This is a genomic window from Butyrivibrio fibrisolvens, from assembly GCF_037113525.1.
In the GTDB taxonomy this organism is placed as follows: domain Bacteria; phylum Bacillota; class Clostridia; order Lachnospirales; family Lachnospiraceae; genus Butyrivibrio; species Butyrivibrio fibrisolvens.
This window is the reverse complement of record NZ_CP146963.1, coordinates 692,056-807,398: the sequence shown is the minus strand read 5'-3', so window position 1 is coordinate 807,398 and position 115,343 is coordinate 692,056. Positions and strand designations below refer to the sequence as shown.

Sequence of the window (115,343 nt, the reverse complement as noted above, 5' to 3'; positions counted from 1 at the left end):
TCACATATATTGAAGGCGATCAAAAAGAATAATCACAAACATTAAAACGTCAATAACAATCATCAAATAGATTACAACAAACATCAAAACACAAAGGAGACCATTAAAGTCATGAAAAAAAGAATCGTATCAACACTTCTTTCAATAGTAACTGTTTCAAATCTTATAACAGGCTGTTCCAGTCCCGATATAAGGACAGCAAGTGGCGCCCCCAACTCATCAGGTATATCGAACGCCCCTGATATTACCAATGAATATAATCCGTCCAATGTATCAGCCGAGACTCTAGCTAGCAGCAATGCAGACTTTAACAGTGCACTTATTTCATATATCGAACAAAACGGCTTCGCCGAAGAAAACTACATGATATCCCCAACTTCCTACAGAGCTGCCATGGCACTTGCTATCGTTGGCGCTGACAACGCTACCAAAGAAGAACTATTGCATGCCATGGGATTTAATGACATGAACGAACTTGTAGCATGGTACGTAAGCGTAACCGAATCTGTGGACAAGTATAATGAATGGCTCAAAGATGCCCAGAAAGATTTTAAAGAGAACAGAGAAGATTACGGCGATGGTGCTTCAAAGCCAAGTGGAGTCTTTGACCTTGAGAATTCCATATGGCGTAACACTACAAACGCAACCGGCGAGCTTTCTCAGGATTATATGGATTATGTAGCCAAGAACTTTAATGCTGCTGCCAATAACGTCTCATCTGATAAGATCACAAACGCAGTCAATGACTGGATCGATGAAAATACAGATGGTCTTATTCGATCAATCAGTGATGACTTATCAGCTTCCGATCTTATATTGATCAATACTTTGTATCTTAAAGCCTCATGGAAAAATGATTTTGATGAATACTGTACAGAAGAAGGCGACTTTACAACTATTTTCGGAGATACAGTATCCAAAGACTTCATGAACCAGCAAGAAGAGTTTTTGTATTACGAAGATGATGATTGCAAATTTGTAGTTCTTCCTATGAACGGCGGTATAAATGCTGTATTTATCTTAGGCGATGCTACAGGAGTAATGGACAAGATGTCTGAAGCTTCTTATGAAGATGTTGCTGTAAGTATACCTAAATTTGTTACAGAAACATCTTTCAGCCAGAACGAGCTCATCGGTTTTTGCATGGACCGCGGCGCAACATCTGCCTTCAACGAAGATGCTGACTTCTCTATCATGAGTGATGAGATGGACCTTTTTATAACTGACATCATCCAGAAGACTAAGATCGACGTTGATGAAAAGGGCGTCAGAGCAGCTGCTGCCACAGCCATTATCATGAAAGCCGGCTGCGCAGAGATCGAAGAAGTAAAAGAATTCACAGCAGACCAGCCATTTACATACATGATCCTCACAGACAGCGAAACTCCTGAACTTCTCTTCTATGGCCAGCTTGTAAAATAGTTTGCTTCATGTATATTGCTTTACGCAAGTGCCCTGACTTCTTTAATAAGTTCTGTGTAAGACTTATCATGCCCGAATAGAAGTGATGTTCCAAGGACAAATCCATCTATTCCACGATGAGCATATTTTTTGACTCTCTCTGCTGTACACGCACCGTCCCAATAGAGCTTGAAGTTCATCTCAGCTTTGAGCTCCTCAAACTTGGGAATCTTTTCTCCAACGTATGGAAGAAACATCTGACCGGCGTTGCCTGGATTTACGCTCATTACAAGAACCTTATCTACTATTCTGAGCATTTCATACACAGTTTCCACACTGGTTCCGGGATTTACCGCGATTCCAGGGATCATCCTGGCACTCATTATCTTCTGCAGGGTGGTGGATACGTGATATTCTGCCTCGGGATGGATGTATACAGTATCTCCCGGGCGCATCACTTCAAGAAAAAGGTCTATGGTATGACTTGGATGTTCTACCATAAGGTGTACATCCAGCGGCTTTCTGGTCAATCTTGCAATAAATTTGAGGTCATTTAAGGACATGGCAAAATTAGGGACATAATGTCCGTCCATAATGTCTATATGAAAAGAATCTATGCCCGCTTCTTCCAGAGCTCTTACTTCTCTTTCAAGATTACTGAAATCTGCACACATCATAGAAGCCATCAGTTCCATATAGTGCCTCCAACAGATTCACCTGATTACAGACCATGTGATATATACTCAACAAAAGCCTCATATTATGAATAAAAAAATCTGCTCAAAAAACAATTTCTTTATACATCAATATTCTGGATCATTACTGGCTTCTTACTTTCCTGCATGAAATAAACCGCATCAGAATAATCGCCATAATATGCGTCGCAGGAATCTGTAAGCGCCTTAAGGTCACTAGTTTCATCAAACTCTCCAAAGCTGCCGTTCTTAAAATCTTCAACGATCTTCTGATACTGGTCCATAAGCTCAAAGTGGTTGAGCTTCATATATTCTTCGCATTTTTCATATGGATGCCAGATAACCCTTATCTTATCTGAGTTAGAAGAAAAGATCTCAAGGTTTCTTTGAATCTTATCCAGGGCAGCTTCTTTTTTAGATAAAAGAGGTAATACGTCGGTATAGTATAATATTCTTTTCATCATAACCTCACAGTACAAGTAAAATGAATAGCTAATGGAGTCTGTATTATTTCAACCTCAGTCACATGGCTCCTATCATCTCAAAATACTCTTTCTGGCTCTTATAGAACGGGTAGTCATGGACCTGTGTTCCTTTCACCGGTATATACCAGTTAGGACCATAATTATGCGAAAGCCACTCATCGTAGTTCATGACACCCAGAACGCTCATAGTCTCGAAGGGATACCAAAGCGTATCCTCATACCACTCCTTTTTACGCCAGGACGGAATGTCATCAGTGGCAATGTAAGGATAATACGAAACAGTATCTGATTCACTTTCATCAAAAAGCTGAGCCAGGGCCTCGCACAGCCTGCAAAGCTGATTACGGATCGGGCCCTTTTCACTAAGGACAAAAGAATTACCGAAGTATCTTTTTAGTATATCGGCAAGTTCTGTTATTCCTGTTAGGAATTCACGCTTATTCTCTATAGGGATATTATCCGCATTAGCAAGATCAAGAAGGCATATATTGTTCTCAGTTGTTGTATTGATCTGATCATCATATATATTCTCAAGATCAATGCACATATACAACATCTTGTAGGCAAGCTGGTAAATGAGCTTTTGCATTTTGGCATTGCCAGGATCTCTTGGAACATAGTCAAGGGGATAGATATCAAGTCCAACTACATATGGACATCCGTAGAATTCGTCCATGCGCTCCTTGCTATAGGTCAGCTTTCCGCCAAGATTGTTAGTTGCAAGTGCTTTAAAGGTGTGGAACATATTAGAAGAATAAATGCTCTGAATCCTGATAGATGGAGGTAGTTCATCTGCATGCTCTAAAAGATAGTTAAAATCAGGTCTTAGCATGCATACATCGATATCGTCATCCCAGGGGATAAAGCCTTTATGGCGGACAGCACCAAGAAGTGTTCCGTATTCTGCGAAACACCTGAGATCATTTTTATTACAAAAATCCATGAGCATATCAAGGACTTTCATCTCTGACGCCCAGGCACGCTTCATCTCTTCAGGAACAAGAAAGCCATGTCTGACTTCATCTTTAAAAAAGCTCTCCGGGATTTCCAACACGTATGACATCCTCCTTGTCTGGAGGATTCCTGAGGATGGCTGCCTATAAATGATTTTCTGGTCTTTGAAAATTATATATAGGCAGCCATCCTCAGGAATCTTCAAGATACTAGTAATATTTAATAGGTGTGAAGCTTCAATACTAACCCACAACACACTTTTGTACGTATATTAGTTATCTCTTTTTCGATGCTTATGCTATTATTATATCATGAGGTAAGTAATTATTTCATATGATATTAGAGGTTATTGCCATGGCTGATAAAATTATTTATGACGCGATCATAGTTCAAACCCCTGATGATTTTAAGAGAATGACAGGTCATCATGAAAGAATGTGCTGTCTTCTTCCTTCTGACAGAGTATTTTTTGTTGGAAGGAGCGAAATTGCTGACCTTCTTACAAAAGAAAAGGAAAACTATCCGGAAGATAGCGCCATTAAAAAGGCAGGATTTATAAACGAGAACGATATCCTCCCATTTGACGCTGTACACGAGATAGTCTGCGAGATAGTAAAGCGCGACATGGACGGTCAGGTACCCGGGCGCAATATCACAGGCTGGTACTATCAGCAGTTCATCAAATGGGCTTATTCTAATTATTCAGACAATAAGTATTATCTTGTATGGGATGGAGATACGATCCCATGCAGGGAATTTTCTATGTTTTCAGATGATGGTCATCCATTTTTCGATACCAAACATGAATACCATAAACCTTATTTTGATACTATAAGTAAATTGTTGCCGAATCTTTCCAAATGCATCGACAGATCTTTTATCTCAGAGCATATGATCATGGACTGCGATCTTGTCAAAGAGCTTATGGATAAGATTGAAGCTAATACAAGTCTTCCCGGCTCATCATTTTGGGAAAAGATTCTTTGGAGCCTGTCTGCATCTGAGCTTATGAATTCAGGCTTTAGCGAGTTCGAAACTTATGGCTCATACGTTATGACGCATCATAAGGATGCTTATATTCTGAGAAGCTATAATTCCATGAGATATGGTGCAATGTTTTTTGACAAAGACAAGATCAGTGAAAGAGATTTTGACTGGCTTTCAAGGGATTTCTGCGCCATTTCTTTCGAAAAGAATCAGTCAATAAGACCTGATACTGACAACATCTTCAATAATCCAAAGTATCAGGAGAAGCTCTCTGCAAGGCAGATTATGGAGATGGTGCAGGAAGATTATAAGAATGACGAGTATAAAGAAGTGTGGGATTGATCATACGCCAAAATAACCTGACAACATGAAGATATTTATAACGAAATCGGTATTGAAATAAGCCGGATCTTGTAGCATGTATATCGACTACGAGCGAAAGGATTTCTATGAAAATTCTATTCTATAGGTATAATAGCATATGCGAGCCTAGTATTATAGGTGCTCTTTCAAGCTTTAATATCGATGTGCACGAGATCATGGAGGATAAAAGTGGCAATGCAGAAAGCGCAAAAAGTAATATTGAACACGTGCAGTCTGCCATAGAGTCTATTAAGCCTGATGCCGTATTTAGCATCAATTTCTTCCCTATGCTCGCAAAACTGTGCCATATCTATGGTCTTATATACATAGCTCAGAGTGTTGACTGCCCTGTCATGGAGCTTTTTGATAGGTCCATGCAATTTGATACCAACAGGATTTTCCTTTTTGACAAAGCTCAGTATATGATGCTAAGACCCTATAATCCGAGCTGTATCTTCTATCTTCCGCTTGGAAGCGATCCTGAATATGTTGCCGGAATGCTTAAGCAGGGAGATCCGCGTCCTGACCTTACCCCTCCCGGTATCGCCATGGTAGGTTCTTTATATTCAGAAAAAAATCCTTATGGTGAAATAAAAGATAAGCTCCTCCCACATACGAGAGGCTTTATTGACGGCCTTATTGAAAGTCAGAAGGCTGTATATGGTTATAATTTCATCGAAAAAACTCTCCCGCAAAATATTGCAGAAGAGATTCATGAGCAAAATCCTATGTTTACCGGAAGGTATGAAGATAACTGCATTATGGACGCCTCAAAGCTCAGGCGCTTTACTGCTGCCCACTACTTTTTAGAATATGAGCTTGCGCAAAAAGAAAGATTTGAGACCTTATCAGAACTGTCGCGAAGCTTTAAAACAGATCTATATACCAATTCTGATACCAAAGAACTTACTGAATGTGTTAAAGAAATGGGTAGCAATAACTTTACTATTCATGAAGGCGTTAAGACTCTGACCCAGATGCCTATCGTATTTAATAATGCCAAAATAAACCTTAACATTACACTTCGGGCTATAGAAACAGGGCTTCCTCTTCGCATGTTTGATATCTGCGCAGCTGGTGGGTTCCTTCTTACTAATTATCAGGAAGAACTTCCTGAATACTTCGAGATTGGTAAGGAAGCAGAATACTATGGAAGTAAAGATGAACTTATAGATAAGTGCTCGTACTACCTTACTCACGAAGATGAAAGAACTCGTATCGCACAGGCAGGCCTTGAAAGAATCAAAAAGCAACACACCTGGAGACACCGCGTGGCACAGATCATAACAAGTATCTGGGAATAATTTGGACTATTGTTTGAGAATACTTTTTGCCATTAGTACAATTAGTGTACTGGCTGCAACTGATTATCTTACAAGATCGATAAATAGCTATTTTCCCAACATTCCTTCTTCTATAAGGAGCTGAGCGATCTTAAAATCAAGATCCGTATCGATATCTACTGATCTTGTTCCGTCCATGATATAGGCGTAACAATCATTTGCATATATATCACCATCTTTCAAAAACTCCACAACTTTCGAAAGATATATGGCACCATTTAATCTATAACACTTAGGCAGATCCTGACGCCTTGTGTTTTTGTACTCTTCTATGAAAAAATCCTGCATAGACATAGACTCAGGAAGAGTGTTGCAGGTATATGGTGAATCCTCTGCTTCGCATACAGATACTATGGTCCTGGCATCCTTATCCAGCATCTGAGCAAAAGAGCCTTTGATATCATCAGAGCTTCTAAGAGGAGATGTTGGCTGCAACAGGGTAAATGTATCAAAATTCATTCCAAGTTCCTGATACTTAAAAAGCACTTCTCTTACAGCGTCCCAGGAAGATGAGGTATCGGAAGATGCTTCCTTGCTTCGCAAAAAAGGCACTTTTGCACCAAAGCTTCTTGCAATCTCAGCATACTTCTCTGAATCTGTAGATACCATAACTTCATCATACACACCTGAACTTATTGCAGCTTCAATAGACCATGCAATAAGAGGCCTGCCGCTAAGCATTTTTATATTTTTATCAGGAAGACCTTTAGATCCGCTTCTTGCGGGGATGATCGCGATGTTCTTCATGTGCATATATGCCCTCTTTAATCAGCAATCGCTCAATATATAACTCTATTGCGTCAACATCTACACGTAATCATCAAGCACAAAAACTTACAAATCCTTATTTTATTATACATTCTGCAATCCAAGCATAGCAAGTTGTGGAGGAATTGGTAAGTTATAGAAAGTTGTGGAGGAAAAAGTAAGTTATGGAAAGTTGTGGAAAGTTGTGGAAAGTTGTGGAAGAAATAACAAGTTGTGGAGAGTTGTGGAAAGTTGTGGAAGAAATATCAAGTTGTGGAGAGTTGTGAAAGGTTGTGGAAAAACACATCGCCATTTGTTATAATATTCTTAGGTTTTAAAGGAGGCTTTCACATGCACTTTGAAGAAATTGATAATCCATATACCCTACAATTCAGCTATATTCCTCCACAGTTTATCGAACGAACACTGGTAACCAATGAAGTAATAAACAACTTCATTAGGAAGGTTCCAACTTACCGAGGCATGTTTATCACCGGTGTCAGAGGCTGTGGTAAAACTGTAATGATGGGTGATATACGTAATAAAATAGATAAACTTAAAGACTGGATAACTGTAGATCTTAATCCTGAGAGCAACCTTATCGATTCTCTTGCTCGCGGGCTATATATGATTCCTGAAATCAAAACTCTTTTTGTGAAAGCTAATCTGGACTTTTCTGTATTGGGAATAGGTGTCCATATTGAAAATGCTGAGCTTGTTGCATCCAATGAAGAAGATGCCCTGATAATGATGCTCAGAGTTTTAAAAAAAGCCGGCAAGAAAGTCCTTATCACTATCGACGAGATAACCTATAGCACAGATGTTGCCCGCTTTTCTCATGCCATGTCTTCCTACGCAAACGCTGATTATGATATATACGTTCTAATGACAGGGTTAATCGAAAATATCAGAACCATCAAAAACAACAAATCACTTACTTTTCTTTACAGAGCAAAAGTCAAGGAATTAGACAGTTTAAATGTAACCGCTATTTCTGCGGATTATCAAAAAGTTTTTGGAGCAAGCAAAGATACTGCTGACGCGCTTGCCTTTTGCACAAAAGGATACTCTCTTGCTTTCCAGGCTCTTGGCTACCATTATTGGAATGCTCTATGTCGGAACAGCACGCCTGAGCAAATCAACCTTGATGAAGTATACAGCGAACTTGATATTACATTATCTGAACTCTCATATGAAAAAATATGGAACGAGCTCTCAAAAGGCGACAAAAAAGTACTACATGCTATCAATACTTTATCTAAAAATAATAATAATGTCCCAGTTAAGGTGGAAGAAATTCGCGAACTTATCCGTATGTCTTCAAACACCTTTACTTCATATCGAGCACGACTCATTGATAGTGGAATCATAGATGGCAAGCAATATGGATTCTTATCGCTCAAACTCCCAAGATTCGGGCAGTTTATCGATATGCATCCCGTTATGTGAAGGAGCGTCTATTGGATACCAGAATATACGTATGTACTCACAAGAAATACAACGAGATATCCGATCCCTTGTACCATTCTCTGCATGTAGGTAAAGCCATAAGCGATGACCTTGGATATCCGTGCGATGATGCCGGCGAAAACATTTCTGCCAAGAATAAGTCTTACTGCGAGCTCACCGGTATATACTGGCTATGGAAAAATATCTCCTGCGACATCATAGGAATCTGCCACTACAGACGCTTTTTTACCATAGAAAAAGAGCCTGTAAATGCCGAATTCATAGAAGATATCTTGTGCCAAAAGTCATATGATATCATCCTCCCAACCTGCAGCTCTTCCCCGTACGCAAGCAATTATGAGCATTATAAGAACAAGCATGTCATAAAGGATCTCGATACTACAAGAGATGTGATCCTGGAAAAGTATCCCGACTATGTTAAGGCATTTGATCTGATGGCTCATACGAATCTGGCTTCTCTTGGCAATATGATCATCACAAGAAAAGAGATCTTCGATGATTACTGCGCATGGCTTTTTGATGTTCTGTCTGAAGTAGAAAAAAGAACTGATATAACAGATTATGATGTCTTTCAAAAGCGCATATACGGGTATCTTGCAGAAAGACTGCTACGAGTTTATATCTATATGCATCCATATAAAGTCTATGAAGTACCTGTCACACAGACCACTGGTTAAAAGAGGTATTTTATGATTCCAGATAACAAATCTTTTTCAAACGTATCGTATATAACTAATATAAATGATATATATGTATATTTCGAACTTTCACGCATGTATGAGGCAAAGAGCATATTAGATATCGGCATGCTCCTTGCAAGGTGCGGTGCTCTTTCAAGGCAGGTCAAGGACGCCGTGATATCACCTGATACTTTTATGTGCGGAATACCTCTTTATCTGGACGTATTGCCGGTTCACACTGTAATGTATGATTCCATAGCATCTCTTGATTCTTTATATGATGATACGGATGCTTTCTTCGATATTACCTTCATGCTGGACATGGATCAAAACTTTCTTAGAGAGCATAAAGAAAGGCTGCTGCCCTACCTTGTAGAGCATACAGCCCGCATAATCTTTAATGATACGTCGCCTGAAGTAATAGATTATCTTAAGGCGAGATATCCTTTGACGCCAATATATGTTGATGATTCAACATATTTCATGATTGGATAAAACAAATTACGTCTGTTATGTCTTTTATCGCCTTATTCAATAGTTATGTTTTCCTAAATTCATCCAATAATTGTCTCGTCTCTACTGATGGATCCGGTATAAGCGATAAGGCAACAAATGCACCTGAAACATCTCCTTTTTCAATCATATTAGACGCTATAGAAAGCATGATATTCTCTCTTTCGACATAAATAGAAATGTGCGAATAAAGCATAGTCAGGATGCTAAATGGCGATATATGGCTATCACAAATGAAAGCGTACGCTTCCATCACTTCCTCTTCTGATGTCACCAGGCTACTAAGTTCTATCCTTCGTAACATAAGTTTTAGCACAAGAAGTTTATCTTCAAATTCGTCTATATTTGATACATCATCTATAAAAGTCGGAAGCTTCATAGCGTATTCTTGGTGAACGCAGCTTCCCAATAGCTGTATCTGTGTAAGCCTTGAAGAAGCTCTTAAAAGATTGTCTTTATCTTTAAGCGCATCACATATGGTACTAAAAGCTCCTGCCTCATGGCTTCCTATAATATCACTTATTTTTTCTATTATGCTGCCAAGCATTCCCAGCATATCAGCGGTATTATCGCTATATGTTCTTATGATCTCAAGATAAGCTTTATATTCAGGATCTTGTTCACCTGCCACAGGAATCATATTGCTATAACTATCTATAAGCTTTCTTCTATACCGGTCATAGTTCCATAGCGACATGATAACTCCATCATCATGAACGCACCAGGTCGACAACTGCTCTGGTACAACTATCTTATAACCTTCCTTGCGAATCTCAAAAGATTGAGATACATCATAGAAATCCCACCCATCAAAGATATCACTTCTCCAAGGCATATCTACCCTTGTGACCATCATGAAGCCATCAATAGACTCAACTTCATGAATTATAGAATCTTCTGTAATTCTTTCATGTTCAAAGTTTCCAATAGGCCATGATCTAAAGTTACCAACTCTGTCACCAAGCCACATAACTGCCGAATGCGGAATGTGAGTGCTACCTATCATTCCGATCATGCCTATGGAATCATCTTTATTAAAAATATCAATTATATTTAAAAGGAAATATTTATTGATTATATAAACGTCCTGATGCATATAGATCTTATACCTGGCATCAGTTTCTGCCATGGCGCTATTGTAACCTGAAGTCATAGAAACAGCGCCATATATAGGAATAAGCTCTGTCTCATAGCCATCGGGGACTATAAGCTTATCTATATATAGCTTGCATTCATCGAATTGTATCTTATTATTGGTGCAAATTATGAAAGCGATTTTCCTATTGCTTGCCATATGCATTACCAGTCATCAAACATGTTTTACTCTTATCATTAATCTCTAAAAATGAAAACTCAGCTTATCAGGTTCTTTTTCAATATAACGTTCACACATATCTTTGTATGCCAAAAGTAGATCATCAAATTCTTCACCTTTATAGTGGTCTTCATAACAATTAGCAATGATCAAGGTTGCTTCTCTTATCCAATGAAATTGTGAAACATGCAATTTATCAGGACTATCCAGATACTTTTTATTGTTCCATGCATTCTTGATCGTAAGTGCCATAGATACAGATCCCTTAACTATTGTCCTAAAATCCTTTTGATCATTTTCATCGTGCAATCTAAAAAAGCTAAGCGGCTCGTTAATATATATCATGTCCCCTTTTTCAAGTAATCGTAGCCACAATGGATAATCAAGAATCAGATATTTTTCATCTCCTACCCAGCCTTTAAAAAAGCCGTCAGTATATTCTCTATTAAACAAAACTGTTGTCGGCTCTCCTATCCAATTCTTTCCAGTAAGCAAAAAATGTAAACCGGCTTCATATCCCTTTACATGTAAAAGCTTATCTGTAAATGGAGAAGCATTAAAATCTTTATCTTCCAGAAAATTCCCATCCTTATCAATAAGCTTTCTATATGATGTTACTAAAGAAATATCAGGATTACTCAAAAACTGAGCTGCCATATATTCAATCTTATTTGGAGCAAAAAGATCATCATCCATCAGGAAATTGATATATTGCGCATCATCTGACATATTGTCCCAACATTTCTGCCAGTTATCCCACATAGGAAGATCAGGAGTATGAAAATATTTGATATTTTTATAGGTCTTTTTAAATTCTTCTACAAGCTTCTGCGTCTCATCTCCACTACTATTATCGGAAATAATGATTTCAATATTGTCATAGGTCTGATTTACAGCACTGGCAAGTGCAAGAGCAAAATAATGAGGTCTTTCGTGAGTAGGTATAAGTATAGATACTAACGGCTTATTCTCCAAATCCATATTCAATCGCCTTCTTCTCAAATTCTTCAAAAGTCATCAGTCTCAAATCTCTGTCAGAAAAGACACCTTTTCTCGTATCTATCGGCCATGTAATTCCAATAGTCTTGTCATTGTACAATATCCCCGTATCTGTCTCTATATCATAGTCCCCGTCGCATTGATACAGCATTGTGGTATCATCTGCTAATGCCACAAAACCATGTGCAAATCCTTTGGGGACATATACTGCATTTCTGCCATCACTCCTTAAATCTATACTTATCCATTTTTTATAAGTTGGACTGTTTCTTCTAAGATCAACAATCACATCCCAAGCCTTACCTTTTAGTACACATACAAGTTTAGCCTGCGGATTTCTCAGCTGAAAATGAAGCCCACGTATAACATTCTGAATCGACACAGAAACAAACGTTTCGTTAATATTAAAATCTATTCCACATTCGTTATATATTACTTTGTCAAAACTTTTTATAAAACTCCCTCTATTATCTTGGAAAAAAAAGTTTGTAATCGCATATGCCCCAGGAAGTTCCAATTCAGAAAAATCAAGTTTGCTCATATATATTCTCCTTGATATATCTAACCGTTGCTTCAATTCCTTCTTTGAAAGAAATATTTGAGTCAAAATCAAATTCATTTTCCAATGCACAAACATCAAATTCAGAATATGAAAGAGTTGTAATAGGATCCGGAAGTTCACCAAATCCAAGTAGTATATCAGGATTTATCACATCTTTTATCAGTTGTAGATATTCTTTTAACTTTCGAGGATTAGTACCGATGTAGTATGATCTGTTATTAGTTCCTTTCTCACCAATAACAGTAAAAGCCCTGGCCGCATCGTCTATGTATATAAAATCATATAATTGCTCTCCGCTTGAAAACTTACAGTGCTCGCCTTTTAGAAGTTTTCTTATAGTTGAATTAACAAGCCTTGGACTTTTTTCCCCTGGGCCATAGATATTAGATATAATGCCGCATATATACTCTACTCCCAGGTCATTTGATATAGCGCGGGCCATGTTATCAGCAGCAAGCTTAGCACTTGAATATACTGTATTTGCAGATAACTTACCTTCATTTTTGACAGCGTTTTGAATCTCATATTCCATAATGCTACCGGCAAAAATAAAGCGTTTACATCCTATTTCGCTACACGCTTTTACCACGTCACAAGTATACTTTACGCAGTCAGTCTGAACACGATAATTACTTCTAAGAGATCCTGAACTTCCTGTCCATGCGAAATGGTACGTATAATCTACATCTCTGTCAGCAATTACATGATGTAGATTCTTGATATCTGACAAATCACAATAAACCATTCTAATATCAGGAATTCCTGCCAATCTTGATATATCAGACGCTTGGTTCCTAATAACAGCTATGACTTCATAGTTTTTTAAAGCAAGCTGTTTACAAACAGCTGCTCCTACAAATCCATTTGCCCCAGTAACAAGAGCTTTCTTCATAGCTAATCCTCCCATATCTTCCACGGAGCATTGCCATCATTCCATAACTGCTCAATCTGGTTCTTTTCTCTAAGCGTATCCATGCATTGCCAATAACCTGTATGAACATACCCTGCAAGCTTTTTCTCTTCTACCAAAGCCTCCATCGGTTCTTTTTCAAAAGCAGTATCATCATCTTTAATATAATTAAAAATCTCAGGCTCTAATATCATAAATCCGATATTGATCAGTTCACTATCGTCATCAGATTTTTCACGAAATGCTTCGATCATCCCATCTCCGGATACTTCTACTACGCCCTTATGCTGCCCATAATTATACATAGAAAGTGTACATATACTATGGTGTAATCTGTGGAACTTAATAAGCTCTGGAATATTAATATCAGCTACTCCATCACCATAAGAAAGCATAAAAGGCTCTTGCCCTATATACTTTTGTACCCGTTTTATTCGTCCGCCTGTCTGCGTATTAAGCCCTGTATTAACCACAGTAACTTTCCATGGTTCAACACTTTTATCATGATAAGTGATGCTACCGTTTTCGCTAGTGTAATCAAAGGTAACATCAGAGGTATTCATAAAATAATCCGCAAACCATTCTTTTATTTGTCTTTGCTTATAACCGGCACAGATAATAAACTCATTAAAACCATAATGAGAATAAATTTTCATAATGTGCCAAAGTATCGGCATATCGCCGATTTCTATCATTGGTTTTGGTTTTAAATGCGATTCTTCGGATATTCTGGTTCCAAATCCGCCAGCCAGGATTACGACCTTCATTGCCACCTCGCAACTGCACCTATTATTCTTTCAATACTAACATCCACTTTTAGTATTATGGTTCAAAATTCCACTTCACTTATAGCATACTCAAGACAATGCATATTTCATTGTGAATGTAAAAATGCTAATCATCCTTTGTTTATGTAGACAAATACTTAACATTCATAGATACTCAACTTTTCTATTAGCCTTTACAGCCGGTTGCAAGTACCTTATATCCGGAATACCCATGGCAAAACAGATCAATGCCTCTTCATTATTTTTTACCCCAAGCATTTCTTTGATATCATCTACATTGTTAATAGCTTCCTTCATATCTCCCCTATATCCTGTTCCAACTCTCAAGGCCGCTGCCTCAAGCTGCATCCTTTCAGCCGCAATAGCAGCATCTACCAGGCTTGACTTATTACCAATAAAAACAACCAGATACTCTGCATTCCATAACACTTCTTCTCGTTTTGCATCCAGTCTCATGGTTGATGAATATAAAGGATTTATACTTCCAGTCTTGGAAACTTTCTCAACCAGATAATCAAGTGCCTCATTATATATTTCTACAAGCTTTTCTTTTACAAATATAATCCTGGCAGACTTTCGGTTTCTATCCGTAGGAGCACTCTGCCCGGCCAATATTATTCTCTGGAGTACATCTTCTGATATCTTTCCACCCTTAATATACTTTCTGATAGTTCTCTTATTAGACATGATATTGAGAAAGTCATCTTTTTCATAAACTGCCTCTAACAGTTTTCCCCCACTTATTGCTCTTTGTGGGCAGATGGCATTGCAATGGCCGCATTCAAGGCATCTTCCGCGTTCCTTAAATGCAGCTTTCTTTTTTCCATCTTCTGTATCTACAAGAACTATATAGCCGCTTATGCAATCCTCAACGCACTTACCGCATCCTATGCACTTATCAGTATCAATCTCTCTGTTCATTGCATCTTCACCATTTGAGATCTAAGAGCATCAAGTATCATCAGCGGATATCTGTTAGGTATCAAACCACTTATATCTTCCCCGTATTTCTTCACTCAAAGCCTCCTTTAAAACCACTTAAAGGCCTATCTTTCTGACGATCAGATCTAATTTGTCATATATACCATTTTCATCAAGATGATAGTCTTTTAAAAGTGTTTCATGAAGAGCCCCATGAGGATACTCATCATCAAAACCCAATTTAAATATCGGTACACTTTTACTTATTTCAGAGCAAGCCTCTGCTACAGAGCCTCCAAGTCCGCCTACGATACTATGCTCTTCCACAGTCAAGATAGCCTGGGTGGTTTTCTGCAACTTTATTAGAAGCTCAACATCTACAGGTTTTACTGTATGGAAATCGTATACCGCAACCGATATGCCTTTATCTTCAGCATACTTTCTTGCTGCATTTATTGCATGGTGAACAACAGGGCCGTTTGCAAGAATTGTTATCTCGCCTGACTCAATTATAGGAACAGCCTTACCTATCTCAAATTCATAATCATCTTCATATACGATAGGGATACCTGTTTTATCCATAAGTCTTATGTATACAGAGTCTTTATAGCTGATTGCTGCCTCTACTATTTTTACGACCTCTGTACAGTCAGCAGGTGTTACAACTGCCACATTTGGAATTGATCTCATTATTGAAACATCTTCTATTGTGCAGTGTGTAAATCCAAGTTCTCCATATGCAACACCACCTGCAAGACCTGCCATAATAACTTTTTGGTGCATATATCCCTGATTTACACGTATCTGTTCAAGACAGCGCATGGACTGAAATGGCGCAAAAGTAGACGTAAAAACCGTATACCCTTCGCTAGACAATCCTGTAGCAATCCCCATCATATTCTGCTCGGCAATTCCAACATTTATAACCTGATCAGAAAGTTCCCGTTCCATCGTACCAAGCCCTGCAGAATTGGTAACATCAGCGATCACCGCTATTATATTGGCGTTTTCTTTTGCAAATTCTGTAACTGCACTTCCAAAAGTCGGTCTCTGACCTACGATCGACCATCTTTTTGCATTCTTTTTGTTATATTCCATTTTTTAGTCTCCAAATCCAAGTTCCGATAATCCCTGATCATATGCCTTTTGAGTTACCACTGCGTGATGCCAGGAATTATCATTTTCTGAAAATGAAAAACCTTTACCTTTAACCGTATTTAAGATAACAGCAAGAGGTTTAGCTGAACTATTATCTGGATCAAGAGCAGTACATAAAGCCTTGATATCATGTCCATCAATTTCTCTTGTCTCCCAGCCAAATGCTGATAATTTATCTTTCATACTTAGAAGCGGCATTACATCCTCTGTTGCTCCACTTAGCTGAAATTTATTACAATCAATAATCGCAATAAGATTATTCAATTTAAATTTTGGAGCAGACATGAACCCTTCCCAAACAGAACCTTCGTTACATTCACCATCACCCAAAACTACATACACATGATTGTTTAGATTTTTTCTTCTACAGGCAATTGCAACACCTATACCAATTGAAAGCCCCATTCCAAGCGATCCATTAGTAAATTCAATTCCAATACTCCTATTTTGTACAGGATGTCCCAATAGATCACTATAATCATCTTCGAAGGTATCTTTAAGTGACTCATCCATAAGTCCTGCCTCGATAAGTGCCGAATAAAGCCCAAGTGATGAATGCCCTTTACTCAGAATACATCTGTCTCTTTCTTCAGATTCCATTCCAATATCTTTAGTATTCATCACACCAAAATAGAGCACTGCCATAACATCAGTAATAGACAATGCTCCGCCCATATGCGCTGCATGCCCACCAGCATGTCTGCCCATATCAAGTATCAGTTTTCTCATATTTCTGGCATGATTCTCAATTTCAGAATAATTGAAGTTCATCATTCTCCTCCAGGAATAAACTCACGCATTATATCCGGAAGTGCAATCTTAAGATCCGCTGATAACGCATACTCTCCATTGACCTTAGCTTCAACATGCCCCGATGCAACGCCTCTCCTAAAGCTCTTCAAAAATCCTTCAATTATCATTGTATCACCCGGAATAACCTTCTTCCTCATCCTGAGATTATCAACATTAAGAAAAGCTGTCTTCTTTCCTTTGTGCTCAGGAATCGTCAAAAAGGTCATAATAAATGTCTGAGCCAAAATCTCCATCTGAATGAATCCCGGTACATTTGGTTCATCTTCAAAGTGAGCGGGAAAGAACCATTCATCATATGTAAAGTTCTTTTTGGCTCTCACATATTCTCCCGGTCTTACCTCTTCTACAACATCCAGAAAAAATAAGGGATATCTGTTTTGTTGATATTGTTGTATTTCATATGCCCCAATGTTATATATGGGTTCATACTTATTCTCCATATGCAATATCCTCCATTAGATCTCAACATCATACTTTTTGAGTATTTCTATCCCTTTGACAAAAGAACTAAATTCAACAATATCATCCGTTTCAAATTGAATATCGAAAGCATCCTCAATAGCTGCTATAAGTCCCATATGTCCTACCGAATCCCATGCTGGAATACTCTGATATTCAAGGCTCTCAACCTGGTCACTTTTAACATCCAGACTCTCTGTAAAAGCTTCAATATACTTCTCTTTGTTTGTCATGATGATACCTCCTACTGTTTTTAATCAATCCTCTTCCCAAAAAGGATTTTCGGTTAAATAGTATCTGTCTTTGCATTTGTTATAATCAATTTCTTCTATAGGAACTCCCAAGTACTTAAAAATCTCAAACAGATATTTACCATAGTGATCAAATAATATAGCAGCATGATGAGGATAATTTTTTTCTATAAGCACATGTCTGTAAAACCTGCTCATCTCTTTTATTGCAAATATACCAATGCTTCCGTATGATTTTGTAGCTATAGGTAATATTTCTCCCTGAGCAATATAAGCCTTTAGCTTTGTATCGGATGAACTTTGCAAACGATAAACAGTTGTTCGTCCGGGTTTAAGATCGCCTTCAATTGTTCCTTTTGTTACTTCCTCGGGCAATGTTCTTGCCATTATTCTCTGGTTGCACAGTTTACAACTTGAAAGTTTGCAGGAGGATGTGTTTCCGCAGTGAAATCCCATGAAAAGATCGCCTTTTTTATAAGGACCTTTCAGGAATGATTTACCCTCTATATTCTCAGAATACATATCACTTGGAATAGTATTATTAATATCAAGGATAGTTACTGCATCTAAAGATACACAGGTTCCGATATATTCAGATAAAGCGCCATAAATATCGACTTCACACGAAACAGGATATCCCGCCGCTGTCAATCTGCTGTTAACATAACAGGGCACAAATCCAAACTGTGTTTGAAAAGCAGGCCAACATTTACCTGCTATAGCAACATATTTCCTTTGTCCCTTATGATTTCTGATCCAATCTTTAAGTGTCAGTTCATATTGCGCAAGTTTTGGAAGTATTTCAGGAAAAGCAATCCCTTCTCCCAACTCTTTTTGCATATCTTCTACTGTTTCAGCTATTCTTGGATCATCCATATGCTTATTAAATGATTCAAAAAGATCCAGTTCAGAATTTTCCTCTATTTCAACATGTAGATCGTATAACGACTGAATCGGCGCATTACATGCAAGAAAATTGCTGGGTCTTGGTCCAAAGGATATGATTTTAAGATTGCTAAGCCCTATAAGAGTTCGAGCAATAGGAACAAAATCATGTATCATATCCGCGCACTCAGATGCATCTCCAACAGGATTCTCCGGGATGTATGCCTTTGTTTGTCTTAGTTTTAATGCATAACTTGCATTTAATAACCCGCAATATGCATCTCCTCTTCCATCAAAGAGGTCTTCCTGAGTCTCTTCGGCAGCAGCACAGAACATTACAGGTCCATTAAAACAATCCGCAAGCATCGTTTCAGATATTTCAGGTCCAAAATTACCCAGGTAAACGCACAGAGCATTGCATCCTTCTTTTTCAATGTTCTTTAAAGCCCTTGTCATATGAATCTCGCTCTCTACAATGCATATGGGGCACTCATAAATATCATCGCTTCCATATTTTTTTTCATATTCTTTTACCAGGACTGAGCGTCTGTTTACAGATAATTCTTCAGGAAAACAATTCCTGCTCACTGCTACAATACCAATTTTTATATCGGGTACATTATTCATAAATATCCCCCTTAGTAGTCATTCTTTTGTTTGGTCTGTCCTGATCTCCATCGGCTTTAAATAAAACAATATCAGTTCTTGACTGGAAATAGTTCTTTATATTTTCCTTTACATAAGGTTCAAAATAATTAGGGATTATGGTATCTCCATCAGGATCTAAAATTTCAAATCCTGCATCTTCCAAATGGTAACCAGATAGATCAGATACCATTAGATCTATATATTCATAGCCTTCTTTGACCATAAGATCATGTAATGCCTTTCCAAGATTCTTTAATAGATTAAGGTTTCCTCTATAATCTACAAGTCTTAAAATTTTTCTTCCTTCATGACTTATCTCTCTGCCAAAAAGAACTCCTGTAGCTATTTCTGCCTCATCCTTAATGATCCACTTTCTATAATGATAAACCGGATGAATAAAATATCTTTTTTTGATAAACTCCGGAGATTTATACACCATTCTTTCGTTCTTTTCATTTAGATCATAGAATGCCGTAAGATTATCAAAGTCCTTCACTTCGAATAAGCGATAACCTGTTGCGATATAGTCAACAGCCGTGCATTTTGCTCCCGGTGCTGCAATTTTATGATCTTTCATATTCGGATTCAGCATGTAGTACTGCTGCATTATTCCCGTCACATGCCTAAATACTTTTATGTATAGCGGTAGAATTGTACTTGGATTAGTACCACTTGCAAAATGTTCCTTTTCGCCAATAATCGCCATCTGCCTTTTCATTAGTTCTAGTCCAGACATTGGCAATATATCCTTTGTTACAATCTTCGTCATTGCAGGGGATATGCTCTCATTAGATTTGTCATATGCTACAAATCCTACGATTCCGATGAGCTCTCCGGATTTTCTTTCCATCAAAACAAAGTTAATATTCTCGTCATCTCCATATTCCTGTCTTCCATACTGCCAGATAAACAATTCCCTGTCATAAGCCAAAATGTGATCAGGATTCCATTCATCATGGATAAATTTCATAATTCTGGGGATATCATTTTTATTTGCAAGCCTGAAAGAATACTTCTCATCATATTTATTCATATAGACTCCCATCGTGAGAACTCGTACACAATTCACTTAAACGTAACGATCCTTGTCAAAACAGCCGGCAGATTACATCCGTCCCAGATAAGATCAAAATCCATTGTCTTTCCAACAGGAACAACACGATCAATTCCTCTGATGCCTTTCTCCAATAACTTGATGATCAAATCTTTATTTCCAATATATGAAACAGTCTGACATTTATTGTCGTTGCACAACTTCTCTATTTCAGATATATTTCCGCATTCATATTCGAAAAAAAGTCCGCTATTATCAAAATAATTCATTAATTCTTCAGTTATCTTCGGAACCTCAACTCGAACTATCAGATTATCAGTATGTTCCACAATCCTTACATCTTTGGTAATAGCTGCGTATTCCAATACCTTTGCAAGCTTATTGACCGCCTGAATTGACTGGAAATGATACTTATTTTTGACTATTTTATATTCTTCGCTCCAAAAAATATTTTTTGCATCCTTAACTTTGCTACCAGTCCATACAACAATTCTTGGACTTGTACAGGCATTTTGATCCGTCAGATACGTATCATTATAAAAATCTTCAGCAACTTTCTTTTTATCTTCAATTTCCATATAATGATCAGAATCTATTACTGCTATCGAAAATCTGTCAGCAAAGCATATTTCACTTGATCTGGGAGGAAGCGGTGATTTCCTAATCTCAGATATAGTCTGATTTCCTCCCCACACAATTCTCACATCGGCTACATTACTGAAGATACTATTTATTTCTTCGTTTCTTTCATAACGTACACAGATGATATATGGCTTAAGGCTTTCATAGCTTTCTAAAACTCTATTGTAAGCTGCCGTTATTATTTCAATCTGTTCAAAATCTTTTGAAGGTACCCTCACAATATTGCTATTACCCATAATAAGTGAAGCTGTAAGTGAATATGCAAAATTGACAGCAACATTGGATGGCGCAATATGGAAAACATTTCCTCTTCCGAACCTTACATATTCTCTGGAGTTAAACCTCTCCTTTAAGCTATTCAATGACGCTTTTCGTATCCAATAAGCATATGTGATGACATCTGAATATGTTCTGGCTTTTCTGTCAGCCATAAGCTCTTTTGATACATCCACAAGAAAAGCCGTTACATTATCATCAAATGGCTTTAATGCAGGAACAAGACTTATGTTTGATGCAAGTTTTGCATTCCCAACAAGATATGTTATCCCTTTTTCAAGATCAAAACTTTGAGGCATATGTATCACTGCACCCCCTTAATTCTGCATCTTTGATTCTTCCAATTATCTTGAAATACTTGCCTTTCCGTCCGCAAGGGCAATCATCTTCTCCAAGTATCATCCCCTCGTCCTCTGTCAAAAGTGAATGCCCCGGATATGATTCAGGAATCGCTGATACAACCTGAATAATTCCCTTCTCACCAATATCAGCTTCAGTAAAATCAAATGGCCTTCGAATGATCACATCTGAGAAAATACTGGCATGAAGGTGTCCGCATTCACATTCCATATAAATGCAACCGGTCTGCTCAACCATTCCATAATAATCATAAATATGCTTTATACCGCATACTTCCTCAAGTTTCTTATGGAAATCTGCTTCAGAAACAGCCTCAGATATTAGTTTTTTCCATCCTCCGCCATGTATAAGTATCCCTTCTGACAGATCAAACGATACGCCCTCAGCTTTGAGTCTCAAGAGCTCCTTATAAAAATGCTGCCATATCATAAACGTAAAACCAAAAAGTAAAATCTTTTGTCCTTTATACTTCTCCAGAAATTCCTTAACGCCCTCTACATTAAGTTCCATATTATCATCAAGTGCATATATCTTTTTGGTCCCAAATATTGAAAAACCTAGTATTCCTGCTCCTCTTGCCGAAAACATTGCTCTATCTTTTATTACATTAGGTGAATCGATAATTATCATGGGCATTCGCTCTGAGCCAGTAAACTCCGAGACAATCTTCACCATCGTCTTTTGCTGATTAGAAGATGTAATCTTATCAAGATAGATCTTACTTACCGCCTGCCCTGTTGTACCTGATGAAGTCATAACTTTTATAATTTCTTCATCAGAAACAGATTTGAGGCTTAGTTCTTTAAACAGCCGAACAGGAATAAAAGGAATATCAGAATATGACTGTACATTTTCTACTTTAAAGCCAATGGCATCCATCATATTCCTATATTCTTGGCATCTTTCCATGTGTATTTTAGTCAAATGCGCAAGTCTTTTTGTAAGCATTCTTCTTTTTTCTGTTCTGTCCAAAGAAAACGGTCTTATCTTGATAATATCTTCATAAGTCATAACATTAGCCCTTTAAATAGCTTGTCAACTTATCATTAATGATACTCGCCATCTCTTCATACAAAGCATTAATAAAGAAATGATCATCTCCCATTTCATAGTATTCAAATTCGCCTGATATAAGCTGTTCCCATTTTTGTACATCGTATATAGCAGTATCTTTTTCACAGTAAAAGAAAGTTGCATTACATTCTATTTTCTTGAAGTCATCTTTAAATCTGTATTCAAAAAAGTGCTTATAATCCGATATCATAGGTTTTAGATAAATATCTGCAAAACGCTTATTTTTAAGGAGTTTTTCATTAAGCCCTCCTAACTCTTTAGCTCTTTGTAATACAATTTCATCTGACGGATTTTTCTCTTGCCTTAATTCAAGTGCCCTTGTCTGTGGGGCTACCTCCGCAGCAACAAAAAAGTGTTTGAGTTCTCCAGAAAGTTCTCTTCTTACAAGCATCTCATATCCAAGGAGTGTTCCCATGCTATATCCAAAGACGGCATAAGGTATGCTTTCAATCCGTCTTTTTTTACAGTAGGAAATTGCATCTCCCAGCAAATCTGAAAGACTTTCACATAGCGGTTCTTTGGCCCGTATTCCTCTTCCCGGATACTCTACAGGAATAACATCTATTCTTTTATCAATAAGATCTGTAAGCCGCCTAAACGATGCTATACTCCCACCGGCATATGGTAATATAAATAGTTGTAAATACTTATCATTCATAGTATTTTGTCAACTCTTTATAAAGAGTTTTTCCTGAATCATTTTTAGGAATCTCATCTATTACGTGAGACGTAAATGCTGCAGGATTAAGCTTTGTTTTAGCAATAACAAATTCCTTGACCTTTTCAGAGTACTTTACATCTGTAACAAAAATATGAAGATGATCATCAACTCCTGCACTGGCTGCCTCAATACCAAATTCTGATTTTATAAGCCTATCCACTTCATCAAGGTTGACCCTGTTTCCGTATATCTTTAAAAATCTCTTTTTTCTTCCAACAATATAGTAATACCCCTCTTCATCAAATTGAGCCATATCTCCGGTTTCTAGAACTCCGTTTCTCTCATCACCTTTGCAAAGGTCTTCTCCGCATTCTGCGTATCCAAGCGTAACATTCTTACCTTCATAGACAAGTTCTCCTGTTACCCATGGAGTTGTAATGTCTTTTCCATCAACGTCAATCAGATGGAATTTACCTCCTGGAATTGCTATACCCATTGAGCCCTTCTTTTCAACAGATTTATCGGGAGGCAAAAATCCCATTCTTGCAGTTGCTTCACACTGTCCGTACATAACAACAAAATGCCTTCCGGTTTCACTGGCAAACTTAGCAAACTTCTCATGAAGATCTGGAAGTAGTTTACCTCCTGCCTGTGTCATTGTACGAAGGCTTGGAAGATCCATCTTATATATTCTTAGCTTATCAAGTATTTCATAAGTATATGGAACTCCTCCAAAAGAAGTAGCTCCCTCATCTTTAAAGAAATTCCAGAATTCCTTTTGCATAAGTCCCTTGTCTGTGATAAGGATTGTAGCTCCAACTATCAAATGACTATTAAAGATAGAAAGTCCGTAAGTATAATTCATAGGTAAAGTAGTAATTGGCCTCTCTGTATCATCAAGCTCAAGGTACTCTACTATTGACTTTGCATTTACAAGAATATTGGTATACGACTGCCTTACAAACTTAGGAGATCCTGTTGAACCTGAAGTCGTTAATAAAAGTGCAAGTTCGTCAAAGATTTCATAGCTACTCTCATAAGAATTTTTGATAAGTACATATCCAAAGCCCGTAAAGCCCTTATCGCATCCAGCCCAGAGTCCTTCCATATCATCCGGACACCAAATATAATCCGGATGATACTTGTCCAAGAGTCCGTCCCTAAACTCTGCCTCTAGCTGAGAATTCAACATTACAGGAACAATTCCATGATTAAGAAAGGCAACATAGCCGATAGCGGATCCTATAACATTTCTACAAAAGCAAAATACAAGAGACCTTGTACGTAATCCGCTGCATATTTCATCACTGACACGTTTCAATTCACCATAAGTAAGAGTAGTCCCATACTCATCAACAAACGCAGTGTTATCAGAATATTTTCCAAGTTCAAATATCATGTCTTTCCCTCTTTCTATAACAAGCTTAAGACAGTAAACTCATGATCATATCCATTTTTTATAATTTTCACTCTTAGGCGGGAAATCATTACAATCTAGTCGTGGTAACAAAAAATTAGAATCCATTCCTATCCGAGCTACTGCGACATCAGTTGTTAATCCTATTACTGCTCCCTTATCCTTGATAAATTCAACAACTTCATCGCTGTAATCACCGTATGGATAGTTCATTACCCATTCCTTTGGATCAATAAATTCCTCAATAGTATCCAACGCTTTTAATATATCTTCTTTCATCTGCTCATGAGGAAGATTTCCAAGCCAGTAATGGTCATAGCCGTGCAGTCCTATAAACATACCGTTTTTCTTTAATGTGCGAATTTGCTCAGGTGTCATATATAGTTCATAGGCAAGCTGTTCTTGTGTAACTCCAACATATTTATCAAAAAGATCATCTGCAATCTGCTTTCTAACCATTTCCGGAAGAACAGTTTGAAGAATTCTTTTTACAAATATCGTTTCTTTGCCATCAAATCTTTCATCTACAGCATACTGATTCCATAATTCTTCAGTATCTGGATAATCAAACTCTCTTCCTCTGTAATAGTCCATCTTTTGCTTTACATCAGTTACAAGCTTTCCGATATCTGCACTGGCAATTATATAATGGATCTTGTTTACGTCTAATAATTGATGTGTTGTAAATGTCTTTCCGGGGATAAAAAAGGAACCTTGAAATCCAAATTCTTCAAGAATCGGATAAGCACATGTAAAATTATCAATATAGCCATCGTCAAAAGTAAGCAATACTGCATTCTCCGGAAGCATGGAATTTCCTTTAGCTGCGTCTATGACCTGTTCCATTGTGACTACATTACAGTTTGTCTTAAAAAACTCCATCTGTTGTCTGAAAAGCCGTATATCAAGGCCTTTAATTCCCGGATATCTGCTATGTTTTAGATCTCTTGTGTAATGATACATTGATATAAACAATTTCCCAGGATCGTTGAACATCATTACGCCTCTTATCTTTCCAACTATATTTGAATAAAAATAGAATAAGTATTCCTAATGTATATGGAATATCTGACTTACTTCTCAATGTATTTACGCAGTGTATTTACAACCTCTTCAATCTGACCCTTGGTTAAATTCGTACTACACGGAAGATTGATTATTCTTTCTGAATAATATTTGGCCTTTTCGATTTTATATGAGACACATTCAATATAAGGCTTTTGCTCGCCAATAAGCCCCCATATAGGCCTGGTTTCTATTCCCGCTTTAGATAAAACGCATATTAATTCTTTTATATCTAATGGGCATTTTTCCTTATCTATAACCAAAGAATAAAACCATTTATTAGACCTGATATTATCTCTAAACTGAAGAATATATCCAAAGACATCTCCTTCAAGCAGTTCCAGATATATTTGATAATTTTTGTTTTTCCTACTAATAAATTCTTCAAGCTCCTCCATCTGTGCACATCCTATAGCTGCCTGAACATTAGTCATCCTATAATTAAAGCCAATTTCATTATGAATATAAAAATGCGGATCATCCTTGGCCTGAGTAGAAAGATATTTTATATGCAAAGCTTTATCTTTATCTGTAGATAGAACAGCTCCACCGCCTCCTGTGGTTATTATCTTATTGCCGTTAAAAGACAATGCGCCAAAATTTCCTATAGTACCTGCCATTCTCCCTTTATATCTGCCAAACTCAATCCTACTTCCAAGAGCTTCTGTTGCATCCTCGATAACATAAAGGTTATATCTGTCTGCAATATCCATTATTTTTTCCATATCTGCAATGTTTCCAAAGACATGGACAACAATTATTGCTTTTACCTTTTTACCACTCTTGGTATGAATAAGATTCTGTCCGTCATACTTACATTCAGTTATGCAGAATTCATCGATTTTTTCAGGATCAATGCACAGGCTATCATCACAGTCCATAAATACAGGCTCAGCACCTACATATGTAACTGGGTTAACGGCTGCTATGAATGTTAAAGTTGGCACCAAGACCATATACCCGTGTGAAATTCCAAGGTCATAAAGAGCCATATGAAGAGCTGATGTTCCGCTCTGACATGCAACTGCATATGATGATGTGTACTCTGATAGCAGTTCTTCCATTCGACTAACATATGCACCGCCTGTAGAAACCCACCCCTGACTAACTGCATCTGAAACATACTTAACTTCATTACCTTCAAAATTCGGAATCGATAATGGTATCATGTTCATCCTCCATCTCTAAACAGTCAATCAGGGTAAACACCTGTATTTCTAAAATAATTATCATCATCTCTCTTATGGCACTCTTCAATTATTCTGCTAAATTCTCCTATAGTATCATGCTCAAGTTCTCCAAGCCTGCGTGCTTTTTCAGATTGCTCCTTGTAGTAATCAATGTCATTTACATATCTCTCTATCACATTAATCATTTCGTCATAATCATCAACTGCAAAGTCATCATGACAGTTTGCATATACATCTCCTGTTCTGCAGGTAACAACTGGTACTCCTTTTAGCATTGCTTCCTGAGCGCTCGTTCCTCCGCCTAATCTAATAGGATTAACATAAAGATCAATATTATCTAAAACAGCCATCATATCAGACTGGGTTCCTAAAAATCTACTTCTCTTAGAAAGGACTGGATCTTCCCCTATCATTTTTTCATATTTGTTAAATCTTCCACAAAAGTTGAAACAAATATTATCAATTTTTCGAACAGCCTTGCGCATCATTTCAAGAAAATCTGGTCCAACTTCGCTATCAAGCCTTCCTCCAACTATCACTACTTCAAACTCATCTTCTTGCATTCCCAGCTCTGATTTCGACAAATTTATTGATTGTTCCTTACACTCAAATGTCATGACAATCTCTATAACTTTATCTTCAGGATACCCGATTTTATTCAAAATATATCTGTCATTATCATTTAATTTTCTCCCTATTGTCTGCCACTTCTCTGTTGTTCTCACAAGATTATCAGGGCCAAGTGTAACCGCAAGTACAGGTATAAAGTAATTACATATATTTCCAAGGAGAGTATTCCCACCAATGTCGATTACCATATCAGGAGAATAATCATAGATTATCTGCATATACTCTCTTAATCTTTGAGCATCCATAACTCCTTTTCCTATCTGACAAAACGGTATATTATATCCTTTATAGTAAATATTATCTTTATTATCCAATTCATCTCGATGATCTGCAGAAAAAAAGCCATAAAACAACACAGGATTATTGTTGAAACACATTTCTCCTGTATTTATTAAGAGCACATTTTTACCAGTTGCTATCAAGGCTCTACATCTGTCAAGAGTTGATTTTGTTGGACCATGCTCTTCGTACAAAATCTGATCAGTTATTACAACGTAAAAATCTTTTTTTCTCTTATCCTTGTTTATATATGGAAAAGCATAATCACTCCATATTGCATCATGATATTCTTTGATAATCGAATTATATAATTTCCACAGGTACAATTTATTTTCGTTGGTTTGAAGTGCAGGGGTAATAAAAACTCTATATGAAAGCTCATAAAAATAAACAAATCGCTCTTTTGGAGGCAATTTTTTAGAATCAAGTAAAGTATTTACACTCTTTTCTAGTGCAATGTTATTTTTCACAAGGCATATTGGCATCTGCATAAGAATAGAATAAAAGAACATCCGTAATTGAATATCATCAATATCATCTGCACATGCGTCTATAATTTGATAAGCATATTCTCGATCAGATGGACTTACATTAAGATATTCCAAAAGTTCTGACACTTTACTAATCAACGCATAGTAATTAAAATCATTTTTTATTTCTCTCACTACCTGCAAAATTATATCTTTAACATCTGCATATGCCATATATTACCTCTCGATCAAATGATAATACTCACATGCGTCTCTAATATTTACTATTGTAAAACATCATTAATCTCAATAATGTTTTACAATTCACTATAAAACGCATTATCATAAAGAAGCTAAATGATTTAAATCTTCTCGCCTTTCTATTTCTACTACCTGTTTATAAAGAGCCATATCTTGTTCTGTTAATTGCTTAGCTTTTTTGATTGCTTGCTCAGACATTTTTTTATAAAATGGTGAATCCTCCAAGTATCGTATCACTTGTTTTTGCATTTCTGCATAATCCTGGACACAAAATTCTTCGCCAACATTAAAGGCCACATCTCCATAATCTACTGTAATTACCGGTTTTCCTTTTTTTAGAGCATAAATCGCCGAAGTGCCCCCTCCAAGTCTCTTAGGATTTATATATAAATCTCCAAGTTCAATTACAGATAGTAAATCACTTGTATATTTTATATGCTTACTTCTTCCTGGAAGGTTCTCATATGATGAAATGATACTTTCAAAATCAAAATCTCCCACAAACAATGCAAACAATCTTTGATCTTTCAAAAGTTCATTCAAAGCCTCTAAAAACTCAACAGTAAGGTCAGATTCAAGTCTATTCCCAATAATCATCAGGCAAAATGTACTGTCACTTATGTTAAATTCTTCTCTTGTATGTATTTCATTTTGTTCGGGAATCGAAAAAGTAAAATCTGTTTCAATAACCGAATTAGCACTAAATCCAAAATGCTCTAAAAAAAGATTATCTGACTCATATTTTTTCTTTCCTATAAGCATCCTATATTTTGTAAATGTTCTTGGCATTGCATAGCCAAGAGCAACCGTATATACCGGAACCATTCTATTCGCCAAATCAGAAAAAATAATATCCCCAAGAGAAATTATCATTTCAGGACGTTCTTTTTCTACTAATGAAAGTAACATTTCAAGAACATTATCGTTTGGCATTATCTGATCGCATTGAAAAAAAGGAACCCTCCTACTTCCAACATTCATTGTGTCACACTCAGTATACTCAGAAATATAATTTCCTATGCCTACACCTTCTCCAAAAGGTATTATTCCTATCGGTGTGCAGTTTTCAGCAGTATTTATTAAAAGAACTCTTTTCCCATTTTTTACCAGTTCATCACACCACTGCATTGCAAGGCTTGTAGGCGCATGACCTCGGCCTAAAAATTGATCAGTCACAACGATAATAAAATCTTTACGGATTTGATTCTTAGATATTTGATGATCATATTGTTGAAATTTTTTCCTATAGTTTTCGAGAATGTCATATAATAACAAATCTATCTTTTGCTGATAATCGTCGCTATACGCATAGTCATATTTGAATTTCAGCAATAATATCTGCTGATAAAGAAAAAATTGTGTTTCTAAAGAAAAAGAATTTTTATTTTTAGTTATATAATCTACAAGCATAATAAAGTATTTCGATTTGCATAGCTTATTTGTCAAAAAAGACAATGCTAGCACACAATCTTTCTTATCCTCAATATTATCTATTATTTGCTGCATATCATCCTGCTTATTCTGTTTCATAAACTTACTATTCTCCATAGTTAAATAGTTTTTAATCGCAGACTAATCTAATAAAAAATCTACCAATAACACCCGCCCTCAACCTGAGTATACCAGGATGGTTTTTCATCAAAAGGTCTTATCCAAGCATCTGTCATATACTGGCTATAAAAGTCTTTTTCATCTTTAATAAAGCGCTTACCTGCAACTCCAAATATAAATGATGTAAGACCACACATTTCTATTGCAGATCTTCCGGATTTTTTAATAGCATCGCAAATTGGAACGCCGTAAAAGCCTGCTCCCACAATAGCTATGTCAAAATCAATTGCAAGTATATCATTTGTGACCTTATCTAAAGCTTCAAACCACGAATCATAGTTATTATTATCTTGCTGACATGTTTGCATCATCCTGTATGTAATCAGTGTAAAATCAGGAAGGACGCTTTCTTTATACGGACTAATTTCATCTTTTCTCTTATATTGGTATTCAACTGAATCAGGAACATTTGTAACAACAAGTACTTTCTTCCCTGCAAGCGCCGATGTCCACGGCTCATAACCATCCACATAAGGAATAAGGGAAAAATAGTCTATGTTATCACAGGAAGATAAAACAAAATGATTTGCAAGTACAGCTTCCATTCTACATGCGCCCCACATCATCATAATGTCTGCATTTCTAAATCCCTCAAGCTGTACTTGAACAAAACGATCTATATAATCAATGATTATTTCCGGAGAAGCATCTGAAGGTACAAAAAAGCCACATGCATTGAATGCATACTCTAATGCAAAATCACTATATTCTTTTTTATCTTCTAATATATTTGATATATAGTTATCAACTAAAATTCCTTCTGTATTTCCTAAACGAAGTGCACAAAAAGGTCTTCCCTCCAAGATTTTATTTTTTAATACTTCATTTGCTTTATTTCCAAAATGCACTTCTTTCTTCACAGGGTCTAAATTCTTCATGTAAAAGCATCGATCCTGATAGTTTTTCCTAATGACAAGATTATACATATTGAATGTATTTACTTCATTTATGAATCCGCTAAGTCCATCTTTCTTATCAGGAAAAATATCCTCCCTTTCGAAGAATGTATCTATCTTTTTAAGCATCATTCTTATATACGGAACAAATAGTGCATTTATGCTGTCTTCATAATCATCTCCAAGCATTTTTACAAGCAGTTTTTTATTTAGATCAGCTTGTATCGGATTTCCAAATAAACCAAACTTATCTATAACAAAACCAAGCTCCGTGATGTGATCAGCTATATCTATAAGGGAATCATCCGTAAGCGCTTCTTTAGCTTTATAATCCTTATTCGTTTTTACTTCTGCTCCTGATCTAATTACTCTGTTCATCATCAGGTCAGCTATTTTCTCTATATTGTTGGAATTAGGGCAGACTATTATCATTTGACCTTTGGATTTTAATAAGCAGGAGGCTTCAGAAAGTTTCTTCCAGCTTTCGCCTTTATCAATCAGATAGGTTACAACTATATAATCAAAAGAAATCTTCATACTAATGAGTTGTTTTAAATCATCATCCGAAAGCTCTGCACTATAGACATCACAAGAAGGAAAGAACTGCCCTGCAATTGCTACATCTTGGATGCAGTCTTCCCCTAATATAAGCATATTAAATTTTGAATCCTCTGCTTCTTGAATCAGATCCAGTAGGTATGCACCAATAGTCATATTTAGCCTCGTGTTGCGAGTGAAACGAGAGGTTTATATTCTTTTAACTAAAAGTAAATTTTTTAAATAAACGAATCCATTTCTACAGGAAGCTTTGAAAGCAGTTCTTCCATGATCATGTTATAGCTTATCGCTCTACAGTCCTTACAGTCTCCGCAGCTCCATCTCTTATTGGAAGTAGCTTTAACCTCATCGTGTCTTTTACTGTGCCATATTTCTTCAAATGAGTTCTCATAAATATTTCCAACAAGGAATTCCTCTTTACCTATCTCTGAAATATTAGGGTATACATCTCCTTCAGGAGTTACTGCTGCAAGGAGTCCCATCTGATTTATATGGCATATCTTAGATTTCGTATATGGTTTTCTATAATGAAAAACTCTGTCAAGGTTAGTAAAATTATGATCTATCTTGCCTTCTTCTGATAACTTTTGAATGACAGAATCAAGTTCTGCTGCCTTTTCTTCTGAAACTCCAAGGCCTCTGTCTTCATAGTCTCTTACGATCTTGAATATAGCATAATCAAACTGTCTGTCTTTGAGCGTCTGCAATATATGCGGAACTTCGTCCACAATAAGATTCGTAACAACTACTCTGGAACCTACTACAGGTGACTTATCACCAAATCTGTCCTTGATCTTGGATGGAAGCGCCAAAACTTTAGACATATTTTCAGTTCCGGTAATCTTCTTAAAAAGATCTTCACTGCAGCTTGGTACAGATAATGCAATATAATTAAAATGATCAGCAATATCGAATATCCCTGAAGATTCGATCATTGATCCATTTGAAACAAGAGCTGATTCAACACCGTTTTCATAGAGCCTTACTACTGCATCAGATAGTCCTTCATATATACAGGGTTCTCCACCACCTGAGAAATATACACCTTTAACTTTCATCTTGATAATGGAATCTATGAGCTTATCAAACACAGCTTTGTCCATGTGACAACGACTTTCATTTCTCTCCTTATAGGAGCAGTGAATACAGTTATGGTTACACCTTGCAGTAGGATGTATCTCAACGGACCAGGGTACAAAATCATTTTTCCCTTCTCTGTAATCAGCAAGATATTTTCCAAAAGGAAACATTACCTTCTGCGAATTTAAGAAATCATCACAAAGCGAATATTTCATATGTAGATTCCTTTCCATATCAATGAATTCACAACCCAAATTTTTCACTTGAAAAGCACTACTTTCCAATCTTATTCTTAAATAAATTGTCTGAAAGTCTGTGTTGCATCAACAATAAATTCACCCTTTTCCTGACTGATTTTCTGTCTGTAATAATCAAAATCTTTCAAATGAATTTCATAATTATCGAATATATCTTTAATAAGATTTATTATCTCTGCTTCAGACTCTATTATATCTGCGAATTTATATTCATTTGATATAGGAACATCCTCATAATAATCTGCTGCCCCTAATCTGTTTGTTATAACACAGCACCCACTAATCGCTGCTTCCCTTGGTATTCTGTCCTTGCCTGGATGATTACCAAAATCAATATAAATTTTCGACATACGTAAAGTATCACAAACTTGTAAATGTGTCATATTTACAAGCGGAACCCAACTGATATCAGGTGTATCTTCAATTAGTTTTTTTATATTTTCATATCCCTTGGCAGGATTATAAGCTATTTGATTTTTTTTGACGGATATTTCAAACGGCTTCTCAAAAAAGGAATCACTTATATAATCAGAAAGCCAGTAAATCTTGTTCTCGTTAATTCCAACCGATTTTACAAGAAATCTGTAAGCATACCATGACTGTACAAGGTGGATAACATTGGGCCTATCCTTAAATTTTATCGGTGCAAAATTTATAAAGTCCTTTCTCATGCATTTTAAATAATTATCAACACTAAGCCACCAAATAAAAGTAAGATTATTCTCCAACAAAGGTAACATCTCTAATGCCGTTTCAGGAATAACAAGGACATCATTTTCAGTTATGACATACTTTTTAGTATCTATTATTTTTATATTATAGTTTTCGTAGCCTTTTGTGACTTCTTTTTGGCCACACCACCGTATATTACCATGTATATCACTAATACAATAACCTATCATTGCTTCAATATTATTATCATTAAGGCAACTACAAAGCTGATGTAATAATTCCGTCCCACCCGTCGCAAGTCCTGCAGGTACCACTATCAAGATGTTTTTCATACAGATATATTTCCTCCATGACGTAATCAGAATACAAAAAATAATAAACGTCACTTTAGAAAATCCGGCAGGTGAACTGCCGGATTTCCTGTTTGTATATATTATACCATATTTAGTATATTTTTTACTGCAGAAGTGATAACACACCCTGGTTTGTCTGATTAGCCTGAGCAAGCATTGACTGGCCTGCCTGAGCAAGGATGTTATTATTTGAATATCTAACCATCTCTTCTGCCATATCTGTATCACGAATCTGGGATTCTGCTGCTGATGTATTCTCTGTAATATTATCGAGATTCTTTATAGTATGTTCAAGTCTGTTCTGGAGAGCACCGAGATCAGATCTCATACTGGAGATAGATACGATAGCTGCTTTAACTACGCTGATTGCCTGATCTGCTGTGGAATTTATTGATACGCTAAGTCCACTTACACCAATGCCTGCTGCACCAAGCGAGCAGATGGAGATTAATATTCTACTATCAGTAAGGTTTTCGGAACCCACTTGGAGATTCTTACCTGTGAATGTTCCGTCAAGAAGTGTCTGGTTATTGAATTCTGTTGTTGATGCTGTTCTATTGATTTCAGATACAAGTGCATTTACTTCTTGCTGAATGTATCCTCTATCATCTGTTGTAAGAGTATCGTTCGCAGCCTTAACTGCAAGTTCGTTCATACGCTGAAGCATATCCTGAACTTCCTGAAGCGCGCCTTCTGCAATCTGTACGCAGGAGATTCCATCCTGTGCGTTATCAGATGCCTGTGAAAGGCCTCTGATCTGTCTTCTCATTTTTTCGGAAATTGAAAGACCTGCTGCATCATCAGCTGCACGATTGATCTTGTAACCTGATGAGAGTTTTTCTGAAGACTTCGCTTGATTGTCTGTTGTAATACCAAGCTGTCTCTGAGCGTTCATTGCGGTTATGTTGTGTTGTACTACCATATTAATTTCCTCCTTGAATCGGGGCCCGCTTCCCTGCTGCCACTCTCCTTTTCTTGAATTTATGTAGCCTACTTTGCGGATTCCTTTCCAAGGCTGAAACTTTCTTACACTCTTTATATCGGTAGAGCAAGAGAAAACTTAATAGATATACTAATAAAATTCTTGATTTTTGTTTAATTTAAGAGTATAATATTATGACAAAATTATAGATCCAGGTGATTATCACCTGGATCTTTCTCTTTACACTATATTTATCGACATTATAATTTAAAACTTTAGAATTTCTGACAAGATTTATTTATCTCAATCATATTTCTACGCAGAAAGAAGCCCCGGTGATGTTTCCGGGGCTCCTTTTGGTAGTTGCAATTATTCACACTTAATATTACAGATTTACCATCATTTTGAAGATTAGCCAAGGATTGAAAGAACGCCCTGGTTAGACTGGTTAGCCTGTGCAAGCATTGACTGACCTGCCTGAGCGAGGATGTTATTATTCGAATACTTAACCATCTCTTCAGCCATATCTGTATCACGAATCTGGGATTCAGCTGCTGTTGTATTCTCTGCGATATTGTCAAGGTTTTTGATTGTGTGCTCAAGTCTGTTCTGAGTAGCACCAAGATCAGATCTCATTGTTGAGATTGACTGGATAGCATCCTTAACCTCAGAAATTGCTTTCTGAGCTGTTGAACTTGTACTAACGCTAAGTCCACTAACACCAAGTGAATGTGCACCCATAGAACCGATAGATACATTTATACGGCTCTTTGTCATATTCTCAGTACCAACCTGAAGATTCTTAGATGTGAAAGTACCGTCGAGAAGGTTCTGGTTATTGAACTGAGTTGTTGATGCTGTACGATCGATCTCAGATACGAGCTTGTTAACTTCAAGCTGGATGTATCCTCTATCGTCAGAAGTAAGAGTGTCATTAGAAGCCTTAACTGCCAACTGGTTCATACGCTGAAGCATATCCTGTACTTCCTGAAGAGCACCTTCAGCTGTCTGTACTGCAGATATACCATCCTGTGCGTTGTCAGATGCCTGATTAAGACCTCTGATCTGTCTTCTCATCTTTTCGGAAATTGAAAGACCTGCTGCATCATCTGCTGCACGGTTAACTTTATAACCGGATGAGAGTTTTTCTGAAGACTTTGCCTGTAAATCTGTTGTGATACCAAGCTGTCTCTGTGAGTTCATTGCAGTAATGTTGTGTTGTACTACCATAGTTTTTTCCTCCTTGAAAAAAGACCTCGAAAGCATCCGTGCTTTCGGTTTGTGTGTTTGGCGGGTAAGCTCAGGAAAATCCCTTGCTTGTTCCCTTACATATTATTTATCGACAAAAAAATCAGATTCTTTATAGGTAATTCCATTCTTTTTTTATTAATTTGATAATTTCTTTTATTGCCTTAATACAATCATCCATCATCTGAGCACTTGCCTTAAGCACTTCATCCATTGGTTTATCCTTATTCATAACAATATTTTTGTATTTATAAATATCTCTTACACAAAATGTAGTAACCAGATGATATAAAGGTTCTGTACGATCTATAAGATTAGCTTCTTTTACTACCTTATAAACTTTTTCAAAATCACGCCCCGATGATATGTTATTCTTTATAAAATCTGACATTTTAATATAGTTTTTCTTATATTTCTTTAATTTATCTCCAAATTCATTTAATCTTTCCGGGAGCTTTCGTAATTGTTCCAAACACTTTTCTTTATCTTCACCTTCAAAAACATATGGGACATCCATTAACAACTTATCAAAATCACATGTCTTATTACATTTATAATCTATCACTTCATTTAATGTCATATTTAAAGCACCTTGAATTTCAGCACCGCCTTGAGTTGCATCTATGACAGTGATGTAATCCTTTACCGCTTCTATCTTCTTCTCAAACCATCTAATGTAATATCTCATTTGTGAATCTGTAATTAACATACTCCCATCCCATCCCTTAACCTGCTCTATTCCTCTTTCCTTAATCTCTTCATCTGTTTCCTGATTACTATATCCCTGCACATGTCCCTGTCCACCTGTAAACGCAAGATCCTGTCCAACAAGCACGATTGTCCTAAATCCCAAGGCTTCAATAGCAGAAAAAGCATTAGTCGATATAGAGCCTCCAGTTTCCACTTCTCCCATATGATGTGTCAACACACCATTAAATATAGAATTCTGAACAACATACCCCATTGATGCTCCATTAAAAAAAACTCTTCCATGCCAGTTTTCGATAATTTTATAATTAGAAGAAATCTCTGCAATAAGCGGTTTTCTTCTTGTTCTTTTATCTTCAAAAACCGAGTATTCTTTTTGGGCGTCTCCTGTCATTACTGCATTATAATTTATATTATGATTTTCAAGCGCTCTAACTGCAGAATCAACTGCTAAAATAAACGCTTTTCCTTCGGCTTTTTTCAAATCATCAATATTTTTATCAAGCGATGGTCCGGCGCAAACAAGGATAGCCGGTATATCATCTAAATCAACTTCTTTAAATTTTTCAATAATACTATAAAGGTCAGAACCATTAATAAGATATCTTAGATTTTTAAAAGTATTTAAATTAATCTCCTCAGCCATTTCAATAATCGTGTTACTGTTAATTCTAATAGCATCCATGACATAATCTGCCATTTTTATGCATCCTCTGCACATATCAGAATAAAGAACATCATATCCGGGGGATATGAGAAATCTTATAGGTGTAACCGTTCCCGGATTTATAACACCTTCAAGGAGGTTCTGAAGGTTTTCAAAGACCTTCGCATTACCAATTAAGAGAAAAAAATTCTCATTACTGATAATATCTGAAATATCTATTTCAGACATTACCGTTAGTAAAACTTCTATTTCCGGCTCTATAGCTATGAGAAGATTATTATCATACATATCTTTAAGGACATTTCTTGCTATCCTTCCATCTCCCATGCCAAAAAGAATATATGTCTCAAATGGTTCAGGATCATTATATCTTTCTGAGTATATTTTTGCTGCATTATATGCATCTACTCTACTCGAAAGAGCATAATCATAGCCGTCCCTACTTAAACATACTATACTATTTCCGCAATAATCCTGTGATAAACTGACATTGCACATTGATGCATTATTATTTTTCCCGTTCAATAATGCCTCTTTAATATTGGGATCAGATTCATCATCCAGATAATGCCTATCTTTAAAGGCATCAAGATTTTTCTGATATATCACGTTCATCAAGTATTCCTCTTACACTCATCTAATATAGAAATTTCAATCATGAAACACTTTCAAAAACTATCCTCTATAAAATCTATACCTTCCATTGTCTCTCATTAATATTGATCAAAGCCGTCGCTAATGCATCTGCCATGCCTATAATATCTGTATGCTTATAAGCCTCTACTCCATTTTGAATGCCTTGAATTATATTCTGAATTTCCTTACCCCCAGTTGCTGTATATGGAAGCACTGCATTTGTAAGAGCTTTGATAAGCGGCATATACGCCTTTATTGCTTCCTGCTCATAATTCTGATAGAGAATCTTTATTTCATTTTGAAGTTCTCCCTTTAACTCATTACTAATCATTTATATCTCCTGCGCTTATGCGTTCTTCCATCTTCCTGAGTTCTTCAAACTGTCCCATATCAAGGAAAGAATTTTCACTTATAGGGAACACTCCTACCTGCATACCTTGCCTCATAAAATCATCTATAAGATCAGTCATGTTGTAGATAATATCTTTGGGTATCAAGTCTAGGTATACTGAATCAACCACATACATGCCTGTATTGATAAGGTAAGAAAGGCTTGGCTTTTCATCAAGTGATGAAACAATTCCTTCTTCACTGGTATATAAAACACCATATGGAATGATTGTATTTTTTAGTGACGATACTATTGTAATAGCATTACCTGACGATTTGTGATGCTCTAATATAGCAGCATAGTCAGCCTCTATCATAATATCGCAGTTAGTTATGATTACAGGTCCCTCAAGACTTTCACCAATAAGGCTTATACCCCCTGCAGTCCCAAGAGGCTTGCCTTCCTCGACATAATGTATGGTATAGGATGAATTCAGATCTTTAAAATAAGACTTGATCATCTCTTTCTTGTAATTGACGGTTATATAGAATTCATCTGCTCCATATGAGCAGAATCTATTGATTATCCTTTCAAGTATTGGTATCTCACCTATTGGGATAAGGGGCTTAGGCAGAATCTTGGTATAAGGATAAAGTCTTGTTCCCTTACCTCCAGCCATGATTATTACAGGAATTCCTTTAAGTGATCTGTTCTTCTTTCTTCTACGGCGATGAATATCTTCTATAAATATGATATTAACAATCTTCCTATGTTCATTGACAATAGGAACAGACCTTACAGATTCCATGGACATGAGTTTTCCGGCCTTATCTTTGGCTTCTTCTGAAAGGCACTTGGGATCTTTTTTCATAATATCTCTGACACTTCCCTGGAGATTGCCTGTTGTAATGATCCATCTACGGATATCTCCATCAGACACAGATCCGGACAGCTGACCTTTGCTATTCAGAATATAGAGAATGCCTTTACCATTCTCATCTATCTTCTGCATAGCTTCTACAATATTCATGTCTTTGGTCCCTGTATAGCGGGAGAGAGTCTCTTTATCCATGAATAATCCTCTTATAATGACTGACAACGGTTAATCTGTATTGATATGATCAAGCATCCTACTAAGTCTATCTTCATACGTATAGTATTTTTTCACCTTCTCATAACCCTTCCTTGCTATGGAAAGTCTGATATCGTCATGTGTCATATAAAAATCTGCTTTATCAAGAGCATCTTCAAGTCCATAATACATTGCGGTATCTACGCCGTCAGTAAACTCTTCATATAGTTCTGTCCTGAAGCTTGAAAGAAGAAATCCTCCGCATCCCATAACATCCAATTGTCGTAATGGAAGTCCCGAGCAGTTACCTCTAAATGTCGGGCACAGGTTGATCTTACTAAGCTTAAAAATCTGCGGCATTTCTTCTTCGTAGGTCACCTGTCCATGTATTTTGACATCAGGAATGAGCTTATATTCTTCTCTCGGCAGATCATAGGTATACAGATGTGTGTCAAATTTTGTAGATAATAGTTTCAGAAGCGATAGTCTGTCTATATGTGTAACAAATGTAGCTATAGAATATATTAGCTGTGAAGCTGAGATCGTAAGCGCATTATCAGGGTAGGTGGCATAGCTTTCATTTATGCCTTTAATAAGCTTATCAGTAACAGCGTCTCTTATGATATATGCCTGATCATTAGCCTGCTGTGAAGCTACAATAGCATCAATATAGCCTCTCTGATAATCAGACATTCTGGTTTTTAACATTGGAAGTGTCGACTGATATGTTTTGCCTACAAGTGATATATCGGCAGAAAATGCCAAATTCTTTGCTTTTACCTTGTCCCATCTGTCTGTGTTAACGGCAAGTGGCATATGGTAGACGTTTTCTATACCCTTTTTCTTATAGTCATCTACGTCATCTCTTGAGAAAAAGAAGATGTAGTTGGTGTCATATTCCATTGTGTCAGTTTTAGGAAGATTTGGAGGAGAATCATAAGACCATGAAATATAGGGAAGAGCGTGCCTATGGCAGCCTTCTGCAACAAGTGGCCAGTAATTAGTTGTAAAACAGACGTCAAAGCCTTCACTAAGTATCTTGCCTTCAAAATATTCAAGGAACTTATCATCTTCGTACCTGTTTGGAATATCACCATGCTCATTCCATATGCGATGACAATCATGACCCATCTTGTTAAAAAAGTACTCAAGATCATCATCTATATATGAACCAAGCCATGTAAAGAATAAAATTTTCATACCGGCGCTCCTTATTAATATCTGTACTTAAGAAGTCTGTTTCCAAAAGAAGCAATCTTATCAGGATTTTCGTTTTCCCACTTTTGGCAGATCCGGTCATATACATCTTTATTGTAAATTTCTTTGCCTATAGCAAAGGACTCCAGGTTATGGGTAAAAGCTTTTTTGAATTTAAAAAGAGGATCTTCTTCGCTGGTGCTATTGCCTCCGCCAAGGTGAAATTTCTTGACTCCAAGTTCATGAAGTCTACATGCGCTCTTCCACAACAAAAGGTTATTGGCTCCAAGGCTCTTGTATTCATGGTCGCTACCTTCTAAATGGTAATGTCCAAAATCGCCATCATACATGATGATCGCTGAGCAGATCAGCTTCCCATCAAGTCTTACTGTTGCAAGAAATGAATTATCTATAAGGCCATTTTTAAATTCCTTATAATAATCGTCATCAAAATAGTAAAATTCATCTGCCCCTATGCGCTTCATTGTTGCATTATATAAATCTATAAATTCCGGGAAGGATTCAAGGTTATCTTCTGCTTTGTATATAAGTCCGCTCTTTTCTGCTTTACGGATCATATTCCTATTCTTGGAGGATATCTGAGTTGTCCATATATCTTCAACACCTTTATCCGTCAAGATAGCAACTGTATGCCTATCGTAAATGACGTTCATTGTATCCTTACAAAAGGCTGCATTATCTATAAGCGGGTGAAAGCGGATGAAACCGCATATATATCTGTTATCTCTAAAATAGTCTTTAATACCGGATAAGGCTTTATCTATCCAGTTCTTATCAGAAGTATTTGTGATCGGGCCTCCATATCCATACTGGGTCTCGAAATCGTAATAATCTTCTATCTCGCCTCGTATAAAGGGCATAAGAAGGACGTTTCCGCCTTCGCTGCATACTATGCACAAGGCCTTTGATCTGTCATTTTCATATAGTTTTACATATTCTTCCAGGTAATAGACATCCTTTTGGGAGTCCTCAAACTGATCAAGATATGTATTCCATTTATCTGTAATTATCACGTTCATGATAGACCTCATGCTAAAAGACTGAAAATATTTCTAAGATTCTATCCATATCTTCGAGGTTATATCTTTGATCGCATATAAGTGAAAGTTCCATATCGTAAAGTATATTTGAACCAGTTGCAAGATCTGATTCCTTTACCTTCTTCCAATGAACAGGGCAGAAAATGTTATTTTCAAACATCTTCTTTCTAACCACGTTTCTTTTATCAGGATCTAAAAAAACGGGTATGAAAAGAGGTACTTTAGGCTCTTTATAAATATGTTTTATGTTAAGTTTCAAAAGTCCTTCATGAAGGTATCTGGCATTGTCTTTGCGTCTGTTTGCAGCGTTTTCCTGCTCTTTCTTTATACAGGTATCAAAAAGCTTATATGAAATATCTGATATGCGGCATTTATAGTTATGATCTAAAAGCTCTTCACCTTTTTCTATAAGCTCAAGGCATACCGCGTCGTTTATTACTTCTCTGAAGCTTTTTAATAGATTCCCTGAAAGCTTATATGAAACAAATAAGTTACTGTCATTCATTGAGTCGTATATTTCTGATAGCTGTTTACTTTTTGCTTTATTTTTTACTTTTAGTATTCCGCCATCAGGTATAGGGAACCACTTTCTTAAACTGGTAAAAGCATAGTCATAGTCTGTCTCTGTACCAAAGCCGTAATAGTTCTGGACATCATCAAGAATTATTATGGATTCCGGTACTTCTTTTCTTATGGCTTCTATAGTCTCATCCAAATCTAGTAATCCAAAATAGTTGATCAGGATGATTGCACTTTTTACTCTTGCATCTTTTGAGGCATAAACCATAAGGCTATCCATATCCGGATAAAGGTTATCTTGTATGTGATAAAAACAGATTGGCAATCCCGCATCATTTACAGCGTCTATCACACTACTACACAGATAATCTGGAAGAACCACCTGCAAAGAGTTTTTCTCAGCACGCAGGGCCGCATACAGTGCTGCTCTTCCGCTTGAAAAGAACAATTCGCTATTATCATTTGGATCATCGAGAAAAGGTGCGACAGCAGTACGGAAAGCACTATCATGATCTAAAAGGCCGCACGCATCTAAAGCACTGTTTAAAGCATCCGGTGCTATCGCAAATTCACCGCCTATGATTTTTGATCTGTCCTTTTCTGTACTACCTGACATGTTTCCCTTTCATAATCAAAGAATCTCAGATAATATACTGACGATCCTTTCGCTGGTATGACCATCACCGTAATAAGTGCTGTCATCTACAGAAGATGTATTCATTTTCATTGCTTTACGGATCGAATCTTCAAGAGATCTCCTGCTGCCGTCAGACTGAAGGATATTCTTGCACATATAGCGTCCTTTTTGCCTGTCACCGATATTTACTACAGGAATCTTTAAGTATGGTGCTTCAACTATACCGCTTGATGAATTCCCTATAACAAAAGAAGCTTCTTTCATAAAGCTAAGGTAACGCCTGCTGCCAAGAGAAGGAACCACTCTTATTTTTTTATCTTCTTCAAGGAGCTTGTTGATCTTATCTCCTCCGGGGTCAAGGTTTGCATAAGTTGCAACTACGCTTATGCCATCAAGGGTATGAAGGATATCGAGAGTGTTGGATACTATTTCAAGATCAATAGAGATATCGTGATCAGTCTGAGCATGATAGGTCATAAGTATCCATTTGGAATCGGGATCAAGTTTTAGATCATCAGAAAGTTCTTTCCTTGTCATCAGCTTATTTCTTACAAAATGATCAAGGCCCGGCTCTCCAACATCAAATACGTTCTGCGATATGCCTCGCATTCTGATGATATTGTCTGCACTTTCTTTGGTTCCGGGGAAGTGTATGGATGCGAGCATAGTTACGGCATTTCTAATAGAGTCGTCTATAGCGCCCTTGGTAACGTCTCCGCCTGATATATGTATGATTGGGATATTCATAAGAAATGCGGTATTGCATATGGGAAGAAGTTCGTATCTGTCACCAAGAACGACTACGTATTCAGGAGATAATTTATGGAATGCATCAGCGCATCCTTTCATAAGGTCGCTGCATTCATAAGTTAGAGATCTTATGTTATCTATATCCGGATGTTCTGAAAAAGGGATTGTAAAGTCAGGAGTAAAACCATCTTCAAGAATCTGATCTATTGTATGTCCCTGACTTTCAAGAAGGTGTCCTCCGCATACAATTAGTTGCAACTCAAAAGATGCAGAATCTTTGACATCCTGCATTATCCATCTAAGAAGTCCATATTCAGATCTGGCAGCGGTAATAAAACATAATTTAATCATTACATTTTTACCTTTACGCTAAATCTCAATTCCCTCATCAGGAATATAATCCTTTAAAGCTTTCCGCCCTATTACTTTATAATATTCTCTTGCAAGCTCTCCTATATCGTTACGCTTAACGCATATATTAGATTCTGAAAATGTATCTCCCTTAGCTATATTCGTAAGTGCCACTACCCTTTTAGTAACAACTTTAGATATCTCTTTTTCTTCAGGTGTGGGTTCTTTAATACCATCTCCAAGAAGAGCTTCTGTCTTTCTGATACTTTCAACCATGTCTTTGAACGGACCTGGTTCTGTGCTTGCAAGGTGGTCAGGACCTTCCATCTGACAATCAAGTGTAAAGTGCTTTTCTATTACGCAGGCTCCCATTGTTACTGCAGCAATAGAAGCTTCTGGTCCTATTGTATGATCTGAATATCCAACAGGCAGATGGAAAGCTTCTCCTATCGTATTCATGGCTTTAAGATTGACTTTATCATGTGGGCATGGATAACTCGTAGTGCAGTGAAGAAGGGTTATATCACTGGCTCCGCCTTCTCTTAAAGCTCTAAGCGATATATCTATGTCTGCAAGATTACTCATTCCTGTACTAAGTAGTATGGGTAATTTCTTAGATCCTATTTCTTTCAGATACGATACATTTCCTATATCACCTGATCCTATTTTTATAAATGGAATTCCAAGCCTTATTAGAAAATCAAGGCTTTCAGAATCATCTGCTGTAGATATGAATGTTATCCCGATCTGATCACAATGTTCTTTGATCTTTGTAAAAGCATCATAGGGAAGCTCGATTTTTTTGAGCATATCAAACTGAGACTCAGTAACTCCGGTATTTTCAATCTGATACTGGGCCTGTTCAACATTTCTTGTAATGATATTCTCTGTTTTCCAGGTTTGGAATTTAACGGCATCTGCGCCGGAATTTTTGGCTGCATCACAAAGTTTCAAAGCAAGATCAAGCTTACCATTGTGATTAACTCCCGCTTCAGCAATGATATAGCATCTGGACTTATCAAACATGACGCCCTCCCGAATGAACTGTTGAACAATATGTACGTTATATCGTTTATATGTATTATATCATTTCTATTAATACCAATCGAGCAGGTATTACAACCTGCTCGATAAATCCAATAATAATTTAATTACTATAAGTTCTTTGAATAAAGCCCCTTTTGATAAGCTTACCAGTTTATACTGCATCCGAATGATTCATATAGCTGTTAGGGACAGGTACATTATTGGCCTTCATAACGCCAATCCATGTATCTCTTACAGAATGCAGGTGCTTATTTACCTCTTTCAATATCTCGATATCCTTGCTGACATTGGCTTCAACAAGTCTTCTATCAAGATATGAATAGATATTCTCAAAATCCTGAGCAGTAGCATATTTCATATTCAGGGTCTCACGCAGATATGCAATGATATTCTGAACCTTACGAATATTTACATGTGCGCCTTCAATATCTTTTTTCTCACAGGCATTCTCTGCCCTGTTACAGAATTTGATCGCGCCTTCGTAAAGCATGAGGGTTAGCTCAGGACCGGAAGCTGACATCACTTTATTGTTCGCATATTGTGCATATGGATTAGCTTTATTCACTATAAACCTCCTGTTGATGCCTTATAAAAGCAACAATACTATATATCAGCCTCACGGCTTAATGTTGTTGTGTTTTATAATACAGATAAATATATTATCCTAACATACTTCCAAGTGATGAAGAACTGGAATTGATCTTGGACAGAGCCTTCTCCATTGCGGCAAATTTACTGTAATAATAATCCTGTTTTTTCTCTAAAGCTTCTTCTGCTTTGGAGATCTGAGTATTATAATCACTGTACTGTGATGCCATGAGCTTATCTTCATAAACTGTATAAGCACTTGAATATTGAGATCCCTTCATGAGATCGCCAAGCTTACCATATACTTCCCTTGATAGCTGTGTGAAGAAACTGGCAACTGCATCAGGGTCACTTGCTATTGCTGCAGCAAGCTTATCTGCATTTGCCTTGGAATAATCATCATCCTCATCTCCGTCAATATGATATAGACCACGCTCATTCTCTTCTGCTTCAAAGTATCCCTTTGTATTGATTCCAAATGTTGAAAGATACATCGTAGATGTCTTACCATTTGCATCTGTTACTTCGAAGCCTTTCTGCATGGATTCTTTAAGGGCTTGTATTACGTTATACAGAGTACTGTCTTTAGCTAGGAGTCCTGATTTTATCTTGGTATTCCAATCAGAGATCTCATCCTCTGTCATCTCATCTTTCTGATCAGAAGTCAGGATATCATACTTATCTGCCTTATCTGCATTGTACAAAGTATCAAGCTTCTGGATCAAAGAATTGTACTGAGACAGATATTCCTTGACCATATCATATATGCCACTAGTATCATTAGAGGTCGTAATGGTAAATTCTTCATTTGTAGAAGAATTTATAGATATAGAAAGCCCATTAATCTCAAATGTATTAGATGCTGATGTGTACGATACACCGTTCATTACTAGTTCAGCATCCTCTGCTTCTTGATACTGTGATGCCTGTTCAAGTTCATCCGTGTTAATTCCAAGTATTGAAAGTGCTGCTGCACTTGTGCTTGTATCAACGGTAAATGCATTTTCTTCGCCAGTCTTCTCGGAAGCTATATATAATCTTCCCTGCTTCTCATCATAGTTGGCAGTTAATCCAAGACCGTTATCTGTTGTCGCAGAATTCAGTTTGGATACCAGATCGTTCATGTCGTCATTAGGGCCGATAGTTATATTTAAAGCCTCTGCTCCATCTTTGCCCATCTTAAAAGAAATCGTCGTTTCTTCTGTAATCCCAAGCTCGGACATCTTAGTGCCTTTTGTTGCAAGCTCATCGCTGCCATCCTTGGTTATCTTATTACCTGTAAGGTAAGCAGCTTTCGCAAGGCTCGTCTTACTTACTGTTGACGATGAGATCATTGCGTTTTCGCCAGTTGTAATTGATACTGCGTTACTTGATGCTTTAGATGTCTTTTTATTAAAAGCAGTTGAAAAGCGCATATCTGACAGTTTGCCGTTATAGAAAGATACTATGTTCTTGTTAGTGCTCTTCCAGATATCCTGTTTCCATGAAAGTCTTGTCTGTCCGCCTGTCTGCTTATCAACTCTGGTCTTATAATTTTGTGTAAGTGCAGTTATCAAAGATTCCGTATCTAGGCCGGAATTCAAGCCTGTAATCCTGTTAGTCATAATACCTCATTCCCGGATGAACTCCATTTCATCCATAAAAACTGGGATTTTACTACTTATAATGAGAGAATTATTTTCTTTCATCGACCATGATACCTGCAAGTTCCCATGCCTTTGCAATCATATCAAGTGTCTTTTCCGGTGGAAATTCCTTTACGACCTTCTTGGTGTCCTTATCAACTATCTTGATAGTTACACGATTGGTCTTATCATGGAATCCAAATACAGCTTCAGTATTAGCTGTCATCTTCTGATTGATGTTAGCTATCGCTTTACTGATCTTCTCATTATTCTTTTCATTTTGTTCATCGGCTACTTCGAGCGCATGCTGAAGTTGTGAAGCATTTTCTTCACTTTGGCTTTCATCATTGCCATCTTCCTGACTATAAGGTGCCACGCCTGTAGCCTGCTTAACTGTTTCTACTTCCTGGGCGAGCTGATCTGCAGCATTACCGGCAGTATCAACTCCGGCGCCTTCTCTTTCTTTCTGGACAGGCTGAATCTGCTGCATCTGCTGAACCTGCAGAATATTGGTCTGTTGAATCGAATTAATTGCCATAATTTATCACCTCCATGTGTGACAGATTACTAGCTGCTTAGTTGCTTCCTTGATAGCAGCCTCGATGGAAACTTCCCTGTTTCCACTCATAATCTAAAGTTTATAATTGTTAGTACATATATAAACAAGCTTCTAACATACCATGCGGTATCCCCTAGCTTGATATAAAGGGTGCTAATGTTTATGTCAAAGTCTTATAAAAGTCCTTACAAAATTACATAAATATACACGTACCTACTTCTATTGCATTTATCGGCTAAAATCATCAAATCCTTAACAAAATTAGAATAAAAATTATTATGTGATTTTTTTACAATTCAAACCTAAATATCTATTGAAACTTTCGACATGATATAATGATTAAAGGGACAAAAATACTTTTTACTCCTTCTTAAATAATTACTCCGCTACAGGCATCTAAAGAAATACTTTTTAAGCGCACTTTTGTCATATGTTTTTACACGATGAGGTCCTTATGATTTCAGTAATAACCATATGTAAAAATGAAGCAGCTCATATATCGCAAACCATCGAAAGTGTAATTAGTCAATCGTATAGCGATGTCGAATACATCGTTATAGATGGCGGTTCAACTGATGGAACTGTAGATATCATTAAATCCTATTCTGATAAGATCTCCTATTTTGTCTCCGAACCTGATAATGGAATATATGATGCCCTTAATAAAGGACTTCTTGCCGCTCATGGTGAAGTCATAGGTACTATGAACGGCGGAGACTTCTATGAACCAGGAGCTCTGCAGACTGTATGGAATAGCTATCTTGAAAATCCAGACAGCAACATTTTGTATGGAGATCTAAATTTCATTTATGACGACGGAACAAGTGAGAATTTTATCGCAGGCGATGATCTTTCAAGACTTCCGTATGGCTCTATTAATTTGGGGCATGTAGCCTGCTTTGTCACAGCAGATACGTACATAGAACAAGGCTTATTTAATACAGCCTATAAGATTGCCGGAGATTATGATTTTCTTCTTAGGTGCTATGTTAATGGAAAAAAGTTCCATCATATAAGGAGCACTCTTTCTAATTACAGGGTTAACGGTGTATCAAGCACCAACCACGTTCTGACTTTTCAGGAAACATGCGCTATAGCTCTTGTCTATGCAAAGGACGAAGCAATGAGAAGCGAGATACGAGAAGGAATCGCGAATTTATATAAGGAGCGCTTTCTATCGTGATATAAAAACAATAGGATTCTTGACAATGACACGCACTATAATGAGGTGACGCTTAGCATGACTACTATAGAACTTATTGATAAGTTGATTGATATTACAACAAAAAGGCCTGAAGTCCTTTCCGGATTTGACTGGCAGGATACTCAGCTTATGATAGAGCTTGAAATTGACAACAGAAAAAGCTTATATCCTGAGGGACAATATAGTTACCTCATAGATAGCATTCGAGATCAGTTTAATATTCTTAGAAGCGAGTCTGCCAAAAGCGTTTGCAACAAAGATACAGTTAATTCATGCCTTATTCTTTTAAAAGGATTTATCTCTTCTTTACCAGATCTTGATTTTGCAACTTCGTTTCTTCAAAATGCGGCTTTTGAGCATGAAAAACTTATTCACTTTACAGATAACACTGCTATAATCCTTGGCGATTCACATGTAAATTTTTTCTCAGGTAATAATAAGCTCACCTTTAAAGCAATCAGTGATGGAATAAATGTCTGTCCCAACATTACAGACTATAAATTCACCTGTCTTCATTTAGGCCCTTGCCTTGCTTATAACTGCATGAACGAAAATTCTAAATATGCTTTTTATAATAAAGTCAATTTCCTATGCGATAACTTCATAAGGCCTGGAGCTAAAATATGCGTGTGCCTTGGTGAAATAGATATCCGCGCTCATGTCTTTAAAGAAAAAGATCTGCAGAAAAGACCATGGGAAGATATCTGCGATAACATAATCGCAAATTATATGGATTTTCTTATTGAATTAAAATCAAGAGGATTCAGGGTCTATTGCTGGGGACCTATTGCTTCCATGCCTGATAATACTTCTGAAGAAGAGGAACTTAAGGCACTTGCCGCAGAAGGGCTTTTTGATCAGGAGCTTATAAGTGTCGGGAGCGAAGCCTCCAGAAATACCGCAACTGCTTATTTTAATCAAAAGCTTTCTGATGAATGTGCAAAGGGCGGCATCACATTTATGTCTATCTTCGATCAGATGGTAGACATGGACATGAAGACAGATGTTTCTTTTTTGTCAGATGATAAGTGTCATCTAAATTCTGATGTTATAAAGATTGCAGAAAAAATATGGATTTCTCATGAGTTCATATAAAGCCTGTTATCAAAGGTCGGGCGCTATGAAATCATCAATAATTAGTGATATAATTAACGCATAGATGTTTATAACTATATTTTAGTTAATTAGCGTGGCTATTGAGCTGAATGAGAGGTGTCCTATGGCAGGAACATATCTTGATATGATGGAAGATTCTCTTCGAAAGAAAATCGAGATCATGAAGCAGATCGAAGTTCAAAACGGCATACAGAAAGAGGCTCTTGAAACTATCGGTGGCCCGGATGAAGATGCTTTTGACAAGTCTGTTAATATCAAAGGCGAGCTCATAGATAAACTCACCGAACTTAATGACGGCTTCGATAGTCTTTATGAAAAGGTAGGAAAAGAGCTCGATGGCAAAAAAGACAAATACCGTGACCAGATTCAGCGCATGCAGGATCTTATTCGTGATGTCACCGACCTTTCTAATACACTAGAAGTTCAGGAATCCAGAAACAAGGACCTTGCAGACAACTATTTTTCCAGCACGAGAAAAGAAATGAAAACCGGTAAGCAAAGTGCAGCTGCAGCCCTAAACTATCACATAACAATGAACAAATCTGCCAATATCCAGCCTCACTTTATTGATAATCATGGTTAAGCTAATATGATATCTTGTCAACTGTACTGAAAGGACCAGTATGTCTTTTGTCTTTACAGAAGATTATTTCAAAGAAGAAACAAGACATGGTTTTACTATCACCTCCACTATGAAAAGGTGCTGGGCATGCCAATTGCGGGTTGTCGGAGCTATAGACGATATTTGTGAGCGGTATAATCTTAAGTACTTTGCCTATTGGGGGACTCTCCTTGGGGCAGTGCGCTCTCATGGCATGATTCCATGGGATGATGATATTGATTTAGCCATGACAAGAGACAGTTTTAATGGTCTTGTAGAGCATATTGATGAACTTCCCGATACTCTTCATCTCATAGGAAAAGACGCTTCTAATTTCCCATTTACAGGATTCTATAGGATTACTAATACTGACCACATCAGATGGACTGACGATTATCTAAAAGATAATTATGACTTCCCAATGATGGCGGGAGTTGATATTTTTGTGTTCGATTATATTCCCAGAGAAAGAGAAATATATAACTCTATATGTCAGATTTTGCAAGTAACACTTGATGCTGCCGATCTTATTGTCGAGAACCCCCAAGATCCATCTCTTCCTCAGAAGATCGTAAATATTCAAAACTTCATTGGGCATAGGCTTGATCCATCATCTGACAAGTCAATAGTCTATCAGCTGCAGGAACTTTATGAGATTGCTGCACAGTCAACTTTTCCTGAAGAAGCTGACGATCTTGGTATGTATAACCATATGATGTACCATGATCCGGGACAACATTTTCCCAAAGAAGCTTTCGATCATATGATAAGGGTTCCCTTTGAAACAGGGACTATTGTAATTCCGGAAAGGTATGATCTTTTCCTTACACATCGTTTTGGAAGTGATTATATTATTCCTCAAAAATTAAAGGGAGCTCACAATTATCCCTATTATAGATCTGAACTTAAGATGATCGATGACTATTGTAGAGAGAATAATACTGACGAGCCTATTGTTAAATGTAACCTTCAGGAGGAAATGGACAGGTATATCTATAACTGAATAGTCTGGATAAAAACCATACATCACGTTACATCGCAATAAATGGCATATATTTAGTCTTATTTGCGTAGTGGGCGTTAACGATAAAAAGTAGAATTTTAGTTAGGGTTACTAGTTTTAAAGACTAAAATTTTATGGAGGTATGGTATGCAACAAGCAATCTATTCAGTCTACGTAATCTTACCAATCTTACTATTGTGGGGAGCAAAGTTCACGGGATTTAAGAAGTTCAACGATGAATTCCTGTCCATCAAGCAGACCAAGGCATTTCAGGGGTTCCTTGCAGTCTGCATTATGCTTCATCACATCGCACAGAAGACCTGTGCATCCTGGATCTATCCGCCGTCAAGAATCGTTCATGGTCTTGATATCTTTGTTGATATGGGATTTCTTCTCGTATCGGTGTTCCTCTTTTTCAACGGATATGGAGTTTATAAGAGCTTCCATGCCAAAGACAACTACTTAAAAGGATATTTCAAAAAGCGTATCCTTCCTGTAGTTCTTGCCCTTTACACAACAACTTTTATATTCTTTATCGCAAGGCTTCTTGTGGGAGAAAAGATGAACGGCGAGCAGATAAGGCTCTATCTTACGAGCATACAGCTCTGCAATCCTAATACCTGGTATGTTATCGTCCTTCCGTTCTTCTATCTGTTCTTCTATATTTCTTTTAGATTCATCAAGAAGGATGGTCTTGCAGTCGCAGCTACATGCGCCCTTGTGATCGCATATATGCTCTATGGAACAACTGTTGATCACAACGATTATTGGATCAGGGGTGAGTGGTGGTATAACTGCGTAATTCTTTTCCCAGTAGGAATTGTCTTTGCCAAGTTTGAAAAAAAGATTATTCCTCATGTTCAGAAGTTCTACTGGTTTTATCTTATACTGTTCCTTGCAGCTTACTATCCTATCCGCATTGGGGTAAACAATGTTGCTAATATGTTCGGATACTACGGAGAAGGCTGGATCCCGCAGAATATCGTGGTTATGAACAGGCGTATCACTCTTGCCGCTCAGTCAGTTCTGTGCACGTGGTTTGTAATGTGCTGGCTTCTTCTTGGTATGAAAGTTAAGATCGGCAATGCGTTCATTAAATTCATGGGCACGATCACTCTTGAGTTCTACCTTATCCACGGTCTTTATGTAGAGCTCTTTGGATGGCAATTCGATGGCGGCGTGCCAAGCCCTCATCATATCAAGTATGTGATCGTATATGTACTTGTTGTTTTTGCGCTGGGTGTTCCGTCTGCAATTTTGCTTCAGAATATTCACCATGTTATTCTTGGAAAGAAGAAATTGCGTGATATTTTCAAGGTACCTACTATGAAAAAAGAAGCTCAAATTGAAACAAAGAAAAAAGATAAAAGCGCCTAAATAAAAAAGGCAAGAGGCTTAAATAATAAAAAGTGCCAAGAGAGTAATTTCTTTTGGCACTTTTTTGAATTAAAGCCTCTTCTTAATCTGCTCTATAACAATCTTCAACGCCTTTATTCTTGCATATTTTTTATCCACCGATTCAAGCACATACCACGGTGCAAAAGTAGTACTGGTCTTAGCTATCATCTCATCAATAGCAGTCTCATACAGATCCCACTTATCACGATTACGCCAGTCTTCATCTGTTATCTTCCACTGCTTCTCGGGAGTATTCTGCCTGTCCGTGAAGCGCTCAAGCTGGGTATCCTTATCGATCTGAACCCAGAATTTTACTATAACTGCGCCAAAGTCTACCAGTTCTTTTTCAAACTCATTGATCTCATTATAGGCCCTGCGCCAGTCATTCTCAGAACAGAAGCCTTCCAACCTTTCAACCATAACTCTTCCGTACCAGGTTCTGTCGAAGATCGTGATGTGCCCTGTCTTAGGGAGCCTCGTCCAGAATCTCCACAGATAGTGCCTTGCCTTCTCGTGAGGCTCGGGGCTTGCAATAGGCTCAACCACATAATCTCTTGGGTCAAGGGCCTCTGTTATCCTCTTGATATTACCGCCTTTTCCTGCAGCATCCCATCCTTCGTAAGCTATGATGACAGGTATCTTCTTGCGATAAACCTTGTTACCAAGATCCCGCAGTTCTTTTTGCAGCCTGTCAAGTTCCTTGTCATACTCTTCATCGGTAAGAGTCTTGTCCTTCAGAGATATCTCAGAAAGCTTCGTTATCTTTTCCATAGGGAAAGTATTCTGAAGGATCGGGACGTTCATCTTCTGGTTAGTCAGCGCGATATCGATCCCCTGATTAAGGAACTGAAGCACCTCCAGCTCCGCAATCTTCTTATCCGTCGCATCGATTATATACCAGGGCGTCCTGGATTCATTGGTGTCGTCAAGATACCTTTCAAACACGTCAAGGCAGGCTTCGTAGTTCTTATTCTGCTTAAGGTCTTCCTTATCTACACGCCACTTGGTGTCCTTGCTGCTCTCAAGGTTTTCAAGACGCTTCTTCTGCTCTTTTTGTGATATATGGCAAAAGAACTTAAGGACCAGATATCCGTTATCGACAAGCTGCCTCTCGATTACGTTGATAGAATGAACTTTCTTTTGGTACTCTTCTTCATTAAGCTTGCCATCGATTATGTCATTAACTATTTCATTCATCCAGCAAGTGTCGTAGAATCTGAACTTGCCCGCTTCAGGTATTTCTTTGATATACCTGTAAAGAAATGGATATCTTTTTTCCTCTTCACTTGGCTGCCTGTCCATAGTTGCAACCTTGAAAAATCTCGGATCTATATTGCGTATGACTTTGCCAATGAGTGCTCCCTTACCCGCAGCATTCCAGCCTTCAAATATGACCATGACAGGAAGTCCTGCCTCCTTGATCTTCATTTGCAGCGCTGCAAGGTGGGCACGCTCTTCTTTGATCCTGTTTTTTAGTTCATCACCTGTCTGATAATCCTGCTTAACGAAATCTTTTAACATGGCAGATTCTCCTATGGATTGGGTGTAGTTTATTATTCAACGTAATATCGTATATATTTTATTATACCTTCTATGGACGCCTTTTATCTACACCTGGCAGCCTTTTTCAAACATTCGCCCCACCATCAACTAATCTATGTTAAAATGATACTATGTATTCTATATAGCTCATATGTCCAGGTCATTACATTATTACTGATAGGCACAGCATAGTCCTGAAGTATAGCATGAGTGGGGGGGAATGTTTATGAACGGCATCTCTGTTTTTCTCAAATGGGCAAATAGCAAGACCTTAGATATTCCTAAGTACAAAGAATCGCTTCATCTTATCTGCGATCTTCCGTGTATTACTGATGTAATAGACAATCTCGAAGATGATACCCACCCTGATAATGATCTGCTTATCATTGATCCTGATATCGTTCTGGAGCCTTCTAACCTGTTGCGTCTTCAGGAGACTCTTTATTCCTCCTACTTCATTGGCGCTGTGCAGCCTCAGACCAATTATGTCATGCGATCATTAGAGAGTGATCCTTCAAACAAACTCTTTGCAGAATGCGCTGAGTATGCAAACTTCCTTGGCTATTCAGATCGTGACGGGCTTATTACTGTTCCCTTCTTCCATGACTATTGCGTTCTTGTAAGGGGTTCTTTGAGAAAAAAACTTTTTGGTACCTCAACAGGTGTTTGCACAAAACTCCGTTCAGGGCTTTACCAGGGAGCTGACCTTGCGCTTTCTATCCAGCGTTTTGGCTATACCTGCGTGACCAGTAAGAACTGTTTTTTCTTTAGGCGTAAAAGTTCTCGCTCTGACCACTTCGATACGCTTAAAAAGTTCAGGCATGATGAGTGTCTGTTTAGAAAACTTGGGCGCAAAATAAAAAGTGAGCGTCTTACTATTGCTATTCCAACCTGCAATCATGAAGACTCCCTTAAAAGGCTTCTTGACAGTCTGAGCCAGCAAACCTGCCCTGACTTTGACATATTGATACAAGATGATTACTCTAACACAGATATGGGTGACCTGATCAATGATTATGATATAAGCTTTAGCCGCAATATATCTATATACAAGAATCCTTTCAATGTCGGACCTAGTCCCAACATTGGCATTGCGCTGGCCAATGTAAATACTACTCTTGTATGGATATTATCTGATGAAGATGTGATCCGCAAGGATGCTGTAGAAACCATATACAGGGCTGCTTTTTCATTCCCTGAAAGCGGTGTTTTATATTTTCCTATAAATATCAATTATCAGAATTTAAAGCTGCTTCCAATGCAGACTTTCTATTCACTAAGGCATTTTGTCAGGTTCTTTACATCTATGTCTTTGGAAAGAGACGAGCACATTGGTGACAGCCTTCTGTGCCTTTCAGATAAGGTTTTCAGGATTCCAAGACTTATTGATAATATGTCAGCATTTTATAAGTACGCATACTCAGATATTCCGACTACAGCTCTCCTTCTGAAAGCTTTAGATTCCGGCATTCCATGCTCACTTATACCTAAGAATCTGATAAAAGAAAGTGATGCCTTACAAAAAGAGCTAAATCTATATGAAGTAATTAATAGAATGCGTATAATAAACAGGCTTGATCTTTCTCTTATTTCTAAGCAGCGTTCAGACCTTTTTGAAATGCTTTATCCATACTTTAAGGAAGCTATGTGTGAATATCTGAGCGATGACTACAAAGATGATGAAAAATATATTGAAAGAACATTCATAACAATATATAGATACATTCTGCCTGAAACCGATAGGCAGGTAATTGATGATGTAATAAAATTGTGCAAGGCTCCGTCAGAATCATTAGAGCCACAGGAAGTTGCAAATTAACGTCAAAAAAACACCTCTGATTCTTCACTATTGTAAGAACCAGAGGTGTGTTATTTTGATCTAAATGATGAATAGTAATTTTCATCTTTTTATAATGTTTAGTACCAATGATAGATATCATCTTTTCATTATGTTGTGACATCAATATCAGCTGTCAATTTCCTAGTATTGCCTGTGCGAATCCGATATCTTCAGGGGTAGTAACCTTGATATTATTATAAGAACCTTCTACCAGTTTGACTTTGACATCAGAAAAAGTCTCGACAACCATAGCATCGTCGGTAATATTGATTCCCTTAGCTTTAATCTCTTCTTTATCCTCTTCAAGCTTATCATAAAGCTTTCTGATAAGACTGTATTCAAAGGTCTGTGGTGTCTGGATCATCCAGAGGGTCTTTCTGTCCGGAGTCTGAGCAGAAAAGCCGTCTGTATCAGAAATTTTTATTGTATCTTTAACCGGCATCCCTACAACGCAGGCCCTGTTTTCTCTGGCTGCGTCAACAGATCTTTGCATTATGTCTTCTGTTACAAATGGTCTTGCACCGTCGTGGATCATTACGTAGTCGGTATCATCTGATACGGCATGAAGTCCAAGTCTTACTGAATCGTAGCGTTCAGCGCCGCCTTCTACTATATTTCTGACTTTACTAAAACCATACTTATCTACTATCTCAGCTTTGCAATAATCAATGTCGCCTGGAGATACTACAAGAATAACTTCATCTGTGAAGCTGTCTTCAAATGCCTTTAACGCATAATAGATAAGAGGCTTTTCGTTTATTTCCATGTACTGCTTCTTTACATTACTACGCATTCTGCTGCCACTTCCTGCTGCCAGAACGATCGCTGCTGTCTTCATTTTCTTCTCCAACTCTTTTACATAGACTGTCTTCCATGGAATCTGCGCTCTCGATCTCCCAATGGAAGGTTTGGAACTGCATTAAGTGTAAGGTCTGCTCTTACACCTTTCATATACTCATAGTATCCTGCTGCCCCTATCATAGCGGCATTATCTGTACATAGTACAGGTGATGGTCTATAGAACTTTATATTATTTTCCTTGCAGGCATTTTCAAGGCTTGTTCTAAGTGCTGTGTTAGAAGCAACGCCTCCTGCTATAGCAAGCTTGTCGTAGCCGTATTCTTTGCAGGCTCTTATGGCATGCTCTGTGAGAACGTCTACAACAGCCTTCTGGAAGGATGCTGCAAGATCGTTTTTATTAAAGTCATCGCCCTGCATTCTCTGAATATTGATGTAGTTAAGAACGGCAGATTTAAGGCCGCTGAAACTAAAGTCGTATTCAGCATCTGCAATCTTAGCTGCAGGGAAAGATATTGCGTCAGGGTCACCTTCTCTTGCTGCCTTATCGATCTTAGGGCCTCCGGGGTATCCAAGGCCTATTGCTCTAGCGACCTTGTCAAAGGCTTCGCCTGCTGCATCATCTCTTGTCTGGCCTATGATCTCATACTCGCCATAATCTTTAACGACTACAAGGTGAGAGTGACCACCTGATACTACAAGGCATACAAAAGGAGGCTCAAGGTCTTTATTCTCAATATAGTTAGCACTTATATGACCTTCAATATGATGAACTCCTACAAGCGGAATGCCTGTAGCAAAGCTAAGGGCTTTGGCTTCAGATACGCCTACAAGTAATGCTCCTACAAGACCCGGCCCATAAGTTACTGCAATTGCATCTATATCTTCAAGCTTAAGATCTGCCTGAGACAGCGCCTCTCGTACGCAGTAGTTAACCTTTTCTACATGCTTTCTTGATGCGATCTCCGGAACAACTCCGCCGTATACTGTGTGGAGCGCGATCTGAGAAGATATGATGTTGGACAGAACATCTCTTCCATCACGAACTACAGCAGCTGCGGTTTCATCACAGCTGCTTTCTATTGCAAGGATAATTACGTGTTTTTTGTCACTGCTATCCTCTGTCTCTTTATTATGCGAAGAAGTTTCTTCTCCGCTTTTTATTGACATCATTATGACGCCATCATCTTCTGTTTTCTTATCAATGATCATTGCATTACTTTCCTTCTTCTCCTTACGTGCCAGCCAGTTCATCTTTGATCAAATTCTAAATGAGCCAGCGCACGGGAGTTGATATTCATGTCTTATTTCTAGATTAAGAGCAAAATTCTTTGAAGAAGCCTTTATCATTCTTCAACTATCTCCCAGCCATGAATCTTCCATCTGCCCTGGGAATCTTTAGTTAATATAAACTGATATGTCAGTATCTGTCTTTCACTGGTTCCCCTCATAGAGAACATGCAGTTACCGGATGCACAGTAATCATCCAGTACGTACTTATATTTAAAATCATCTGCATCATCAACTACAAATGCAGCAACTACAACGCCTGCATCTTTTTTGGCCAGGACTTCTGATTTGAGCTGGGCATCAACATCTGTCTGGTTGGCGAGAAGCTCGTCATCATAAAGGTAGGCCCTTGCTGCGCTCATCTTAGCAAACTCAGCATCGCTGTAGCTCTCATTATAGAGCGCTGTTGTGATATACGCAAAGTATTCAACTACGTCTTCAGGATTTTCAGGATAATCATTATCAAGATTTCTCTGGCAGATGGCAGTAACCGGGTCTGTAGCCTCATCTTCAAGGGTTATCTCCCATCCCAGTATCTTCCAGTTCTTGCCAGACTCAGTATCTTTTCTCATAGTAAAAAGATAATTGTAGGTCTCAGCCTTACTGTCTTCTCGCATAACGAACCTGCAGTTGACCTTGGCATACTGATGCGAATCGCCGTCTATTGTGTATATATCACTGCTTGCATTAAAGTCATCTACAAAATAGTTGGATATAGTGATGTTCTTATCTTTCTTGTTCTTGGCTTCAGCCTTCATGGAAGCAAGGTAATGCTCCATTGATCCTTGGGCATCCTGAAGTTCAGAATCCATCAGCTGGTATCTCTTGGTACAGAGCTTCTCCAGCTCTTTATCACTATATTCCTCGTTATATATTGCCTTAGTGATCCTTGCAAAAAGAGTAACTACGCCGTCCACGGTTCCGGGATAGGAATTATCCAGATTCATGGTAGCAAGGGTTTGGACCTCGCTAAGCGTTCCGACTTTTTCTTCAGGCTTTGTGGTAAGCACGGACGTAAACCTTGTAAGTATAGCCCATGCAACAGCACACCCCAAAAGGAGCATTACTGTGCCCTGAAAAATACGGCTGTTTAAAATACCTTTACCCTTTTTTGCCATAATAGTGTTCCTTTCATGAATGCCAGGTTATCCATGTGCCAGAATCACGTATCCGATTAAATCACAAACTACGATGCAATTTACTCTTTATATTATGATGAAAGTGTCAAAAGTAACTTTTGTACTATTCTTCCGGGAAAGTAAGTGTTACCATTCTTCCATCTTTTGCAGCAATAGTATTTTTGAATATCTTCTTGGTGTCATGCAAATAATCTTTCGGACTATTTAAAGAAGGACTGTAGTGTGTAAGCCACATTTCTTTAACTTCAGCCTTCTTAGCCATATCTGCAGCTTCGTAGAAGGTCATGTGTTTCTTTTCTCTTGCCTTCTGAATCTTATCAGGCTCGCCGTACATACCTTCGCATATAAAAAGATCTGCATCCTCAGCATGTCTTACAATGCTATCTGTAGGTCTTGAATCAGTAACGTAGGTGAAGTGGATTCCAGTTCTAGCCTGTCCCATTACCATGTCAGGGGTAAAGGTCCTTCCGTCTTCATGAGTTATTGTTTCGCCGTTCTGGAGCCTGCTCCAATAATTTCTTGGAATCTCGAGGGCATTGGCATTTTCTACATTAAAGCGGCCTTTTCTTGAAAGTCTGAAATCATAGCCGTAGCACATAACGTTATGATTAACTTTGAATGCCGTAACTTCAAAATCAGGCATTCCATCAAGAGTAAGCTTCTCCTCAGCGCTTGAAAATTCGTGATATACAATAGGGAAAGGAAGCTCAGGTGCTATTACTCTTAGGGAGTTAACAACTCTTTCAAGTCCCTTTGGGCCAGCCATTATAAGGGGCTCTTTACGTTCTGCATTGCCCATTGTAAGGAGCATTCCGGGAAGTCCTGAAATATGGTCAGCGTGATAATGTGTGAAGCATATCATACTGATGGGGTTAGGACTCCAGCCGACTTTTCTAAGAGCCATCTGGGTTCCTTCGCCGCAGTCAACAAGTATGCTGTATCCGTTGTAACGTACCATAAGAGACGTTAGGTATCTGTATGGAAGAGGCATCATTCCGCCAGTTCCAAGGAGACATAAATCGATCATAACTAATTCCTTATTATTCTACTTTTCAGGTCTTTCTAATTCCATTGTTACTTTATAATCTTTCAGACCTTATATAAAGACATCAAAATTCTTTTCACTTTCATATAGCTGCAGGATTTGAACAAGATTTAAAATTCATTCAATCCTCGTCAGTCTTCTTCCTGAGCCAGTAAATCTCTGCATCATCCTTTGGATCATCATAAAATCCTGGGCGCTTGCCATCTGACTTAAATCCAAGCTTTTCATAAAGCCTTCTTGCTGCAGCGTTCTGAGAACGAACTTCCATAGTATAATTCTCTATGCCAATGCCGCGGCCTCTTTCAAGGAGCTGACGCATCATCTTATATCCTACGCCTTCTCCTCGCATATCTTTAGCAACAGAAACATTGGTGATCTCGCCGTCGCCCTGAATATTCTGAACACCGCAAAGGCCTATGACTTTACCTTGTTTTTCTGCTACAAGGTATATTGTGTCATCTCTTGTACTTGCAGTAAGGAGCTGGTCAAGTGTCCAGGCTTCACGACCAAGATTTTCTTTTTCAAGGGCTGCTGCCACGTCTATATCTTCAGCCTTCATAAGTCTTATAAATACGCGCTCTTTGACCTTTGGAATCTTCATTCCAAAAGTATTTTCACCAGCTGCTCCATTAGCACTATCAGAGCCATCAACTGCTCCTGCATTCGCGTCTTTTTGATTTTCCTTAGCGGTTCTTTCTGCCTGTGAAGGTCTTAAATATTCCGGGGCAAAAGAGTCTGCATCTACTGCTTTACCTTCGCGCATATACTGAGCTGCTACTGCGCAAAGAGCTGCTGCGTTCTGACGATCCTGTGATACTGACGCTACGCTAAACGGAACATGGAGCTTTTGTTCAAGGGCGTCAAGGTATACAGGCACGCCGTCTCCAAGTATCGTTACAGGCTTTCCCTGTGCATTAAGGTATTCTGCGATCTCGTCTATTGAAGCACACTTTTGATCCAGAATTGTCTTCATTGCATATTTGTAAAGGGATGTGTCTTCTCTTTTTTCAGGAACAAATGTATATACGCCTGTGTAGACCTGAGACCTTCTTGCGTCCATCATAGGACAGATGAGGCGCTCTACTCCGTATAAGTTGTAAGCCATGGCATCCATGGTAGGAACTGCGATAAGCGGGACACCCAGCGCAAGGCAAAGGCCTTTAGCTGTTGCTGTTCCTATGCGAAGTCCTGTAAAAGAACCAGGGCCTGCTGCTAAGGCTATGGCATCTATACTTTTAAGATCCAGATTCGTGAGCTCTTTGATCTTCTCGATCATGGGCATGAGGATCTGGGAATGTGTTGTTTTGTACTGGATCGAGAACGTTGCAACAAGGCGGTCATCTTCGCACACTGAAACTGTTGCAGTAAGTCCCGATGTATCTATAGCTAAAATCTTCAAGGTTCATATCCTTTCATCGTCAAAACTGAGTCATACTGATAAGCCTGTAATCAAGGCCCTTAGACAGGTCTTTTTCTATACGTATCTCCGTATAATGTTCAGGCAATATCTCTTCTACAAGGTTAGCCCATTCCACAAGGCTGATGCCGTTTCCATAGAAGCAGTCTTCGTATCCGATTTCATCCATTTCAGACACATCGCCTATGCGGTATACATCAAAGTGATAGAAGGGTATCCTTCCTTCTTCATATACCTGAAGTATAGTAAATGTCGGGCTGTTAACGGGTCCTTCTATTCCAAGCCCCTTGGCTACGCCCTGTGTAAAGACGGTCTTGCCAACACCAAGGTCGCCGATCAGTGTATATACCTGACCCGGCTGGGCATTTTCTCCTATTCTTTTTCCAAACTCAAATGTTTCCTGCGAGGAATTGGTTTCTATTTTTGTTGTATTCATATTTATCCTCATGTCGCGAGCAAAGCGAGTGACTAATGGCCTAAGTGGTGGAGCTCGCGACACCACTTTGTGAAGTTTGAAAATTTTATTTTCAAACTTATCCTGCTTTATAGTTTATGTTCTGTAAATATCTGGCTTTTTCAAGTCAAAGGTCATTCAAACTTTTTATACTAATATTGTAGTTTTCTTTAGCTTTTTAAGTCAAGTTGAGTTAATATGTATCTATGGGTAAAAGATTACACACTATCGATTCTATCAGGGGTTTAACTCTCATTAGCATGATACTCTATCATCTTTGCTGGGATCTTGTATATATTGCAGGAATCCGGCTTGATTTTTATACCTCTAATACTGGTTTTATCTGGCAGCAGAGTATCTGCTGGTCATTTATTCTGATCTCCGGCTTTTGCGTAGCCATATCCAATCACCCTATAACAAGAGGTCTTATTGTCTCTTTATGCGGGCTTGCAATTACAGTCGTAACAAGTATTTTTCTTCCGGAAGATATAATCATCTTCGGCGTTCTGACTTTTCATGGAAGTGCGATGATAATAACAGGACTGTTACTTCCTATATTAGAGAAGATACATCCTGGTATTCTTCTTTTCTTTTCAGCCTTTATGTTTGCAGTAACAAGATTTATCTCATACGGATACATTGGTTTCCCAGGTGCAAATGTTATCACCCTTCCGCAGTCTTTATATACAAACTATCTGACTACATATCTGGGATTTCCATTTCCGTTTTTTTATTCTACAGACTACTTTGCGATCCTGCCCTGGATATTCCTGTTCTGGTGCGGTTTTGCAATCTGCCGTCTTTTAAAAATGCCTAAAAAAGGAACGCTTCTTTTAAAGCGTCCCTTCTATATACGTATTCCCGGTATTTCTTTTATCGGAAAGCACTCTCTTGTCATCTACATGCTGCACCAGCCTGTGCTGTACGCACTTGTGATGCTGTTCGTTCTGGGAGCAGTCAATTAGTCTTCAAAAACAAAAGAATCAAATGAGATCTTAGTATCATCGCATACTCTTGCGAAGATGTTAACGCTGCGGTTCATAACGTGTGTGATCTTGTCATCATCAGCTGTTACGATAAGACCTTTACGATCCTCTGTAAACTGCGCTTCGCCAAAACCTGTGATCTTCTGCATTTCTTCCATAGCCTTAGCTGCCTGCTCTTCTGTAACCTGCTTTGATAAGTTATATTTTCTTTTCATATTGAAACCTCTTTTCTTTATAATGATCGGAATTAGAATATTTTTTCGCTATTGAATTATACTAGTTATAGTGAAATATCTCAAGTGAAAAAACTCTTATCTCTCTCCAATCCTCTTACTGTTATGCATATGTCTTTTTACATCGTACATTCGCTTGTCTGCAATAAGGTACACTTTCTGCGGGTCGTTCTTATCCCCTTCGTCAAGTTCTGATCTGTAAGCATAGCCTGCTGCAACGCTCTTTCTAAATCCATAATCAAGAACATCCTGAACTCGTAGTTTTTCTGTAAGATCATAGATATAGCTCTCAACCTCTTTAGGCGTAGAATTATCAAGGACAGCCACAAATTCATCACCACCTATTCTGGCAACAAATACATTTTCCGGGAAGGTTTCGACCATAGTCGTTGCAAAGTCTGCTATATAGGCATCTCCAAATGCGTGCCCCAGACGGTCGTTAACATCTTTTAGCCCGTTAAGATCCATAGAGATCACGCAGTAATCTGCATCTGATCTTTTTAGTTCATTCATTCGTTTGGTCCACATAGACCTGTTAGGAAGATTGGTAAGACCATCTGCATATGCAAGGTGAGTAAGCGACTCATTTTCCTGCTGTTGAGCATACATTTCCGTAACATACAAAAAATAGGTAAGAAGATACAGATAGACATACATCATGATGCCAAGCGGCAGGATATTATTGGTCAATGCATTTCTGTTAATGATGTTCCTTTTGTATAAAATATGGACTATCATTTGCAGCATCATAGATACTCCAAAAAGGAACAAGCCAAGCTCCTGTGTCATAGCAGCTTTGGGAAGGTTACGCTTTTTTACATCATCGATCATTACTATTATGTTAGCCACAAAAGCAATAACGCCTATAACATAATATGCAGGAAGCGTCCTGTTCATGTGAACTATATCCATAAAGTGGAATACTATAAACACCATAGTCACAACCGCAAGAGACACTGCGCCTATATTGTTTTTGCTATATGTATAATGTTTTCCTATGGAGGCAAAAATGAGGGTAACAAGAGGGACTATCAGAAATAGAGCCACCATCTCCACAGTTACAAGATGCGTTGCATCAACGCAGAGCTGTGCTATACCATAATAGCCTCCCATCCATATGCCAAGATCAAGGAAGAGTATCGATGTAAACAACTGGCTGAGAATATTTGGAACTGCATAGCAAAACATTAGTGTTATGAAAATAAAGCATATTCCAAATACTATAAGAAAACATGTGCAGGCAATAGGGAATAGTCTTTCTCTTATATAACTGCTTCGTACATCATGATAGGTTCCAAATACCGGAGGATCAAAGTTGTTATATGCTCCTTCTTCTGATATGAAAAATTTAATCCGAATCCTGTTATCATCAGGTTTAATGGGAACCGGGATAAAAAAACGTCCGCCGCCAACAAACTTATGCTCATTATAGCGGTCCATCCACATGGAAAAAACGCGTACGGTTCCGCATGAAACTTCTATTGCGCTATATCTTGTAGTTAAAAGGATCGTAGGCATAGAAACAGACTCATCATCAGGAAGCTCACAGGATAATGTGATCATATCCCTTTCATGTAATGAGCTTAAAACTTCTGAAACCTCATCAACACTGGCATCTTTAATATGGACATCAACAGTATCAATGTCCCACGGTCCATCAAGCGTAGTAAGTTCTCCTTCTGGTTTATATGGAAGGATATACCCTATCAAAGATAATATACCGATAAATGTGACTATACTAAGTGATATGAAAAAAATTCTTTTCCTCATAAGCATGCCCCCTCCTTATGATGAATTTTCTTCATCTCATACATATTTTTATCAGCTTCCATGTATATGTCTCTTGGATTTATATTTCCGCTATTACTGCTGCATGCATATCCATAAGAAAAAGACAGATCATATGCTCTGTTATCTTTGGCATTACGTTTTTCTATCTCTTTTACGAGTCTTTCCATGGCGCTCTTACATATTGATTCAGAGCCTTTCTTGTATATGGCTATAAACTCATCTCCTCCCATCCTTCCGAGGAGATCAGCATCATTAACTGAAGCTGCAAAAGCATCTGCAAATTCTTTTATCAGGGCATCGCCCATATTATGACCAAGGGTATCATTAACCGTCTTTAATTTATCAACGTCTATACTTATAACAGAAAAGCCTTCCCTATTTTTTTTCTTAATAGATGCAAGCTCAAGTTCACACCTGGCTCTGTTACTTAAACCTGTCAGCTCATCTGTATAAGCTATGCCTTCAAGCTGACGATTTTGCCTATCCATACTGATATGTTCGATAGAAATAAAGAAATAGTTTAAAAGTATAGCCAGAACAAAACACAGAGAACCTATTATGAAAAAGGTTATCTCTTTGTTCATTTCATAATTACCGCCCGTGTTTGTCTTTATAAGATATAGAGCCATATCTATAAAAATACACACAAGGTAGATAAGAACGCCAATAAGAAAGACAATAGAGGAGATCAGACTTTGACTGTTTACAGCGCCCAAAGTAATATCGTCATTCTTTTTGGACTTAAGCGTTCCATATATGCTTATTATTAGTCTTCCTATAAATAGTATTCCTTCTACGAAGCCTATCGCATGAATCACTGAAAGATAATTGCAGATATGATCTATATTCAGGCAATGCACAACTGTTGTATATATAACGAATAATGCATCAACTACAGCGCACAGATAAAATATCCAGTTCCTGAAATAGGAATTCGAAGTGATAAGGAATACGATTATGGAAAGCGGAATAAAATACAAAGATAAATACTCGATAAATGTATAGAACCTGTCTGCATCTGAAATAAAGTGATACAGATCATTAAAGTCAAGTATATATGTTCCCATGTCAAAAGAAATATTGGCAGCAAAAATAAGAGCTATACTTCCTTTGTGATAGACAAGCATATAAAGGGAAGTTATAAACATCGCAAAGCCGAATATGCACAGGAAAGTACCTATCAGAAGGGGTAATCTCTTATCTGCGATAATAGATCTGTATACGTCTTCTATATTGCCGAAATAAACCGGAGAAAGTCCTGAAAATGAATATACTTCATTAGGGATCAGTACGATCTTTAATTCTTTGCCTAGGCAGTCAGCAGTAACCGGGATCACATTATAGTGTTTAGGGCACATCCGGCCGCTTTCCATAATGTCCTTGGCAAATGTATATTTTAGTTCGCCCCCTATATATACTTCCACGCTGCAATAGTAGGTTCTAAAAACAATAGCTGCCGCTGGAATGCGGTCCCTGGGGATCGTATTTATCATAGTAACAGGCTTATAATTGCCCGCTTTTCCAATATTTATATCCCATAAAGAAACATCATGAAATTCCAGTCCTTCATTCTCATTAACTACGTCCCAACCTTCTGAAAGGTTATAATAACCGTATTGTACCTTTGCATCAAAAAAGGAGCTGTTAAATCCCATTAACAGCAGGATAATGAAGATCATAGTAATTGGTATAAGCCAAAGTCTTTTCAGACTGAATTCATAATTCTCCATTTATGCCCCTATAAATTTATATAGTCTCCATATATTTATCGACAAAGAAGAGTATAAAAATAACTATCAAATATATTACTTTTACAACGTGTGTGATATTATATACTTAACTGTATTCCGATCGAAAGGAGACGTATATGCATGTATTTCAACCTATAAGTGTTCATGATGTTATGCAAGGTCCCTTTAATTTCGCGACTGATAATATGATGCTCATCACTGCCGGAGCAGACGGAAAAGTTAATTCGACTACAGCTTCCTGGGGAGGTATTGGATTTTTATGGGATAAATATATAGTAAATCTGTATCTTCGTGAAGAAAGGTATACCAGAGAGCTTATAGAGGCTTCAGATTACTTTACCATCAGTTTTCTGGATCTTAAGGATTACAAGCGCGAACTAAAATTCATGGGTATGGTCTCCGGCAAAAATGAAGACAAGATCAAAGGCGCACGCCTTACGATAAACTACGATGAAGATACTCAGGCACCTTTTATAGATGAGGCTTCCAATGTTATCATCTGCCGTAAGGTACTAACCCAGAAGCTCGGCGCTGATTCCTTCAATGACAAGTCTCTTTTAGACGAACAATACAAAGACAAAAACGCCGGTTTTCATACGATGTTCATTGGCGAGATTGAAAAGATCATGATCAGATAAACGCTCGCCGGTAAGCAAATAACAAAAATATGAGGAGCTATCTCACTACTTAAGCGAGATAGCTCCTCTTTTGTATTAGGAAATATATAGGGAATGTTAGTAAGATTTCTGGGTTACAGGATGTAACTAAGACATGTTTAGAATTACATGGATGTAATTCTATGTCCTGTTACTTTATCGCTCCATCAACCATACCCTGAACGATCTGTTTCTGACCGATAAGGAATACGATGATCATAGGAATGATAGCAAGGAGAGCTGCTGTAAGGATCATACTCCAATCCTTAACATAGGATCCTACGAATGCCTGAACTGCTACAGGAAGTGTCTTAACTTCACCGTTAAGTCCCAGCATAAGTGAAGGAAGAAGGAAGTCGTTCCAAATCCACATGCCATTGAGGATAGTAACTGTCATGATTACTGGTTTAAGCATAGGGAAAATGATCCTAAAGAAAACCTGCTCAGGAAGACATCCATCAATATATGCTGCCTCTTCAAGCTCAAAAGGAATACCCTTAATAAAGCCGTTAAGAATAAATACTGTCATAGCTCCGCCAAATCCGCAGTATGCAAAAATGATACCTGGAATAGACTGAAGCATAGAAATATTAATAAACTTACCTACATCACGGAATGTAGAAATAAGCGGAAGCATAACAACCTGGAAAGGAATGATCATTGAAGCTATGAAAATAAAGTAGATAACATTAGCCCATGCCTTTTTGTTGTTACGGCAGATAACCCATGCAGCCATTCCACCAAACATAGCAAGAAGTACAAGTGATATTACTGTAATGATCGCAGATGTACCAAATGCATTCCAGAACTTGAAGTGATCATTATTAACAACACCATCAAGGTTTGAAATAAACTGCTCAAATGAAGCTCCCTTAAATCCGATAGGATCTTCTGAAATTGCTGTATTGTACTTAAATGAGTTTATTACAACAAGGAAGAAGGGAAATAAAATATATAATGCAATGCAAACAGCTATAACGAACTGTATAGCAAGTGTAGATTTCTTAGGCTCTCTATTCATTACATTTCTACCTCCTTCTTATTTGATATTCTTACCTGAATAATTGATACAGTGGCAAGTATTATGAAGAAAAGTACTGCCTTAGCCTGTCCAAGTGAATAGCTTCTGTCGTTGATAGCTGTTGTATAAATGTTAAGAGCTATCATCTCGGTTCCGTTTGAAAGGTACTTACCCATGAAATCAGGAATTGATCCTTTACCACCTGTTAATGCAAGGTTAACGTCAAACTGCTTGAATGCAGATGTAAGTGTAAGGAAAGTACAGATAGTAATTGTTGAAGCGATCATAGGAATCTTGATCTTAAAAAGTGTCTGAATAGCGTTTGCTCCATCAATAGCTGATGCTTCAAGTACATCTCTCGGTACTGTAGTAAGACCGGTAATGTAGATAAGCATGATATAACCAGCATACTGCCAGATATATACGATTATGATCGCCATAAATGCTGTGTTGGAGTTAGCAAGCCATGACCATGGCTGATTAAATATCTCTGTAACAACATTAGCAAAAATGAACTGCCAGATATAACCAAGTACGATACCGCCAATAAGGTTAGGAAGGAAATAAGATGCTCTGAAGAATCCAAGTCCCTTGATCTTAGTTGTACATAAAAGTGCAAGTAAGAATCCAACCAGATTTACAAGTATCATATTGAATACAACGAAAAGAAACGTTAACAGGATAGACCAGATAAAGGCTGGCTGATTGAACATTTTGGCATAATTCTCAAAGCCTACCATTTTAGTCATCTTAATACCATTCCAGTCAGTGAATGAGTAGTAGATACCCAGAATAAGCGGAATGATAACTGTTACTGCGAAAGTGAAAAGAAGTGGAAACAGGAACAATACATTGATTATTGTTCTGTGATGTTTAAGTGTCGGAAAGAAATAAAGTCCGGCGATGATAAGTAACACTCCTACAACGAGCAGTGTCCCCCTTGCATCATTCTTTACTTTCATAATATCCATGTAAAGAGATGCTACGAACATAACAATTCCTGCCAGCAGACATACATAAGATGTTATTCTTCTTACTGGTGAGAGTATATTCATACTTTCTTTAACCTCCTTGGTCCTTTTAAAAACATAAATTTTAGTTCTACGCTTTATTACCTAATAAAAATCTTCATGACCTCTACTTATCAAATAATATGTTTCAGTAACCTTTATTTTGTAATAAGGCCCAAAACTGTCTACGTAAAACATCCCTCGATTAAACCCAAATACCTAAATACAAGCCTCAATCCATATGCCAAAATGGGACGGCGGAATAGGCCGCCGCCCACTTGGCACAAGAAATATCTTGTGATAACCCTTTCACAAAGGATTTATTTGCTTATTCAGCATAGTAGTCAGCAATTACCTGACCGATTGTTGAAACGAATCCGCTCTCATCAAGAGATCCCTTAGCATAATCAGCGAATACCTGACATGTGCGGTTCTCAAGACCTGACTTCTTAAGGAATGTGTGCCATCCAGATGTCTTGCCAGCCTGCATGTAGCTGATTACAGAAGCTGCAAATGGATCTGAAGGCTCATACTTGCAGTTATCGAATGGGCTGATGAAACCAGCGTCATTTACAAGAATGTTCTGAGCTGAATCGCCTGCGCACCAGTTAAGGAATGCCTTAGCTGCTTCTACGTTACCTTCTGAGTAAACTGCCCAGTAAGATGAAGGACCAGCAATGATTGTATCCATGCCATCTTCAAATGCATAAGGAGCGAAACCTACCTTGAATCCTGAGTAGTTCTCGTTAGCTGTAAGAGAAGCACCAATCCATGATCCCTGTGTTACGAATGCATACTTACCAGCTGCAAAGTTGCCAACCTGGTTATCATATGTTCCGTCTACAAGAAGTGCAGGATCAGAATACTTATTGAACATTCCGATGAATTTTGCAAAGTTTGTCATACGAGCTTCATCGATCTTACCACCATCGTTAAGAAGGTCGATGTATGTTGTGTCATCAGCTGCAAGACCTGAATCAAGGTACTGAGCGAAAATGTGTGTACCTGTTGACCAGCCAAGGTTGTTAGGCTCTGCGCAATAACCGATTACAGCTGTAAGACCAAGTTCATCCTTCTTGCTGTCGATTGTTGCAAAAGCTTCTTCATAAGCTGCTGGGCTTGTAAGAGATGCAGGATCTACTCCAGCTGCCTCAAGAACATCAGCGTTGTAAGCGATAGCTGTTGCCTCAACCATGTAAGGGTAACCGATTGTTCCCATATTCGCATCTACATACTCATACTGAGTATTGTCGCACCATGCTTCTCCTGAAAGATCAGCAAGATAGCCTTCCCAGTCTGCAAACTGGTTAGTCTCTGATACGAAGATGTCAGGCATGTTACCAGCCTGGAAGTAACCCTTAAGAGCGTCAGATGCAGATGTATCGCCACCGATTGACTCGATCTTGATCTCGTTGCCTGTCTCTTCTTTGTACTTAGCTGCAAGTGCCTGGAGCTGTGTATCAACTTCAGGTTTTCCGTTTACAAGACGGATTGCGTCGTAAGAACCAGTAGCGTCAGATGAACCACCCTCTTCTTTGTTCTGCGCACTACCTCCATTGTTGTCAGATGAGCTGCAGGCTGTCATGGCAACTGCCATTGTGCCTACCAGCAGGGTTGCAAGTAACTTTTTCTTCATAAGAAATCCTCCTTTATATTTGGCATAATCACGAATGATAACGTTTCATCATGTCGTTTTTATGCAAGTTCATAAAATTATAGTAACATATCTACTAAAATATACAAGTTTTTAGAGAATTTTCGCTAAATTTTCGACGAAATCACTATTTCCCGATAATATTATCAGCACCCAAAACACAGATTATCGTCATTTTGTTATAATTTCGTATTCCATCTTGTCAAAATTCGCTTTGAGCTGTGCTGTATGTCCTTCGTTTGTCCAGCATATTTCAAGGGTTGAAGCGTTACACTTAAACTCAAACTTAGCATCAAAGCCAAATGCAGGAAATGTATTACGGAGTTTCAGCAGCTCAAGCTGTTTTGCAACAACAGGTTGCTCAAGTTTTTTCGCAATCTCATCAGGAGAAATATTTGTTCTGTTAATTTCTTTATGTCCACCTGCACCTGAACGTTTTACCGCATCATAATCATTCTTACCTGCGAAAAGATCAAGGTACCAAACCTGTGGCTTACCAGGCATGAACATCTGGATCGCTCTTGCCATCAGCATCTTCTTGTCATCTTCACCAAGTGCGCTGTAGTAAGTTGCGTTAACCTGGTAGTACATGTTCTTTTTGCCATGAAGATCTTTTACAAGGCCGCCTCTTCCGACAACAGTGTCGATAAGATTCTGGATCTCTTCATCTGAAAGGATTCCTTTAAGATCAAGAAGCGGAATACCATCATGACAACCAAGCATGTTTACTGTGCGGATCTTGTCTGTATAAAGTTCCTGCGCCCAATTCATAAGAGTTGTCGCATCTTTTTTCTCAATAGCATCTATCAAGAGTCCCGGAAGGAAGAAGTCATAGGTCATGTAACCCATGTCTGCAACCTGCTTGTAGGTCTTTTCTCCATAGCTTGCATGAATTTCAGGAAGAAGTGTTACTCCATATTTATCAGCAAGCTTTCTTACCTTAGCAAGAACATCCCATGTATCAGGCTCATTAAGGAAGTTCTTCTTGCCAGGCTCCTTGGGTGCATATGCAAATGCATCAAGACGAACGATCTTAGCGCCATACTCAGAAAGTGTTCTGAGTGTATTATCGTAATGCTCCCATACAAGATCTGACTTGATATTAAGATCCATCTGACCAAGATACTTACGATTTGACTCAAGAAGATCTATTGCTGCATCTTTATATTTTTCAAATCCTTCAAAGTTTATATCTGAAGGCATCTTTCCATTATCAAGTTCGCTATTGATGCGCTCTGCAAGCTTTTCTGCAGTAAGGTACTGCATGTTCATCTTTGAAAGAAGGTCAATAGCATCAAATCTTGGATATCTTACTTCCTGATAGAAAGTATTCCAGTATGGAACATCTCTGCCATCAGGCATTCTTACCATAAGAATTGGAAGTCCCGGTTTTCTGAAGAACATGTCTTTGATAAGTTCTTCTCTTGGCTGAACATAACCGTCCTTGGTCATATCGCCGCAGCCATCCCAGAATTTGTTCCAGTTAATGAAAAAGTCTGCATACTTTGACTTCTCACCATTTTTAATAAGGTCCTGGAACTGTGGTGAAAGAACTGAAGCATGATTAAGGATGAAATCAAGCTTAAGGTCTACACCAAGATTTTTTATTCTCTCAACATCTTCTTTTGAACCAAGCTGCTCATTGATGTTGTAATCAATAACAGAAAATCCTCTGTCAAGATCAGTATTGAAGATACTAGGAAGGATATAGAACGACTGGAATGCATCCTTAAGTTCAGGCTTTTCCAAAAATGAAACTATATCTCCAAGAGTTCCGCCTATGCTGTCAGGATAGGCATTAAGCATTGGTCCATTATCTGTATATTTTTTATTCATACCGCATACCTCTCTCAAAACTGGCCATCCATAAGCTGTGAATACTGCTCAAATGTTATAAGCTCAGCATCCTTGGAAATAATGATCTTAGCTTTATGTGCCTGTGAGTGGAGCTCCCTTTGCTCTATATTAAGAACAAGTGTTGTAAACGCGCTGTCAACTTTACCGTCTCTTGCACGGGATCTTCTGTGAGCAAGTGTCTCTGCAGGAGTGCTGTTAAGGAGAACAGGAATATCTACCCCTTTGATATAGTCGCTGTTTCCATGTGTCCACTCGATGATAAGAACTTTCTTGTCTGAGAAATCAACGTTCTCATACCAAAGAGCACTTTCATCTCTTCCCATGCGGCGAAGTGTAAGTGTATCTGCGCCATCTTTGAAAGCTTTGATAATGGTGCTTACTTCGTCATAGTCTGTTTCATTTGGTGTTCCAAGATATCCTGCAAGAGCCTTTTTACCTGCATCAAGATATGACTTGAACCATCCATATTCGCTTACATGTGCTTCATTTGCATCGTCTTCTTCCTGCTGCCATTTCTGCACGATCGCAAAATTCTCAGCATTCATGCATCCTTCATCAGCCATTCCCCTAATTCCGGCTTCTCTGAAGATGCGAAGACGCTCAGCATCGTTATATTTAGGAATTCTGTGTGGATAGTTATCACCTGAAAGTGTATAACTTCCGATTCCTGCTGCATTAAGATAGAAACTTAACAAAGATGCGATCTCGGATTTACCTACGCCTGAACCGCCGCATACTGCAATGACACATCTTCCATACTCATTAGAATCTGCCGCCTTAGCGATCATCTCTACAAGCTTTGGAAAAATGATCTCTGCCTTGGTAATATGACCATCTTCAATTTCAATCTTGTCGCCCGGCATATCACCATGAGGAATATTCTTATCTTCCGGAACCTTTACCTTGTTCCATGGAAGAATGGAAAGAACCTTTTTTCCATATCCGGATTCATTTGTTACTCTGTTATAAGTTTCGTTCATTTTCATGATTCCTTTCACCACACTGTCTTTGTATTTCTCTATATTCAGTGCTTAAACCCCATTACATGAAACGTTTCATTTCCTTCTCTAAAAAAATGTGCTCAGATTCAATTTCGGACTCAAATCCCCCTTGGCACATTTCCACAATATCAAAATGTATATGCAAAGTAAAGCAGTAAATATATACAAAAAATGTCTATTTTTTTGTAATTAATGTCAGATTGTGGAGTTTTTGCCCCAATGATATTATTTATAAGAAATGATAAAACGTTTCAAATATAGCATTTATGCGCTTCAGTACGGAGATTATATATGGCTACAATCAAAGATGTTGCCAAAGATGCAGGGGTTTCTTTAGGCACAGTTTCAAAGGTTATAAACGGTATTCACGTAAGTGATGAATATAGACTCAAGGTAGAAGCCTCTATCAAGAAGCTTCACTATCAGCTCAATCCAAACGCACATGGATTAAAAGCTCAGAATACCAATGATATTCTGGTTATCGTTCCAACTCTTCAGAATGCTCTTTTCCCACCAATGATAGATACTATAGAAAAAGAGCTGAACAAGCGCGGTAAGCGCATGCTCATCTGCATTTCAAGAAATGATTCCGAGAAGATCGATTCATATATTTCTATGGCTGCAACTTCCCGTGTTGACGGAATATTTGGTGTTACCTACTCCAAGATAGCTGATACTACAAGCCTTAATATTCCCATGGTAGCTTTCGACAGACATTTTGGTGGCAAGATTCCTTGTGTATCCTGCGACAATGAAGCAGGCGGATACCTTGCTGCTAAAACCTTATATGAAAAAGGCTGCAGGAATATCCTGTGTTTCTGGGCAGGAACTGATTATGAAAGTGAACCGACAAAGCGTATCGCAGGCTTCAACAGATTCTGCAGCGAAGTTAGTGTTGAGCATAATGTTCTGAGTTTCATGGATTACAATATGGCAGATACAGGATTCATGTATCCTTCCAAATCATACAGGAAGTTGATCCACAGCTACCTGTCTCCGTCAGATGGTGATAAGAAATTTTCATATGATGGAATATTTGCTTCTTCTGATCATATGGCACATCTTATTTCTGATGAGCTTCAGAAGATGGGACTTAGGGTTCCTGAAGATGTACAGGTTATCGGTTTTGATGGTATGCCTGACTTTATTACCGGCGAGCCTATAGTTTCATCTATAAGACAGCCTATTGATAAGATTGCTCAGACAGGTATTAAGATGCTCCTTAAGATGATAGACGGCGAGGAAGTATCCAGTGTTACAGACCTTCCGGTATGCTTTGTTGAGGGCGGCACTACCCGTTAATTTAGCCATCTTGAACCACAGGCTTTAATATGCTAAAATTACGACGAAATAAGGGTTTCAAGTTGGTCAAGGTATGACATTTATGAATTCAACCGATGAGAGCAGATCCGTCCTTGAGATACTGATTTATGATGATGATAAGACAGATATCAATCTTCATCATAAACTCATAACCAAATATCTCGATGAGCGCGAATTCGATTACAACATCACAGATGTATCCAGCCAGGATGATTATTCCGAGTATCTTAAAAGTAAAAAACCGGATATCATCCTTCTTGACATACTTATGCCCATTCAAAATGGTATAGATGCAGCAAGAATGCTTCGCAAAGTCTCACAGACCAGTCAGATAATCTTCATGACAGGAAGTGATTCTTTTGCTGCAGAGGCATTTGAAGTCGAAGCCCTTTCCTATCTTAAAAAGCCTGTAAAATACGAGAGTCTTGTCCACGTTATGGACAAAGCTGTTCAGCGTGTTAATTTTTCACGTTCTATTACTGTTAACAGCGAACGTATTCAGATCAAAATTTTCCTTAATGATATTATCTATATCGAGACGCAGGGTCGAAAGATCGTCATTCACACCATGAAGGGCGATGTCTCGACTTATATGGCCTTGTCTGCTATTCAGGAAAAGCTTCCGTCTTCTGAATTTGTACAGGTATCCAGATTTGAGATAGTTGCCCTTTACAGGGTTAATTATATAAATGGTAATGTTATAACGATGCGTGGAGGATCTGAACTTAGAATGAGTCCAAAGCTCAAGGAAAAGGTTCTTAATGCATTTGATCTATACAGAGCCAATCATTTCAACTAATCTATCCTAGTATACTGTCTCACAAGATATTTGCACAAAGATAATCGAGGCATCACACTAGAACAATATTCCTGATTTTTAACGTCCGTAACACGGACGTTTTTTCTAAAGAATATCAGCGAATACACATTTAGAAGGGAGTACTGCCATGTCATGGGAAAATAATGTCCGTAAGGTCGTTCCTTATACGCCGGGCGAACAGCCAAAAACAGATAACATCATTAAGCTCAATACTAACGAGTGTCCTTATCCTCCTGCTCCTGAGGTTGAAAAACTTCTTGGTAGCATGAAATATGAGGATTTTCGTCTTTATCCCGATCCGGGAGCTTCGAAGCTTATAGATGCTCTTAGCGACTATTACAAGGTTCCGTCCGATCAGATCTTTGTCGGAGTTGGATCTGACGATGTTCTTTCTATGGCTTTTCTGACATTTTTTAATTCAAATAAGCCAATTCTTTTCCCTGACATAACTTATTCTTTTTATGATGTGTGGGCAGATCTTTACCACATTCCATATGAAAGATGCCCTCTTGATGAGAACTTCCGTATAGTCAAAGAGGATTACTTTAAGGATAACGGCGGTGTCATTTTCCCAAATCCTAATGCACCGACAGGCGTTCTTGAAGATGTAAATATGATCGAGGAGATCATTGCTCATAATAAAGATGTTGTTGTCATCATTGATGAAGCTTATATAGATTTTGGCGGCAAGAGCGTTCTTCCATTAATAGATAAATATGATAACCTTTTAGTTGTTCAGACATTCTCCAAATCCAGAGCTATGGCGGGAATGAGAATAGGATTTGCATTTGGATCCAAAAAGCTGATAAAATACCTGAATGATGCCAAGTTTTCTTTTAACTCATATACAATGAATAGACCTTCACTTGAGCTTGGCGCAGCATCCGTAAGAGATGATGAATACTTTAAAAAGACTTGCCATATGATCATGGAGACAAGAAGACGCGTTAAGTGCGAGCTTAAGTCTTTGGGATTTTCTTTCCCTGATTCTCAGGCAAATTTTATATTCGCAAAGCATGAAAATGTTTCAGGTCAGTCACTTTTCTGTGCTTTGAAAGCTGCCGGAATTTATGTACGTCACTGGAACGCGCCGAGGATCGAGGATTACCTGAGAATTTCTATCGGTACAGATGAGCAGATGGATAAGCTTATAGCCTTTTTAAAGGATTATCTTAAATAAAACACGCATGCCACAAAGGGGGTATGACTAAAAATGATTAGGAGATTTAGATTCCAATGGGTCACGCAATTGTAGAAATGTTTCAGAACGCTCCGACGTGGGCAATTTACCTTGTAATTTTCGTTGTTTCAATGCTTCCTCTTATCGAGCTTAGAGGAGCCATTCCGATAGCTTACCTTTTCAGAGAAGTTGGAATTGCCCTTAATATGCCACTTGTATATGTGATCATCATTCTCGGCAACATGCTTCCTGTGCCATTTATCTTCTTCTTTGCAAGAAAAGTTCTTGAATGGGGAGCAGGTAAAAAAGTGATCGGAAAGTTCTTCACTTTCTGTCTTCAAAAGGGTCATAAGGGAGGCGAAAAGCTTAAAGAAAAAGCAGGTAATGGTCTACTTGTAGCACTTCTTCTTTTCGTAGGAATCCCTGTTCCTGGAACAGGTGCATGGACAGGCACACTTGCAGCAAGTATTCTTGATATGGACTTTAAGTCAAGCGTTATAGCTGTAATACTTGGAGTTCTTCTTGCAGGAATCATCATGAGTCTTGTTAGTCTGTTTGGTTTTGCTTTAATCTGATCTTAAAATAATAGCTCTGGCTTAAGTAATTTATAACTTGGCCAGAGCTGTTTTATTGTCTTTTAGTATTTATACTGCATTTGTTTATCTTATGACATATGCCTTTATTGCTATAAAATCTATAGCGATTTTCACAGATTGCATTCATTGGCTTTTATGGCATACTCATCTGATAGTTCCTGATTACCAAGAAGTTTATAACACTTGGATAAAGAAAGAAGTGGCCTTGTGCCTCCTGTATTGATATCAAGCATAGGCGCCTGTTCAAATGCGGCATTATAAAACCAAAGGCTTGCCTCTGAAAGATCGCCTGAATCAAGATAATAATCACCAAGTTCGCAGCACATCTCACTGGCGCAGCCGGAAGATACGTCTTTAAGGGCATACTTCATAAACTTTGGTATATCGCCTGATAGTCGTGCACTCTTTGCAAGGATTATGCTGGCTTTTCTTATATCGTCTACGCTGGCGGTATCGCTTTCTGTAACCATTATCATAAACTCTTCTGCTGCCTTCAGATCATCTGCGCTTCCTGCCATATAAAGCTCTCTTGCATAAAAATCCAATAGCTTTGAAGAAATCGTATAGCCTTTATCAATAGCCTTTCTGAATATGGAAAGGTCTCGGGATGCATGATTTTCCGACTGCTTATGCTGAATTTCTATGTCTGAATCAAATATTACAGGCTCAGTTCTTATCTGCTCATGTATTGGGTTTTCCCAGACAAATGTTCTTAAACGCCTGAACAATTTGGGACGCAGCTCCTTATCAAAATTGTAAACGCTTTTTCCCTTGCCGCTTGTCTGGCCGCAATAATACATCTGGACTATGTCTATAGGCAGATCGTCCTCTGCACTATCAGATGATGCGTCCGTTTTAGATAAACTCTTTACATAAATATCATTTAAAGCCTGCTTCAGATTTGCAAATTCTCTTATATTGTTTTCATCGATCACTTCATCAGCATCTGCGCTGTAAATGTAATCACAGGTTGCTTTGGAAAAGGCATAGTTTCTTGCAGCCGCAAAGTCATCTATCCATTCAAAGTCATAGATCTTAGCGTCAAATTTTCCGGCAATCTCTTTAGTTTTATCAGTTGATCCTGTATCAACTATGATAATCTCATCCATAAGATTTTTAAGACAGCTAAGGCATCTCCCCAAATTCTCTTCCTCATTTTTTACTATCATACATAAGCTAAATGTGATCATATCAATTCTCCATAGTTCAAAAAAGCTTTATTTGTTTTCTGGAATAAGGTTATAATTGATTTTCCTGTAATAAAATAACGTTGTATAATAAGAAAGATTGTTTTTACCAATGATATTTCATAGGTTAAAAAGGCTTTGCCATATAGCAAGGTGGCACTTTGCATATTTTCATGGAGGAAGGTTTTAATAAATAATGATATACCTTTTATATAAAAAATATATTCATGCTCTCACTCAAAAAACTTCAATTCTATTATCGGCATTACTTCTATTATCTATAACCCTTACGGGTTGTAAGACTGATCCAAATGCATCTCCTGATACAGATAATAGTTCTACAGGCGTATCATCTTCTATAGCTGATAGTAGGGAAGATGCATCTTTTTCAGATGATACTAATGTTTTAAACAATGGAAATCCTATAGACGGGCCGGTGCTTTCAGAAGGTTTTTTTGACGGATCTGACTATGTGAGGGAATCTGAACTTACAGGCTATACCACTGCATCTGAAATTGCTAACACTTATCCATCCTTGTCTGTACCTACTGATATCACCTTCATCGATGGCAGATATTTTATTGTTGACTGCTATCATTCACAGATAATTTATAATGACAATCTTACTGATCCTCTCACAGGCTGGACAGTTCTTACCGATAATGCTTCAAGCGGATATGATCTTGGACATACAATAGTATCTGATGGAACTGTAATGCTGGCAGACGATACAGAGAACAACCGTGTTCTAGTATTTGAGCGGGCTGGTGATGGATATACTCTTACTCAGATTTTTAATGAAATTGGTAATAAACCTCACTATATTGTCTATAATGAAGCCACTTCTGCCTTCTATTGCTGGAGTTCATATTCAGGTGAGATGTATATCTTCAGGCATAAAAAAGATGATACTCGTATGTATCTTACGAATGTCATAACTATAGAAAGACTTGCAGATACTTATGTACGCTCTTTTACCATAGATAATGAAGACCTGTACTTCGTATCAGGACTTCCTGCGGATGGATCAAGTGTCTTTGAACCACAGATCCTCAAATATGATCTGAAGACTTTCAAAAGAGCAGCTAGTTTCAGTGTTCCTGATAAAATAGCCGGAATGGTCCAGCTTGAACACATCGGTGATCTGTTCTATATAACTGTATCTACTGATCTGTATGGTAGTCAGGATGCAGCTACTATGATATGCGCTTCTTCAATTGAAGATATTTCTAGCGGTAACTATGAAACTGTCTATGATACTTTTTTCGAAGGAGGCGGAACGCCTTATTATATGGGAGTTATAGATGGAACCTGGTATCTTACAGAGCACAGGCTCCCGGCTCATGCAATATGGAGTTTTGACATAGATGAAAAGGGAGCTATAATAGCATCTACTGCGATCTATTAAAGCTCCACATAGTTTATTTATCAGGTATTATTGCCGTGTAATAATAGCAAAATGAACTATCATTCCTCTATTATTGTTTTAAGGCGGCTTGTATAGTCTTTATACATTGACATTAGTTCTTCATTATGGGCTTTGATATATTCAAAGTCCTTAATTTTTGCAGCATCATCAAGCTCTTTAGCTTTATCTCCAAGTTCGTTAAGTCCAAGTGTATAGCACAGGTTTTTGAGGGCATGTGCGTTTATATGATATGAATCTATATCATTTTGGGTAAAAGCTTCCTGAACAGCACTTCCTCTGTCATCTTCAAGGAAATCCTGCACTGTTTCAACATAGATCTCTTCGTCTGATGCACAGTATTCAAGACCTGTTTCAACGTCTGTTCCTTCTATTTTTTTGATTTCTGAGATCACTTTACTGATATCCATACATACCTCTGCTGTCTGTTTTTAATTGATTGTCTCCATGGCACTTCCTTAAATGCAGCTTTTCTGTGTTTTCTATGAACTCAATTATATATCTTTCACCCCCTTTTTTCATTACCGTTAAGCACTTTTTCAAGCAAGGTTTGTAGAAATTACAAATTTGCTATCTTATTATAAATGTAGTAGGGGTTTTATTATATTTTCGACCCGTATGTCATCTGCCATGCAGATGACATACGATAGGAGAATGCTCATGACAAGGAAGAACAGATCTCCTGATCAGGAGATGCAAAACCAGGACCTGGCTATGTATTCTTACATCGATCCATTAACGGGTTTAAATAACCGTGCAAGTGGGGAACAGCAGATCATAAATGTTCTAGAGGGTGATGATCCGGCTGGTGCTCTTTTAATGATCGATATTGATCATTTCAAAAGCGTTAATGATACCTATGGTCATGCCATGGGTGATCGAATTCTCAAGCGTTTCGCTGAGATTTTAAAGAGTTTTATCAGAAATGAAGATATTCTGATGAGGCTCGGAGGAGATGAATTTATTATATTTTACCGTAATTTTACGGAACCCGATCAGCTCGCAGAAAGATGTCGCCGCATAATCGAAAAGGTCGAGTATCTTATCGGTGACATGGTTGATGAGAGGATCGGTCAGACTATTTCAGCTTCTATAGGAATTGCTATTTCGGGTATAAATGGCAATGACCTTAAGACCCTGAAAGACCATGCAGACAAAGCTCTTTATTATGTAAAGCAGCATTCAAAACATGGTTTCCTCTTATATGAGGATGGTGTAGACAGTGTTCATGAGGTTTCAAAGCATCGTGGTTCTGTGGACATTTCTGTTCTTAAGACCATGATAAATGAAAATGGACTTGATAGAGGTGCTTATCTTGTAGATTATGATTCCTTCAAGAATCTCTACAGATTCCTTTCAAGAAATCTTAAGCGAATAGACACCAGCTATCAGTTAGTTCTTTTCACTCTGACTTTGAAAAAACCTGCAACAAGTCTTAGCATCATCAATTTAGAGAGACAGCTTGGCCGTCTTATCGGCAAGACTCTTCGTGTTGGTGATGTAGCTGCCCAATATGGCAGAAATCAGTATGTGGTACTTCTTTCAGGTACTAATACAGATAATGGTAAGATTGCTGCGAACAGAGTAACAAACAACTGGCTTGAAGAGTTTGAGAGCAGTTGTAATATCTCCTATGAGATCGAAGATCTGTGTGACGACAAGTCGGAAATAGCGTTATAACAAAAGGAAAGCGATAATCGCTTTCCTTTTTTATTGGAATTATTTTGTTTAAGCTCTTTATAAGTTTTTTCCCTTAGTTTTTGATATTTAAATCATTCGCCTTCATGATCTATAACAGTGAACTTGTCTTTAGGAAGGTAATTCATGATCATAAGTTCCAGCTTTTCTCCCTTAACAGGCTTAGGCAGATAATCTTTAAATCCAATTCCAAGATACTCTTCTCTCATACCGGTCATAGCATTAGCTGTAAGCATAATGACAGGTGTATCTTTATTCAGGTTATCAGGAAGTTCCTTCATCCTGGTGAAAGTTTCGATTCCGTCCATTCCCGGCATGAGGTGATCCATAAATATAATGTCATACTTGAACCTGGTAACGAGTTCCAACGCTTCTTCACCATTTTGCGCTGTATCAACTGTGATAAGCGAAGGTTCGATAAGCTTTTTGAAAAGCTTTAAGTTTACTTTGGTATCATCTACTGCAAGGATTCTTACAGTTGGTGCTTCAAACAGATGATATCTTTCTTTGACGTTGGTGTTTCCTCTGTTATCTACGCTTAGGTTACCAATAGGCCTTGCATCAGCGATCTTCTGCTGGAAGGTGGCAATAAAGGTCGAGCCTTTGCCATACGTACTTTCAACTTCTATATCACCGCCCATTGCAAGGCATATATCACGGCTAAGAGGCATTCCAAGTCCGGTACCTTCCACCTTTGCATTTCTGGTCATTTCGAGACGTCCGAACTTTTCAAATACTTTTTCTATATCGTCCCCATTAATTCCTATTCCGGTATCGATTACCTTTACTATGAGTTTGGCCTTTTTGCCTTCACTCTGGCATTCAACCTTCATGGTTACGCTGCCTTCATCCGTGTATTTAACAGCGTTAGTCAGCATGTTTACGATTACCTGTCTTACACGGACCATATCTCCAATAAGGCTTCCGGGAACGTTCTCATCACATGTAACATAGAACTTTAGATTCTTTTTTTCTGCCCTGTCACGGATTATATTGCAGCTATCCTGTATGAGCGAAGCCACATCGTATTTTTCATTGATAAGTTCTATCTTACCTGACTCGATCCTGGAAAGATCAAGGATATCATTTATAAGTGAAAGGAGTGTATTGCCTGACTGAATCGCAGATTCTGCGCAGGATTTAAGCTCAGGATCAGTTTCGTTTCTCAGTATGATCTCATTCATTCCAAGAACTGCATTGATAGGTGTCCTGATCTCATGGCTCATGGAGATAATAAAATTATCCTTGGCCTTGGTCGCGCTCTGGGCTATATCACGCTGCCTTTCAGCTTCTATCCTATAGCGGTTCGAGATGTTCTTTTCATTCTCAGCATCTCTTCTTGCCTTATCGAGGCTGTTCATAGTCTCCATGAGTTTCCTATAGTCAGGTGTCTCAAGCAGGAAAAGAACTCCCAACGCGCCGAATGCAACGAAGAATTCATCCAGCATGTAATCAGTAAGGATAAATGTTCTAAGCGCAACTCCGCCTATAACAAGTGTATAGAACAAAACCATGATATGTATTTCAAGAAGGGTAAGTACCATGTTGCCGAGTACAACAAGTATAAGGGAGTAGATCGTAATGCACACAGGAAGAGCGAACATTACAAAGAACAAAGGTCCATGGGTATATCCGTTAAAGTGATCAAAGTTATTAAAGAATCCGAATATGCCATTAAATACCATTGTGAAAAAAGAGATAAGAACAAAGATCTTGGCCGGAAGCATCTTAGACTTATAGTCATGATTGCCTGTTCGCAGATCTATAAGACTTGCTATATAAGAGCAGATATAATATGTCATCATTATCTGACACATATAATAGATACCGTAATTAAGTTTACAGAACAGTACGGGGAATGTCAGGGCATTACTGATGCAAAAGGCGTTTACTATATCAAATATTGAAGTTAAGATCGCAAAAACAACAAATCTTATATATTTCTGGTTTTCTGAAGTTTCCGAATAACGAACCTTCATAACCGCATAGATAAAGCACAGAAGAAGTGCCCCGGCAAAATCAAGGTCGATGTTAAAGTTTAGTAGAATCTTACTGCCAGTCATGTCTTTCTCCTTAAATAAAGAAAATAATCCAGAACACTTTCCCCATTGATCCCGATATATAAAAAACTCAGCGGTGTTTCGTTCCCGCTGAGTTAAATATATCATTTTGAATCATTCTATGTAAAGATACGCATCATCTATCGTACCCCAGGCACCGGAAGCGCCTTTTACATAAATAGTTACTGTAAGTATATCTCCGGCATCTGCCTCGATAACATCTGTTGTAGGATTAGTCCATTCAAGCCAGCCGGTTACTTTAGTTTCTGCAGTTACAGAGGTTCCTTTAGTTTCATTAGTAACAGTGATCGTGATCACCTGATCATCACCTGCATCGCCGCCCTGAATCATCATGGATGCTGTATAATTTCCTGAATGTATAGCTGTATAGGTCTGAGTAGCTGTAAACTCAACCGCAGTCTGGGACCAGAAATGAAGTCCATACTCGCCTCTGTAAACATCTTCTGTATCTACCCAGGGTCCATTACCTTCAAGGAGCCATCCTGAATCATCTCCTGTTTCAAAATCACTGTTTTCAAGAAGGCTTTCAGGAAGAACAGTTATCTTAATGATAACTCTTGACGTGTTGTCTTCTTCATCAGACAGGATATCTGTTACAGTACCAAAAAGCTTGTATTCTCCGAATTCTTTAATATTAGAATAATCATCCCACTCAACGGGGAGATCTAGTCTTACATCGCCTGTATATTCTCCTTTTACAGTCTTTGGAAGATATAAAGAAATGTCTTCGCCAAGACTTACAGTAATTCCTGACGGGGTTAATGCTCCCTCGAATTCCATTCCTTCGACTTCGTTACCTTCATATACGTATCCAAATGTTTTTAAAGAATAAAGAGGATATCCTGCAAAATCAAAAAGTGCCTGATTATCCCAGGAGCTTCCACCATAGTACTGGCCCGCATCATCAGGATCATAAACTGATGCATAACTTGAAGCCCATCCTGCGCCATATTTTTCCCAGGCAGCGCTATTAGCTTTTAATGTATCGCTGGCATTATCAGTAGTATCAGCATATACATTTACAGGAATCCATGCAGGCTCCCAGTAAAACATTCCTATTCCTGCATCTCCGACATCGGCTACTGCTTTGATTACATTTCTTATTACTTCACTCTGGCCCTGAACAGAGATCGAATACTCACTACTGTCATCATTGCTTCCCTTGCCTACGGTATTGCCTGAGCCGTCTCCGTCATCTAATGTATATGCCCATGAAGTCTCGGCTACCATGACTTTTTTACCATAAGTATCTGCTACATTTTTAAGAGTATCAGTAAGATTTTCAAGCGTTCCATGCCAGTAAGGGTAATAGGAAGTTGCAAAAACGTCGTAGTCTACGCCTGTATCATCCAGCATTTTAGCTATTTCCATATAATCTCTTTGAGGATTGGAATAATGAACTGCAACATATGCATCAGGGAAAACCTCACGTACAGCCTTACTACCGGCGCTATATAGTTTGCATTTCTCAGAATTGGAAGTTACTCCTGCCATTCCGGAATCTGTTTCATTTCCTACTGCTACGAGACCTACATCAACACCTGCGTCCTTAAGTTTTTCAAGGGATTCTTTAGTGTAATCATATAAAGTAGTTTCTTTTTCTGAAATGCTCATGCCCTCCCAGGCTTTGGGACACATCTGCTTGTTGGGATCTGCCCAGAAATCTGAATAGTGAAAATCTATATAGACTTTCATTCCGGCATTGGTCGCATATTCTCCCATGGATATCGCTCTATCTATGTCACAGTTACCGCCGCCATATCCGTTGCCATTTTCATCATACGGGTCGTTCCAGACACGGATCCTGACATAGTTGACGCCGCTATCAGCAAGGAGATCAAAAAATCCCTGGCTGTCAATATCGTTTCCTTCATAGTCCTTGAATACTACTCCGCTTTCAATCTCTGAGAGAAAAGAGGAGATATCCACACCTCTCATGAAATCTTCAGAAAGGCCATCTATCTTTTGGACATATACCTGTTTATCTTTGTAATAATCTCCGTTTGAATCGACAGTTTTAATTCCTATAGCTTCTGTATCATCAATAACTATATCTGATGTAGTGTTATCCGAAATATCTTCATTAGATGAAGACGAGTCTGTATCTGCACTTGATGCTGATATCGATTCAGTAGATGCACTACTTGCAGATGCTCCGTTTTCACTTTGAGATGAATTATTATTGCTACATGCAGATAAAGATAGTGCTGAAAGACTAATTGCTAATAAGAATGATATTTTTGAAGTTAGTTTTTTGACCATTATATCCCCCTATATATTGAATGTCACAACAGATGCAGTTTTAAGAACATACTAATATAGTACAGCATTATCAAAGCATGCGTTCATTAAATAATTACTAAATCTGTGCGCAACATCTTGCGCCTTCTATTACATCCCTTCCTTATCGTTTTTCAGGGCAGGATTTTCCTATAAAAAAACTGCAGACCATAGCTTTTGCTATCAGTCTGCAGCCTTTAATCCATCTTCATCGTCTTTAATAAACATTGCCGGTATACGACCATATCTGAGCGTTTTAAGGTGCTTTTTTCTTGCATCAACGATCTTTTTTTCATCATCATCAAGGCACCTTTTGGCCTCTTCTATAAGTTCCTCAAGTCTTCTTTGCTTAGCCTTTTCATTCTCCAAAAGAGACTGGAGTATCATAACGCGTTCTGCCTTACCTGACTTATCCCATTTTTCTTTCAGAAATCTTGTGGATCTGTCATGTGCCTGAAAATCAGGAAATATGTCAGGATTAACCTGAGAAAAGGTGAAATGCTCTTTTCTAAGCTGGTCTAATATATCAGCCGCACTGCGGTCTTCTTTAACATTCTTCATATACTACGCCTTCCTAATATCCCCTAAACGTACATAGTAAGTATAGCTTACAAATCAAATTATTATCAATAACTTGGTAATGTTTTTTCCGATTTTATGCCATTTTCTCAAGATAGCCCTGTATTTTTTGTGAACTATTCACAGTTTTGACTTTTGCTATACGTGAATTTATAATTAAATTGTGGTTTTGTGTACATTTCCATCTTTAGGAGGACACACTTTTTTATGAAGCGTACTATGACCTCTAATCTACTGCCGGGCATGGTCCTAGCAGAAAATGTTTACACGTACAATAATGACCAACTGATTCTTCCAAAAGGCGCCGTTCTGGATGATAAATCAATTGCCAAGTTGGAATTCTATTCTACTGTCAACGTTTTAGTTGAAGATGAAATAGAAGAAATCTCCCAGCCATCAATTGATGAACTTCAGACTCTTTCTTACGCCCAAAGACTTCAGCAGACATCTGAATTTAAGCAGTTCAAGCAGGATTTTGAAGCTGCAGCTTCAGGTTTTGAAAGAAATGTAAATAACATCGTTCGCAATGACACTCCCATTGATGTTGATGCAATTACAGCTCCTGTACTTGATCTTATCAACTCCACCAATGGTCCTTCCAGTGTTTTTGATATGATGCATTCGCTTCGTCAATATGATGATGCAACATATACTCATTGTATCAATGTTGCTCTCATCAGCAATGTTGCAGGGCAATGGCTTAAGATGTCAGAAGACGACATCAAGATATTAACTACAGCAGGTCTTCTTCATGATATTGGTAAGCTTGTCATTCCCGAACAGATAATAACCAAACCTGCCAAGCTGACAGAATACGAATACACTATTGTACAGACACATCCACAGGAAGGCTACAAGATCTTAAAGAATTCCGATCTGGATCCTCACATCAAAAATGCAGCTCTCATGCATCATGAACGCTGTGATGGCTCAGGATATCCCCTTCACCTTCAGGGGCCTCAGATCGATCCTTTTGCAAAGATTGTTGCAATTGCAGATGTATATGATGCTATGACCAGTGCACGTGTTTATCGTGGTCCTTTGTGTCCTTTCGTTGCCATTTCTCTTTTTGAAAGTGAAGGACTTCAGAAATACGACACCAATGCTATCATGACCTTCCTTAGTAATATTGTTAATACTTATCTCCTTAACCGCGTCCGTCTTAATAATGGTCTGGAAGGTGATATTGTATTTATTAACAGAAACCATCTGTCCAAACCTACTATAAGAATCGGTGAGAAATATGTAGATCTCGCCCAGACTCCGGATCTTTACATCGAAGAAATAATATGACAAACAGAAATTCTACTCTTGATAATGCTAAAGCTTTTGCTATTTTTGTGGTCGTTCTGGCACACGTGCTTCGGAACGGCCGCTATTTTACGTACTTTGTTCCGGCTGCAGTGCCGGTATTTTTCATGCTTTCGGGTTTTACCTATCGAAATGGTATATCTTTTTTATCCTTTCTGGAAAAAAAGTTCCGGACGATCGTGGTTCCTTACCTGTTTGCGGGAATCATAAGCATCTTAATATTTTCTTTTCTTGGAAAATTCGCATCTAAAACTCTTGGCGAAGGAATTTCCACAACAGACATCCTTCCGAATATAGGATATATGCTTTATGGAAGCGGTAAGAATGACCATATGAAATGGAATAATTCTCTTTGGTTTCTGCCTTGCCTGTTTGTTGTCATGCTGCTCGTATATTTTATTGAGACTATAGTTTCTATAGCAAAGCAAAATCAGTTCCACAGGCTTATACTTCGTCTTATACTGTGCCTTCTATGCCTTACTGTAGGTCTTTACATTACAAGAAAGCATGGCAATATTGCACTGCCATGGCATATCGAAACAGCACTTTGTAATGTGATCTTTGTAGAGATCGGGCTGATAATAGCCCCAAGAGTAAAGTCTATAGATGTAGTTTCCAAAAATTCTGCCGTTAAAAAATGGGCATATCTTATCATCTTCTCTATTTTTGCAATTGCATTTGCATATTTTAACGGTGAAACAAGTGCAAGAACCGATGAATATGGAAGAAGCTTTATACTGTACTTTCTTAGCGCTCTGTGCTTTGCTCTGGCCTACCTGTATGCAGGAAGTCTTATAGGAAACTCCATAAGTGCTGTCAGCTATGTAGGTATGAATACTCTTCCTATACTTATGTGGAACAAGTATCCTGTAATACTTTTACAGACTGTTATAGGCAAGTTTACAAAAATACTGGCAGCGCCTTCATCTCCTACTGCACTTATCTCTGCTGTCATTCCAGCACTTATTGCAATAATGATATGTCTTATAGCAGGTAAGGTTCAGCTACTTATTCTTCCGATCACACTTGGAAGAAAACCTGCTTCCAAGCAGTAAGAAAAGCTTTTTACTACTTCTGTTCAATATTTGTGTCTAATAAAAAAGCCAGTCTTAAAGCATATTTCAAATGCTATAAGACTGGTTATTGTTTTAATTCAATATGTACTTGGACCTATCACGCCATCTTAAGTTCAAATTTTCTGACTTCCTCATCAGTATCGACTTTCTCGATCTGAGCGCCAAGTTCTCTTAACTTGATATCAAAGTCTTCATATCCTCTTTCAATGAAATGAATATTGTCTATTGTTGTAAAGCCATCCGCTGTAAGAGCTGCGATCACAAGAGCTGCTCCTGCACGAAGATCAGGTGCTGATATATCTGCTCCTGAATATCTCTCAACGCCGTTTACGATTGCTGCAGTACCTTCTACCTTAATGTTGGCTCCCATTCTTGCGAGCTGATCAACATACTTGAAACGGTTCTCAAAGATACTTTCAGTAACGATACTAACGCCACTGGCAAGGCCAAGCGCTACTGTTATCTGTGGCTGCATATCTGTAGGGAATCCCGGATATGGAAGAGTCTTAACATGTGTTGCCAAAGGACGTCTTCTTGCCTCTACTCTTACTGCGTCATCAGATTCATGGATCACGCATCCCATTTCTATAAGCTTAGCTGAAATAGATTCAAGGTGCTTAGGAATAACGTTCTTTATGATCACATCGCCTCTTGTAGCAGCTGCTGCCACCATAAATGTTCCTGCTTCGATCTGGTCAGGAATAATTGTATATTCACTACCATGAAGCTTCTGAACACCCTTAATACGGATAACATCTGTACCGGCGCCCTTAATGTTGGCACCCATACTGTTAAGGAAGTTAGCAACGTCAACTACATGCGGCTCTTTAGCTGCATTTTCAATGATAGTCTGACCATTAGCCATAGATGCAGCAAGCATGATATTGATGGTAGCTCCGACTGATACCATATCAAGATAGATATGGCTGCCAACAAGCTGCTCTGCTTCTGCATTGATAATAGCATGCTCTATATTAACTGTTGCACCAAGTGCATTAAAGCCTTTGATATGCTGATCGATAGGACGAAGACCTATCTCGCATCCACCGGGAAGTGCAACCTGTGCATGCTTATATTTACCCAAAAGAGCTCCTATAAGATAATAAGACGCTCTCATCTTCTTAATAAATTCGTTCTCAATAGTGTGATTGCATATATGGGCAGCATTGATCTTTACACTGTGTCTGTCTACACGGTCAACAATAACGCCAATGCTTTCCATAGCCTGAAGAAGGATATTAGTATCCCTTTCATCCGGCATATTATCTATATATACTGTTTCATCAGTCATGATCGCAGCAGCCAGAATAGCAAGTGCTGCATTCTTGGCACCGCCTATCTCAACTTCACCTGCAAGCGGATTACCGCCTTTAATGACATATCTTTCCATATTTAACCTCATGTCGCGAGCAAAGCGAGTGACTAATGGTTGAAGTGGTGGAGCTCGCGACACCACTTTGTGAAGTTTGAAAATTTTATTTTCAAACTTAAACCTCATGCCTCGAATAAAACGTAAGACATTTGCCTGATACTACGTATTAATTAAACGCTCGCACAAATCAGTATTATAACAACGAATAGCATTTTTTGCAACTTAAAGAGCATATGCGAAAAAGGTAGAAAACATCACCTTTTTCGCATATCAGCCATGTCAATACAAGTAATTAAGCGGATTTACCTGAACTCCGTTAATAAGGATCTCGAAGTGAAGATGAGCACCTGTGCTGACACCTGTGTTACCACTAAGAGCAATCTTCTGGCCCTGGGATACATGATCTCCTACAGAAACAAGTATCTTGGACAGATGACCATATCTTGTCTGTCTTCCATCCGGATGATCGATATATATTACATATCCATATCCTGATCCCCATCCTGCTCTAGAAACAACGCCGCCTGATGATGCCATTACCGCAGTTCCTACAGGAGTAGCCCAGTCAACACCTTTATGATATGAGCTGGCTCCGGCTGTAGGCCTTGATCTGTATCCAAATCCAGAGCTTAATCGTCCACCGGAAATTGGCTTGATATAAGTAGGTGGTACTATAGTTCCTCTTTCAACTATCTTAGCTACTGCTTCGTATATAACTTCTTCCTTGATAGTATCCTGAGCAACTTCTTTATCGTTCTCATAATAGTTTAAAACAATTGCATTATGTCGTCCGTCTGAAGGTTCCTGAAGTACAACGGTCTTGGTGGTGTACCATGAATCGTTATCTACATACTGAACTTCAGCCTGATAGTCTTCTTCAATATATTCAAGCTCGGTTCTTACTACTGTAAGTTCCGGTTCAGGAACTGTAACTATGATCTCATCTTCGATTCTTATGATAGAATTCTCATTCTCGATAGTAGGATTCATTGCGATAAGATCTTCAATAGTCAGATTATATTCTGCAGCGATCGTTCCAAGAGTATCCCCCTGCTGAACTTCGTATATCTGATTAGTCTCCTGATCCTTAGTCACTTCTTCTATAGCAACTGCAAGATCTGTAAGTTCGCTTTCAGGAAGATAAGCTTCTACTACTTCAACCTTATCTCCGAAATCAAGTGTTTTAACACCAAGATCATAATCGGCAAAATCCATCTCATCTGAAGAAAAATCTGCGTCTTCCATGAAAACTTCATCAAGGTACTCAGCAATTCCATATGACTTGAATTCACTGATGGATCCAGAAACCTCAAAGTAGTTATCAACAGATGAAACAACTTCTGTTGTAAGAACATTAACTTCCCTGTCAGGATCAAGTATCAACGTAGCTTCAAACTCGTCATCAAAGTCATACTTGTCGAGAGCAGCATTCAGAATCTGCAGAACTTCTTCCTTAGATGCTACATTAACACAGAAATCATTGATCTTGATTGTATAACATCTGCTAAGTGTTCCCTTTTCATTCTTTTGTAGAACTGCCTTCATCTTATTGATGACCGCATCTGAATCATCCATTTTCTGCCATACGACATGATCGCCGGTTACTTCCAGATCAGCTCTTGCAAGTACAAGCTCACTGTTATCAAGCTGTAAAAGTCTTCTGGCTTCTCTGAGATACTCATATGCCTGTTCTTTGGATGAAGCAATTCCGACATTTTCTCCATTAAGCGTAATATAATAAATATTATCTTCTGAAAAATCCGCTCTAATGAACCCTGGGATAAAGAATAACCATATAAACGCAAATACAAGTGATGCTCTTATGAACCAATATCCTATTTTTCTGTAATGTCTAGTAAGATGTTTCATTTAAAAATTTAAAATCCCCAAAATATTTAATACATTTACAGCTATGCCCGCAAGTACTGCAATTAGTGTTATCACAGAAACGGTTGTGCATGCATGATTTTTATCTGTTGCAAGATGAAGTGCCTCGATCTTTCGATCCAGCTCTTTTTGCTTTTCAGAAAGACCCTCAAGGGTTCTCTGAAGCTGACCTGATGTTTCATCAGCTACGCTTATCGCAAGATGATCGTTCTCATCCACGATTCTTTTTATTATATCATCTGTCAGCTTCTTATTCTCATCCTGGGCAGAAGCCTGAACATTTCTGTATACCTGAACGCCTATATCATGAGTGTATTTGTGCTCTTCGTCAAGTCTTTTATTTATCTGATCTATAAAATCCCTGTTCTTGTCATCCAGTCCTGCGCTAAGGGCATCAACAAGGGTCTTATTATTGTCTTCTACACCTTTATCGAGGGCTTCAATAAGAGCCTTATTACTGCTTTCTACACTTTCTCTTACGGCTTCGATAATTGCCTTGTTGCTATCTTCAAAGTCACCTGCAAGTGAATCAATAAGCTTTTTACTGCTTTCATCTATATTTTTGCTCAAAAGCTCCAGATTCTTTTTGGTCTCTTCGTTATCAGCAGCTTTTGAACTATTATTAACTTTACCTGCAAGATCTGAGATCAGTGATTTAAGCTCATCAGCCTTCTTACGAATCTCCTCAAGTTCATGCTGATACTGAACCACCTGAGTTCTAAGTCTTTCTGTTTCAGCAGCTTCTGCAGCTGCATTAGCTTTGATCATTTCAGTAGCACTTATCTTATCTGCAAGTTTATCCATTAGATTATCCACGATCCTTTCTCCCCATGTTCTGCTGTCTTTTTTCAATGCTGCACCTCCCAAAAACGAAGATATGGTAACATTCTGTATAAAAAATGCACATAGGTTATTGTATATAATGCACAATATCTTATATGGTTATCTCATTTTTTTGTGCATGTTAACTGTGTCTTTACTGCTTGTTCATATTTTATACATAAAACATGTCTATAGTATAGATAGTTAAATGATTCAGACAAACAGATAGATATTTTTTCATAATAGCCCGGGTGCCGAGAGGTGCTCGGGCACTCCTCATTAATGGACTTTTATTCCATTTTCTGATTCTCCAGTTTGCTGGCTATCTCCAAAATCTCATTGTTAAGCGAAAGCATACGTGCATCAAGTTCTGATACCATATGCGCACATTCTAAAAGCTCTGTATTAATATGTGTGGGAGCGTTACCTTCGAACTTGTATTGTATCTTATGCTCAAGTGAAGCCCAGAAATCCATGGCTACAGTTCTTATCTGTATTTCAACCTTAGTATCAATGATACGGTCAGAAAGGTATACAGGAACAGTGACTACCATATGATATGATCTGTAGCCACTAGCCTTAGGATTCATAATATAATCTTTAACGGCTATTATCCTTATATCACTTTGATTACTGATAATATCCGCTATTGTATAAATATCGTTTGTGAATGAGCATATTACTCTGATACCGGCAATATCATTAACATACTTGACCATATTTTCAATGGTGGACTCATAGCCATGACGCTTAAGCTTCTTGACTATACTCTCAGATGTCTTGATCCTTGCCTTGATATGCTCAATAGGATTATAACGATGAACCTGTTGAAATTCATCATTCATAATCTCTATCTTAGTATTGATCTGTTTAAGTGCTGAATGATAGACGAGTGTAACCTGCTCCCAGGTATGAATATCCTGCTCGTTCCCTATTTTAAGCTCCAAAATTGTTCCCTCAATTATAATTTATTTTTGCTATCCCGTTTATTACCCCTGCATACCTTGTAAAAGTACTACTGATATTACCCCTAAAATCAGTTTTTTACTTCTTATTAAAAGTGGTATGTCAAAATATAATCCCACATATATATTACATTCAAATGGGTATATTTGGCAAATTTTGCACACCTTAGTTCCAATAATCTTTATTAAGGCTGCATGCCCTTACAAAGCGCTTTGGAAGGCGATTATAAATTTTACCGAGCTTGAAACCTATATATCTGCTGCCTACAAGCATTATATAATGCGGTATTCTATAGGCTTTATGCATATCCTGAAGATACCTAATGGTTCCTTTGACCATCTTTGCACCCTCAGATTCATTGGATAATCCTTCAAAGATTTCAGGATGCTCTTTTTGTGATACTCCTATATCAAAATTCCTGTGGAACTGCTGCATGCATGTGTAGTTGTGTGAATGAACCACTCCTGCAACAGGCACGTATCTTGTTGCATATCCTGCCTGTATCGCTGTTCCTGCATAAACCATATCCTCATTGAAAATAGCTTTTCTGATAAATCCGCCAAGCTTATCATAAATGCTACGTCTATACATAGCACAGACATTTGAACAAAAATATGTTTTGATTCCAAGCTTTTCTACATCAGCCTGAGTTTTTCTTATGGATGTCACAGAATAATTGAACTTTCTTGCATACAGTTCTTCAGGGCTGCAATCAGGTCTTGGTATCTGCCTTGCATAAGAAACTGCAAGCTTATCATCACCATCAAATGCTTTAACAAGCTCTTCTATAAGATTTCTGTCTGCAGGAATGGCATCCTGAGTCATACATACAAAAAATTCTGCATCAGAAAAAAGAACTCCCTCATGTCTTGTACGTCCATGATCAAATTCTTTTTTGGATATATGAAAAACTGTCACTTCCGGATATCTTGATGTAAGCTCTTCATCGCTTATGAGTTTTGAAAGCTCCTTCTGCTCAGTATTCATAAGAATGATCTTTGAAGGCTTAACTGTCTGTTCGCATAATCTGTCTAAAAGCGTAAACAGTTCTTTATCAGGTTTGTATGTAGGTATTATCACATCAATATCATACATATCTAATCTCCATTTAGGTCTGTCTTTAGGGCTTATATTTTTATCTTGAGAAAACATATTCTCAACATGCCACGAGCCGGAGTATATTCCCCGGCTCGATTTTATCATATTCAAGATGTAAATTGTAAAACAAAGATTCTCTTAGTTGGACAATCCAGCAGTTTTACCTGCAACATATTCGCTGTATTCCTTAACTGTATCGGAACATGTATATCCGGATTCACCAAACAAGAATTCGTGAAGCCATACAACGTTAGATTCCAGAGAAATAGGTGCTACAACACTTGCTCCACCAACTTTACCTGTTGCACGCATAGATTCCTGAGGAAAACCATTTTCTGCAACAATTTTGTAGTCACTGATCTTACCAAGAAGTTCAACTATTTTGGAAAGTTCAAGAGATGTAGCCATCTCGTCAAATACCTTGTTTGCAATGTTAGTAAGTGTATCTGTGCTGGCACCATGTGCTTTATCCATGATTGCCTGGATAACTTCTCTCTGACGAGCAGCACGGGCAAAGTCATTACCTGCTGTATATCTGATACGACAGTATGCTGTTGCCTGAAGGCCGTCCAGAGTCTGCATTCCTGTAGAAGTAACTTCTGTATAGCTGATTCCAAGCTCTTTAGCCATTGTCTGCTGATAGTTGTTGATATGCTGGATCTCTGCGTCATCAACTTCTATCTGCACACCACCAAGTTCATTGATGATATCTGTAAGACCACCAAATCCGATGGTTACAAAGTCTGTAATATCAAGATCGAGATTGGTATTGAGCATATTGATAGCCTGCTGTGGTCCGCCATATGCATATGCAGCGTTACACTTGTCATATCCCCTGTCTTCTGTAAGATTGAGGTATGTATCACGATATACACTACAAAGCTTTATCTCACCTGTATCCTGATTGATAGAAGCAATGATTATACAGTCAGAACGAGTTCCTGATGAAAGTATACCCTTTGTTGAGTCGACTCCAAAGAGTGCTATATTCCAGTAACCTTTCATGGTCTCATTATTTTTAACTGTTTCTGCGATATTCTGATCAAGCTCTTCTTCATCAACTTTAACTTCTGTTACGCTTGTAAGTCCTGCTTTAATAAATACAAAGTAAGCAGCAACACCAAGAATAGCAATAACAAGTATTTCTGCTATGATAATAGCAATAGTCTTTTTATTGTTTTTCTTTCTGCCACGTCCTGATGCAGCAGGTCTTCCGTTCTGTGGATAACCTCCCTGAGGTCTTGCTCCCTGCTGTGGGTATCTTCCCTGTGGTGGTCTTCCCTGTGAATATCCGTTACCCTGTGAATAGCCACCGCCATAGCCTTGAGAATATCCGTTTCCTTGTGGGTATCCGTTTCCACCTGCAGGTCTTCCTTGTGAGTAACCGCCTTGTGGTCTTGCTCCCTGCTGTGGAGCTCTTCCCTGGGGTCTTCCCTGCTGTGGTCTTGCTCCCTGAGGAGCTCTTCCGGTTCCATTATACTGAGGCCTTCCCTGACCATTATTTACAGGTCTTCCGGTAGGTCTTCCATCGCCTGACCTGTTATAGTTTCCTCTTCCTTCATGGTTATTGTAATTCGACATGTCATTCTCCTTTGCCGCAACCTTGAAAAATAGAATGCGGTCATTTTGCGGCCTCCAACAAAACAATTCTCCCTTGACCACTTGTCTATTTTGCCACAAAACGCCACTTTATACAAGTAGAGCACCTTAAATGTCGCTTAAAAGGAGCATATACATGCATCAATATGCGTTCTTTTTGCCATGAAAAAACGTTCCAAAAAGAATTTTCATATCAAAGCCGACTGACCAGTTTTCTATGTAATAGATATCGTAATCAATTCGTTTACGTATCGATGTATCTCCTCTGTAGCCATTAACCTGAGCCCAGCCTGTGATTCCCGGACGAACCTGATGTTTGACCATATACCTTGGGATTTCTTCTCTGAATTTCTCAACAAACTGAGGTCTTTCAGGCCTTGGTCCAACAAGTGACATCGAGCCAAAGAGAACGTTGAAAAACTGTGGTGTTTCATCAATGTTATGACTTCTTAAAAATCTGCCTATCTTCGTTACTCTTGGATCGTTTTTGGTCGTCCATCCTTTTGCCTCTTCCTTCTTGGTCTGGACTTCCATTGTACGGAATTTGTACATCATAAAGTTCTTACCGCCAAGACCGACTCTTTCCTGTTTAAAGATGATAGGTCCTTTTGATGTGAGCTTGATTCCAATAACTGCAAACAGCATGATGGGTGAAAATAGTATTATTGCAACCAGCGCTCCTATAATATCTATGATTCTTTTTACAATTCTGTTTCCTGTATCTGTAAGAGGAACATATCTTATGTTGATGACAGGAAGTCCCTCGAGGTCCTCTGTATATGGATTACTTGGGAAAAGAGATGTGTAGTCAGGTATGAACTTGGTATGTACTCCTGACTTTTCACAGCAGGATACAAGTTCTTCAAGCAGGTCATAATAATCCAGCGAAAGAGTGATCGCAATCTCATCATAAGAATTTGCACTTATAAGTTCGCTTAGCTGGTCAATCTCACCTATGACCTTAACGCCATGATAGGCTGTTCCTACAGGGATCCTGTTATCAAGTACGCCGTTAACCACATATCCCCACTGAGGATTTTCTTCTATTCTGCTAATGTAGGCTTCTGCAGATCTTGAGTATCCTACGAGAAGAACGTGCTTTAAGTTATATCCCTTTTTGCGCATGAAGCGGAGGATCTTACGCAGAGACACTCTGGAAAGGGACATTATGATTATATTAACTACAAAAAATACTGCGATAAGTTTTCTGGAGAAGTGCTCCTGATGGATAATGTAGAGACCTGCTACAAATCCAAGAGCGCCAAGAATATTGGCTTCAATGATATTACGGATCTCACTTCCAACCTTGCCTGCTCTTCGCGGTGTATAGAGGTTGGTCATGTTATAAAGAACAAGATATGCCGGGATCAGTATATAGAGTACACTAAAATACACTTCTCTTGGAAGCGCTACTTCGAGCTCATAGCTATCGACAAATATGGAATAGAATCTGATATAGTATGACAGTATATATGCAAGCGCAACTGTCACTGCATCTAAAAGGACCTGAATCCTGTTTAGCTGCTTCTGATTGTTCTTTATCATAATACTCCGTCCCCAAAAATGTTCTTAAACATTTTTATCTGGATCATTTAACAAATCTTTTTATTGTATTGATCCATAATTCTATCTGAAGGGTAAGATAATTCTTCAGATTGTCAGTTTTAAATCTGACTTTTTTATCCCGGTTTTTTATTATTTTACCAAATCCCTGGGATAACCCTTCAAAATAAGCCTTCCCGAGGCCTTTCTTTGCAAAAAACGCCGCCTTTATGATAATGCCTAAAATAATAAGCGGAAGATTTAGTATTACCATGAGTGCAGGAAAGTTTTTATAGATAAGATAAATATTATTACCTGCTGTAAGCTTTTGCTTAAACTCATTGTACCTTGATCCGGATGTGGCACTTCCTGCGTGAAGTACAACTGCTTCTGGCTCGAGGAGATTTACATATCCAAATACTTTGGCTCTAATTCCAACATCAACATCTTCAAGATAGCAAAAATGCGCGACGTCAAATCCGCCGATCTTATCGAAAACACTCTTCCTATATATTGCAGCTCCTGCACAGGAAGATGTTATCGCTTTTCTTTTTGAAAAGCCTTCTGCGGGCTTATCCTTGCCATCAGTAAACGCCCAGCCGATGGCGCTGTAATAGTCTCCGCTATCATCAACTATGTTCGGGTTATTTAAAGATACCATAAGTGCCTGTACAGAAAAAGCCTTTTTCTTATGATTCATTGCATTTTCAAGTTTTTCTATACAGTCTTTGCGACATACAGTGTCGTTGTTCAAAAGAAAAACATACTCCGATCCAGCAAGCTCTATTCCTTTATTGACCGCATTTGAAAATCCTGTATTTGAATCAAGACACAGGACTGTACTATGTATCTTGGCTCCATTACTGCAGGTCAATTCGCCATCATAATTATCTTTAAGAAACTTTATACTTCCGTCTGTAGAAGCGTTATCTACGATAATTATATCCGAAGGCAGTGTCTGTATAAGAAGTGAATCTATGCAGTTTTTTATATATTTCATCCCGTTATAATTTGGGATGATAACTGTAGTCTTTGACATATCAGCCTCATTATTCTACTGCAGAGAAATTCACAGCTTCTCATACAGGATATGATCTTAACTCTTCGTTTCACTCATCTGCGGATCCCATATTATACGGTATCCAAGATGTCTTACTGCTTTACAGAATCTTATGCTTTCATTTCTGATCTTATCTTCATCCCAGTTATCCGGAATTACTATGTGCTTTCCATGCACTTTGAGGATCGTTTCATCCTCGGGATCAGCATCTACATTCCTTTGTTTTAGGATTTCTTTATTGCTGTGGTAGTTAAGCCCTGTGATCTCTTTAAGAAGAGGGCGAAGCTTTTTCCTTATTCTCATGCACCTAAGATCAACTGCCATAGCATCCTGTTGACAGGCTGCCACATGCTGAAAGCCTCCGCTAAAGCCTTTATGAAGTCCATAGTAAAGAGGTGTTCCGTCTTCTTTATAGATACCTCCAACTATAGTACCTTTCTTATCTGTCACTTTTCCGCCAACAACGCCAATGTCTTTTCTTGTGCGGAAGATTCCATCAGGGTACTCTACTCTGTAAAAGCCTACATGCATAAGCTCACTTACGCGAACATTAAAGCCGCTTGCCTGCATGATATTTTCAACAGCAGATCTGCCTGCTTCATAGGCATATTTCTTACTTGCAGGATTAGCTGCAGTTGAATCTTCATGGCATCTCCAGTGATACAGAACTCTTCCGATATGCCTTATATTTTTTTCCTCATTCCTAAAAGAAAAAGCGATGCAGGTTCTAAGTATAATGTCAAAATCCTGAGCTCCGTCATATTCTTTTCTAAAAAGACTGGCTTTAAGGATACTTGTCTTAATAGCTGTAAAATGGCAGATATAGTTGTTGGAAAGAAGATAGTCCAGGTTATAATCAGGCTTTATATTAGGCTCATAAAACCTTGTCATGCCTGCATCACACTTATCTTCATCTGAATAGATAAGCCCTATGGCACACTTTGACGGCTTTTCGATCGCAGTCCTGTCCATATCTGCAAGGATTTCTTTGGCAAAATAGTATAAAGCATCAGGAGTTATGACATCATCATGATCAAGAAGACAGCAATAGTCACCTCTGGCAGCCTTAACCGCTTCATTGGTATTAGCAGATATCCCTTCGTTACTATCAAGATGAATATATCTTATCCTGGAATCTTCAAGATTCCGTTTATCTATAAGCTTTTCCAGGCTGTTATCTTCGGAAGCATCAGCCAGGATCAGTTCCCATTTAGAATAGGTCTGCGTTTTTACAGACTCTATCATTTGTATAAAAAAGTCAGGATTAGTATTATAGCACGGGACTAGGATACTAAAAAGAGGAGCCTTCTCAGATCTTGTAACCTTATCCATTTCGGTTTTTTGTTTTGATAGTTCTTCTCCGGATACCGGTACATAGGTATATTCTTTCTTCCTATCTTCAAGTCTTTCTCTTACGGCATAGTATGCAGCAAGAGCGCCGTTTCTTTTGGCATATGCAATTGTCTTTTTAATAGAACCTAACATAAGACCTCTTCTTAGCTCATATTTTTTCAAACTTTCTCACATTTCAGTATACCACACAAGCGCGGCTCCTCGGTCATCTTTCATCAAATTGTGAGCCATGCAAAAAAACAACCCGGAAGCTTACGCTCCCAGGCTGAAATACTCTTTATAAATACATCTATAAATTTACTGTCCGATTACTTCCTTAACAGCAGCTGTAAGCTTATCCTCAAGCTCCTTAGCATCTTCAAGGCTTGTTCCCTTTACGCCCATGTAGAACTTGATCTTAGGCTCTGTTCCTGAAGGACGTGCACAGCACCATGAATCATTATCAAGTGCAAAATACAGAACGTTAGATGAAGGAAGTCCTGTCTTACCCTTTGTTCCTGTTGCAAGGTCAAGAGTCTCACCAGTCTTATAATCACGGAACTCTTCTACTGTCCAGTCACCGAACTTCTTAGGAGGATTGCTTCTGAGCTTATCCATAAGAGCTGCAATTTCTTTTGCTCCTTCGATACCCTTCATAGTGATAGAGTACTGACCTTCTCTGTAGTAGCCATATTCGTTATAGATATCAACCATTGCATCCCATGCTGTCTTACCCTCATTCTTATAGAATGCAGCAAGTTCGCAGAGCATCATTACAGCAACGATAGCATCCTTATCACGTGCATGTGTTCCTGCAAGGCATCCGTAAGATTCTTCAAGACCGAATACATAGTTGTACTCGTTGTTCTTTTCTTCGAACCACTTGATCTGCTCACCGATATACTTAAAGCCTGTTAATACTTCGATATAGTGAAGACCGTACTTACTTGCGATCTGCTTAGCCATGTTGGTTGTAACGATTGTTGTTACGAATGCAGGACGCTCAGGCATAAGTCCAAGCTTTGTACGCTCGCGAAGGATATATTCACCTATGAGCATACCAGACATGTTACCTGTAAACTGCATGTATTCACCAGTCTTAGTATCCTTAGCATAGATTCCAAGTCTGTCTGCATCAGGGTCAGTTGCAAGAACGATATCTGCATCCTTTTCCTTTGCAAGTTCAAGAGCAAGCTTGAATGCCTTAGGATCTTCAGGGTTAGGATAATCAAGTGTTGTAAAGTCAGGATCAGGAAGTTCCTGCTCCGGAACGATAAATACCTTGTTAAATCCGAGCTCTTTAAGAATTCTCTGAACAGGCTTATTACCTGTACCGTGGAATGGTGTATAAACGATAGTAAGCTTATCAGCCATAGCCTTGATAGCTTCAGGGTGAAGGATCTGCTTCTTGAGCTCTACCATATAAGCATCATCCATTTCCTGGCCGATTGTCTCATAAAGACCTGCAGCCTTAGCTTCATCAGCAGGCATAGTCTTAACTTCATGATAGTCTGTGATAGCCTTAACAGCATCCATGATTCCTGTATCGTGAGGAGGAGTTACCTGTGCACCATCTTCCCAATAAGCCTTATAACCATTGTATTCCGGCGGGTTGTGGCTGGCTGTAACCATAACACCTGCTATGCAGCCAAGCTTTCTAAGTGCAAATGAAAGTTCAGGTGTAGGACGAAGTTCATCAAATACATATGCCTTGATTCCATTAGCTGCAAGGCATCTTGCTGTCTCATCAGCAAATTCAGGAGAGAATCGGCGGCAGTCATAAGAAATAGCAACGCCTTTTTTCTTGCCTTCTTCTCCGGCAGTTTTCAGGATATAGTTTGCAAGACCCTGTGTAGCCTTACGAACTGTGTAGATATTCATACGATTAGTACCGGCTCCGATAACACCTCTAAGACCACCTGTACCAAACTCAAGTTCCTTGTAAAAACGATCTTCTACCTCTTCCTCGTTGTTACGAATAGAAAGAAGTTCCTGCTTGGTTGTGTCATCAAAATATGAATCATTCAACCAGTACTCGAACTGCTTTAAAGCTTCGCTCATGTTTTTTCCTCCTCATATCCTATGTAATCTCTTATTCTAACGCACTTTTTATTATATAATCCTGAATCAAAAATTCAAGAAAACAAGACCTTTTAAATATTAATTACAAAAGCATGGATCTACTTCCAGTTTAATAATCCATTGAACAAGTATACATTTTTGAATCATAGATTCAAAAATGCAGCAATAGAGCCAATTGAGTTCGACTTCGTCGAAGGCTCTATTGCCAACCGATTCATCGAATCACGAAACACGCAGTAAATGCGCGTTTCTGTAATTTACATTTAAGAAGTCATACATTTTTGAATCATAGATTCAAAAATGCAGCAATAGAGCCAATTGAGTTCGACTTCGTCGAAGGCTCTATTGCCAACCGATTCATCGAATCACGAAACACGCAGTAAATGCGCGTTTCTGTAATTTACATTTAAGAAGTCATACATTAAAATCTTTGATATAGTCGAAACAAACCTGTTCTATCAGTGGTCTCCAAGTACTGTATCTCCCTGACCGTCTACATTGACTGAAAAGTCGCTTCGATCCAGTGTGAAGTTTTTGTTGTAGTAAGGATCTCCTTTTTCAAGGACCTCTTTCCACTTAGTCCTGAACTGTTCAGACTCCTTGTTGTAGCGTTCAAGCTTTTCTCCTGAGTCATCAAGACCTCTTGAAGCGGATTCAAAATGATAAGCCTCTGCAAAAGGAGTAAATACATTAAGATAGCCTTTTTGTCTGAGCTTTAAGCAAAAATCAACATCATTAAGCGATATGGCAAAAGATGTATCGAGACCACCAACTTCATCGTACTTAACTTTAGATACCATAAGGCATGCACCTGTAACTGCACTCATATCCTGAGCATAGCAAAGGCGTCCCATATATCCAAGGTTTGTTCCTTCCATTCCGTAATGAGAATGGCCTGCTGTTCTGTGTGCTCCAAGTCCAAGGATAACTCCGGCATGCTGGATCTTTCTATCAGGGAAATAGAGCTTGGCTCCAACAGCTCCAACATCAGCTCTCTGAGCGTACATAAGAAGCTCTTCCATCCAGTTAACTGTAATTATCTGGATATCATTGTTAAGAAGAACAATGTAGTCGCCATCGCTATGAGCCACTCCAAAGTTCACAACTTCTGAATAATTGAACTTCTCGTGCTTTCCAAAGTCCACGACCTTGACAAAAGATACCCATGGCTCTTTTTCCAGCTCTTTGTAATAGTCTCTTATTTCCTGAGTCTTAGAATTATTCTCTACAACGATTATCTCATAGTTATCCCATGTAGACTTTTCTTTGATAGATGTAATGCATCTTCTAAGATCATCTACATGATCACAGTTAGGAATAACAATTGATATCTTAGGTCTACCCTCGATCTCATAGGAGATCTTGAAGATAGTCTCAAAAGCCTTAGTACTTGTTATCTTGAAATGCTTGTAGCCGTGCCTTCTAAGGTGATCAGCAACAGCTCCTCTGGCTGCCTCTATGGCATAGGTCTTAGCTTCGATTCCTGATGCAACAGAACCTGCATGTGATCTCCAATAATAGAGGATCCTTGGAATATGAACAATGTTCCTTGCTTCATCTGTAAGGCGGAGGATCATGTCATGATCCTGGCTTCCGTCGAATTCCTTACGGAAAAGCTCGGTTCCATCAAGAAGAGTTCTCTTAAATACGCTAAAGTGACAGATATAGTTATTAGCTCTAAGTGTATCTACTGCATAATCAGGTTTAAAATGCATAGTTTCCATATGGTCTATGCTGTTTCCATGGAAAGTTGTCTCATCGCAGTAGATATAGTCGGCGCCCTGCTCATTTATAGCTTTGACATATACATACAAAGCTTCAGGATGAAGAATATCATCATGATCAAAAAGACCTATGTACTCTCCGTCAGCCATCTTAAGGCATTCATTGGTATTACCTGAAATACCGTCATTGACTTTAAGCTTCTGGTAAGCAATACGTCCCTTGCCATCCTTGGCCTGATACTCTTTGATGATCTCTCCAACGTAAGCATGATCATCGTCAGATCCATCTGCAAGGCAGAGCTGCCAGTTCTGGTAAGTCTGATCCATAACAGACTCTATCATATCCCTAAGGAACTTCTCCGGCGTATTATATACAGGAGTAAGAATACTTACTTTGACCATATTTGGAAAAACAGTCTGTGACTGCTCAAGTCTTTTAGCTTCATCAGGGAAACTTGCTGTACCAAAATGGCTCATTGCCTTTCGTTCACGCTTTTTATATCCGATCTTTGCAATGATTCCTCTGATAGACCCAAGGTTTTTAACCCTGGTATTCTGGCGCTTAACGTAATGATAGAACTTTCTGAAAGGACTTGATAATGCCCAAAGCTTACTACCCTTGATCTTATCAAGTTTTCTTAAGGCTTCATCTCTTTCTTCTTCGAGCTTTGCTATTCTTTCAGAAAGATCTGCTGTTTTTAAACGCTCGCTTTCATATGCACTTTTATAATCAAACTGTTTGTCTTCCAATTACTGTGCCTCTTTATTCTTCTTTATTCGTCTTCTTTAATTCTCTTACTATTCTTCACTGTTTTATTATTTTAAAAACTGTCACCAGCGCACATCAAAAAAAGGTACACCTGTTTAGTTTTCTTTCCTCTTAAACTTCCATGGTCTTAGTGCCCCAGTTCATGACTCTTGTTCTTGAAGTCATATCCTTAAAGAGCATTCCTGCCTGGTAGGTTCCGGATGGAAGAATTCCATCCTCTATTCTTATTCTGTAGCCTGTTATCTCAACGCCCGTCTGGTCCTTGAGATTCTTCTCTACATCCTCTCTAAGCATATCATGTACTTTAAAAGAATACACGCCTGATTCTACAGGAGTAAGGTCATCTGAACTGTTAACACGTCTCAAAAGAAGGGTTCTTCCAAAAAGAGCATTATCAGAGCCTATTACAAAGCTGTAGCCTTTTATAAAATATCCTGTGTTATTAACAGGTTCTTCTTTTCTGCCCTTATAGTACATCTTGTTCCATTTGCTTAAGGAGCCGATGTAATCCGTTCTAAACCAGACGCATTCATTGTTCCAGCTTTCAGGATAACCACTGCTTACAAAAACAGCATTACTACTTTCTATTTCATCAGGGTGAAGGAGCGTTGGATCTGCCATATCATAATCCTGAGCAACGTCATCATTGACCAGGGCCTTGTGATAGAAGGGGTCTCTTGCATACATATGCATATGACGCTGCATAAGTGTATCATTCTCTTTCATGAGGCGGTCAGTCTTCTTGGCATCAGCATTGTCATCGCCCCTGCTTAGAGATTCATGATGAACAAGATTAAAATAATTACAGCAGACGTTATAATATCCCTCTTCTAAGAGCCTGTAGTTAAGGTCAACATCATTAAATGCTACCGCAAGACCTTCATAATATCCGCCAATGGCATCGAACTTATCTTTAGAGATCATAAGACACGCCGCAGTAACGCCGCACATGTCATGCGCTCCCCTATTAGCTCCAAAATACCATTTCTTTGTATCAGAAAGGCGCTGGAGCTTGTGCATAGGTCCTATATGAATAGCTGTAAGACCTGCATGTTGGATAAGACTTCCATCCGGATTAAGTTCAGAATCGGAAGGATACAAAAGTTTACATCCAACTGCACCTACATGCGGAAGCCCTGCATAATATGAAAGCTCTCTAAGCCAGTCTCCGCCTACGATCTCTATATCATCATTAAGGAAAAGAACTAAGTCTCCTGTCGAATTCCTTGCTCCAAGATTGCACATATAAGAGAAATTAAAGTCTCTTGGCTCATATATATAGCGAATATCTGTAAGCTCGCCTGCCTTACTTCCCTTTTCTCTTATTTCTTCTGCAAGACTTTCGTATTCCTTTTTATTGTCTTCGCTACTTCCGTTATCAACAACATTTATCTCATAGCTAACGTTCTTAGATCCGCTTCCAAACTTCACAAGTGATTCAAGACACTGTCTCAGGACTTCAGGATGGTCTTTCGAAGGGATAACGATCGATATTTTTACTGGCGATTCTATACAATGTTCTTCACAATGGAAAGGTCTTCCAAGGAAAAGATCTGCTCCAGCTTCTCTATGGAAAAGAACCTGCTCCAAGTGATATACAGGGAAGTTCATCCCATCTCTTTTTTCAAAGCCGCCTTCAATTAAAGCCATGTGACCAAATAATCTGTCACAGGGAACCATACTCTCATGATCAAGCGAAGGCTTATTTTCCCAAGGCATCTGAAGGGGAGTATTAATATTTTCCAATGCCTTTTTTACAAGGCAAGCCTTAGCTGCAAATATACTGCCAATATAAAACGCGTTAAGATATGAATCCGGTGACCAGTCAGGCTTAAAATAAGGATTCTTTGGGGCGCCGTTATCGCCCACTTCATCCTCGTCAGCATAAAGAAGTTTTATATCAGCATTTTCTTTAAATGCATTTGCGATATGCTCTTTGGCATATTTAAACAGTCTTCCTTCTTTGCGGCAAAAGATGATAATGTCATCATCCAAGGCTTTATCCACCGCCTTATGAAATGCAGATCTGTTACCTGATCCTTTAGACACTATTTCATCATAAAATACAGTTGTTATTTTCTGATCACCGCTAAATTCAGGCTTTTCGTTCTCAACCTCTTCAATATAATCGTCATAATGAAAGGTCATTTTGCGAACGGCAAGCTCGTGTTTACGCTTTGCGTTTGCGGTCAGGTACGAACGTACCATCTTTTTTAAGCCCATTTTTCAATAAACCTTTCAGCTTTCCAAGTCCTTTACCTTCTTTTTCATCCTCATCGGATCCTGCATACTGATATGAAACCAGATCCTGAGCCTGTTTCTTATGAATAGTAGACATGGACAGTCTTATATTCATTCTGTTAACAGCTCTCTTTTTAAGGTTCTCAGAAGTAAAATCAAATTCGATCCATGGATCATCAGAATCAAATACAATACTCTCATCAGAAAGCCATGCACCATTTGGATGTATCTGAAGAGCATCATTATCATCACGGATCTTCTCATCATTCCACTTAACATTTGTAAGTGACACAATACAAGGATGAGATACCGGATCAAGACGAAGCTTTACAACATTATCATCAAGCTCAAGCTCAATAGCTGCTTTACCATTCTTGTCATACTCAGTATCAAGCTCTTCTGAATTCTCTTCAGAAAATCCCTGGCCATAGTCATAATAAAGCTTAATAGCTTCCGGATTAAATTCAGGCACTTCCGGAGGCGGAAGGAGTTCCTGAGGAACAGTAGCTTTCTGACCGATCTTCTTCCAGATCTCTACCATGGACATACGATTTCCTGTTACATATTTCTGGAAACCGGCTTCCTCTTCGAGAAGGTCATTGGCCTCTTCTTCAGTAAGACCAAGTTCCTTATAGAACTTATCTACGCCTATCTTTCTACGCTTTTCATCTTCTTCAAGATAACAGTACAAAGCTCTAAAGGCAATTTCCTTAGTAGGGATCCTCTTTCCATAAGTCCATTCATAGTCAATAACAGTCCAGATAGGTCCGTTAACCAAGATATTATTGAATATGAGGTCATAATCGGATACTTCCATTTCCTCGTTATAGGAAATCCTGCGAAGATATTCTTTAAAGAGCTTTTCAAAGCCGTCAAGGTCATCACCTGCAAGGCATTTATCCATGAGAGATGAAAGCGGTTCGCCATTAACAAAGGAAAATGTTGCAACGCCGCTCTTCTCATCTATCTGGCAGTCATTGATCTCAAGATCTCCGCCTCTGTAACGCTCTTTTAATGCTTCATAGGCATCTCTGATGCTGCTTATATGGTCTACAGATTCAGCGCATAGAGGAGCCTTGCTGATAACTCTTCTGCCAGCCCTGTCTATGCAGATATCTGTACGGATCTTGAATTCAGAAGCTCTGTCATTTGAATACTTTGAAAAAACAGTTGGAAATTCATTACCAATAATAACTTCGAAAGAGTTTGCAAAATCCTGATACATTCCGTCTTTTACAAGCCCGTCAAAGGCATATTTCTCGTTAAAAAGAATCATGCGTGAATTGTCAAAATTACGCACGTTATCATTAAGTTCACCAAGTCCCGGAAGGTAATAATCCGAGTGCATCATGGTCATGAACTTATAATCAGGGTACGGATAATAGAAATGGTAATTATTTATACCGCATCTTTTGAATATCTGAATGAGGCCGTTTCTTGTAAAGGTTTTGGCAACGCTGTCAGAATTATAGCCTTCAATTCCTGAAAAATATGTTCCAAGATGATCTTCCCTGCATCCTGCAAGATACTTAAGTCCCATACGGTTCTCAATTGCAATAACAATACGGCCACCTGCATGGAGATGCTTTTTGAGCATCTTAAGGAAGTTATCGTAAGGGTATTCTCCGCCTATATAACCTTGGCCATATTCAAAAACACCTATAAGGAAAATATAGTCAAAATCATTTGGAAGATCCGGTTCAATATCCTTAAAATTACCAACATGAATAGTTACATTATCACAGTTCTTATTTCTGTAAGCATTGATCTCACTTCTTTTCTTGGAAAGATCAACGCAGGTAACGGATCCGGCCTTTTCAGAAAGCTTTCCTGTTATGGCACCGCATCCTGATCCCACTTCAAGGACCTTTTCTGATCCTGACATGGGAATCCACTCTATAATATTGCTGCGCTGCTCTGACAGATGATACAGAACAGGCCAGCTGCCTTTTTCTTCTATGATTCTTGGGAATTCAGAGGGATCGTTATTCTGAACAATATCAAGAAGTTCATCTTCAATCTGTCCATCGCAGTAAAGATCCATCCCCTTATAGCGGTCGAACTTAAGTGTTACATTTCCGATTTTGACATCTTGCGCCATACCCATTCCTCCCAATTGTTCTTTACTCAACGCTTACCTTTGAATTCATGTCATAATATCCGACTGTATTCTTGTCTGAGATAACAGTAAGATTGAGTGCATCATAAAGTCTATGATATACAGTGAAATTTTCCTGTTCATATCCTGTTACACCAAAAGAAATCAGGTACTCACCACCCTGAAGATCGATCTTCTGCGTGAATGTGATATTCTTTCGGTCCCCCTTTTTCACAGGTGACAGAAAAGCTTTCTCAAACATTGTATTGGTACCGGTTATTTCTATTCCAAGGATATTCTTAAGTGTAAATGCAAAAATAGGTGCAGGACAATCCTTTGTAAATTCTACTGACATATGGATCGAGCACTCTTCGCCCTTCTGAACTGAAGATACTCTGTTACCATTTTTATCAGTAATAAAATAATCTTTGATCTGTGCTGCTCCATCACCATACTCAAGGACATTAGGATTTTTTCCCACCATGTCATTTTGAGAAGGCTCAGGCTTTGCGGAATTCTTGCCCTTTTTATGTCTGTCTTCCATTGGTGTGCCAACTTTGGAATCTGCTTCATCAGCATCTTCTCCGGCACGCTTTCTGATATCTTCGTCTTCAAGAAGGTTAAGTGCCTGCTCCTTATTTTCTGTTGGAGTGTACTGGCCTACAAGAACCTGCTTGTAGATATCGATCATCTCTTTGGGAGTTCCTTCACCAAGCTTTACTCCCTGGTTTATAAGAACTGCTCTGTCGCAGTATTTACTAATGCTGGACAGATCATGAGATACGAAAAGGATAGTCTTACCCTGCTTCTTGAACTCTTCAAACTTGTGATAGCACTTAGCCTGGAAGAAAACGTCTCCAACAGAAAGTGCCTCGTCAACAATAAGTATCTCAGGATCAATATTTATATTAAGAGCAAATGCAAGACGGACAAACATACCGCTTGAATAGGTCTTAACGGGCTGATATACATACTCTCCGATATCTGCAAAATCCAATATGGCATTCATTCGGCTTTTGATCTCTTCTCTTGAAAAGCCGATCATCATACCATTCAGATATATATTATCTATTCCGTTATATTCCATGTTAAAACCCGCGCCCAGCTCAAGAAGGGCTGAAATACGGCCATTAACATTAACTGTTCCGTTAGTAGGTGTAAGGACACCTGTAATGATCTTAAGAAGAGTGGACTTGCCTGATCCATTGGTTCCAATGATTCCGACAGTTTCACCCCTGTGTACAGTAAGATCTATGTTATTAAGCGCAAGCTTTTCATGGTATTTCTTTTGTTTTGTAAGTCCAAGCGCCTCTTTGAGCCGGTCGGAGTTCTTATCATAAAGCTTATAGAGCTTTGTGATATTCTTGACCTCTATCGCGACCTCTCTTTGTTCTGACATACTAATCTCCATTCAAGTATTTCGTAATAACCAGGCAGTATGACTCCTGAATAATCTCACATTACAATACATCTGCAAAGTGAATCTTTGAGCGTTTAAACACAAGTGAACCTATACAGAATATTCCAACAACAACGATCCAGAAATAGGTTGATGAATAGAAATGCTCAAAGAACCATCTCTCTTCATAGATACAGCTTCTATAACCATTAACAATATAAGTCATAGGATTAAGCTTTATGATCCACTGCATACGCCAGTCAGGGACTACCGAATCAAGGTTCCATAATATAGGAGTAGCCCACTGTCCGATCTGAAGACAGATATTTATTATCTGCATAAGGTCACGGAAAAATACCTGTATCGCACTTGTTGCAAAGGAGATAGCAAGCATAAGCATAAACTCGCAGAACATGTAATAAAAAATCTGCAGAGTATATAAGCTTGGAGTAAATCCGGCTATCCAGCCTGCTCCTACAAGCAAGAGACAGAAAAACAAATGTGTAAATGTAGCTGCTATTATCTTTATGAGTGGAAGAATACTGATCTTGAATACGACTTTTTTTACAAGATATGTATATTCAAGTAGTGATGTAGTTCCGTTGGATAAGCCTTCCGTAAAATAGAACCACGGAACAAGACCTGCCATAAGAAATACTACGTACGGCACATCGAGACCTCGACCTGCTATTTCAGTTTTCATTCCAAATATCTTCTCGAATACAAACCAGTACATAAGCACGGTAACAACCGGCTGTGTAAAGGCCCATACTGCGCCAAGATATGATCCTGCATATCTTTTTTTGAAGTCATTAACAGACATCTGCCATATAAGCTGTCTGTTATTCCATAGTTCCAGAGGAACTACCATAACCCTGTCGTAATAAACCGAAAAAACCGCGCAACTGAGCGCTATCAGCGTACAGGCGCAGATTTTTTTCAGCCTCTCAGTCTCCTGATCAGCTCCAGGATTATAATGAAGTACGATAATAAGTGCCAAAGCTACTGCACATGCCAGGAAAATAGTGATTCCTGCCCATTTAGGCAGTTTACCTATTCCCGGCAGACGGCGCTGCCCCAGCGTTGTCTTTTCTTTGTTGTTCAAGCTAAGATCCTCAAATAAGTTTATTTTTAAAGATTTCTCTCTTTTTTGTACTGTGCAATTCCACCCCACTTAGGGTCTTTTTCTGAGAAAATAAGTTCAGCACCTTCCCATAAAGGCCACTCTATGCCTATTTCAGGATCGTTCCATAAAAGACCGCCCTCATCATTGGGATGCCAGAAATCTGAACATTTATAACAAAACTCTGCGTAGTCAGAAAGAACTAAAAAACCATGAGCAAAATTTTTAGGAATGAAGAACTGTTTCTTGTTCTCTTCAGAAAGGACTACGCCAAACCACTTTCCAAAAGTTTTGGAACCTTCACGCAGATCTACTGCAACGTCAAAAACTTCACCTTTAATTACTCTTACGAGCTTATCCTGTGGGAAATTCTTCTGAAAATGAAGTCCTCTAAGAACACCTTTTTTACTGGCAGACTGATTATCCTGAACGAATTCAACGTCTATTCCTGCTTCAAAAAACTCACGCTTATTGTAAGTCTCCATGAAGTAGCCTCTGTTATCACCATGAACTGTAGGGGTGATGATCTTAAGCCCTTCTATATCTCCGCAATTTTCAACACTAATCTGTCCCATGTAAATGTTCCCCTTACTACAAATAAAAAATCAATTATTTTCAAGAGTCCCGGCTCTCATGGATGAAGCCGAAGAATCAAGCCCTGCATCATTGGTTGTGCTGGGAGTAGTTCCGTCAGGACTTACAGGTGTTGGAGCGACATTATCTCCCGAAGCTCCCGCCTGTCCTGGCGGCGTGGATGTTTCTGATAAGGATGAGCCATTCTCTGAACTTTCTTCAGTAGAAACACCTGTTCTTGTTCCGTTGATCTCTATTATATCAACGCTTTCTTTTGTAACTCGTACTACTATTCCATTTGAAGGAACATGATAGCCTTCTTTTTCATTGAGGCTAACAACATACGAGCCTATCTCAAGATCTTCTATGAGAATCTGACCGTTTCTGTCTTCATCAATATAGACATTCTCGTCTTCTTCATTGTCCATATTGGTGATAGTGACTGCGAATTTCTCTCCTGTTTCAAGTCCTCCGCGTCCGTTTTTGATGCTTATCTGTATCTGACCTTCTCCGGGCTTTATTTCCATTGTAAGCGCCGTAACATCAGTAGAATATATACTGGCCAGATAGTCAGGTTCATCAAAGAAGTCTTGTTGTGCCATAAATCCATGCAAGTTGTTTCCTATCTGACCATTTTGGGCCGCAGAAAGTTCTGCCACAGATCCATTACTGGAATCTGAAGCGGAACCATTCAGGAAACTATTGATCTTATCAGCATTTGACGCATATATAATGATAAGTATAAGTGCGATAAGTGCTACAAAGACCGCCATTGCAAGCTTCATGACTTTAGAGTCCATTAGCTACCTCGATGAGATATTTACCATAATTGGTTTTCATCAGCGGCTCAGCAAGATTTAAAAGCTGCTGCTTATCAATAAAGCCTCTCTTGTAAGCTATTTCTTCTATACAGGAGATATAAAGTCCCTGTCTCTTCTGGAATGTTGCAACAAAGTCTGCTGCATCAAGGAGTGCATCATGATTACCTGTATCAAGCCATGCAAAACCTCTTCCAAGAGTTTCAACATAGAGATTACCACGACTAAGGTACTCGTTATTGATACTTGTGATCTCAATCTCGCCTCTGGCACTTGGCTTTACATTCTTAGCGATCTCTACTACATCGTTGTCATAGAAGTAAAGACCAGGAACTGCATAATTTGACTTTGGATTTTCAGGCTTTTCTTCGATTGAAATAGCCTTACCGTTTTCATCAAATTC

Annotated in this window: 100 protein-coding genes (1 of these 100 running past the window's edge); 22 read left to right on the top strand and 78 right to left on the bottom strand. The window is 38.4% G+C overall.

All coding sequences use genetic code 11. The annotated features are described in order from the left end of the window. The first annotated feature begins 111 nt into the window (after positions 1–111). The gene (locus tag WAA20_RS03225; protein WP_073387157.1) at positions 112–1,422 is read left to right on the top strand and encodes a serpin family protein; all 1,311 of its coding nucleotides are present in this window, start codon (positions 112–114) and stop codon (positions 1,420–1,422) included. Between the two features lie 20 nt (positions 1,423–1,442). On the opposite strand, the gene WAA20_RS03220 is transcribed toward WAA20_RS03225, so the two are convergent. The 3 genes from WAA20_RS03220 to WAA20_RS03210 all read right to left on the bottom strand — a co-directional run bounded on the left by WAA20_RS03220 (position 1,443) and on the right by WAA20_RS03210 (position 3,635). Then, entirely contained in the window at positions 1,443–2,096 is a 654-nt protein-coding gene (locus WAA20_RS03220) for a ribulose-phosphate 3-epimerase (RefSeq protein ID WP_073387158.1), read from the bottom strand. A gap of 101 nt (positions 2,097–2,197) precedes the next feature. Continuing rightward, positions 2,198–2,557: a hypothetical protein gene (locus tag WAA20_RS03215; protein ID WP_073387160.1), complete on the bottom strand. Its 360-nt coding sequence runs from the start codon at positions 2,555–2,557 to the stop codon at positions 2,198–2,200. A 61-nt stretch (positions 2,558–2,618) separates the two neighbouring features. Next, a complete protein-coding gene (locus WAA20_RS03210) occupies positions 2,619–3,635 on the bottom strand; it encodes a LicD family protein (RefSeq protein ID WP_167562700.1) in 1,017 nt (338 codons plus the stop codon). Between the two features lie 254 nt (positions 3,636–3,889). On the opposite strand from WAA20_RS03210, the gene WAA20_RS03205 reads away from it, so the two are divergent. Together WAA20_RS03205 and WAA20_RS03200 are read left to right on the top strand one after the other, a co-directional pair. Continuing rightward, positions 3,890–4,864, top strand: a complete 975-nt coding sequence (locus tag WAA20_RS03205; RefSeq protein ID WP_073387163.1) for a DUF6492 family protein — start codon at positions 3,890–3,892, stop codon at positions 4,862–4,864. 107 nt (positions 4,865–4,971) lie between these two features. Continuing rightward, on the top strand, positions 4,972–6,189 hold the full coding sequence (locus tag WAA20_RS03200; RefSeq protein ID WP_073387164.1) for a glycosyltransferase: 1,218 nt from the start codon (positions 4,972–4,974) through the stop codon (positions 6,187–6,189). Positions 6,190–6,276: 87 nt separating this feature from the next. On the opposite strand, the gene WAA20_RS03195 is transcribed toward WAA20_RS03200, so the two are convergent. Beyond that, on the bottom strand, positions 6,277–6,981 hold the full coding sequence (locus WAA20_RS03195; RefSeq protein WP_338802180.1) for an acylneuraminate cytidylyltransferase family protein: 705 nt from the start codon (positions 6,979–6,981) through the stop codon (positions 6,277–6,279). A 345-nt stretch (positions 6,982–7,326) separates the two neighbouring features. Between WAA20_RS03195 and WAA20_RS03190 the strand changes: the two genes are divergently transcribed. The 3 genes from WAA20_RS03190 to WAA20_RS03180 are packed head-to-tail and all read left to right on the top strand — an operon-like array spanning position 7,327 to position 9,620. Further along, positions 7,327–8,424, top strand: coding sequence for a hypothetical protein (locus WAA20_RS03190; protein ID WP_081373773.1), 1,098 nt, complete (start codon positions 7,327–7,329; stop codon positions 8,422–8,424). 11 nt (positions 8,425–8,435) lie between these two features. After that, positions 8,436–9,122, top strand: coding sequence for a DUF4422 domain-containing protein (locus WAA20_RS03185; protein ID WP_073387166.1), 687 nt, complete (start codon positions 8,436–8,438; stop codon positions 9,120–9,122). 12 nt (positions 9,123–9,134) lie between these two features. Beyond that, a complete protein-coding gene (locus WAA20_RS03180) occupies positions 9,135–9,620 on the top strand; it encodes a hypothetical protein (RefSeq protein WP_073387168.1) in 486 nt (161 codons plus the stop codon). Between the two features lie 43 nt (positions 9,621–9,663). On the opposite strand, the gene WAA20_RS03175 is transcribed toward WAA20_RS03180, so the two are convergent. From WAA20_RS03175 to WAA20_RS03000, 36 genes are all read right to left on the bottom strand, one after another. Further along, the gene (locus tag WAA20_RS03175) at positions 9,664–10,932 is read right to left on the bottom strand and encodes a glycosyltransferase family protein (RefSeq protein ID WP_073387169.1); all 1,269 of its coding nucleotides are present in this window, start codon (positions 10,930–10,932) and stop codon (positions 9,664–9,666) included. A 45-nt stretch (positions 10,933–10,977) separates the two neighbouring features. Further along, positions 10,978–11,934: a glycosyltransferase gene (locus WAA20_RS03170; RefSeq protein ID WP_073387170.1), complete on the bottom strand. Its 957-nt coding sequence runs from the start codon at positions 11,932–11,934 to the stop codon at positions 10,978–10,980. Next, positions 11,918–12,493: a dTDP-4-dehydrorhamnose 3,5-epimerase gene (rfbC, locus tag WAA20_RS03165; RefSeq protein ID WP_073387171.1), complete on the bottom strand. Its 576-nt coding sequence runs from the start codon at positions 12,491–12,493 to the stop codon at positions 11,918–11,920. The genes WAA20_RS03170 and rfbC (WAA20_RS03165) overlap by 17 nt, the downstream gene beginning before the upstream one ends. Next, the gene (locus WAA20_RS03160; RefSeq protein WP_073387172.1) at positions 12,480–13,406 is read right to left on the bottom strand and encodes an NAD(P)-dependent oxidoreductase; all 927 of its coding nucleotides are present in this window, start codon (positions 13,404–13,406) and stop codon (positions 12,480–12,482) included. Before WAA20_RS03160 ends, rfbC (WAA20_RS03165) begins: the two co-directional genes overlap by 14 nt. A 2-nt stretch (positions 13,407–13,408) precedes the next feature. After that, entirely contained in the window at positions 13,409–14,191 is a 783-nt protein-coding gene (gene rfbF / locus WAA20_RS03155) for a glucose-1-phosphate cytidylyltransferase (RefSeq protein WP_073387173.1), read from the bottom strand. Positions 14,192–14,356: 165 nt separating this feature from the next. After that, positions 14,357–15,133: a nitroreductase family protein gene (locus WAA20_RS03150; RefSeq protein ID WP_073387174.1), complete on the bottom strand. Its 777-nt coding sequence runs from the start codon at positions 15,131–15,133 to the stop codon at positions 14,357–14,359. 117 nt (positions 15,134–15,250) lie between these two features. After that, positions 15,251–16,231 (bottom strand): transketolase C-terminal domain-containing protein, encoded by a 981-nt coding sequence (locus WAA20_RS03145; RefSeq protein ID WP_073387175.1) that lies wholly within the window; start codon positions 16,229–16,231, stop codon positions 15,251–15,253. Between the two features lie 3 nt (positions 16,232–16,234). Beyond that, complete coding sequence (locus WAA20_RS03140) at positions 16,235–17,062, bottom strand: transketolase (RefSeq protein ID WP_073387176.1); 828 nt, start codon at positions 17,060–17,062, stop codon at positions 16,235–16,237. Continuing rightward, entirely contained in the window at positions 17,062–17,544 is a 483-nt protein-coding gene (locus WAA20_RS03135; RefSeq protein WP_073387177.1) for a 3-hydroxyacyl-ACP dehydratase FabZ family protein, read from the bottom strand. The genes WAA20_RS03140 and WAA20_RS03135 overlap by 1 nt, the downstream gene beginning before the upstream one ends. A gap of 15 nt (positions 17,545–17,559) precedes the next feature. Continuing rightward, positions 17,560–17,796, bottom strand: coding sequence for an acyl carrier protein (locus WAA20_RS03130; RefSeq protein ID WP_073387178.1), 237 nt, complete (start codon positions 17,794–17,796; stop codon positions 17,560–17,562). Between the two features lie 24 nt (positions 17,797–17,820). Next, positions 17,821–19,326: an L-fucose/L-arabinose isomerase family protein gene (locus WAA20_RS03125; protein ID WP_073387180.1), complete on the bottom strand. Its 1,506-nt coding sequence runs from the start codon at positions 19,324–19,326 to the stop codon at positions 17,821–17,823. After that, positions 19,319–20,380: a hypothetical protein gene (locus WAA20_RS03120; RefSeq protein WP_073387181.1), complete on the bottom strand. Its 1,062-nt coding sequence runs from the start codon at positions 20,378–20,380 to the stop codon at positions 19,319–19,321. The genes WAA20_RS03125 and WAA20_RS03120 overlap by 8 nt, the downstream gene beginning before the upstream one ends. A gap of 32 nt (positions 20,381–20,412) precedes the next feature. Then, positions 20,413–21,618: an acyl-CoA reductase gene (locus tag WAA20_RS03115; RefSeq protein ID WP_073387183.1), complete on the bottom strand. Its 1,206-nt coding sequence runs from the start codon at positions 21,616–21,618 to the stop codon at positions 20,413–20,415. Then, positions 21,602–22,690 carry an acyl-protein synthetase gene (locus tag WAA20_RS03110; protein WP_073387184.1) on the bottom strand — a complete coding sequence of 363 codons (1,089 nt, stop codon included), beginning with the start codon at positions 22,688–22,690 and terminating at the stop codon, positions 21,602–21,604. The genes WAA20_RS03115 and WAA20_RS03110 overlap by 17 nt, the downstream gene beginning before the upstream one ends. 4 nt (positions 22,691–22,694) lie before the next feature. Next, the gene (locus WAA20_RS03105) at positions 22,695–23,411 is read right to left on the bottom strand and encodes a thioesterase domain-containing protein (protein WP_073387185.1); all 717 of its coding nucleotides are present in this window, start codon (positions 23,409–23,411) and stop codon (positions 22,695–22,697) included. Continuing rightward, positions 23,404–24,813 carry an AMP-binding protein gene (locus tag WAA20_RS03100; RefSeq protein ID WP_073387186.1) on the bottom strand — a complete coding sequence of 470 codons (1,410 nt, stop codon included), beginning with the start codon at positions 24,811–24,813 and terminating at the stop codon, positions 23,404–23,406. The genes WAA20_RS03105 and WAA20_RS03100 overlap by 8 nt, the downstream gene beginning before the upstream one ends. 45 nt (positions 24,814–24,858) lie before the next feature. Continuing rightward, positions 24,859–25,827, bottom strand: coding sequence for a polysaccharide deacetylase family protein (locus WAA20_RS03095; RefSeq protein ID WP_081373777.1), 969 nt, complete (start codon positions 25,825–25,827; stop codon positions 24,859–24,861). A gap of 77 nt (positions 25,828–25,904) precedes the next feature. Beyond that, positions 25,905–27,065: a LegC family aminotransferase gene (locus tag WAA20_RS03090; RefSeq protein ID WP_073387187.1), complete on the bottom strand. Its 1,161-nt coding sequence runs from the start codon at positions 27,063–27,065 to the stop codon at positions 25,905–25,907. A gap of 23 nt (positions 27,066–27,088) precedes the next feature. Continuing rightward, a complete protein-coding gene (locus tag WAA20_RS03085; RefSeq protein ID WP_073387188.1) occupies positions 27,089–28,699 on the bottom strand; it encodes a glycosyltransferase in 1,611 nt (536 codons plus the stop codon). Between the two features lie 108 nt (positions 28,700–28,807). Continuing rightward, positions 28,808–30,256 carry a hypothetical protein gene (locus tag WAA20_RS03080; RefSeq protein WP_073387189.1) on the bottom strand — a complete coding sequence of 483 codons (1,449 nt, stop codon included), beginning with the start codon at positions 30,254–30,256 and terminating at the stop codon, positions 28,808–28,810. 59 nt (positions 30,257–30,315) lie between these two features. Then, entirely contained in the window at positions 30,316–31,947 is a 1,632-nt protein-coding gene (locus tag WAA20_RS03075; protein ID WP_073387190.1) for a hypothetical protein, read from the bottom strand. Positions 31,948–32,009: 62 nt separating this feature from the next. After that, the gene (locus WAA20_RS03070) at positions 32,010–33,086 is read right to left on the bottom strand and encodes a radical SAM protein (protein WP_073387191.1); all 1,077 of its coding nucleotides are present in this window, start codon (positions 33,084–33,086) and stop codon (positions 32,010–32,012) included. 77 nt (positions 33,087–33,163) lie between these two features. After that, positions 33,164–34,132 carry a hypothetical protein gene (locus WAA20_RS03065; protein WP_073387192.1) on the bottom strand — a complete coding sequence of 323 codons (969 nt, stop codon included), beginning with the start codon at positions 34,130–34,132 and terminating at the stop codon, positions 33,164–33,166. Positions 34,133–34,256: 124 nt separating this feature from the next. Continuing rightward, on the bottom strand, positions 34,257–35,075 hold the full coding sequence (locus WAA20_RS03060) for a flagellin (protein WP_073387193.1): 819 nt from the start codon (positions 35,073–35,075) through the stop codon (positions 34,257–34,259). A gap of 411 nt (positions 35,076–35,486) precedes the next feature. Next, positions 35,487–36,305 carry a flagellin gene (locus WAA20_RS03055; protein WP_073387194.1) on the bottom strand — a complete coding sequence of 273 codons (819 nt, stop codon included), beginning with the start codon at positions 36,303–36,305 and terminating at the stop codon, positions 35,487–35,489. A gap of 130 nt (positions 36,306–36,435) precedes the next feature. Then, a complete protein-coding gene (locus tag WAA20_RS03050) occupies positions 36,436–38,313 on the bottom strand; it encodes a 6-hydroxymethylpterin diphosphokinase MptE-like protein (RefSeq protein WP_073387195.1) in 1,878 nt (625 codons plus the stop codon). Between the two features lie 76 nt (positions 38,314–38,389). After that, positions 38,390–38,665, bottom strand: coding sequence for a hypothetical protein (locus WAA20_RS03045; protein WP_073387196.1), 276 nt, complete (start codon positions 38,663–38,665; stop codon positions 38,390–38,392). Then, positions 38,658–39,737, bottom strand: a complete 1,080-nt coding sequence (locus WAA20_RS03040; protein ID WP_073387198.1) for a nucleotidyltransferase family protein — start codon at positions 39,735–39,737, stop codon at positions 38,658–38,660. Before WAA20_RS03040 ends, WAA20_RS03045 begins: the two co-directional genes overlap by 8 nt. A gap of 30 nt (positions 39,738–39,767) precedes the next feature. Further along, positions 39,768–40,937 (bottom strand): DUF3880 domain-containing protein, encoded by a 1,170-nt coding sequence (locus tag WAA20_RS03035; RefSeq protein ID WP_073387199.1) that lies wholly within the window; start codon positions 40,935–40,937, stop codon positions 39,768–39,770. Between the two features lie 14 nt (positions 40,938–40,951). Next, complete coding sequence (locus WAA20_RS03030) at positions 40,952–41,974, bottom strand: GNAT family N-acetyltransferase (RefSeq protein ID WP_073387201.1); 1,023 nt, start codon at positions 41,972–41,974, stop codon at positions 40,952–40,954. Positions 41,975–41,987: 13 nt separating this feature from the next. Then, positions 41,988–43,130 carry a hypothetical protein gene (locus tag WAA20_RS03025; RefSeq protein WP_073387202.1) on the bottom strand — a complete coding sequence of 381 codons (1,143 nt, stop codon included), beginning with the start codon at positions 43,128–43,130 and terminating at the stop codon, positions 41,988–41,990. Between the two features lie 15 nt (positions 43,131–43,145). Beyond that, complete coding sequence (gene neuC / locus WAA20_RS03020; protein WP_073387204.1) at positions 43,146–44,252, bottom strand: UDP-N-acetylglucosamine 2-epimerase; 1,107 nt, start codon at positions 44,250–44,252, stop codon at positions 43,146–43,148. Between the two features lie 18 nt (positions 44,253–44,270). After that, positions 44,271–45,278 (bottom strand): N-acetylneuraminate synthase, encoded by a 1,008-nt coding sequence (gene neuB / locus WAA20_RS03015; RefSeq protein ID WP_073387205.1) that lies wholly within the window; start codon positions 45,276–45,278, stop codon positions 44,271–44,273. 172 nt (positions 45,279–45,450) lie between these two features. Further along, complete coding sequence (gene fliS, locus WAA20_RS03010; protein WP_073387207.1) at positions 45,451–45,864, bottom strand: flagellar export chaperone FliS; 414 nt, start codon at positions 45,862–45,864, stop codon at positions 45,451–45,453. Positions 45,865–45,958: 94 nt separating this feature from the next. After that, the gene (gene fliD, locus WAA20_RS03005) at positions 45,959–47,491 is read right to left on the bottom strand and encodes a flagellar filament capping protein FliD (RefSeq protein WP_073387208.1); all 1,533 of its coding nucleotides are present in this window, start codon (positions 47,489–47,491) and stop codon (positions 45,959–45,961) included. Between the two features lie 70 nt (positions 47,492–47,561). Next, positions 47,562–48,050 (bottom strand): flagellar protein FlaG, encoded by a 489-nt coding sequence (locus tag WAA20_RS03000; RefSeq protein WP_073387210.1) that lies wholly within the window; start codon positions 48,048–48,050, stop codon positions 47,562–47,564. 475 nt (positions 48,051–48,525) lie between these two features. Here WAA20_RS03000 and WAA20_RS02995 point away from each other — a divergent pair, with 475 nt between their 5' ends. The 5 genes from WAA20_RS02995 (at position 48,526) to WAA20_RS02975 (ending at position 53,372) form a co-directional block, all read left to right on the top strand. Then, a complete protein-coding gene (locus WAA20_RS02995) occupies positions 48,526–49,254 on the top strand; it encodes a glycosyltransferase family 2 protein (protein ID WP_073387211.1) in 729 nt (242 codons plus the stop codon). Between the two features lie 57 nt (positions 49,255–49,311). After that, a complete protein-coding gene (locus WAA20_RS02990) occupies positions 49,312–50,370 on the top strand; it encodes a hypothetical protein (protein WP_073387213.1) in 1,059 nt (352 codons plus the stop codon). A gap of 124 nt (positions 50,371–50,494) precedes the next feature. After that, positions 50,495–50,974, top strand: a complete 480-nt coding sequence (locus WAA20_RS02985; protein WP_073387214.1) for a hypothetical protein — start codon at positions 50,495–50,497, stop codon at positions 50,972–50,974. Between the two features lie 40 nt (positions 50,975–51,014). After that, positions 51,015–51,995 carry a LicD family protein gene (locus WAA20_RS02980; RefSeq protein ID WP_073387216.1) on the top strand — a complete coding sequence of 327 codons (981 nt, stop codon included), beginning with the start codon at positions 51,015–51,017 and terminating at the stop codon, positions 51,993–51,995. Between the two features lie 147 nt (positions 51,996–52,142). Further along, a complete protein-coding gene (locus WAA20_RS02975) occupies positions 52,143–53,372 on the top strand; it encodes an acyltransferase (protein WP_073387217.1) in 1,230 nt (409 codons plus the stop codon). 69 nt (positions 53,373–53,441) lie between these two features. On the opposite strand, the gene pap is transcribed toward WAA20_RS02975, so the two are convergent. Next, the gene (pap, locus tag WAA20_RS02970) at positions 53,442–54,914 is read right to left on the bottom strand and encodes a polyphosphate:AMP phosphotransferase (protein WP_073387219.1); all 1,473 of its coding nucleotides are present in this window, start codon (positions 54,912–54,914) and stop codon (positions 53,442–53,444) included. Positions 54,915–55,161: 247 nt separating this feature from the next. Between pap and WAA20_RS02965 the strand changes: the two genes are divergently transcribed. Continuing rightward, positions 55,162–56,754, top strand: coding sequence for a glycosyltransferase family A protein (locus WAA20_RS02965; RefSeq protein ID WP_073387220.1), 1,593 nt, complete (start codon positions 55,162–55,164; stop codon positions 56,752–56,754). Positions 56,755–56,908: 154 nt separating this feature from the next. Here the strand turns inward: WAA20_RS02965 and ispD are convergent, their stop codons facing one another. From ispD to tsaE, 6 genes are all read right to left on the bottom strand, one after another. Beyond that, a complete protein-coding gene (gene ispD, locus WAA20_RS02960) occupies positions 56,909–57,625 on the bottom strand; it encodes a 2-C-methyl-D-erythritol 4-phosphate cytidylyltransferase (RefSeq protein ID WP_073387222.1) in 717 nt (238 codons plus the stop codon). Positions 57,626–57,630: 5 nt separating this feature from the next. Continuing rightward, entirely contained in the window at positions 57,631–58,743 is a 1,113-nt protein-coding gene (gene tsaD / locus WAA20_RS02955; RefSeq protein WP_073387269.1) for a tRNA (adenosine(37)-N6)-threonylcarbamoyltransferase complex transferase subunit TsaD, read from the bottom strand. A 176-nt stretch (positions 58,744–58,919) separates the two neighbouring features. Next, positions 58,920–59,981, bottom strand: a complete 1,062-nt coding sequence (locus WAA20_RS02950) for a DUF6715 family protein (RefSeq protein WP_073387223.1) — start codon at positions 59,979–59,981, stop codon at positions 58,920–58,922. A 124-nt stretch (positions 59,982–60,105) separates the two neighbouring features. After that, on the bottom strand, positions 60,106–61,029 hold the full coding sequence (locus tag WAA20_RS02945; RefSeq protein ID WP_073387225.1) for a ribonuclease Z: 924 nt from the start codon (positions 61,027–61,029) through the stop codon (positions 60,106–60,108). Positions 61,030–61,168: 139 nt separating this feature from the next. Further along, positions 61,169–62,446 carry a tRNA (adenosine(37)-N6)-threonylcarbamoyltransferase complex dimerization subunit type 1 TsaB gene (gene tsaB / locus WAA20_RS02940; protein WP_073387227.1) on the bottom strand — a complete coding sequence of 426 codons (1,278 nt, stop codon included), beginning with the start codon at positions 62,444–62,446 and terminating at the stop codon, positions 61,169–61,171. Between the two features lie 19 nt (positions 62,447–62,465). Then, positions 62,466–62,900 carry a tRNA (adenosine(37)-N6)-threonylcarbamoyltransferase complex ATPase subunit type 1 TsaE gene (tsaE, locus tag WAA20_RS02935; RefSeq protein ID WP_073387228.1) on the bottom strand — a complete coding sequence of 145 codons (435 nt, stop codon included), beginning with the start codon at positions 62,898–62,900 and terminating at the stop codon, positions 62,466–62,468. 224 nt (positions 62,901–63,124) lie between these two features. Here tsaE and WAA20_RS02930 point away from each other — a divergent pair, with 224 nt between their 5' ends. Next, complete coding sequence (locus tag WAA20_RS02930) at positions 63,125–63,883, top strand: heparan-alpha-glucosaminide N-acetyltransferase domain-containing protein (protein ID WP_073387230.1); 759 nt, start codon at positions 63,125–63,127, stop codon at positions 63,881–63,883. Here the strand turns inward: WAA20_RS02930 and WAA20_RS02925 are convergent. The 3 genes from WAA20_RS02925 to WAA20_RS02915 form a co-directional block, all read right to left on the bottom strand. After that, positions 63,880–64,119, bottom strand: a complete 240-nt coding sequence (locus WAA20_RS02925; protein ID WP_073387231.1) for a hypothetical protein — start codon at positions 64,117–64,119, stop codon at positions 63,880–63,882. The two genes, WAA20_RS02930 and WAA20_RS02925, sit on opposite strands and share 4 nt — an antisense overlap. Positions 64,120–64,215: 96 nt before the next feature. Beyond that, complete coding sequence (locus WAA20_RS02920) at positions 64,216–65,907, bottom strand: GGDEF domain-containing protein (RefSeq protein ID WP_167562701.1); 1,692 nt, start codon at positions 65,905–65,907, stop codon at positions 64,216–64,218. Then, the gene (locus WAA20_RS02915; RefSeq protein ID WP_073387234.1) at positions 65,904–67,658 is read right to left on the bottom strand and encodes a GGDEF domain-containing protein; all 1,755 of its coding nucleotides are present in this window, start codon (positions 67,656–67,658) and stop codon (positions 65,904–65,906) included. The genes WAA20_RS02920 and WAA20_RS02915 overlap by 4 nt, the downstream gene beginning before the upstream one ends. Positions 67,659–67,795: 137 nt before the next feature. Here WAA20_RS02915 and WAA20_RS02910 point away from each other — a divergent pair, with 137 nt between their 5' ends. Continuing rightward, positions 67,796–68,317 carry a flavin reductase gene (locus WAA20_RS02910; RefSeq protein ID WP_081373782.1) on the top strand — a complete coding sequence of 174 codons (522 nt, stop codon included), beginning with the start codon at positions 67,796–67,798 and terminating at the stop codon, positions 68,315–68,317. A gap of 169 nt (positions 68,318–68,486) precedes the next feature. Here WAA20_RS02910 and WAA20_RS02905 read toward each other — a convergent pair whose 3' ends face one another. The 5 genes from WAA20_RS02905 to WAA20_RS02885 all read right to left on the bottom strand — a co-directional run bounded on the left by WAA20_RS02905 (position 68,487) and on the right by WAA20_RS02885 (position 74,863). Continuing rightward, on the bottom strand, positions 68,487–69,356 hold the full coding sequence (locus tag WAA20_RS02905) for a carbohydrate ABC transporter permease (RefSeq protein WP_073387236.1): 870 nt from the start codon (positions 69,354–69,356) through the stop codon (positions 68,487–68,489). Further along, a complete protein-coding gene (locus WAA20_RS02900; protein WP_073387237.1) occupies positions 69,356–70,411 on the bottom strand; it encodes a carbohydrate ABC transporter permease in 1,056 nt (351 codons plus the stop codon). Before WAA20_RS02900 ends, WAA20_RS02905 begins: the two co-directional genes overlap by 1 nt. 283 nt (positions 70,412–70,694) lie before the next feature. Continuing rightward, positions 70,695–72,002, bottom strand: coding sequence for an extracellular solute-binding protein (locus tag WAA20_RS02895; RefSeq protein ID WP_073387238.1), 1,308 nt, complete (start codon positions 72,000–72,002; stop codon positions 70,695–70,697). Positions 72,003–72,191: 189 nt separating this feature from the next. Then, the gene (locus WAA20_RS02890) at positions 72,192–73,856 is read right to left on the bottom strand and encodes an alpha-amylase family glycosyl hydrolase (protein ID WP_073387240.1); all 1,665 of its coding nucleotides are present in this window, start codon (positions 73,854–73,856) and stop codon (positions 72,192–72,194) included. A gap of 14 nt (positions 73,857–73,870) precedes the next feature. Continuing rightward, entirely contained in the window at positions 73,871–74,863 is a 993-nt protein-coding gene (locus tag WAA20_RS02885; RefSeq protein ID WP_330393622.1) for a hypothetical protein, read from the bottom strand. Positions 74,864–75,169: 306 nt separating this feature from the next. On the opposite strand from WAA20_RS02885, the gene WAA20_RS02880 reads away from it, so the two are divergent. The 4 genes from WAA20_RS02880 to WAA20_RS02865 all read left to right on the top strand — a co-directional run bounded on the left by WAA20_RS02880 (position 75,170) and on the right by WAA20_RS02865 (position 78,776). Then, positions 75,170–76,180 (top strand): LacI family DNA-binding transcriptional regulator, encoded by a 1,011-nt coding sequence (locus tag WAA20_RS02880; RefSeq protein ID WP_073387241.1) that lies wholly within the window; start codon positions 75,170–75,172, stop codon positions 76,178–76,180. A 73-nt stretch (positions 76,181–76,253) separates the two neighbouring features. After that, positions 76,254–77,000, top strand: a complete 747-nt coding sequence (locus tag WAA20_RS02875) for a LytTR family DNA-binding domain-containing protein (protein WP_081373783.1) — start codon at positions 76,254–76,256, stop codon at positions 76,998–77,000. A gap of 148 nt (positions 77,001–77,148) precedes the next feature. Continuing rightward, the gene (gene hisC, locus WAA20_RS02870) at positions 77,149–78,201 is read left to right on the top strand and encodes a histidinol-phosphate transaminase (RefSeq protein WP_073387244.1); all 1,053 of its coding nucleotides are present in this window, start codon (positions 77,149–77,151) and stop codon (positions 78,199–78,201) included. 56 nt (positions 78,202–78,257) lie between these two features. Beyond that, positions 78,258–78,776: a small multi-drug export protein gene (locus WAA20_RS02865; RefSeq protein ID WP_242951167.1), complete on the top strand. Its 519-nt coding sequence runs from the start codon at positions 78,258–78,260 to the stop codon at positions 78,774–78,776. 131 nt (positions 78,777–78,907) lie between these two features. Here the strand turns inward: WAA20_RS02865 and WAA20_RS02860 are convergent, their stop codons facing one another. Further along, positions 78,908–79,987 (bottom strand): glycosyltransferase family 2 protein, encoded by a 1,080-nt coding sequence (locus WAA20_RS02860; protein ID WP_073387245.1) that lies wholly within the window; start codon positions 79,985–79,987, stop codon positions 78,908–78,910. Between the two features lie 193 nt (positions 79,988–80,180). On the opposite strand from WAA20_RS02860, the gene WAA20_RS02855 reads away from it, so the two are divergent. After that, on the top strand, positions 80,181–81,392 hold the full coding sequence (locus tag WAA20_RS02855; RefSeq protein WP_073387247.1) for a hypothetical protein: 1,212 nt from the start codon (positions 80,181–80,183) through the stop codon (positions 81,390–81,392). 59 nt (positions 81,393–81,451) lie between these two features. On the opposite strand, the gene WAA20_RS02850 is transcribed toward WAA20_RS02855, so the two are convergent. Then, complete coding sequence (locus WAA20_RS02850) at positions 81,452–81,820, bottom strand: Hpt domain-containing protein (RefSeq protein ID WP_073387248.1); 369 nt, start codon at positions 81,818–81,820, stop codon at positions 81,452–81,454. Between the two features lie 250 nt (positions 81,821–82,070). Here WAA20_RS02850 and WAA20_RS02845 point away from each other — a divergent pair, with 250 nt between their 5' ends. Then, complete coding sequence (locus WAA20_RS02845) at positions 82,071–83,090, top strand: diguanylate cyclase (protein WP_073387250.1); 1,020 nt, start codon at positions 82,071–82,073, stop codon at positions 83,088–83,090. A gap of 92 nt (positions 83,091–83,182) precedes the next feature. Here WAA20_RS02845 and WAA20_RS02840 read toward each other — a convergent pair whose 3' ends face one another. From WAA20_RS02840 to WAA20_RS02830, 3 genes are all read right to left on the bottom strand, one after another. Then, a complete protein-coding gene (locus WAA20_RS02840) occupies positions 83,183–85,171 on the bottom strand; it encodes a response regulator (RefSeq protein WP_073387251.1) in 1,989 nt (662 codons plus the stop codon). A 111-nt stretch (positions 85,172–85,282) separates the two neighbouring features. Then, entirely contained in the window at positions 85,283–87,451 is a 2,169-nt protein-coding gene (locus tag WAA20_RS02835; RefSeq protein WP_073387252.1) for a glycosyl hydrolase 53 family protein, read from the bottom strand. Between the two features lie 201 nt (positions 87,452–87,652). After that, positions 87,653–88,030 (bottom strand): hypothetical protein, encoded by a 378-nt coding sequence (locus WAA20_RS02830; protein WP_073387254.1) that lies wholly within the window; start codon positions 88,028–88,030, stop codon positions 87,653–87,655. A 225-nt stretch (positions 88,031–88,255) separates the two neighbouring features. Here WAA20_RS02830 and WAA20_RS02825 point away from each other — a divergent pair, with 225 nt between their 5' ends. Together WAA20_RS02825 and WAA20_RS02820 are read left to right on the top strand one after the other, a co-directional pair. Next, positions 88,256–89,341: an HD-GYP domain-containing protein gene (locus tag WAA20_RS02825; protein WP_073387255.1), complete on the top strand. Its 1,086-nt coding sequence runs from the start codon at positions 88,256–88,258 to the stop codon at positions 89,339–89,341. Next, positions 89,338–90,414 carry an acyltransferase gene (locus WAA20_RS02820; protein ID WP_073387257.1) on the top strand — a complete coding sequence of 359 codons (1,077 nt, stop codon included), beginning with the start codon at positions 89,338–89,340 and terminating at the stop codon, positions 90,412–90,414. The genes WAA20_RS02825 and WAA20_RS02820 overlap by 4 nt, the downstream gene beginning before the upstream one ends. Positions 90,415–90,532: 118 nt before the next feature. On the opposite strand, the gene WAA20_RS02815 is transcribed toward WAA20_RS02820, so the two are convergent. The 18 genes from WAA20_RS02815 to rfbA all read right to left on the bottom strand — a co-directional run. Continuing rightward, a complete protein-coding gene (locus WAA20_RS02815; RefSeq protein ID WP_073387258.1) occupies positions 90,533–91,825 on the bottom strand; it encodes a UDP-N-acetylglucosamine 1-carboxyvinyltransferase in 1,293 nt (430 codons plus the stop codon). Positions 91,826–92,086: 261 nt separating this feature from the next. Beyond that, the gene (locus tag WAA20_RS02810; RefSeq protein ID WP_073390468.1) at positions 92,087–93,676 is read right to left on the bottom strand and encodes a M23 family metallopeptidase; all 1,590 of its coding nucleotides are present in this window, start codon (positions 93,674–93,676) and stop codon (positions 92,087–92,089) included. Continuing rightward, a complete protein-coding gene (locus tag WAA20_RS02805; protein ID WP_073390467.1) occupies positions 93,677–94,546 on the bottom strand; it encodes a hypothetical protein in 870 nt (289 codons plus the stop codon). It abuts the gene before it with no gap. Positions 94,547–94,806: 260 nt separating this feature from the next. Then, positions 94,807–95,463, bottom strand: a complete 657-nt coding sequence (locus tag WAA20_RS02800; protein WP_073390465.1) for a GTP pyrophosphokinase family protein — start codon at positions 95,461–95,463, stop codon at positions 94,807–94,809. A 184-nt stretch (positions 95,464–95,647) separates the two neighbouring features. Continuing rightward, entirely contained in the window at positions 95,648–96,577 is a 930-nt protein-coding gene (locus WAA20_RS02795; RefSeq protein WP_073390464.1) for a glycosyltransferase, read from the bottom strand. Between the two features lie 141 nt (positions 96,578–96,718). Next, positions 96,719–98,161 (bottom strand): LCP family protein, encoded by a 1,443-nt coding sequence (locus tag WAA20_RS02790; protein ID WP_073390462.1) that lies wholly within the window; start codon positions 98,159–98,161, stop codon positions 96,719–96,721. Between the two features lie 159 nt (positions 98,162–98,320). Next, positions 98,321–99,724: an undecaprenyl-phosphate glucose phosphotransferase gene (locus tag WAA20_RS02785; protein WP_073390461.1), complete on the bottom strand. Its 1,404-nt coding sequence runs from the start codon at positions 99,722–99,724 to the stop codon at positions 98,321–98,323. 43 nt (positions 99,725–99,767) lie between these two features. Next, positions 99,768–100,760, bottom strand: a complete 993-nt coding sequence (locus WAA20_RS02780; RefSeq protein WP_073390459.1) for a glycosyltransferase family 2 protein — start codon at positions 100,758–100,760, stop codon at positions 99,768–99,770. Positions 100,761–100,817: 57 nt separating this feature from the next. Then, positions 100,818–102,266 carry a glycosyltransferase gene (locus WAA20_RS02775; RefSeq protein WP_073390458.1) on the bottom strand — a complete coding sequence of 483 codons (1,449 nt, stop codon included), beginning with the start codon at positions 102,264–102,266 and terminating at the stop codon, positions 100,818–100,820. Between the two features lie 165 nt (positions 102,267–102,431). Then, entirely contained in the window at positions 102,432–104,174 is a 1,743-nt protein-coding gene (locus WAA20_RS02770) for a phospho-sugar mutase (protein ID WP_073390456.1), read from the bottom strand. 479 nt (positions 104,175–104,653) lie between these two features. Next, positions 104,654–106,669 carry a glycosyltransferase gene (locus WAA20_RS02765; protein WP_073388582.1) on the bottom strand — a complete coding sequence of 672 codons (2,016 nt, stop codon included), beginning with the start codon at positions 106,667–106,669 and terminating at the stop codon, positions 104,654–104,656. Between the two features lie 130 nt (positions 106,670–106,799). Continuing rightward, positions 106,800–108,911: a glycosyltransferase gene (locus tag WAA20_RS02760; RefSeq protein ID WP_073388583.1), complete on the bottom strand. Its 2,112-nt coding sequence runs from the start codon at positions 108,909–108,911 to the stop codon at positions 106,800–106,802. Next, positions 108,859–111,030 (bottom strand): class I SAM-dependent methyltransferase, encoded by a 2,172-nt coding sequence (locus WAA20_RS02755; protein ID WP_073388585.1) that lies wholly within the window; start codon positions 111,028–111,030, stop codon positions 108,859–108,861. The genes WAA20_RS02760 and WAA20_RS02755 overlap by 53 nt, the downstream gene beginning before the upstream one ends. Before the next feature lie 22 nt (positions 111,031–111,052). Then, positions 111,053–112,426 carry an ABC transporter ATP-binding protein gene (locus tag WAA20_RS02750; protein WP_073388587.1) on the bottom strand — a complete coding sequence of 458 codons (1,374 nt, stop codon included), beginning with the start codon at positions 112,424–112,426 and terminating at the stop codon, positions 111,053–111,055. A gap of 61 nt (positions 112,427–112,487) precedes the next feature. After that, complete coding sequence (locus WAA20_RS02745) at positions 112,488–113,531, bottom strand: ABC transporter permease (protein ID WP_242951191.1); 1,044 nt, start codon at positions 113,529–113,531, stop codon at positions 112,488–112,490. Between the two features lie 26 nt (positions 113,532–113,557). Further along, positions 113,558–114,124: a dTDP-4-dehydrorhamnose 3,5-epimerase gene (rfbC, locus tag WAA20_RS02740; RefSeq protein WP_073388588.1), complete on the bottom strand. Its 567-nt coding sequence runs from the start codon at positions 114,122–114,124 to the stop codon at positions 113,558–113,560. Between the two features lie 30 nt (positions 114,125–114,154). Next, on the bottom strand, positions 114,155–114,922 hold the full coding sequence (locus WAA20_RS02735) for a hypothetical protein (RefSeq protein ID WP_073388590.1): 768 nt from the start codon (positions 114,920–114,922) through the stop codon (positions 114,155–114,157). Next, positions 114,912–115,343, bottom strand: the 3' portion of a protein-coding gene (rfbA, locus tag WAA20_RS02730) for a glucose-1-phosphate thymidylyltransferase RfbA (RefSeq protein WP_073388592.1). The gene runs 450 nt beyond the window's last position; the window shows 432 of its 882 coding nt (coding positions 451–882); its start codon lies beyond the right edge, outside the window; it ends in the stop codon at positions 114,912–114,914. Before rfbA ends, WAA20_RS02735 begins: the two co-directional genes overlap by 11 nt.

Coding starts and splice junctions, on each gene's coding strand:
- WAA20_RS03125 (WP_073387180.1), bottom strand. CDS start 19,326: ATGAATAATGTACCCGATATAAAAATTGGTATTGTAGCAGTGAGCAGG.
- WAA20_RS02930 (WP_073387230.1), top strand. CDS start 63,125: ATGGGTAAAAGATTACACACTATCGATTCTATCAGGGGTTTAACTCTC.
- WAA20_RS02995 (WP_073387211.1), top strand. CDS start 48,526: ATGATTTCAGTAATAACCATATGTAAAAATGAAGCAGCTCATATATCG.
- WAA20_RS03145 (WP_073387175.1), bottom strand. CDS start 16,231: ATGGAATATAACAAAAAGAATGCAAAAAGATGGTCGATCGTAGGTCAG.
- WAA20_RS03080 (WP_073387189.1), bottom strand. CDS start 30,256: ATGAAACAGAATAAGCAGGATGATATGCAGCAAATAATAGATAATATT.
- WAA20_RS02920 (WP_167562701.1), bottom strand. CDS start 65,907: ATGAGGAAAAGAATTTTTTTCATATCACTTAGTATAGTCACATTTATC.
- pap (WP_073387219.1), bottom strand. CDS start 54,914: ATGTTAAAAGATTTCGTTAAGCAGGATTATCAGACAGGTGATGAACTA.
- WAA20_RS03070 (WP_073387191.1), bottom strand. CDS start 33,086: ATGAAATATTCGCTTTGTGATGATTTCTTAAATTCGCAGAAGGTAATG.
- WAA20_RS03205 (WP_073387163.1), top strand. CDS start 3,890: ATGGCTGATAAAATTATTTATGACGCGATCATAGTTCAAACCCCTGAT.
- WAA20_RS03065 (WP_073387192.1), bottom strand. CDS start 34,132: ATGAAAAACATCTTGATAGTGGTACCTGCAGGACTTGCGACGGGTGGG.
- WAA20_RS02750 (WP_073388587.1), bottom strand. CDS start 112,426: ATGTCAGAACAAAGAGAGGTCGCGATAGAGGTCAAGAATATCACAAAG.
- WAA20_RS02890 (WP_073387240.1), bottom strand. CDS start 73,856: ATGAATAAAAAATATACAGATAATGGACCAATGCTTAATGCCTATCCT.
- WAA20_RS03120 (WP_073387181.1), bottom strand. CDS start 20,380: ATGAATAAATATGATGAGAAGTATTCTTTCAGGCTTGCAAATAAAAAT.
- rfbC (WP_073388588.1), bottom strand. CDS start 114,124: ATGGGACAGATTAGTGTTGAAAATTGCGGAGATATAGAAGGGCTTAAG.
- WAA20_RS03035 (WP_073387199.1), bottom strand. CDS start 40,937: ATGAAAATTTTATTCTTTACATGGCTTGGTTCATATATAGATGATGAT.
- WAA20_RS02810 (WP_073390468.1), bottom strand. CDS start 93,676: ATGAAACATCTTACTAGACATTACAGAAAAATAGGATATTGGTTCATA.
- WAA20_RS03195 (WP_338802180.1), bottom strand. CDS start 6,981: ATGCACATGAAGAACATCGCGATCATCCCCGCAAGAAGCGGATCTAAA.
- WAA20_RS02790 (WP_073390462.1), bottom strand. CDS start 98,161: ATGTCGAATTACAATAACCATGAAGGAAGAGGAAACTATAACAGGTCA.
- WAA20_RS03200 (WP_073387164.1), top strand. CDS start 4,972: ATGAAAATTCTATTCTATAGGTATAATAGCATATGCGAGCCTAGTATT.
- WAA20_RS02785 (WP_073390461.1), bottom strand. CDS start 99,724: ATGATAAAGAACAATCAGAAGCAGCTAAACAGGATTCAGGTCCTTTTA.
- WAA20_RS03225 (WP_073387157.1), top strand. CDS start 112: ATGAAAAAAAGAATCGTATCAACACTTCTTTCAATAGTAACTGTTTCA.
- WAA20_RS03150 (WP_073387174.1), bottom strand. CDS start 15,133: ATGAACAGAGAGATTGATACTGATAAGTGCATAGGATGCGGTAAGTGC.
- WAA20_RS02775 (WP_073390458.1), bottom strand. CDS start 102,266: ATGTTAGGTTCTATTAAAAAGACAATTGCATATGCCAAAAGAAACGGC.
- WAA20_RS02865 (WP_242951167.1), top strand. CDS start 78,258: ATGGGTCACGCAATTGTAGAAATGTTTCAGAACGCTCCGACGTGGGCA.
- WAA20_RS02735 (WP_073388590.1), bottom strand. CDS start 114,922: ATGGACTCTAAAGTCATGAAGCTTGCAATGGCGGTCTTTGTAGCACTT.
- tsaD (WP_073387269.1), bottom strand. CDS start 58,743: ATGTCAATAAAAAGCGGAGAAGAAACTTCTTCGCATAATAAAGAGACA.
- WAA20_RS02910 (WP_081373782.1), top strand. CDS start 67,796: ATGCATGTATTTCAACCTATAAGTGTTCATGATGTTATGCAAGGTCCC.
- WAA20_RS02980 (WP_073387216.1), top strand. CDS start 51,015: ATGTCTTTTGTCTTTACAGAAGATTATTTCAAAGAAGAAACAAGACAT.
- WAA20_RS03190 (WP_081373773.1), top strand. CDS start 7,327: ATGCACTTTGAAGAAATTGATAATCCATATACCCTACAATTCAGCTAT.
- WAA20_RS03170 (WP_073387170.1), bottom strand. CDS start 11,934: ATGGATTTGGAGAATAAGCCGTTAGTATCTATACTTATACCTACTCAC.
- WAA20_RS03100 (WP_073387186.1), bottom strand. CDS start 24,813: ATGATATTTGAACTTGGAAAATATTCTGATAACACTGCGTTTGTTGAT.
- WAA20_RS03160 (WP_073387172.1), bottom strand. CDS start 13,406: ATGAAGAAAGCTCTTGTTACTGGGGCAAATGGATTTGTAGGAGCAGCT.
- WAA20_RS03060 (WP_073387193.1), bottom strand. CDS start 35,075: ATGGTAGTACAACACAACATAACCGCAATGAACGCTCAGAGACAGCTT.
- neuC (WP_073387204.1), bottom strand. CDS start 44,252: ATGATTAAATTATGTTTTATTACCGCTGCCAGATCTGAATATGGACTT.
- WAA20_RS02915 (WP_073387234.1), bottom strand. CDS start 67,658: ATGGAGAATTATGAATTCAGTCTGAAAAGACTTTGGCTTATACCAATT.
- WAA20_RS02795 (WP_073390464.1), bottom strand. CDS start 96,577: ATGTATGATATTGATGTGATAATACCTACATACAAACCTGATAAAGAA.
- WAA20_RS02830 (WP_073387254.1), bottom strand. CDS start 88,030: ATGAAGAATGTTAAAGAAGACCGCAGTGCGGCTGATATATTAGACCAG.
- WAA20_RS02905 (WP_073387236.1), bottom strand. CDS start 69,356: ATGAATAGAGAGCCTAAGAAATCTACACTTGCTATACAGTTCGTTATA.
- WAA20_RS03140 (WP_073387176.1), bottom strand. CDS start 17,062: ATGAACTTCAATTATTCTGAAATTGAGAATCATGCCAGAAATATGAGA.
- WAA20_RS02900 (WP_073387237.1), bottom strand. CDS start 70,411: ATGAATATACTCTCACCAGTAAGAAGAATAACATCTTATGTATGTCTG.
- WAA20_RS03110 (WP_073387184.1), bottom strand. CDS start 22,690: ATGACTTATGAAGATATTATCAAGATAAGACCGTTTTCTTTGGACAGA.
- WAA20_RS02975 (WP_073387217.1), top strand. CDS start 52,143: ATGCAACAAGCAATCTATTCAGTCTACGTAATCTTACCAATCTTACTA.
- WAA20_RS02855 (WP_073387247.1), top strand. CDS start 80,181: ATGATATACCTTTTATATAAAAAATATATTCATGCTCTCACTCAAAAA.
- tsaE (WP_073387228.1), bottom strand. CDS start 62,900: ATGAATACAACAAAAATAGAAACCAATTCCTCGCAGGAAACATTTGAG.
- WAA20_RS03030 (WP_073387201.1), bottom strand. CDS start 41,974: ATGAACGTGATAATTACAGATAAATGGAATACATATCTTGATCAGTTT.
- fliD (WP_073387208.1), bottom strand. CDS start 47,491: ATGACTAACAGGATTACAGGCTTGAATTCCGGCCTAGATACGGAATCT.
- WAA20_RS02950 (WP_073387223.1), bottom strand. CDS start 59,981: ATGGCAAAAAAGGGTAAAGGTATTTTAAACAGCCGTATTTTTCAGGGC.
- WAA20_RS02815 (WP_073387258.1), bottom strand. CDS start 91,825: ATGGAAAGATATGTCATTAAAGGCGGTAATCCGCTTGCAGGTGAAGTT.
- WAA20_RS02835 (WP_073387252.1), bottom strand. CDS start 87,451: ATGGTCAAAAAACTAACTTCAAAAATATCATTCTTATTAGCAATTAGT.
- WAA20_RS02755 (WP_073388585.1), bottom strand. CDS start 111,030: ATGGCGCAAGATGTCAAAATCGGAAATGTAACACTTAAGTTCGACCGC.
- WAA20_RS02885 (WP_330393622.1), bottom strand. CDS start 74,863: ATGAAAATGAACGAAACTTATAACAGAGTAACAAATGAATCCGGATAT.
- WAA20_RS02780 (WP_073390459.1), bottom strand. CDS start 100,760: ATGTCAAAGACTACAGTTATCATCCCAAATTATAACGGGATGAAATAT.
- WAA20_RS03040 (WP_073387198.1), bottom strand. CDS start 39,737: ATGGATAAAGAGACTCTCTCCCGCTATACAGGGACCAAAGACATGAAT.
- WAA20_RS02985 (WP_073387214.1), top strand. CDS start 50,495: ATGGCAGGAACATATCTTGATATGATGGAAGATTCTCTTCGAAAGAAA.
- WAA20_RS03220 (WP_073387158.1), bottom strand. CDS start 2,096: ATGGAACTGATGGCTTCTATGATGTGTGCAGATTTCAGTAATCTTGAA.
- WAA20_RS03095 (WP_081373777.1), bottom strand. CDS start 25,827: ATGTTCAACGATCCTGGGAAATTGTTTATATCAATGTATCATTACACA.
- WAA20_RS02860 (WP_073387245.1), bottom strand. CDS start 79,987: ATGATCACATTTAGCTTATGTATGATAGTAAAAAATGAGGAAGAGAAT.
- WAA20_RS02825 (WP_073387255.1), top strand. CDS start 88,256: ATGAAGCGTACTATGACCTCTAATCTACTGCCGGGCATGGTCCTAGCA.
- WAA20_RS03135 (WP_073387177.1), bottom strand. CDS start 17,544: ATGGAGAATAAGTATGAACCCATATATAACATTGGGGCATATGAAATA.
- WAA20_RS03175 (WP_073387169.1), bottom strand. CDS start 10,932: ATGGCAAGCAATAGGAAAATCGCTTTCATAATTTGCACCAATAATAAG.
- WAA20_RS03085 (WP_073387188.1), bottom strand. CDS start 28,699: ATGGCATATGCAGATGTTAAAGATATAATTTTGCAGGTAGTGAGAGAA.
- WAA20_RS03075 (WP_073387190.1), bottom strand. CDS start 31,947: ATGACTATTGGTGCATACCTACTGGATCTGATTCAAGAAGCAGAGGAT.
- hisC (WP_073387244.1), top strand. CDS start 77,149: ATGTCATGGGAAAATAATGTCCGTAAGGTCGTTCCTTATACGCCGGGC.
- WAA20_RS02925 (WP_073387231.1), bottom strand. CDS start 64,119: ATGAAAAGAAAATATAACTTATCAAAGCAGGTTACAGAAGAGCAGGCA.
- WAA20_RS03055 (WP_073387194.1), bottom strand. CDS start 36,305: ATGGTAGTACAACACAACATTACTGCAATGAACTCACAGAGACAGCTT.
- WAA20_RS03000 (WP_073387210.1), bottom strand. CDS start 48,050: ATGGCAATTAATTCGATTCAACAGACCAATATTCTGCAGGTTCAGCAG.
- rfbF (WP_073387173.1), bottom strand. CDS start 14,191: ATGAAGGTCGTAATCCTGGCTGGCGGATTTGGAACCAGAATATCCGAA.
- WAA20_RS03090 (WP_073387187.1), bottom strand. CDS start 27,065: ATGATACCATTATCGATTCCGAATTTTGAAGGTAATGAAGTTAAGTAT.
- rfbC (WP_073387171.1), bottom strand. CDS start 12,493: ATGAGCAAACTTGATTTTTCTGAATTGGAACTTCCTGGGGCATATGCG.
- WAA20_RS03050 (WP_073387195.1), bottom strand. CDS start 38,313: ATGAACGTGATATATCAGAAAAATCTTGATGCCTTTAAAGATAGGCAT.
- WAA20_RS03025 (WP_073387202.1), bottom strand. CDS start 43,130: ATGTCAGGTAGTACAGAAAAGGACAGATCAAAAATCATAGGCGGTGAA.
- WAA20_RS03180 (WP_073387168.1), top strand. CDS start 9,135: ATGATTCCAGATAACAAATCTTTTTCAAACGTATCGTATATAACTAAT.
- WAA20_RS02770 (WP_073390456.1), bottom strand. CDS start 104,174: ATGAGCGAAGCTTTAAAGCAGTTCGAGTACTGGTTGAATGATTCATAT.
- WAA20_RS03045 (WP_073387196.1), bottom strand. CDS start 38,665: ATGATTAGTAATGAGTTAAAGGGAGAACTTCAAAATGAAATAAAGATT.
- WAA20_RS02840 (WP_073387251.1), bottom strand. CDS start 85,171: ATGACTGGCAGTAAGATTCTACTAAACTTTAACATCGACCTTGATTTT.
- WAA20_RS02760 (WP_073388583.1), bottom strand. CDS start 108,911: ATGGGCTTAAAAAAGATGGTACGTTCGTACCTGACCGCAAACGCAAAG.
- WAA20_RS02875 (WP_081373783.1), top strand. CDS start 76,254: ATGACATTTATGAATTCAACCGATGAGAGCAGATCCGTCCTTGAGATA.
- neuB (WP_073387205.1), bottom strand. CDS start 45,278: ATGTTTGATAAGTCCAGATGCTATATCATTGCTGAAGCGGGAGTTAAT.
- WAA20_RS02850 (WP_073387248.1), bottom strand. CDS start 81,820: ATGGATATCAGTAAAGTGATCTCAGAAATCAAAAAAATAGAAGGAACA.
- WAA20_RS03115 (WP_073387183.1), bottom strand. CDS start 21,618: ATGCCTCAAAGTTTTGATCTTGAAAAAGGGATAACATATCTTGTTGGG.
- WAA20_RS02990 (WP_073387213.1), top strand. CDS start 49,312: ATGACTACTATAGAACTTATTGATAAGTTGATTGATATTACAACAAAA.
- WAA20_RS02820 (WP_073387257.1), top strand. CDS start 89,338: ATGACAAACAGAAATTCTACTCTTGATAATGCTAAAGCTTTTGCTATT.
- WAA20_RS02895 (WP_073387238.1), bottom strand. CDS start 72,002: ATGAAGAAAAAGTTACTTGCAACCCTGCTGGTAGGCACAATGGCAGTT.
- WAA20_RS03215 (WP_073387160.1), bottom strand. CDS start 2,557: ATGAAAAGAATATTATACTATACCGACGTATTACCTCTTTTATCTAAA.
- WAA20_RS03130 (WP_073387178.1), bottom strand. CDS start 17,796: ATGACAAACAAAGAGAAGTATATTGAAGCTTTTACAGAGAGTCTGGAT.
- WAA20_RS02880 (WP_073387241.1), top strand. CDS start 75,170: ATGGCTACAATCAAAGATGTTGCCAAAGATGCAGGGGTTTCTTTAGGC.
- WAA20_RS03105 (WP_073387185.1), bottom strand. CDS start 23,411: ATGAATGATAAGTATTTACAACTATTTATATTACCATATGCCGGTGGG.
- WAA20_RS02965 (WP_073387220.1), top strand. CDS start 55,162: ATGAACGGCATCTCTGTTTTTCTCAAATGGGCAAATAGCAAGACCTTA.
- WAA20_RS02945 (WP_073387225.1), bottom strand. CDS start 61,029: ATGATCGATTTATGTCTCCTTGGAACTGGCGGAATGATGCCTCTTCCA.
- WAA20_RS02845 (WP_073387250.1), top strand. CDS start 82,071: ATGACAAGGAAGAACAGATCTCCTGATCAGGAGATGCAAAACCAGGAC.